This is a genomic window from Stanieria cyanosphaera PCC 7437, from assembly GCF_000317575.1.
Classification (GTDB): Bacteria; Cyanobacteriota; Cyanobacteriia; order Cyanobacteriales; family Xenococcaceae; genus Stanieria; species Stanieria cyanosphaera.
The window spans coordinates 2,235,943-2,351,285 of sequence record NC_019748.1; the positions used below are offsets into that span (position 1 = coordinate 2,235,943).

General features: G+C 36.4%; 107 protein-coding genes, 3 tRNA genes, 1 pseudogene and 3 riboswitches (2 of these 114 only partly in view). Of the genes and pseudogenes, 63 read left to right on the forward strand and 48 right to left on the reverse strand.

Going from position 1 to position 115,343, the window contains the following annotated elements:
- On the forward strand, positions 1-838 hold the final stretch of the coding sequence (locus STA7437_RS09725; RefSeq protein ID WP_015193212.1) for an ATP-binding protein. Its footprint begins 1,070 nt before the window's first position; 838 of the gene's 1,908 nt are visible here — the last part of the coding sequence; the start codon falls outside the window, past its left edge; its stop codon occupies positions 836-838.
- A gap of 44 nt (positions 839-882) precedes the next feature.
- On the opposite strand, the gene STA7437_RS09730 is transcribed toward STA7437_RS09725, so the two are convergent.
- Positions 883-2,103 carry an HhoA/HhoB/HtrA family serine endopeptidase gene (locus STA7437_RS09730; protein ID WP_015193213.1) on the reverse strand — a complete coding sequence of 407 codons (1,221 nt, stop codon included), beginning with the start codon at positions 2,101-2,103 and terminating at the stop codon, positions 883-885.
- A gap of 422 nt (positions 2,104-2,525) precedes the next feature.
- Between STA7437_RS09730 and STA7437_RS09735 the strand changes: the two genes are divergently transcribed.
- The gene (locus STA7437_RS09735) at positions 2,526-2,807 is read left to right on the forward strand and encodes a hypothetical protein (RefSeq protein WP_015193214.1); all 282 of its coding nucleotides are present in this window, start codon (positions 2,526-2,528) and stop codon (positions 2,805-2,807) included.
- Positions 2,808-3,078: 271 nt separating this feature from the next.
- Positions 3,079-3,306 (forward strand): hypothetical protein, encoded by a 228-nt coding sequence (locus tag STA7437_RS09740; protein ID WP_015193215.1) that lies wholly within the window; start codon positions 3,079-3,081, stop codon positions 3,304-3,306.
- A gap of 242 nt (positions 3,307-3,548) precedes the next feature.
- Here STA7437_RS09740 and gghA read toward each other — a convergent pair whose 3' ends face one another.
- Positions 3,549-5,990, reverse strand: coding sequence for a glucosylglycerol hydrolase (gene gghA, locus STA7437_RS09745; protein ID WP_015193216.1), 2,442 nt, complete (start codon positions 5,988-5,990; stop codon positions 3,549-3,551).
- Positions 5,991-6,501: 511 nt separating this feature from the next.
- Between gghA and ggpS the strand changes: the two genes are divergently transcribed.
- The 3 genes from ggpS to STA7437_RS09760 all read left to right on the forward strand — a co-directional run bounded on the left by ggpS (position 6,502) and on the right by STA7437_RS09760 (position 10,153).
- The gene (gene ggpS / locus STA7437_RS09750; RefSeq protein ID WP_015193217.1) at positions 6,502-8,010 is read left to right on the forward strand and encodes a glucosylglycerol-phosphate synthase; all 1,509 of its coding nucleotides are present in this window, start codon (positions 6,502-6,504) and stop codon (positions 8,008-8,010) included.
- A gap of 185 nt (positions 8,011-8,195) precedes the next feature.
- Positions 8,196-9,860 (forward strand): glycerol-3-phosphate dehydrogenase, encoded by a 1,665-nt coding sequence (glpD, locus tag STA7437_RS09755; protein WP_015193218.1) that lies wholly within the window; start codon positions 8,196-8,198, stop codon positions 9,858-9,860.
- A gap of 35 nt (positions 9,861-9,895) precedes the next feature.
- Positions 9,896-10,153 (forward strand): chlororespiratory reduction protein 7, encoded by a 258-nt coding sequence (locus STA7437_RS09760; protein WP_015193219.1) that lies wholly within the window; start codon positions 9,896-9,898, stop codon positions 10,151-10,153.
- Between the two features lie 136 nt (positions 10,154-10,289).
- Here STA7437_RS09760 and STA7437_RS09765 read toward each other — a convergent pair whose 3' ends face one another.
- Positions 10,290-10,469 (reverse strand): hypothetical protein, encoded by a 180-nt coding sequence (locus STA7437_RS09765; protein WP_015193220.1) that lies wholly within the window; start codon positions 10,467-10,469, stop codon positions 10,290-10,292.
- 143 nt (positions 10,470-10,612) lie between these two features.
- Entirely contained in the window at positions 10,613-11,134 is a 522-nt protein-coding gene (locus tag STA7437_RS09770) for a DinB family protein (RefSeq protein WP_322785856.1), read from the reverse strand.
- Here STA7437_RS09770 and STA7437_RS26555 point away from each other — a divergent pair, their 5' ends adjacent.
- Both STA7437_RS26555 and STA7437_RS09775 read left to right on the forward strand, forming a co-directional pair.
- Entirely contained in the window at positions 11,135-11,293 is a 159-nt protein-coding gene (locus STA7437_RS26555; RefSeq protein WP_171815449.1) for a hypothetical protein, read from the forward strand. It abuts the gene before it with no gap.
- A gap of 117 nt (positions 11,294-11,410) precedes the next feature.
- Positions 11,411-12,748 (forward strand): serine/threonine protein kinase, encoded by a 1,338-nt coding sequence (locus STA7437_RS09775; RefSeq protein WP_015193222.1) that lies wholly within the window; start codon positions 11,411-11,413, stop codon positions 12,746-12,748.
- Positions 12,749-12,939: 191 nt separating this feature from the next.
- Here the strand turns inward: STA7437_RS09775 and STA7437_RS09780 are convergent, their stop codons facing one another.
- Positions 12,940-13,911: a M48 family metallopeptidase gene (locus STA7437_RS09780; RefSeq protein ID WP_015193223.1), complete on the reverse strand. Its 972-nt coding sequence runs from the start codon at positions 13,909-13,911 to the stop codon at positions 12,940-12,942.
- 290 nt (positions 13,912-14,201) lie between these two features.
- Between STA7437_RS09780 and STA7437_RS09785 the strand changes: the two genes are divergently transcribed.
- The 4 genes from STA7437_RS09785 (at position 14,202) to STA7437_RS09800 (ending at position 19,592) form a co-directional block, all read left to right on the forward strand.
- On the forward strand, positions 14,202-15,203 hold the full coding sequence (locus STA7437_RS09785) for a serine/threonine protein kinase (RefSeq protein WP_015193224.1): 1,002 nt from the start codon (positions 14,202-14,204) through the stop codon (positions 15,201-15,203).
- A gap of 23 nt (positions 15,204-15,226) precedes the next feature.
- A complete protein-coding gene (locus STA7437_RS09790; protein ID WP_015193225.1) occupies positions 15,227-16,204 on the forward strand; it encodes a hypothetical protein in 978 nt (325 codons plus the stop codon).
- Positions 16,197-17,153, forward strand: coding sequence for a hypothetical protein (locus tag STA7437_RS09795; protein WP_015193226.1), 957 nt, complete (start codon positions 16,197-16,199; stop codon positions 17,151-17,153). Before STA7437_RS09790 ends, STA7437_RS09795 begins: the two co-directional genes overlap by 8 nt.
- A 276-nt stretch (positions 17,154-17,429) precedes the next feature.
- On the forward strand, positions 17,430-19,592 hold the full coding sequence (locus STA7437_RS09800) for a right-handed parallel beta-helix repeat-containing protein (protein WP_015193227.1): 2,163 nt from the start codon (positions 17,430-17,432) through the stop codon (positions 19,590-19,592).
- A 356-nt stretch (positions 19,593-19,948) separates the two neighbouring features.
- Here STA7437_RS09800 and tnpA (STA7437_RS09805) read toward each other — a convergent pair whose 3' ends face one another.
- Complete coding sequence (gene tnpA / locus STA7437_RS09805; RefSeq protein ID WP_015191811.1) at positions 19,949-20,350, reverse strand: IS200/IS605 family transposase; 402 nt, start codon at positions 20,348-20,350, stop codon at positions 19,949-19,951.
- A gap of 51 nt (positions 20,351-20,401) precedes the next feature.
- On the opposite strand from tnpA (STA7437_RS09805), the gene STA7437_RS09810 reads away from it, so the two are divergent.
- Positions 20,402-21,586 carry an RNA-guided endonuclease InsQ/TnpB family protein gene (locus tag STA7437_RS09810; RefSeq protein WP_015193229.1) on the forward strand — a complete coding sequence of 395 codons (1,185 nt, stop codon included), beginning with the start codon at positions 20,402-20,404 and terminating at the stop codon, positions 21,584-21,586.
- Between the two features lie 357 nt (positions 21,587-21,943).
- Positions 21,944-23,872 (forward strand): DNA topoisomerase (ATP-hydrolyzing) subunit B, encoded by a 1,929-nt coding sequence (gene gyrB / locus STA7437_RS09815; protein WP_015193230.1) that lies wholly within the window; start codon positions 21,944-21,946, stop codon positions 23,870-23,872.
- 354 nt (positions 23,873-24,226) lie between these two features.
- Here gyrB and STA7437_RS09820 read toward each other — a convergent pair whose 3' ends face one another.
- Positions 24,227-25,009, reverse strand: a complete 783-nt coding sequence (locus tag STA7437_RS09820; RefSeq protein ID WP_015193231.1) for a hypothetical protein — start codon at positions 25,007-25,009, stop codon at positions 24,227-24,229.
- 113 nt (positions 25,010-25,122) lie between these two features.
- Here STA7437_RS09820 and holA point away from each other — a divergent pair, with 113 nt between their 5' ends.
- Positions 25,123-26,151, forward strand: coding sequence for a DNA polymerase III subunit delta (gene holA, locus STA7437_RS09825; RefSeq protein WP_015193232.1), 1,029 nt, complete (start codon positions 25,123-25,125; stop codon positions 26,149-26,151).
- Here holA and STA7437_RS09830 read toward each other — a convergent pair.
- Complete coding sequence (locus STA7437_RS09830; RefSeq protein ID WP_015193233.1) at positions 26,148-27,050, reverse strand: glycosyltransferase family 2 protein; 903 nt, start codon at positions 27,048-27,050, stop codon at positions 26,148-26,150. The genes holA and STA7437_RS09830 overlap by 4 nt on opposite strands.
- Before the next feature lie 378 nt (positions 27,051-27,428).
- On the opposite strand from STA7437_RS09830, the gene STA7437_RS26560 reads away from it, so the two are divergent.
- Together STA7437_RS26560 and STA7437_RS09835 are read left to right on the forward strand one after the other, a co-directional pair.
- On the forward strand, positions 27,429-27,581 hold the full coding sequence (locus STA7437_RS26560) for a hypothetical protein (protein ID WP_015193234.1): 153 nt from the start codon (positions 27,429-27,431) through the stop codon (positions 27,579-27,581).
- Between the two features lie 12 nt (positions 27,582-27,593).
- On the forward strand, positions 27,594-27,866 hold the full coding sequence (locus STA7437_RS09835) for a DUF4278 domain-containing protein (RefSeq protein WP_015193235.1): 273 nt from the start codon (positions 27,594-27,596) through the stop codon (positions 27,864-27,866).
- 205 nt (positions 27,867-28,071) lie between these two features.
- Here the strand turns inward: STA7437_RS09835 and STA7437_RS09840 are convergent, their stop codons facing one another.
- The 3 genes from STA7437_RS09840 to STA7437_RS09850 form a co-directional block, all read right to left on the reverse strand.
- Positions 28,072-28,416, reverse strand: a complete 345-nt coding sequence (locus tag STA7437_RS09840; protein ID WP_015193236.1) for a hypothetical protein — start codon at positions 28,414-28,416, stop codon at positions 28,072-28,074.
- A gap of 378 nt (positions 28,417-28,794) precedes the next feature.
- A complete protein-coding gene (locus STA7437_RS09845; protein WP_015193237.1) occupies positions 28,795-29,871 on the reverse strand; it encodes an anthranilate phosphoribosyltransferase family protein in 1,077 nt (358 codons plus the stop codon).
- 15 nt (positions 29,872-29,886) lie between these two features.
- On the reverse strand, positions 29,887-30,867 hold the full coding sequence (locus STA7437_RS09850; RefSeq protein WP_015193238.1) for a LysR family transcriptional regulator: 981 nt from the start codon (positions 30,865-30,867) through the stop codon (positions 29,887-29,889).
- A 413-nt stretch (positions 30,868-31,280) separates the two neighbouring features.
- Here STA7437_RS09850 and STA7437_RS09855 point away from each other — a divergent pair, with 413 nt between their 5' ends.
- The 7 genes and pseudogenes from STA7437_RS09855 to STA7437_RS09885 all read left to right on the forward strand — a co-directional run bounded on the left by STA7437_RS09855 (position 31,281) and on the right by STA7437_RS09885 (position 39,066).
- On the forward strand, positions 31,281-33,032 hold the full coding sequence (locus STA7437_RS09855; protein WP_015193239.1) for a sugar phosphorylase: 1,752 nt from the start codon (positions 31,281-31,283) through the stop codon (positions 33,030-33,032).
- A 105-nt stretch (positions 33,033-33,137) separates the two neighbouring features.
- The gene (locus tag STA7437_RS09860; protein ID WP_015193240.1) at positions 33,138-34,379 is read left to right on the forward strand and encodes a vWA domain-containing protein; all 1,242 of its coding nucleotides are present in this window, start codon (positions 33,138-33,140) and stop codon (positions 34,377-34,379) included.
- 85 nt (positions 34,380-34,464) lie between these two features.
- The gene (locus STA7437_RS09865; protein ID WP_015193241.1) at positions 34,465-34,719 is read left to right on the forward strand and encodes a type II toxin-antitoxin system HicA family toxin; all 255 of its coding nucleotides are present in this window, start codon (positions 34,465-34,467) and stop codon (positions 34,717-34,719) included.
- Positions 34,706-34,951: pseudogene (locus tag STA7437_RS09870) on the forward strand (type II toxin-antitoxin system HicB family antitoxin); the annotation flags it as partial. The gene STA7437_RS09865 and the pseudogene STA7437_RS09870, both read left to right, overlap by 14 nt.
- Positions 34,952-35,250: 299 nt before the next feature.
- Positions 35,251-36,423 (forward strand): molybdopterin-synthase adenylyltransferase MoeB, encoded by a 1,173-nt coding sequence (gene moeB / locus STA7437_RS09875; protein ID WP_015193243.1) that lies wholly within the window; start codon positions 35,251-35,253, stop codon positions 36,421-36,423.
- Between the two features lie 143 nt (positions 36,424-36,566).
- Positions 36,567-37,421: a pentapeptide repeat-containing protein gene (locus STA7437_RS09880; protein ID WP_015193244.1), complete on the forward strand. Its 855-nt coding sequence runs from the start codon at positions 36,567-36,569 to the stop codon at positions 37,419-37,421.
- A gap of 244 nt (positions 37,422-37,665) precedes the next feature.
- Positions 37,666-39,066: a GGDEF domain-containing response regulator gene (locus STA7437_RS09885; RefSeq protein ID WP_015193245.1), complete on the forward strand. Its 1,401-nt coding sequence runs from the start codon at positions 37,666-37,668 to the stop codon at positions 39,064-39,066.
- Here STA7437_RS09885 and STA7437_RS09890 read toward each other — a convergent pair.
- A complete protein-coding gene (locus STA7437_RS09890) occupies positions 39,063-40,757 on the reverse strand; it encodes a potassium channel family protein (protein WP_041619929.1) in 1,695 nt (564 codons plus the stop codon). The two genes, STA7437_RS09885 and STA7437_RS09890, sit on opposite strands and share 4 nt — an antisense overlap.
- A gap of 250 nt (positions 40,758-41,007) precedes the next feature.
- Here STA7437_RS09890 and STA7437_RS09895 point away from each other — a divergent pair, with 250 nt between their 5' ends.
- The 5 genes from STA7437_RS09895 to STA7437_RS09915 all read left to right on the forward strand — a co-directional run bounded on the left by STA7437_RS09895 (position 41,008) and on the right by STA7437_RS09915 (position 44,103).
- Positions 41,008-41,736: a Bax inhibitor-1/YccA family protein gene (locus STA7437_RS09895; RefSeq protein ID WP_015193247.1), complete on the forward strand. Its 729-nt coding sequence runs from the start codon at positions 41,008-41,010 to the stop codon at positions 41,734-41,736.
- 106 nt (positions 41,737-41,842) lie between these two features.
- Positions 41,843-42,013 (forward strand): hypothetical protein, encoded by a 171-nt coding sequence (locus STA7437_RS26145; protein WP_015193248.1) that lies wholly within the window; start codon positions 41,843-41,845, stop codon positions 42,011-42,013.
- Between the two features lie 222 nt (positions 42,014-42,235).
- Positions 42,236-42,526, forward strand: a complete 291-nt coding sequence (locus tag STA7437_RS09905; protein ID WP_015193249.1) for a hypothetical protein — start codon at positions 42,236-42,238, stop codon at positions 42,524-42,526.
- A gap of 283 nt (positions 42,527-42,809) precedes the next feature.
- The gene (locus STA7437_RS09910) at positions 42,810-43,229 is read left to right on the forward strand and encodes a tetratricopeptide repeat protein (protein ID WP_015193250.1); all 420 of its coding nucleotides are present in this window, start codon (positions 42,810-42,812) and stop codon (positions 43,227-43,229) included.
- A 16-nt stretch (positions 43,230-43,245) separates the two neighbouring features.
- Positions 43,246-44,103, forward strand: coding sequence for a M48 family metallopeptidase (locus tag STA7437_RS09915; RefSeq protein ID WP_015193251.1), 858 nt, complete (start codon positions 43,246-43,248; stop codon positions 44,101-44,103).
- A 13-nt stretch (positions 44,104-44,116) separates the two neighbouring features.
- Here STA7437_RS09915 and STA7437_RS09920 read toward each other — a convergent pair whose 3' ends face one another.
- Both STA7437_RS09920 and STA7437_RS09925 read right to left on the reverse strand, forming a co-directional pair.
- Positions 44,117-45,058 carry a hypothetical protein gene (locus tag STA7437_RS09920; protein ID WP_015193252.1) on the reverse strand — a complete coding sequence of 314 codons (942 nt, stop codon included), beginning with the start codon at positions 45,056-45,058 and terminating at the stop codon, positions 44,117-44,119.
- A 304-nt stretch (positions 45,059-45,362) separates the two neighbouring features.
- Positions 45,363-46,292 carry a glycosyltransferase family 9 protein gene (locus STA7437_RS09925; RefSeq protein ID WP_015193253.1) on the reverse strand — a complete coding sequence of 310 codons (930 nt, stop codon included), beginning with the start codon at positions 46,290-46,292 and terminating at the stop codon, positions 45,363-45,365.
- A 91-nt stretch (positions 46,293-46,383) separates the two neighbouring features.
- On the opposite strand from STA7437_RS09925, the gene ispD reads away from it, so the two are divergent.
- Positions 46,384-47,064: a 2-C-methyl-D-erythritol 4-phosphate cytidylyltransferase gene (ispD, locus tag STA7437_RS09930; protein WP_015193254.1), complete on the forward strand. Its 681-nt coding sequence runs from the start codon at positions 46,384-46,386 to the stop codon at positions 47,062-47,064.
- Here the strand turns inward: ispD and trpA are convergent.
- From trpA to ndhL, 3 genes are all read right to left on the reverse strand, one after another.
- Positions 47,061-47,855 carry a tryptophan synthase subunit alpha gene (gene trpA, locus STA7437_RS09935; protein WP_015193255.1) on the reverse strand — a complete coding sequence of 265 codons (795 nt, stop codon included), beginning with the start codon at positions 47,853-47,855 and terminating at the stop codon, positions 47,061-47,063. The two genes, ispD and trpA, sit on opposite strands and share 4 nt — an antisense overlap.
- A 347-nt stretch (positions 47,856-48,202) precedes the next feature.
- Positions 48,203-48,520: a DUF3007 family protein gene (locus STA7437_RS09940; RefSeq protein WP_015193256.1), complete on the reverse strand. Its 318-nt coding sequence runs from the start codon at positions 48,518-48,520 to the stop codon at positions 48,203-48,205.
- 128 nt (positions 48,521-48,648) lie between these two features.
- Positions 48,649-48,876: an NAD(P)H-quinone oxidoreductase subunit L gene (ndhL, locus tag STA7437_RS09945; RefSeq protein WP_015193257.1), complete on the reverse strand. Its 228-nt coding sequence runs from the start codon at positions 48,874-48,876 to the stop codon at positions 48,649-48,651.
- Positions 48,877-49,051: 175 nt separating this feature from the next.
- On the opposite strand from ndhL, the gene STA7437_RS09950 reads away from it, so the two are divergent.
- Positions 49,052-49,138, forward strand: a tRNA-Leu gene (locus tag STA7437_RS09950).
- Between the two features lie 171 nt (positions 49,139-49,309).
- Here the strand turns inward: STA7437_RS09950 and STA7437_RS09955 are convergent.
- Positions 49,310-50,494, reverse strand: a complete 1,185-nt coding sequence (locus STA7437_RS09955) for an RNA-guided endonuclease InsQ/TnpB family protein (protein WP_015193229.1) — start codon at positions 50,492-50,494, stop codon at positions 49,310-49,312.
- 51 nt (positions 50,495-50,545) lie between these two features.
- Between STA7437_RS09955 and tnpA (STA7437_RS09960) the strand changes: the two genes are divergently transcribed.
- From tnpA (STA7437_RS09960) to STA7437_RS09975, 4 genes are all read left to right on the forward strand, one after another.
- Entirely contained in the window at positions 50,546-50,947 is a 402-nt protein-coding gene (gene tnpA, locus STA7437_RS09960) for an IS200/IS605 family transposase (protein WP_015191811.1), read from the forward strand.
- Between the two features lie 36 nt (positions 50,948-50,983).
- A complete protein-coding gene (locus STA7437_RS09965; protein WP_015193258.1) occupies positions 50,984-52,423 on the forward strand; it encodes an ABC transporter substrate-binding protein in 1,440 nt (479 codons plus the stop codon).
- 192 nt (positions 52,424-52,615) lie between these two features.
- The gene (locus STA7437_RS09970; protein ID WP_245562101.1) at positions 52,616-53,956 is read left to right on the forward strand and encodes an ABC transporter substrate-binding protein; all 1,341 of its coding nucleotides are present in this window, start codon (positions 52,616-52,618) and stop codon (positions 53,954-53,956) included.
- Positions 53,957-54,042: 86 nt separating this feature from the next.
- Positions 54,043-56,478: a hybrid sensor histidine kinase/response regulator gene (locus STA7437_RS09975; RefSeq protein WP_015193260.1), complete on the forward strand. Its 2,436-nt coding sequence runs from the start codon at positions 54,043-54,045 to the stop codon at positions 56,476-56,478.
- 205 nt (positions 56,479-56,683) lie between these two features.
- Here the strand turns inward: STA7437_RS09975 and STA7437_RS09980 are convergent, their stop codons facing one another.
- Positions 56,684-56,965, reverse strand: coding sequence for a small RNA NsiR4-regulated ssr1528 family protein (locus tag STA7437_RS09980; protein WP_171815450.1), 282 nt, complete (start codon positions 56,963-56,965; stop codon positions 56,684-56,686).
- A gap of 296 nt (positions 56,966-57,261) precedes the next feature.
- Between STA7437_RS09980 and STA7437_RS09985 the strand changes: the two genes are divergently transcribed.
- Complete coding sequence (locus STA7437_RS09985; RefSeq protein WP_015193262.1) at positions 57,262-57,633, forward strand: hypothetical protein; 372 nt, start codon at positions 57,262-57,264, stop codon at positions 57,631-57,633.
- A gap of 216 nt (positions 57,634-57,849) precedes the next feature.
- On the opposite strand, the gene gor is transcribed toward STA7437_RS09985, so the two are convergent.
- Positions 57,850-59,211 (reverse strand): glutathione-disulfide reductase, encoded by a 1,362-nt coding sequence (gor, locus tag STA7437_RS09990; RefSeq protein ID WP_015193263.1) that lies wholly within the window; start codon positions 59,209-59,211, stop codon positions 57,850-57,852.
- Between the two features lie 186 nt (positions 59,212-59,397).
- Here gor and STA7437_RS09995 point away from each other — a divergent pair, with 186 nt between their 5' ends.
- Positions 59,398-60,171: a PFE-CTERM domain-containing protein gene (locus STA7437_RS09995; protein WP_015193264.1), complete on the forward strand. Its 774-nt coding sequence runs from the start codon at positions 59,398-59,400 to the stop codon at positions 60,169-60,171.
- A gap of 77 nt (positions 60,172-60,248) precedes the next feature.
- On the opposite strand, the gene dps is transcribed toward STA7437_RS09995, so the two are convergent.
- The 3 genes from dps to STA7437_RS10010 form a co-directional block, all read right to left on the reverse strand.
- Positions 60,249-60,755 (reverse strand): DNA starvation/stationary phase protection protein Dps, encoded by a 507-nt coding sequence (gene dps / locus STA7437_RS10000; protein ID WP_015193265.1) that lies wholly within the window; start codon positions 60,753-60,755, stop codon positions 60,249-60,251.
- Between the two features lie 4 nt (positions 60,756-60,759).
- Positions 60,760-61,080 carry a ZIP family metal transporter gene (locus STA7437_RS26860; RefSeq protein ID WP_015193266.1) on the reverse strand — a complete coding sequence of 107 codons (321 nt, stop codon included), beginning with the start codon at positions 61,078-61,080 and terminating at the stop codon, positions 60,760-60,762.
- 79 nt (positions 61,081-61,159) lie between these two features.
- Positions 61,160-61,690, reverse strand: a complete 531-nt coding sequence (locus STA7437_RS10010) for a peroxiredoxin (protein ID WP_015193267.1) — start codon at positions 61,688-61,690, stop codon at positions 61,160-61,162.
- A gap of 292 nt (positions 61,691-61,982) precedes the next feature.
- Here STA7437_RS10010 and STA7437_RS24835 point away from each other — a divergent pair, with 292 nt between their 5' ends.
- Positions 61,983-63,500, forward strand: a complete 1,518-nt coding sequence (locus STA7437_RS24835) for a protein kinase domain-containing protein (RefSeq protein ID WP_015193268.1) — start codon at positions 61,983-61,985, stop codon at positions 63,498-63,500.
- Positions 63,501-63,510: 10 nt separating this feature from the next.
- On the opposite strand, the gene STA7437_RS10020 is transcribed toward STA7437_RS24835, so the two are convergent.
- The gene (locus STA7437_RS10020) at positions 63,511-64,449 is read right to left on the reverse strand and encodes an SGNH/GDSL hydrolase family protein (protein WP_015193269.1); all 939 of its coding nucleotides are present in this window, start codon (positions 64,447-64,449) and stop codon (positions 63,511-63,513) included.
- 205 nt (positions 64,450-64,654) lie between these two features.
- On the opposite strand from STA7437_RS10020, the gene STA7437_RS26565 reads away from it, so the two are divergent.
- From STA7437_RS26565 to STA7437_RS10035, 3 genes are all read left to right on the forward strand, one after another.
- Positions 64,655-64,795, forward strand: a complete 141-nt coding sequence (locus STA7437_RS26565; protein ID WP_015193270.1) for a hypothetical protein — start codon at positions 64,655-64,657, stop codon at positions 64,793-64,795.
- 67 nt (positions 64,796-64,862) lie between these two features.
- Positions 64,863-64,947: transfer RNA gene (locus tag STA7437_RS10030), tRNA-Tyr, on the forward strand.
- A gap of 28 nt (positions 64,948-64,975) precedes the next feature.
- Positions 64,976-65,047 (forward strand) — tRNA-Thr (locus tag STA7437_RS10035).
- Between the two features lie 192 nt (positions 65,048-65,239).
- Here the strand turns inward: STA7437_RS10035 and STA7437_RS10040 are convergent.
- Positions 65,240-66,721, reverse strand: coding sequence for a hypothetical protein (locus tag STA7437_RS10040; RefSeq protein WP_015193271.1), 1,482 nt, complete (start codon positions 66,719-66,721; stop codon positions 65,240-65,242).
- Between the two features lie 229 nt (positions 66,722-66,950).
- Here STA7437_RS10040 and ylqF point away from each other — a divergent pair, with 229 nt between their 5' ends.
- Positions 66,951-67,796, forward strand: a complete 846-nt coding sequence (gene ylqF / locus STA7437_RS10045; RefSeq protein ID WP_015193272.1) for a ribosome biogenesis GTPase YlqF — start codon at positions 66,951-66,953, stop codon at positions 67,794-67,796.
- On the opposite strand, the gene STA7437_RS10050 is transcribed toward ylqF, so the two are convergent.
- The 3 genes from STA7437_RS10050 to STA7437_RS10060 form a co-directional block, all read right to left on the reverse strand.
- Complete coding sequence (locus tag STA7437_RS10050; RefSeq protein ID WP_015193273.1) at positions 67,793-68,782, reverse strand: succinylglutamate desuccinylase/aspartoacylase family protein; 990 nt, start codon at positions 68,780-68,782, stop codon at positions 67,793-67,795. The two genes, ylqF and STA7437_RS10050, sit on opposite strands and share 4 nt — an antisense overlap.
- A gap of 85 nt (positions 68,783-68,867) precedes the next feature.
- Positions 68,868-69,797 (reverse strand): 30S ribosomal protein S6--L-glutamate ligase, encoded by a 930-nt coding sequence (gene rimK / locus STA7437_RS10055; protein WP_015193274.1) that lies wholly within the window; start codon positions 69,795-69,797, stop codon positions 68,868-68,870.
- 26 nt (positions 69,798-69,823) lie between these two features.
- Complete coding sequence (locus STA7437_RS10060; RefSeq protein WP_015193275.1) at positions 69,824-70,303, reverse strand: ATP-dependent zinc protease family protein; 480 nt, start codon at positions 70,301-70,303, stop codon at positions 69,824-69,826.
- Positions 70,304-71,476: 1,173 nt separating this feature from the next.
- Here STA7437_RS10060 and STA7437_RS10065 point away from each other — a divergent pair.
- The gene (locus STA7437_RS10065; RefSeq protein ID WP_015193276.1) at positions 71,477-72,106 is read left to right on the forward strand and encodes an alpha/beta hydrolase; all 630 of its coding nucleotides are present in this window, start codon (positions 71,477-71,479) and stop codon (positions 72,104-72,106) included.
- Here STA7437_RS10065 and STA7437_RS10070 read toward each other — a convergent pair.
- Entirely contained in the window at positions 72,103-72,456 is a 354-nt protein-coding gene (locus STA7437_RS10070) for a hypothetical protein (protein WP_015193277.1), read from the reverse strand. The genes STA7437_RS10065 and STA7437_RS10070 overlap by 4 nt on opposite strands.
- 216 nt (positions 72,457-72,672) lie before the next feature.
- A riboswitch (cyclic di-AMP (ydaO/yuaA leader) is annotated at positions 72,673-72,812 on the forward strand.
- A 402-nt stretch (positions 72,813-73,214) separates the two neighbouring features.
- On the opposite strand from STA7437_RS10070, the gene STA7437_RS10075 reads away from it, so the two are divergent.
- The 8 genes from STA7437_RS10075 to STA7437_RS10110 all read left to right on the forward strand — a co-directional run bounded on the left by STA7437_RS10075 (position 73,215) and on the right by STA7437_RS10110 (position 81,650).
- Positions 73,215-73,820 (forward strand): exopolysaccharide biosynthesis protein, encoded by a 606-nt coding sequence (locus tag STA7437_RS10075; RefSeq protein WP_015193278.1) that lies wholly within the window; start codon positions 73,215-73,217, stop codon positions 73,818-73,820.
- A 17-nt stretch (positions 73,821-73,837) separates the two neighbouring features.
- Entirely contained in the window at positions 73,838-76,630 is a 2,793-nt protein-coding gene (locus STA7437_RS10080) for a cation-translocating P-type ATPase (RefSeq protein WP_015193279.1), read from the forward strand.
- A 113-nt stretch (positions 76,631-76,743) separates the two neighbouring features.
- Positions 76,744-77,190: a hypothetical protein gene (locus STA7437_RS10085; RefSeq protein WP_051036103.1), complete on the forward strand. Its 447-nt coding sequence runs from the start codon at positions 76,744-76,746 to the stop codon at positions 77,188-77,190.
- A 67-nt stretch (positions 77,191-77,257) separates the two neighbouring features.
- Positions 77,258-77,404: riboswitch (cyclic di-AMP (ydaO/yuaA leader) on the forward strand.
- Positions 77,405-77,554: 150 nt separating this feature from the next.
- The gene (locus tag STA7437_RS10090) at positions 77,555-77,791 is read left to right on the forward strand and encodes a hypothetical protein (protein ID WP_015193281.1); all 237 of its coding nucleotides are present in this window, start codon (positions 77,555-77,557) and stop codon (positions 77,789-77,791) included.
- Between the two features lie 19 nt (positions 77,792-77,810).
- Positions 77,811-77,945, forward strand: a riboswitch (cyclic di-AMP (ydaO/yuaA leader).
- Positions 77,946-78,031: 86 nt separating this feature from the next.
- On the forward strand, positions 78,032-78,865 hold the full coding sequence (gene ntrB / locus STA7437_RS10095) for a nitrate ABC transporter permease (RefSeq protein WP_015193282.1): 834 nt from the start codon (positions 78,032-78,034) through the stop codon (positions 78,863-78,865).
- Between the two features lie 38 nt (positions 78,866-78,903).
- Positions 78,904-80,304, forward strand: a complete 1,401-nt coding sequence (locus STA7437_RS10100) for a CmpA/NrtA family ABC transporter substrate-binding protein (protein WP_015193283.1) — start codon at positions 78,904-78,906, stop codon at positions 80,302-80,304.
- A gap of 42 nt (positions 80,305-80,346) precedes the next feature.
- Complete coding sequence (locus STA7437_RS10105; RefSeq protein WP_015193284.1) at positions 80,347-81,171, forward strand: ABC transporter ATP-binding protein; 825 nt, start codon at positions 80,347-80,349, stop codon at positions 81,169-81,171.
- Positions 81,172-81,206: 35 nt separating this feature from the next.
- A complete protein-coding gene (locus tag STA7437_RS10110) occupies positions 81,207-81,650 on the forward strand; it encodes a DUF1810 domain-containing protein (RefSeq protein WP_015193285.1) in 444 nt (147 codons plus the stop codon).
- A gap of 151 nt (positions 81,651-81,801) precedes the next feature.
- Here STA7437_RS10110 and STA7437_RS10115 read toward each other — a convergent pair whose 3' ends face one another.
- The 4 genes from STA7437_RS10115 to remA form a co-directional block, all read right to left on the reverse strand.
- Entirely contained in the window at positions 81,802-81,984 is a 183-nt protein-coding gene (locus STA7437_RS10115) for a hypothetical protein (RefSeq protein WP_150109053.1), read from the reverse strand.
- Positions 81,985-82,112: 128 nt separating this feature from the next.
- Positions 82,113-82,766, reverse strand: coding sequence for an ATP-dependent Clp endopeptidase proteolytic subunit ClpP (gene clpP / locus STA7437_RS10120; RefSeq protein ID WP_171815473.1), 654 nt, complete (start codon positions 82,764-82,766; stop codon positions 82,113-82,115).
- A gap of 22 nt (positions 82,767-82,788) precedes the next feature.
- Positions 82,789-83,364, reverse strand: a complete 576-nt coding sequence (gmk, locus tag STA7437_RS10125; RefSeq protein ID WP_015193287.1) for a guanylate kinase — start codon at positions 83,362-83,364, stop codon at positions 82,789-82,791.
- A 3-nt stretch (positions 83,365-83,367) separates the two neighbouring features.
- Positions 83,368-83,634 (reverse strand): extracellular matrix/biofilm regulator RemA, encoded by a 267-nt coding sequence (gene remA, locus STA7437_RS10130; RefSeq protein WP_015193288.1) that lies wholly within the window; start codon positions 83,632-83,634, stop codon positions 83,368-83,370.
- A 237-nt stretch (positions 83,635-83,871) separates the two neighbouring features.
- Between remA and STA7437_RS10135 the strand changes: the two genes are divergently transcribed.
- Positions 83,872-85,599, forward strand: coding sequence for an Rqc2 family fibronectin-binding protein (locus tag STA7437_RS10135; RefSeq protein ID WP_015193289.1), 1,728 nt, complete (start codon positions 83,872-83,874; stop codon positions 85,597-85,599).
- Positions 85,600-85,838: 239 nt separating this feature from the next.
- Here STA7437_RS10135 and STA7437_RS10140 read toward each other — a convergent pair whose 3' ends face one another.
- The 3 genes from STA7437_RS10140 to STA7437_RS24840 form a co-directional block, all read right to left on the reverse strand.
- Positions 85,839-88,232, reverse strand: a complete 2,394-nt coding sequence (locus STA7437_RS10140; RefSeq protein WP_015193290.1) for a phosphoketolase family protein — start codon at positions 88,230-88,232, stop codon at positions 85,839-85,841.
- A gap of 756 nt (positions 88,233-88,988) precedes the next feature.
- Positions 88,989-89,984, reverse strand: a complete 996-nt coding sequence (locus STA7437_RS10145) for a 2-hydroxyacid dehydrogenase (protein WP_015193291.1) — start codon at positions 89,982-89,984, stop codon at positions 88,989-88,991.
- Between the two features lie 50 nt (positions 89,985-90,034).
- Positions 90,035-90,919 carry a response regulator gene (locus tag STA7437_RS24840; RefSeq protein WP_015193292.1) on the reverse strand — a complete coding sequence of 295 codons (885 nt, stop codon included), beginning with the start codon at positions 90,917-90,919 and terminating at the stop codon, positions 90,035-90,037.
- Between the two features lie 354 nt (positions 90,920-91,273).
- Here STA7437_RS24840 and STA7437_RS10155 point away from each other — a divergent pair, with 354 nt between their 5' ends.
- The 5 genes from STA7437_RS10155 to STA7437_RS10175 all read left to right on the forward strand — a co-directional run bounded on the left by STA7437_RS10155 (position 91,274) and on the right by STA7437_RS10175 (position 95,898).
- Positions 91,274-91,552 carry a hypothetical protein gene (locus STA7437_RS10155; RefSeq protein WP_015193293.1) on the forward strand — a complete coding sequence of 93 codons (279 nt, stop codon included), beginning with the start codon at positions 91,274-91,276 and terminating at the stop codon, positions 91,550-91,552.
- A 390-nt stretch (positions 91,553-91,942) separates the two neighbouring features.
- Positions 91,943-92,290: a hypothetical protein gene (locus STA7437_RS10160; RefSeq protein WP_015193294.1), complete on the forward strand. Its 348-nt coding sequence runs from the start codon at positions 91,943-91,945 to the stop codon at positions 92,288-92,290.
- A 395-nt stretch (positions 92,291-92,685) separates the two neighbouring features.
- The gene (locus STA7437_RS10165) at positions 92,686-94,029 is read left to right on the forward strand and encodes a flotillin family protein (protein WP_015193295.1); all 1,344 of its coding nucleotides are present in this window, start codon (positions 92,686-92,688) and stop codon (positions 94,027-94,029) included.
- A 53-nt stretch (positions 94,030-94,082) separates the two neighbouring features.
- Positions 94,083-94,511, forward strand: coding sequence for a DUF29 domain-containing protein (locus tag STA7437_RS10170; RefSeq protein ID WP_015193296.1), 429 nt, complete (start codon positions 94,083-94,085; stop codon positions 94,509-94,511).
- 103 nt (positions 94,512-94,614) lie between these two features.
- Positions 94,615-95,898 (forward strand): flotillin family protein, encoded by a 1,284-nt coding sequence (locus STA7437_RS10175; RefSeq protein WP_015193297.1) that lies wholly within the window; start codon positions 94,615-94,617, stop codon positions 95,896-95,898.
- 98 nt (positions 95,899-95,996) lie between these two features.
- Here the strand turns inward: STA7437_RS10175 and STA7437_RS10180 are convergent, their stop codons facing one another.
- The 5 genes from STA7437_RS10180 to purS form a co-directional block, all read right to left on the reverse strand.
- Positions 95,997-96,449 carry a hypothetical protein gene (locus STA7437_RS10180; RefSeq protein ID WP_015193298.1) on the reverse strand — a complete coding sequence of 151 codons (453 nt, stop codon included), beginning with the start codon at positions 96,447-96,449 and terminating at the stop codon, positions 95,997-95,999.
- A 30-nt stretch (positions 96,450-96,479) separates the two neighbouring features.
- The gene (locus tag STA7437_RS10185; RefSeq protein WP_015193299.1) at positions 96,480-96,755 is read right to left on the reverse strand and encodes a hypothetical protein; all 276 of its coding nucleotides are present in this window, start codon (positions 96,753-96,755) and stop codon (positions 96,480-96,482) included.
- A gap of 327 nt (positions 96,756-97,082) precedes the next feature.
- On the reverse strand, positions 97,083-97,925 hold the full coding sequence (locus STA7437_RS10190) for a ChaN family lipoprotein (protein WP_015193300.1): 843 nt from the start codon (positions 97,923-97,925) through the stop codon (positions 97,083-97,085).
- 117 nt (positions 97,926-98,042) lie between these two features.
- Positions 98,043-98,741, reverse strand: coding sequence for a phosphoribosylformylglycinamidine synthase subunit PurQ (gene purQ / locus STA7437_RS10195; protein WP_015193301.1), 699 nt, complete (start codon positions 98,739-98,741; stop codon positions 98,043-98,045).
- A gap of 7 nt (positions 98,742-98,748) precedes the next feature.
- Complete coding sequence (gene purS, locus STA7437_RS10200) at positions 98,749-99,015, reverse strand: phosphoribosylformylglycinamidine synthase subunit PurS (RefSeq protein WP_015193302.1); 267 nt, start codon at positions 99,013-99,015, stop codon at positions 98,749-98,751.
- A gap of 301 nt (positions 99,016-99,316) precedes the next feature.
- Here purS and STA7437_RS10205 point away from each other — a divergent pair, with 301 nt between their 5' ends.
- Entirely contained in the window at positions 99,317-100,195 is an 879-nt protein-coding gene (locus STA7437_RS10205; protein ID WP_015193303.1) for a Tab2/Atab2 family RNA-binding protein, read from the forward strand.
- Between the two features lie 133 nt (positions 100,196-100,328).
- On the opposite strand, the gene STA7437_RS10210 is transcribed toward STA7437_RS10205, so the two are convergent.
- From STA7437_RS10210 to STA7437_RS10225, 4 genes are all read right to left on the reverse strand, one after another.
- Positions 100,329-102,539, reverse strand: coding sequence for a two-component system response regulator (locus tag STA7437_RS10210; protein ID WP_015193304.1), 2,211 nt, complete (start codon positions 102,537-102,539; stop codon positions 100,329-100,331).
- 504 nt (positions 102,540-103,043) lie between these two features.
- Entirely contained in the window at positions 103,044-104,135 is a 1,092-nt protein-coding gene (locus STA7437_RS10215) for an ATP-binding response regulator (RefSeq protein WP_015193305.1), read from the reverse strand.
- A gap of 2 nt (positions 104,136-104,137) precedes the next feature.
- Complete coding sequence (locus STA7437_RS10220; protein ID WP_015193306.1) at positions 104,138-104,503, reverse strand: response regulator; 366 nt, start codon at positions 104,501-104,503, stop codon at positions 104,138-104,140.
- Positions 104,500-105,951 (reverse strand): ATPase domain-containing protein, encoded by a 1,452-nt coding sequence (locus STA7437_RS10225; protein ID WP_015193307.1) that lies wholly within the window; start codon positions 105,949-105,951, stop codon positions 104,500-104,502. The genes STA7437_RS10220 and STA7437_RS10225 overlap by 4 nt, the downstream gene beginning before the upstream one ends.
- 213 nt (positions 105,952-106,164) lie before the next feature.
- Between STA7437_RS10225 and mnmG the strand changes: the two genes are divergently transcribed.
- The gene (gene mnmG / locus STA7437_RS10230; protein WP_015193308.1) at positions 106,165-108,078 is read left to right on the forward strand and encodes a tRNA uridine-5-carboxymethylaminomethyl(34) synthesis enzyme MnmG; all 1,914 of its coding nucleotides are present in this window, start codon (positions 106,165-106,167) and stop codon (positions 108,076-108,078) included.
- 117 nt (positions 108,079-108,195) lie between these two features.
- Here the strand turns inward: mnmG and STA7437_RS10235 are convergent, their stop codons facing one another.
- Both STA7437_RS10235 and hslO read right to left on the reverse strand, forming a co-directional pair.
- On the reverse strand, positions 108,196-110,229 hold the full coding sequence (locus STA7437_RS10235; protein WP_015193309.1) for a hypothetical protein: 2,034 nt from the start codon (positions 110,227-110,229) through the stop codon (positions 108,196-108,198).
- Between the two features lie 156 nt (positions 110,230-110,385).
- Positions 110,386-111,285, reverse strand: a complete 900-nt coding sequence (gene hslO, locus STA7437_RS10240; RefSeq protein WP_015193310.1) for an Hsp33 family molecular chaperone HslO — start codon at positions 111,283-111,285, stop codon at positions 110,386-110,388.
- A gap of 141 nt (positions 111,286-111,426) precedes the next feature.
- Between hslO and STA7437_RS26570 the strand changes: the two genes are divergently transcribed.
- From STA7437_RS26570 to STA7437_RS10255, 4 genes are all read left to right on the forward strand, one after another.
- Positions 111,427-111,591: a hypothetical protein gene (locus tag STA7437_RS26570; protein WP_015193311.1), complete on the forward strand. Its 165-nt coding sequence runs from the start codon at positions 111,427-111,429 to the stop codon at positions 111,589-111,591.
- Between the two features lie 114 nt (positions 111,592-111,705).
- On the forward strand, positions 111,706-112,224 hold the full coding sequence (locus STA7437_RS10245; RefSeq protein WP_015193312.1) for a DUF4168 domain-containing protein: 519 nt from the start codon (positions 111,706-111,708) through the stop codon (positions 112,222-112,224).
- 270 nt (positions 112,225-112,494) lie between these two features.
- Entirely contained in the window at positions 112,495-113,688 is a 1,194-nt protein-coding gene (locus STA7437_RS10250; protein WP_015193313.1) for a sigma-70 family RNA polymerase sigma factor, read from the forward strand.
- A gap of 25 nt (positions 113,689-113,713) precedes the next feature.
- Positions 113,714-114,889 (forward strand): DUF1822 family protein, encoded by a 1,176-nt coding sequence (locus tag STA7437_RS10255; RefSeq protein ID WP_015193314.1) that lies wholly within the window; start codon positions 113,714-113,716, stop codon positions 114,887-114,889.
- A 363-nt stretch (positions 114,890-115,252) separates the two neighbouring features.
- On the opposite strand, the gene STA7437_RS10260 is transcribed toward STA7437_RS10255, so the two are convergent.
- Positions 115,253-115,343, reverse strand: partial view of a rhodanese-like domain-containing protein gene (locus STA7437_RS10260; RefSeq protein WP_015193315.1) — the end only. 323 nt of this gene lie beyond the right edge of the window; 91 of the gene's 414 nt are visible here — the last part of the coding sequence; its start codon lies off the right edge, out of view; its stop codon occupies positions 115,253-115,255.

Genomic DNA, 115,343 nt, shown 5'->3' on the forward strand with positions numbered 1-115,343 from the left:
AGCCCAAGCTAAATCGATTGAAATTATCACTCATTTTGAGCCAGATCTAGGTTTGGTTTACGGCGATCCTACTCGTTTACAACAAGTGATTTGGAATTTATTATCTAATGCAGTTAAATTTACTAGCGATCGCGGTAGGATAGAAATAACTCTCAAGAAGATTGGTAACACGGCGCAACTTCAAGTAACAGATAACGGCAAAGGAATTGAACCAGAATTTTTACCTTATGTGTTTGATTATTTTCGTCAGGCGGAAAATGTTACTAGTCGAGTAGTTGGTGGACTAGGATTGGGACTAGCGATTGTTCGTCACTTAGTCGAACTGCATGGAGGTACGGTAACTGCTCACAGTGATGGTATTGGGCAAGGTGCAACTTTTATTGTGACTCTTCCCATGATTGATAGTTGTGAGCAATCAAAGTCAGAGGGAAGTTTGTTTCGCTCTTTGAAGGATCTTAGTCAGGTCAAAGTTTTAGTGGTAGATGATGATGAAAGTTCTAGAAACTTACTAGTTGGTGTACTAAAAAATGAAGGAGCAGAAGCGATCGCTACAGCTTCGGGAAGTGATGCTTTAACCGCTATTCAAAAATCCCATCCAGATATTTTAGTCAGTGACATTGTTATGCCAGAAATGGATGGCTATCAATTAATTCAAAGAGTTAGAGAACTACCTGCCGAACAAGGAGGAAATCTAAGTGCGATCTCTTTAAGTGCTTATACTTCTTCAATTGATGCTCAACAAAGTCTAGCAGCAGGTTTTGATCTTCATCTCAATAAACCTTTAGATCTCAATAATTTTCTCAAGGTTGTCACTCAATTAGCTCAGAAAAATCTTTAATTGTATAGGGGAATTCATGAATTCCCTCTACTGAATGTGCAGAATTATCTAGGGTAAGCGGGATCGAGCGGTAAAGATTGAGGAATGACAGCTATGGCCACGTTTTTGCCTTCTCGGTCTAGCTCTAATTGCATTTTATGACCAACCCCATTGCGGTCTAGTAATTGTTGTAAGGTGTCAGCTTTTGTAATAGATTGACCATCAATTCCGACAATCACATCTCCGACATGAAGTCTTGCTGCTGATGCGGGGGAATCAGGTTGAACTGTCACAATGAGAAGTCCATGATCTTGATTAACTCTTTGTTTACGATTGGGAATTTGATTTAATCTATGTTTGATTTCTGGAGTTAAAGCAACCATTTCAATCCCAATATAAGGATGTTCTACTTTTCCTGTGGAAATCAATTGTTGAGCAATATTTTGAGCCGTATTAATAGGAATCGCAAAACCAAGTCCTTGAGTGCCACCAATAATGGCTGTATTGACACCAATTACTTCTCCTTGGGCATTGAGTAAAGGACCTCCCGAATTACCTGGATTGATTGCTGCATCAGTTTGCAGAAAACCAATTCGTTTATCTGCAATGCCGATATCACGACTGAAACGATGAGTAGCACTGATCACACCTACCGTAACCGTTTCTTGTAAACCTAAAGGATTGCCAATTGCGATCGCCCATTGTCCCTGTTCCACGCGATCGCTATCTCCAATTTTCACAGTAGGTAAATCTGTTGCTTCTACCTTAACTACAGCTATATCAGTAACAGGATCTTTTCCTAACACTTCACCATTCAAAAGACGACCATCTTGAAACGAAACTGTCACCTCATCAGCTTGGTTGACTACATGAGCATTAGTTAAAATTAGACCGTTAGGATCGATGACAAAACCAGAACCCAGTCCCCGTAAAGTTGGTTGAGAAGGCAAATTTCCTGGTTGTCTACCAAAGAAAGGAGGTAAAAATACACCATCTAAAGCACGAGAAACATTAACTTGAACTACGGCAGGTTCAACTGCTTTACTAACAGTAGTTACAAAGTTTGCTTGTTGAGTTGGCGATGGAATTGAATTTTGATCGAGAATAATTTCTGGTGTTACTTCTTTAATTGATTCCAATTGTTTTGATGATGCTGATTCAGCTTTTGCTGTTGGGGGATTAAGAATAACTAAACCCAGACTAATAATTATTGTTAATAAATAAATAATTAGATGACGATGCCAGTTCTTGCGATCGGCGATGAAGTATTTTGGTGCAATGCTCATCAAATAAATTTTTCCTCTCAAACTTGTAGTTATTTATCTGCACTCAACTACGCAGTTTGACAAGGATTTTTATTTAATTAATCTTGCTAGAGTTATAAATTTTCATCTAAGTTTTAAAGCTAGCCAAATTTTTTGTTTGTAAAAAAATATTAATATTCTTAATTAAACCAATAATAATCTTAAAAAACATATATTTTAGCCGAATATTTGGCTGATTTTTAGTGCTTATTTTAAGAGTAAAACTTAAGTTCTTGAATAAAAATAGAAACTATTAAAACAATTATTAATTTTATTTAGTAATTATTGATGCAAATTAATTGATAAAATTACATAATTAATTTAGTTATAACTTTTGATAGAGATTGTTCTTCTAAAAAGTAAATAGGATGGTTGTGAATACTAAAACGAAGGAATAGTTAATCATGAAAGGTCAAATGTGTTGGCTTCTTAATCGGGACAATAACACAAAAATAATTCTTCATTTACGCGAATATGCCTATCAATCTTGGCGACCTTATACCTCATATTCTCAATATTCAGTACCAGACTATCCAGTCCCTGGAGGTTCAAAAGGTTGGGCAACTTATCAAAAATTACGAGAAGCAGGTTGGACTTTAGTCAAAGGCGATCGCGCTTATCAAGAGGAAACACCTCGGGCTTATTCTATTTCTGAATTTGCTGCAAATTCTGTAAATAAAAACTAGATTACCTAGTAGTTAACAATCTTTATTTATACTGGCAAAGTATGTTAAATAATTAGCCCATAGAATCAAGTTTGATCTAAATTGTTTTGTCTAGACAATTAATAAACGAGCAAAAATAAACAAATTTAATCAGGTTTTAATTAAGGAATAATAACAATCTTAAAAATTATTAAAAGAAACAATAGTTATTAATTGGCTCAAAGCCTAAATCAACTAGGTAAAACTTTATTTTGTGTCCGAGTAAATCATTATTAAGTGGTGGGTGAGATTGATGTGGAGTAATTGTCTTAATAAACCAAAATTTGAGCAAGAGCAAAACGTTAGTTTTCTTGGGGGAACGGGAACAATTAAAAGTCGTCATCAAGAAGCTAATATGTGGACTTATACTGTTGAAATGAGTATGGGTTTAGAGCCAGATTTTGGTCGAGTAGGTGCAGAAACAACTATTGTTTTGGATGAAAGAGAGATTCATGAAGTATTAACCAGCAATTATTATTAAAATATTTCAATCGAGAGTGTTGCTGATGAATAAGCATAAAAACTGATATAGCACTACGGTTTTTGGTTATCAAATCAGATTTTTCTGTAGAGATAATTCATGAATTATCTCTATGGTTCGTGTTTGATCCTAATCTTTATTCGTAATGCCATACAGTATTTTTTAGCTTCTAAGACTAAGTTGCAGTAAAAAGTATAATTCAGCAACGCCTTAAATTTAAATTAATTTAAGACAATTTAAACTTAAAAACGCTTTAACAATAATGCTTGACTAATACCTAATTCAAAGCAACTTAAATCAGATAAATCTTTTTCCTTATTTAATCCTGGTGAAGTTAAAGCTACTTGCCACTCTTTTAAATCTAGTTGTAACCAATCTCCTAAAGTAACAGTAGTTGCTTCTCCCTCCAGGTTAGCTACAAAAGCAATGGCTTCAGTTGGATGATTAGGATTTGTCCGAACTCCATAAAAAATAGTATTTTCTTCTGAACTAATTTTATTAAAGCGGTCTTGAGGAGTTAAATTTTCTCTTAACCAAAGATGTTGTTGTCGAAAACGACGGAGTGTCAAATTAAACTTTGTTTGTTCGGAATTGAGGTGGGTTTCGTAATGGGAAATATTGCAGACATGATAACAATCTTCCATAAACATTAAAGCGAAGGTTTTTAAACGCTCTACATCGAGTTTTTTGAGGAATCGAACCATATTTGCTCGACGCAGTTCAGTTAAAGGCGCAATCTCAGTAATGCAATGACTATCCGCACAGCTTTTGAGAACTTCGACTACTTGATCCAAGTTGCAATCACATTGAACCATCAGCAAATTTAATGCTTTACCAAATTCCTGTAGTTGCTTGAGTTGTTTAAATCCTAGAGATTTGAGTCTACTAAAAAACTGAGGTTGCTGATAAATTGAAGGCTTAATACTCCAGTTTAAAAAACCAATTTCTTCTGAAACTACCTTAACTCCGTATCGCTCATCAGTATTACGAAAAAACATCCAGGGAGCGTGCATAGTAGCATTGATAAAATCCATTGGTAATCCTGGACTAAAACCATACACCCAAAGAGTCACCGCAGGATTGTCGTAGGCATTGTGTAGTACTTCTGATAAAGTTTTACCTAAACTCCAATTAATCGGTTTTTCTAAATCTACTTGATTGCCCCGACGTACAGTATCATGATTAGCACAACCAGTAATCCAGCGATCGCCTATCTGCATCACTTCACAAACTCGACTCCATTTTCGTTCCCAAAATCCTTTTAAAGCAGGGGTATTATGAGCAAAAATCAGAGGTCCCCATTGATAAGATTCGGGTTTAAGTTCGATTAATTCTCGATAACGGGAGGTTTCTTCCCAACCTTCTTCGGGCCAAGGACGACCATCTTCAAAGATAGTAAAGAGCAACCTTTGATTGCCATTAATTTCTTGAACAATATCACTCATTGCCAGTAAATAGGCATCATCCTGTTCTACTTTGCCAGAGAGAGGATTAAAAAAGCGAAAATCTTGTCCACCATCAACCCGAATTCCATCAGCCCCAGTATTAATTTTGCGTCGCTGCATTTCTAATAAAATTGCTCTTACGATGGGTAACTGGTGGTTTAAATCTTGACCATACATATTTGGTCCTTTGAGAAACTGACGAGAAATCAGTAACTCAGATTGATTATCGGCATGACCATAAACTAAATCATAAATAACTTGAATTGCTCCTGTGGGAAAATTATGCACTGTAGCGAGAAAATCGACTAATTCATCGGGACGCAAACTACCCAATAAAGTCGAATTAGTTGCACTAGAACCCAGAATAGGAACATCATAACCCCAGTCTTGAGTGTGGGGTTTACTCAATTCAATTTGAACTAAATCTTCTTCCTTCTCTTCACAGACAAAAGAGAAAAACTCACTTTCAGGACTATACTCATCTCGAAATTCGATAGTCGGTTCAATAGGTAAAAATTGAATCGCATCGTAACCAAGATAATTTTCTTCTGCTGAAGTAAGAGGTTGATGATTAGTTATTTTCTCAGCAATACGCTGATAAATTCGAGTTAATCCCTCAAAAGTGCCTTCAGCCGATGCCGTACCAACATGAATTTGCAAAATATTACTCGGATCGCCAACCCGAGGCACATCTCCCTCTCCTTGAATTCCCGTTCGTGAAAAATAATCTAAATCTAAGCGATTAGCTTGTAAACTATCCAGATCGTAAAGTTCGGCAGGAGCAAAAATTCCGTAGGGTAAAGAATAGGGAACAATATCTCTAATTGTTTGTAATTGCTCATTTCGGTCAATGTAGCGCAACCAATAAAAAGAACCAGCTTGTTCTCGATTACCTGCCCGCATTCCTGAGACTACACCCCAAAGATATTCTCCTTGTTGTTGCAGATAAACGCGATCGCGCTTAAAGGTAATTCTTTGTTCTTTAGCACGCCAATCAATCTGTTCTAAAGGAGTTAAAACTTCTAGATATACTTCTACTACTTCTCCTGTTAAAGAAGGAGTCCAAAAACCAATTTCTGTTAAACCATTGCCTAAATAATGCGCTCCTAATTTTTTAACGAGTGCTTGTGCTTTTTCCAAATACGTAGCAGATGAGGCTGCAATTTCTGCTGCCCAATCTAGCAGTTGTTGGGTCTTTTCTTCAACTAGACTGATTGATTTTTCGCTGTTGCTGATCACAGATACTAAATCTTAATTACTTATGTTTGATTGATTATCAGTTTTACATATTTGTCAAGATCGTGTTAATATACCGAAAGTTTTATGTAGAGTGTGTTAATCAAATTTATTTACGCATAAAACATTTGGCAAGTTCTTAAAGCGTACATATTTATTGTTTTGACTCAAGTTAATTAACTTACTAGCAGGTTAAAACTTGGGTTAAATAAGCTAATTATTGCAGATTTCAAAGGAATAACTTTGTTTTTAAAAAATTTCCAACTGCCGTTAATTAAAAAGCAAAAGAGCAACAATGATTGTTTGCTTAGAATCAATTTAATTTTAACTAAATTACTATAACCATTAAAATTCTGGGCAAACTTGTGTCTTGCCTTTTTTAAATCAAGATTGAGTTTAACTAAACTATTACTATTGGTTTAATTCAATCTAATCAAAAAAATGGGCTATGCCCAAGTGCGATCGTTGGTTTAATTGCTTCAATCAATCCTTACACACTATCTGATCATTAATTATGAAATCCTCACTAGTTATTCTTTATCACCGCGAACCTTACGATGAAGTTGTTAAAGATGGGAAAATACAATATTTACCAAAGAAAAGCCCCAATGGAATTTTACCTACCCTGAAAAGTTTTTTTGCCGATGTTAATCAAGGAACTTGGGTAGCGTGGAAACAAGTCAGTGTTAAACAAAAAGCCGACTTCCAATCTTTAGTCAACATCGAAGGAGAAGGCAACTATAACGTTAGACGTATTCCCCTCACTCCAGATCAAGTTAAACATTTTTATCACATCACATCCAAAGAAGCTTTTTGGCCAATTCTGCACTCCTTTCCTTATCATTTTGCCTACGAATCTTCTGATTGGGAAAATTTTCACACAATTAATCGTTTGTTTGCCGAAGCTGCCTGTGAAGAAGCTGCCGATGATGCTTTAATCTGGATTCATGATTACAATCTTTGGTTAGTTCCCTACTATATTCGCAAAATCAAACCAAACGCCAGAATTGCCTTTTTCCATCACACACCCTTCCCTTCAGTAGATATTTTCAATATTCTGCCTTGGCGTGAAGAAATTGTGGAAAGTCTCCTCTGTTGTGATGTGGTTGGTTTCCATATTCCTCGTTATTCAGAAAACTTTGTCAATGTTGCCCGCAGTCTTAAACCAGTAGAAATTGTGCAAAAAGAAGCCGTATCTGGACATTTAACCCCAGTCGGTACGGCTTTAGCTGAACCAGAAGTAGTTACTCAGCTACGCTACAAAGAACAATTGGTTAAAATCGATGCTTTTCCTGTCGGTACTAATCCCCAACACATTCTATCGGTTTTAAAACAACCAGAAGCCCAAAAGCGACTTACCGAAATCAAAGCGGAATTACAAGGACGCAAGTTAATTATTGCAGCAGGAAGAGTAGACTACGTTAAAGGTAACAAAGAAAAATTAGAAGCCTTTGGTCGTCTTTTAGATCGTCGTCCCGACTTACACGGCAAAATTCATTTAGTGATGACTTGCGTACAAGCTGCTGACGGAATGCGAGTGTATAAAAATGCTCAATCTCAGATCGAACAGTTAGTCGGTAAAATTAATGGACGCTATGCCAAACTCAACTGGACACCAATTCTGCTCTTTACTCAACCGATACCTTTAACTGAATTATTGTGTTATTACAAAGCAGCAGATATTTGTTGGACTACACCTCTACGAGACGGATTAAACTTAGTAGCTAAAGAATATATTGTGGCTCAAGAAGGCAATGGTGGAGCTTTGATCTTATCAGAGTTCGTTGGTGCAGCGGTAGAATTACCTGAAGCTATTTTAACTAATCCTTATTCTCTTGATCGCATGGATGAAGCCCTAGATAGAGCTTTAGCGATGTCACCAGAGGAAAAACAAGCACGAATGCAGAAGATGTATCAAACTGTAACTCAATACGATGTGAAGTATTGGGCAGATCGTTTGTTAGATCAATTTAAGCATCTTAAGCACGAAACAGTTGTAGAAAAAGAGCCAATTTTGGTTTAATTTTTTAAAATAATCTTATAACTGATAACTGATTAGGTGCGTTAGAAAGAAATTGATAACGCGCTTTTTTTTAAGGATTTTTCTGAATCAAGATAGATGACGGAAGCAAAAGCTTTTGCAAAGATAAGGAAATCAGCAGCAACAGATTTCAAAAATTTATAAATGATTCATCATAACTAACAATTATGCGAAATTTTAATCAAATTCAATCAACTAACTACGATCTAATTATTATTGGTGGCGGAATTAATGGCGCTGGAGTTGCTAGAGATGCTGCTTTACGAGGCTTAAAAACTATTTTGATTGAAAAAGGTGATTTTGCTGGCGGTACTTCTAGTTGGTCGACTCGTTTAATTCATGGAGGTTTACGCTATCTAGAATATTTTGAATTTCCTTTAGTCAGAGAATCTTTACAAGAAAGAGAAATTTTATTACGCACTGCACCCCATTTAGTTCATCCTTTATTATTAACTATTCCCATTTATCGCGATCGCTCTCGTCCTTACTGGAAGATTTGGGCAGGCATGATTCTCTACGATATCTTGAGTTTTGATAAGACTTTACCTCTTCATCGTATGTTACCCAAGGTTCAGTTTGAACAGTTATTTCGTCATGTAGACCGCGACGATCTTGCTGGTGGGGCGCAGTATTATGATGGTCAAGTTGCTTTGGCAGAAAGATTGTGTCTGGAAAACATTTTAGCTGCCCAAGAAGCTGGGGCAACGGTGTTAAATTATGTCGAAGTAACTCAACTGCCAATTGAAGACAACCGTATTAATCAGTTAATTTGTCAGGATAAATTAACGGGAGAAGAATTTATTGTTACAAGTAATCAAAATGCAGTAGTTATTAATACTTCTGGCCCTTGGGTAGACCGAGTTTGTCAGTTAGACAATGGTAAAAGTGCGATCGCTCTTACTCGTAAAATTGGTGGTACTAAAGGCAGCCATATTATTGTTCCGCCTTTCCCTGGCGCACCAGAAACTACTTTATACGTCGAGGCAAAATCTGATGGTCGTCCTTTCTTTATTGTCCCTTGGTTGGGAATGTATTTGATCGGAACTACGGATATTCCTTTTACGGGAGATTTAGACCGTATTAAGGCAGAAGACGAAGAAATTGATTATTTAATTCAAGAAACTAACAATATCATTCCCACAGCCAATTTAGCTCGTAAGGATATCAAATTTACCTATTCGGGAGTGCGTCCTTTACCCAATCAAGAAGGTAAGAAACCAGGCAGTATTACTCGTAAACATATTCTGTTCGATCACACTAAAGAAGGAGTGAACAATCTTATTTCTTTAATTGGCGGTAAGTTAACTACCTATCGTCATGTGGGAGAAGAAATGGTTGATGCTGCTTTCAAGAAAATGAAACAACCAGCTAAACCCTGTCAGACAGATAAAATACCTTTACCAGGGTGTATCTTTCCTAACGATCCTAGAATTTCTGAAGCGATCCAAGATTATCGTTATATTTTACCTGTCAACACCATTAATTACCTCTTTTCGGTTTATGGTGCTAAAGCTATTGAAGTCTTAGCTTTAATCGATCAAGATTCTGAATTAGCTCAACCTTTGACACCCGAATTACCTGACATTAAAGCCCAAATTGTTTATGCAGTGCGTGCAGAATTAGCTCATACTTTAGTAGATATTGCTCGTCGTCGCACCACGTTAGCAATGACAGGCAATTATGGATTGAATTTATTACCTGTTATGACAGAAATATTGAAAAAATACTGTGGTTGGAGTCAAACCAAATGCGATCGCTCGTGCCAAGCATATCGGACTTATATGGAAGAGAATTGTATTCCCGATTTTGAATTGTCTCTAGCAATGAAGTGATACCATCAAAATTAATAGAATAACTTCTTGTAGTGATGCCAGATTCAATCATGTATCAAGAGGATGCATTTGTCGTCCTCGAACCAGATCGAAGCGAACAATTTCTTTCCCCAGAAGAATTAAAAAACAAACTCAAACAGATTCTGTTGTCGGAGGGATTTGAAATACCTAGAGAGTTAAACAAATTTGATTCGGTAGATTTACAAGCCGAATATTTAATGAATAATTATTTTGAATTAGATCTCGGAGCAGGTCTATATTTACAGTGGTATGTAATTAGACTTGAAAAATAATAAGAAGCAATTAAAACAAGATTGGGAAGTTAGCGAAAAATTTAGCAGTCTCATCTCAACTACACTGCGGTCTCGATTACTAACAACCCAACCATAAACGAATTCTTGCTCTTCTTGTTAGTTTACAGCCGTGGAATCATTTGATAATTAAATTATTAAACGTGTCCCAATTTAAATTTGGTTGTTGCTCAATTGTTTTGATAATTCCAGCCTGATTAAAAGAAAAATAATTAGATTGCTCTAGCCGTTGAACTTGTGCTTCGTGCGTTTTTTGTGAATAAAAACCCAATAAAGTCAAACCAAAGACGACACTCATAATTATTTTAGTTATGCGTGTCAAAAAAAACACACCTCCTGAATTTATTACTCTACTATTTCAACCTACACAAAAAAAGAGTTCGTTTTTATCCTCTTTAAGGTAGATTCGTAAATCTATCAAAAGTAATAAATCAGAAAAATTTAAAATTCATAGTAAGGATTGTATGATATATCTGTGTTTCCATAATCAATTCCCATTTTATGTAGCTCTGAGGTTATTTGACTTCTGTGATGGGTTTGATGGTTAAACATCTGCACGTAATAGAAAGATCTCGACACTTTTCTATTTCTTTTCAATCTTTCACTCCAAAACTCGAAAATCTCATCGAGCCAAGTTTGAGAAAATACTTGAGATTCGCGAACAAGTTTTTCATCAAACTCAAAACGCGCAGCTTTTAATTCACTGTATTCAGAATATGGGGTAAATTCTGGATTAAATTCTGGAAGACTTTTTGTATGTATAAAAAAATAAATAGCTTCATCGATATTAATAATGTGATTCAAGGTTTTAAAAATTGAATCAAAAAACATTCCCCTATTTAAACGCAGTTGTTCGTCACTTAACTCATCACAAATTTTGAAAAGGCTTTCGTTCTGCCACTTGTTGTACAGAGCCATTGTCTTGAAGAAGTTTGACGTAATCATGATTCTTGCTCTAGGCATTTGAGTAGCAATTGTACAAAAAACAACGTTAAAGCTGTAAGCCTTCTACAGCAAAGGTTTCAAAAATTACAACTGCGATCGCTCGAAATTGGTCAATACGAGCATCAACCTAAACAGCATCATAAAAATGAATCGAGAATAATTCGAGATGAAGTATAAGCAACAACAGTAAATTTAGGTTAGTAATAACTAATGACAGATGACAAAAAATAAAAAACTAATAAATCTTAAAACATAAACTCTTACTTTTGTCTGTCTTATCAACTCATTAAAACTGTGTTTACCAAACAAAAAATATTACAAACAAAATATCTACTACAACAACAGTTAGGACATACCTCAGCAGGACATCAAACTTGGCTAGCAAAAGATTTAAACACTAACGAGAAAGTAACTATCAAACTGTTAGCTTTCAGTTCTCAAATGCACTCAAAAGAATTAAAACTCTTTCAAAGAGAAGCACAAATATTACAAAGTTTGAAACATCCTCGTATTCCCAAATATAGAGATTATTTCACTCTCAATCGGCAATTAGATAATGGTGTGATTTGGTTTGCATTAGTACAAGATTATATTCCTGGTTTTTCTCTACAAGAATTATTAGAACAGCATCAACTTTTTGATGAAGAAAAAATTAGAACAATTGCCAAAGAAATTCTAGAAATTTTGATTTATCTTCATGAATTAAATCCTCCTGTACTTCATCGCGATCTTAAACCCAGTAATTTAATTTTAGGAGAAGACGAACAAATTTATTTAATTGATTTTGGTGCAGTACAAATACAAACAACAGTTTCAGGAACAACTTTTACTGTAGTTGGAACTGCTGGTTATGCGCCTTTAGAACAGTTTTGGGGACGCGCAGTTCCTGCTTCCGATTTATATGCTTTGGGGATTACTTTGATTCATTTATTAACAGGAATTTCACCTGCAAATTTACCTTATCAAGATTCTCGCGTTCAGTTTCGCCATCTCGTTAATCTTAAACCCGATTTGATTAATTGGTTGGAAATAATTACAGAATTATCTGTAGAAAAGCGTTTTCCTAACGCTAAAATTGCTTTAGAGGCTTTAAGTTCTGATCAAGATATTGATACCTCAACAAGTAAAGAATCACCGAATCAAAAATCTTTAAATCTCAAACCAGAAAAAAGTTTAATTGAACTGAACCAAGAACAAAGACGATTAAATATTAAAATTCCAGCAGGTGGATTAGCCAGATTTAATGAAATTTTTAATGCTGGTTGTAGAGGATTGATTTTTTATTTTGTATTATTTTCTTTGAGTTTATTAATTAGTATTTTTATTCCTTATATTGGATTGTGTCTAATCTCGTTTGTTTTTATTTATATTGTTCTTTTATGCGGAACTAAAACAGAAATTAGTTTTGAATCTAATAGTTTTCAAATCAAGAGAAAGTTTTTAATTAAAAAATATGGTAAGCAAAGCTGCCCTAACTCTATAATTGTAGATATTTTTATTCAGCGTACTGGCTCTATTTTTCAAGTCAATATTCGGACAACCAATCATACCTATAATCTTGGTGGTGCTTTGAGTCAAGACGAAGCTATTTGGCTAGTACAAGAAATCAAACAATGGTTAGTTGATAGTTGATGGTTGAGACCTACGGTAGTGCGCTTCGCTTATGTTAATTGTTGATTATTCATCTCTCATAATTAGTAATTAGTAATTAGTAATTACTAACTGATAACTAATATCAGACTCAACCTATTAAAATTTTAGCCAGATCGGAATTATCTTACTAATCTTTGATTTATCAAATATTTAATCATCAAGTCTTTTAATTAAGAAGATTTTTTCTGAGATTTAATTCGCTCAATTTCTTGTTGTAATTCTTCTAATTGACGCTGTAATTCTTCTACTTCGGTCGGCGTTTCTTCAACTTTTACTTCTACTGAACCTTCTGCCCCAACTCTTTGATAATTACCTTGTTTGATTTGTTGATATTCTGAAGAGGTTGCCCATTGTTGTAAATAATGCAATCTTTCGACAGGAAAAGGATGACTTAAAAAAGTACCATTTCCGCCATTATAAATTAAAAATTTATAAATTTGATTCAAGCTATCTCGGTCTAGTTCTTGATAATTTTCCGCTTGTTTTTTAAACTCTTTTAAACTAATTTCATGAGCGTATTTCTTACTTCCTCCCGCCAATTTCATCATAGTTTTAATAATAGGCTCAAGGTCATCCATAACTAATAAAGCAGCCCGATCCGCAGATAATTCAGCTTTTCTACGCCATTCATAAAAGGCATAAATTAAACCACTACTAATTAAATTACCAAATCCTAAAGTTAATTCTCCTAGTAAAGAAGCAGCCCCCATCACCCAAATTGCCATCTGAATTAAAATGGTATGCTCACATTTAATATGTCCTAATTCATGGGCTAAAACAGTTCGTAATTCTGCCTCATCCATTAAGTCTAGAATTTCACTATTGACCACAATATAAGGTTCGTTACGTCCTAAAGCGTAACTATTAGCTAAGGGATTTTGATCGACATAAACAATTGGTTCAGGGGAAATATCTAAGTCTCGAACACATTCCCGAAAAATACCGTAGAGAGTCGAGTATTGCCTTACACCTGCCTGAATACAATTACCTAGAAGATAGATATTTTGTGGACGTTCGTAAAAATATTTAACAAAATTACTTGCTACTAAGTCAAACCCAGGAACACCGCGTAAGGTTTGTTCAGCTTGATAGTCAAGAGGATGTCGAAAAGCTTCACTAGATATTCCAGTATAAGTAGGCATAAAATAAAAGCGATCGCGAATAGGATAATCAGTGTATATTGTTAAGTAGAAATACGTAATTTTTATTTTGAATTATTTCTGATCGATGAGTAAAAATTAGGTATCATTATTTAAACTATTTTTTAAAATTTTATTCTCAATGTAAATTTTTCTTAATTTAACTTTAGCGCAATCGCGCTGAACTTTTGTCCTAGACAAGAGTATCAATGTTCTCAAAGCTTCATTCATTAATAACTGAAGCTACCTAGTTTAACGTAGTGGTCTAAATTGCAACAGTTGTGGTTCACCAGATGACTACTTCTAGTAAAATTACTGGAGTTCTCTCCCGTGGAACAGAGCTTTTAAGCGGTGTATATCAAATCAGAAAAGTTTTAGGACAAGGCGGATTTGGTATTACCTACCAGGGTGTAGATACTAGATTAAATCGACCTGTAGCTCTGAAAGAGTTTTTTCCCGAAGGTTGTTGGCGACAAGGTACAACTGTAATTTCCGCAGGAAGATGGACAGTGGACACCTATAGTGATGCAAAACAGAAGTTTCTTCAAGAAGGGCAAACTTTAGGACAATTCAACCATCCAGGCATAGTCAGAGTCTTTTATTACTTTGAAGAAAACAATACTGCTTATATGGTAATGGAATATCTTCACGGTAAGACTTTGGCGGAGTTACTCTCTCTGCGCGGTGGAAAAATGTCGGAAACGGAAGCTTTACAATATATGGAAAAAATTGGTAAAGCTCTAGAAATTCTACATAACGCTCAGTTTCTACATCGGGATATCAAGCCTGATAACATCATGTTAACAAATGATGGCAGGGTGGTTTTGATTGATTTTGGAGCAGCAAGGGATTTTACTGCTCGTAATACGCAAAGATTCACCGCTATGTTTACCCCTGGATATGCGCCGTTAGAACAATATGGTCAAGCCTTGAAAATGGGACCTTATACTGACCTTTATGCTCTCGGTGCAACTTTATACCATTTACTCACAGGCGTAGTTCCTTTGTCTGCGGTAGAAAGGGCAGCAGGAATGGAGTTGAAATCAGCCCGACAACTTAATCCTGAGATTAGACCCCATATTTCTCAAGCAATTACTACAGCAATGGCGATGGAAGTTCAAGCACGCGCACAATCGGTAGGAGAATTTCTTCAGCTTTTACGGGGTAATCAAGCTAATTTTTTGGCAGAAGAACAATTAAATTTTTATCAATCTTTTCAAGATCCTTGGAGTCCCTTTAATTCATGCCCAAGAATTAATCCTAAACCGACTAATTCTTCTGATTCTTGGTTTTAAATTTTCAATTCACAATTAAGCTCATGATGTTAAAAGATATCAAAATTACGATGTTAGGTACGAGTGGAGCAGGTAAGACTAGTTATCTACTCGGAATGTATGCGGTGATGCAGACAGGGGTACAGGGTTTTACCATCTCCGCTAGAGATATGGATACAGATTTAGATTTGACTGAGAAATGGGAAAAATTAATCAACGTTCAAGGCGAAGATCGTTGGCCTACTCCTAATGCAGGCGCAATGGAGAATTATAATTTTGATTTTAGCTACGGTTTTCGCCCGATTATGGGGTTTGAATGGATGGATTATCGAGGTCTAGCTTTAAGCGATCGCTCTGGGGAACAAGATGTTCAACAATTGAGTAGTTACTTGGCAGATTCCGATTGTTTGTTTTTGTGTGTTTCAGGAGAACATTTAGGAGATCAAGTTACTCCCACCACTGTTAGAGAAATTAAAAGCGATCGCATGAATCAGTTTATTCAGCAGGTGATTAGTAGACACAAACAACCCGATCCTGAACGTCCTTTTCCTGTAGTCATTGCGATTACTAAATATGACCTGTGTTTTCATCGAGAAAAACAAGCGGTGATTGAAGACATCAAAAAATTGTTTCAGGCATTGTTTACCCCTGATTCTGGTTGGTTGGTGATGATTTGTCCTGTCAGTTTAGGCAAAGAACTTTGTCAAGATCCAGAACACGGTAACATCGTTCCTGTTAATGTTCACCTCCCCATCGTCTTTTCAATTTATTCTCAGTTGAGAGCTTATGGGTTAAAACTTAAAAATAGTCGCGACCGCGCTTATGAAGAAATAGATCGTCTCAAACAAGCTAGCCCACTCATTCAGTGGTTAAAAAGATGGGAATTTCGAGAAAAAGCAGAAAGATTACAAGATTTAGAAGCTGAAATTACAACTGTAGAAGCCAATATGAACTTACTTGCTCAACAATTACGACAAGTTTCAATGTTTTTCAGTGGTAGTGAGGTAACCGCCGATGTCTGAACGCAAATGGGCTGCCATTGTTTACGGACGTAGTTATTACTTGGATTTTCGTCTAATTGCTGTTCCTAAAGACTTTAGTAACAGAAAAATAGATTGGGCATTAGAACATATTATTGCGACTACTAGAACGGCGGATAAATTATCTGCTCATCCTCGTTGGTCTTTATTTAAAGATAAATCTCATTGCATTATTGGTGTTACTTGTATGGTGCGAGATTTACTTGGCAATTTGACTAATGAAGCAGGACAAGATTTAACTCAAGATAATTGTGGTCGACCTCTTTATGTGTTTGTTGGCTATAGTACCAAATTAGAAAATTCCCAACCATCGACTAATTATTTTCCTTATATGGGCAATAATTTAAAGATTTTTCAGCCTCTTTACGATTATGTTCAACAGCAATGGCAAGTTAAAAAATATGACCGAGATCATAATCAAACGATCATAACAGATTATCACAATTTAATTATAGAAAACCCATTTAGCAATTACTCAACTAACGATAAAAATTTTACTATTAATCATCAATATCGTGTTCCTAACCGCATTTTTCTTTGGCAAGATTTAGAAATTTGGCGACAAAAATTATGGTATAAAGCTGCTGATTGTCAACAGCCTCTATCTCTTTGTTTGGGTGCTAATAAACAAAAAGATTTGATTACAAGTCCTTTTCATAACGGAACAGTTGAAGATATTAACGAATTTATTATTCAAGAAAAAACTAATTTAGCCAATCAATTTCAATCTAGTTCTCTATCTCAAAAAATTTCCGAAAAGATTAAAACAGACCTCAAAATTACTTTTCAAAATGCAGAAAAAGCTGCCGTTGTCGGACAAGAAATAATTAATAATTTGGGTACGAAAGTAAATCAAAAATCAACTTCAAATTCTACTGAAAATTTTGGATTTAAACCTAAAAATTCTAATCCAGACCGAGATTGGTTTTAAAGTTTTAATGTTTAATAGTTTCAGGTTTGAGCAAATTTCTGGTAGCTGTTTATTTGACCTTTTTTTGAGTAGTCGTGCAAAATTAATTACTTAGTAGAGACAAGGCAGTGCTTCTTCGCCTCGCTCAGGAGGACACAGAGGACAGGATGAAATTTGAAATGTGTAAATAATTAGCAATTGCAGTATATAGCCAGATCAGAGTTTTTTTTTCTACGATGGTAAAAATAGGCAATTTAGTTTAATTGAAGCATCAACAATAAACTGAAAGAATTTTTAATGAATCGTCGAATTTTTTTGACCTGGATCTGGTTAGGTTTTTTAGCGAGTAGTTCTCCTAGAGCGATCGCTAGTATCATCACGCAGAATAAACACCACTCAGACTTCAATTCTTCATCAAACAACTCAAAAGCAGTCGTTTTTTATGTAGCCACCAATGGTAGCGATCGCTGGTCGGGAAAACGGAAAAGATCAAATTATGCCAAACAAGACGGCCCTTTTGCGACTCTAAAACGAGCGCGGGATGCAATCCGAGAACTTAAACATCAGCAAGGTGGAACTCTTCAGCAACCTGTAACTGTATTACTGCGCGGTGGCACTTACTTTTTGTCAGAACCACTAATCTTGACTCCTGAAGATTCTGGGACAGCAGATTATCCGATTACCTATAGAGCATATCCCAACGAAAAACCAATCATTAGTGGTGGACAACCTATAACCAATTGGAAAAAACAAGGCGATCTCTGGGTTGCCAACTTACCCAAAGTAAAACAAAAACAATGGTACTTTCGCTTGCTTCGGGTTAACGAACATTGGGCAATTCGCGCTCGTTATCCTAACTTCGATCCGAAACATCCTCTTACAGGAGGTTGGTTATATGTAGATCAACCAGAAAGTGTTTCTGAGCAATCTTTACGCGATCGCCTTCCGCTCTCTCCTGACAAATTTCCGAATTGGCAAAACTGGGAGGGAGCAGAAGTCCATATTTTTTTGAAACGTAATTATGGCAATGCCATTTTTCCAGTCTCTGATGTGGATCGAGACAATCATAGCCTGTTAGGTAATTTCGTTAACACCAGTTATCCTACTGATTTTGGTAATCGCTTTTTGATTGAAAATGTTCGTGAAGCTCTAGATAGTCCTGGTGAGTGGTATTTAGACATCAAAACTGGTGAGTTATTGTATTGGTCGACAGAAGCTGACTTTCCCAACAATGTAGAAGTAGTCGCACCTATCATGACTAAGCTAATTATGTTACAGGGAGAAAGCCAAACAGAAAGTTTTGTCGAACACCTTAATTTTCAAGAATTAACTTTCACAGATACCGACTACACTTTGGCAGACTATTATTTTGTCTCGGCAGACGCTGCGATTTGGTTATCAGCAACCCGACAATGCACCATCGAAAATTGCTTTTTTACCAATCTTGGCGGAAACGCAATCTGGCTAGAACAACACAGTCACAATAATCAGATCGTAAGCAACCAGATGAAACATTTAGGCAATGGTGGTGTCGTACTTTGGGGAAAAACCGAAAACCAGCCCTTCGACAATCTAATTGCTGCAAATGAATTTGAAGATCTTGGCAAAATCTATAAACATACAAGCGGTGTCTATGTAATATCTGGCAGTGGTAATAAAATTGCTTACAACCAGATTAAACATTCATCTCGCTATGGTATCTATCTCGTCTCTCTAGGTAACGATCATTATTCCCATAACAACCTGATCGAATTTAATGAAGTCATAGATTCTAGTCTAGAAACAGTCGACACCTGTGCCATTGGAACTTTAGGAAGGGATCAACAACCAAGCAACAATATCATTCGTTTTAACTCGATTCGTAACGTCGTCGGCATGGGAACTACAACAAGTGGAGAAATTATCTCACCATATTTCTCTTGGGGATTTTATCTTGATGACTACAGCAGTAAAATCACAATTTATGGAAATATTGTTGTGGGAACAGTATTAGGCGCGATTTGTCTTAACGGTGGCAAAAATAATTATGTCGAAAATAATATCTTTATCGATGGCTTAAGAATGCAAATTCGATTGCGGACACGGGATGAGTTTATGACAGATAATATTTTTTTGCGTAACATCATCGTGTACAAAGAGTCAGATGCAAAGCTCTGGGCAAGTGCTGGAACATGGCGACGCGATATCATATCAGAATGTGATTTTAATCTTTACTGGCAACAAGAAGATTTAGACATAGCCAAGATTAAAGAATCTATCACCCCTGAAGGAAACTTAAATCAATGGCAAGCAGCAGGATTTGATCTCAATTCCTTAATTGCAGAGCCGTTATTTGTTGCTCCTGAAAAGGATGACTTTAGGCTTCAGTCTAATTCCCCTGCTTTTAAATTGGGTTTTCAAAAGATTCCCGTCGAACAGATTGGGTTAAAGGGTTTTAATTCCAATCAAGGCAAAGCTTAAAAAGCATTTATAAAGATAAAAAAGAGAAGAGAAAACAAATAAATTACTACCCGTCAACAAGACTGTAAATCTAGCTGATATCATGACTGCTATCAATACCAAGGAAAAAGGGACTAAAACCTACAAGGGTATCGTTTCAGCCATGAAAGCGTTAGTTAGATTAAATAAGCGTAGAGACATTCTAGAAGAACTTGATGTACTTACCGTTAAGGTTACCCAAAGAAGAAAACGATAAAAAACAACAATAGATGAGTTTTTAGGATGGAGAGATAAAGTATTAGGAATTAATACATTCACTTTTTGAAAAGCTAATTTGTCAAACTTATCGAAAATTTTGGGTTTAAAACCCCGTGCTTCTAGCAGGGCTTTTCTTGCTTTTGAATGTATTTCTTTAAGACTTCAAGAGGTGCGCCGCCTACGGTTGAAGTGAAGTAGCTTGGACTCCACAGAGCGTCCTTTCCGTAAGGCTTTTTAAACCCTGCTTGACCATAGCGACGACTAGAGACTCCTTTTAAAGCATTAACCATCTGCGATACAGACAACTTTGGAGGAAACTCAATGAGCGCATGGATATGGTCAGATTCTCCATTAAATTCCAGAATTTTGAAATTCATCTTTCGCGCAACTTCCGCAAAAGATTTCTCAATTACGCTCAGGCTTTCAGCCGTTAGAATCGACCTACGGTATTTAATTACACAGACCAAGTGAATCTTAAGGTCAGATACGCTGTGTCTTTCCTGGCGAAGTTGAGTTGTCATTTTTAACAGACCAATGTATAATCGAATCACAGACCAATCTTATTATAAGCGATGAAAGCTCGATATCAATACAGATTTTACCCAACCATCCAACAACAGGTGAGTTTAGCTCAACTGTTTGGCTGTGTTCGAGTTGTCTGGAATGATGCCTTAGCTTTCTGCAAGGAGTCGGAAAAGCTGCCAGGGTATAACAAGCTTGCTGCCAGGTTGACTCAAACCAAAAGACTCGAAACAAGAGAATGGTTAAGGGAGGTTTCTTCTGTCCCATTGCAGCAATCCTTAAGACAATTAGACACTGCCTACAAGAACTTTTTCGAGTCCAGAAATGGAAAGAGAAAAGGCAGCAAAGTAGGCTCACCTAAATTTAAGAAGAAAGTGAGTCGCCAGTCAGCAACCTTTGCCAATACGGCTTTTAAGGTTTCTGATGGTGAAGTCTATTTAGCTAAGATTGGTAATTTAAAGCCAGTTTGGTCTAGAGAACTTCCCTCACATCCAAGTTCTGTAACTGTGATTAAAGATTGTGCTGGACGCTATTTTCTAAGCTTTGTAGTTGAGGTTGTACCTAATCAAGTTGAGGCTAAAAATCAAAGTATTGGAATTGATTTGGGTATCAAAACGTTTGCTGTGATGAGCAATGGCTTTAAGGCAACAAGCCCCGACTACTCGAAACAGAATCGTAAAGTTCGCAAACTACAGAAGAAGTTAGCACGCCAACAAAAGGACTCTAAACGGAGAAATAAGACTCGTCTTCAAATTGCCAAACTGCATAATCGGATTGCCGAGACTCGGAAAGATTTTCTACATAAACTATCGACTAAAACAGTTAACGACAACCAAGTGATTGTTTTGGAAGATTTAAATGTGTCAGGAATGGTTAAGAATCGTCGATTAGCCAGAGCGATTAGTTTGCAAGGCTGGCGAGAGTTTAGAAATTTGTGTGAAGCTAAGTCGGAAAAGTCTGGTCGGACATTTCAAACGATTGATAGATGGCAACCGACTAGCCAAGTTTGCTGTGACTGTGGTTTCAGGTGGGGGAAGATCGATCTTTCAGTACGTTTTGTAGTCTGTTTGAGTTGCGGTATAGAGCAAGACAGAGACGAAAATGCAGCAAAAAATATAGAAATGGTCGGGATAGGGCATTGCCACGACCTTAAACGGACGCAGAGAGACTGTAGGACCAGTTCGCTGGCAGGACTCGATGAAGTGTCAAGAATCACTGCGGCTTCAGCCCAGTGAGTATGTCAATCATCCAAAGTAATTATCAAATCCGTTAACCCGTTGTGATTACTGTTTACTTCTGTTTTCTGCCTCCTGTCTTCTTATCCGCTCAACTAAAAAGTGATTTGGGCAATCAATCATCATTAAAGCTTTAAAACTATACTTAAAATCAAAAAAAAATATATATTTATCTAGATAGAACAAAAGTATTATATATTTAAGACAGCCAACTATATTCAAAAAGGGATGTATCTAGCAATAAAAATATCTTCAACTTCATTTAAAACCGCCTCATTACCTTTTGTGTTAGAATTTTTGGGTATTTTGTCATAAAAAAGCTTTTATCAAGCTTTAAGCCATTTTTGGAGAGACTACATGACTAGTAGCTACGGTGCAGATCAGATTCAAGTTCTTGAAGGTCTAGAAGCAGTACGCAAGCGTCCAGGGATGTATATTGGTTCGACAGGACCAAGGGGACTTCATCATCTAGTATACGAGGTGGTAGACAATTCAATCGATGAGGCACTAGCTGGCTATTGTACCCACATTGAAATAGAGCTTAATGCCGATGGTTCTGTTCGTGTCACTGATGATGGCAGGGGTATTCCGACAGGGATTCATCCTAAAACGGGTAAGTCTGCTTTAGAAACAGTCATGACTGTCTTACACGCTGGTGGTAAATTTGGTGGAGGTGGTTACAAAGTTTCTGGAGGATTACACGGTGTTGGTGTATCTGTAGTAAACGCATTGTCCGAATGGGTAGAAGTAACCGTCTGGCGCGATCAAAAAATTCATACTCAACGTTACGAGCGAGGTATTCCCAGTGGTGATTTAGTAGTTCAAGCCAATATTCAAGAACCGCAGCGCACGGGAACAGCAGTACATTTCTTTCCAGACACTAAAATTTTTACTGAAACTATTCATTTTGAATACAATGTCTTGGCAGGAAGATTAAGAGAATTAGCTTATCTCAATGCGGGAGTAAAAATTACTTTTACTGACCATCGTATAGAAGAAACCCGTCAAGAAATCTATTTTTATGAAGGTGGGATCAAAGAGTATGTCACCTACATGACAAGGGAAAAAGAACCTCTACATCAAGATATTATTTATGTTCAAGGTGAAAAGAACGGCGTAAATATCGAAGTTGCTTTGCAGTGGTGCGTTGATGCCTTTAATGATAATTTGTTAGGCTTTGCAAATAATATCCGTACTATTGATGGCGGTACTCATTTAGAAGGATTAAAAACTGTTCTTACCAGAACGATCAACAATATTGCTCGTAAACGCAACAAAATCAAAGAAAATGAATCTAATCTGGGGGGCGAAAACGTCCGCGAAGGTTTAACTGGGGTAATATCGGTTAAAGTACCCGATCCAGAATTTGAAGGACAAACCAAAACCAAACTAGGTAATACAGAAGTCCGAGGAATAGTAGATTCTTTAGTTGGGGAAGTTCTCAACGAATATTTAGAATTCAATCCTCAAGTAGCAGATTCTGTGATTGAGAAAGCAGTTCAAGCTTTTAAAGCAGCAGAAGCAGCAAGAAGGGCAAGAGAATTAGTCCGACGCAAATCAGTTTTAGAATCTTCTCCCTTACCTGGTAAATTAGCAGATTGTAGTTCTCGCGATCCAGGAGAGTCAGAAATATTCCTCGTAGAAGGCGATAGTGCAGGCGGAAGCGCGAAACAAGGAAGAGACAGACAATTCCAAGCTATTTTGCCCCTAAGAGGTAAAATTCTCAATATTGAAAAGACTGATGATGCCAAAATCTACAAAAACAATGAAATTCAGTCTTTAATTACTGCCCTTGGTTTGGGGATTAAAGGGGAAGAATTCGATTCGTCTCAGTTACGCTATCATCGCGTGGTTATAATGACTGACGCTGATGTTGATGGGGCGCACATCAGAACGCTGTTACTTACTTTCTTCTATCGCTATCAACGGGAATTAGTCGATCAAGGATACGTATATATAGCTTGTCCTCCACTTTATAAAGTAGAACGGGGACGCAATCATTATTATTGTTATAGCGATCGCGAGTTACAACAATTGACTAGGGAATTTCCTGCTAATGCTAACTATACAATCCAACGATTCAAAGGTTTAGGGGAGATGATGCCCGAACAACTTTGGGAAACTACCATGAACCCTGAAACCCGTACCCTGAAACGAGTAGAGATTGAAGATGCAGCCGAAGCTGACCGAATTTTTACCGTTTTAATGGGCGATCGCGTTGCCCCCAGAAGAGAGTTTATTGAAACTCATGGTTCAAGATTAGATCTCAACGAGCTTGATATTTAATATTTGTCGTTTTACTCATAAGCTTAAATATCAGGTTCAATTTAGGGTATCTCACGGGGTTCATAAACGCCTGAACTTGCTTCAGGCAAAGACCCCTGATAATTATAAGAGATATTTTATGACTATTTCTAGGACGCTACGCAAGAAACGTGGATATAGAAACCAAATGGGTTCTATAAAAAAAGTTTTGTTTTAATCCGCCTCCGAACTGACAGCAGTTGAAGGCGTGAACAAAGATAGTAGGAGTAGAGACAAACTAGAAAATAAGCTCAAAGTCCCGTAAGGAAAAGCTTTAAAACAGCCGAAACCTAGAATTTAGCGTTAACAAACCTTACAATTCCTGGAAAATGGCGATTATTTATTTTCCCATGTGACTAAAGCCCAATCAGAATCACGATTGTATTGCATCATATCCTCAAACTTACGTAATTCCGCTCGTTGCACTGTCATAATTAAAGGCGGAATTTCGAGTAAGCTGTCATTTAATTGAGAAATAACTTGACTCAATTTGTTTTTACTTACCTCAGTAATGTTTTCGCCAAAGTAACCTAAAGTAATATGTGCGGTAAAATCATATTGTTGTTCGATACCGAGAGCCATTAAACCAGAATTTTGATAGATAGCACGGCGTAATTTGATAATCGCTTCGTAACTGTCTTGGTCTTTGGGTGCAAGATAAACTAAAATGGCACGGGGTCGGATACCGAACCCTAATAATTCCCAAGAGATGGTCTGAGTAGAATGAGCGAGAGTTTGATATTGTTGAAAACTTTCTTGAATTTGTTGTTGTAGTTTTTGATCGTAATTAGGACTGTCTGCTGCTGCTTGACGATAGGTACTGTCCCAAATTAAATCGGCTAAGGTAAAGTGAAAGCTTTCTGATGATAAAGGAATTACAATGCCTTCATCTAATTGCTCAAATAATTTTTGGGCTAATTGATTTAATTGAGTATAAAATTCTTGATTAATACTATCTTCTTCTGCGGGAGGAGTAATGATACTGTAGCCAGGAAAAGATACTGGTTGACCATCAACAAATTTAGGAGATGGCTGAATAGATTGTAGTTGGCTAGCATAAGAATCTGCTAGTGTCAGTCTAGCTACGCGATTAATATAATCTTGATAAGTTTCGTCCAAGCCTCTTTACCTCCGACCATTAGTTAAACTTCAATAACAGTTAATCAAGTTTGTCTGACTAACTCTGTAGCTTTTGATGCTTGCTTTAATATACCTAATTTGGATAGTAAACTATGCCTATTTATTTGTATTGGGGAGAAGACGATTTTGAGATCGATAGGGCAGTAGTTCAATTACAGCAACAAATTCTTAATCCTGATTGGCAACAATTTAATTATCATAAACTACCAGGCGATCGCAAGGAAACTATTCTTGAAGGATTAAATCAAGTGATGACTCCTGTATTTGGTATGGGAGAACGTTTGGTTTGGTTAGCCGAGACTAATCTATGTCAGCAATGTTCGGATGATCTTTTAATTGAATTGCAACGAACCTTACCAGTTGTGCCTGATACTTCTCATCTGTTGTTGACTACTAGCAAAAAACCCGATAGTCGACTCAAAGTAACTAAATTAATTAAAGAATATGCTCAAGTCAAAGAATTTACTTTAATTCCTCCCTGGGAAACAGATAGGTTAATTACAAAGGTTAAAGAAACCGCTCAAACTAAAGCAGTTCCACTTACTTCCAAAGCAATTGAATTACTAGCAGATTCAGTTGGAAATAATACTAGACAATTATGTAATGAATTAGATAAATTAAGTCTTTATTATCAAGACCATCATCAACCACTCGATCAAAAGGCGACCGCTTACGCGCCAGCTTCGCTGTCCACACCGTGCCTCGGCGAAGCCGAGATCGCTTCTTTAGTTATTTGTAATACTCAAAATAGCATCAAACTAGCTGAAGCCATTATAGCTGGTAAAACTGCTACAGCTTTGGGATTAATAAGCGATTTAATTAATTTAAACGAACCTCCTTTAAAGATAGTTGCTACTTTGGTAGCAAAATTTCGTACTTGGTTAGTTATTAAACTGATGGAAGAAACAGGCAATAGAGACAATAAACTAATAGCTGAAGCAGCCGAAATTGGTAATCCTTTTCGAGTTAAATACTTACAAAGAGAAATTGCTACTTTATCTTCTCAACAGTTGATTACTGCTTTACCTCTACTATTAGATTTAGAATATAGTCTCAAAAAAGGAGCAAACTCTTTAGCTACTTTGCAGACTAAAATCATTGAATTGTGTTGTTTATTTTAACTTACTGAAGAGTGGAACAAAACCTCAACTTTCGTCTCAGGATTCAAATCAATATTTTGCTGAAGATTAGCTTTTACTTGTGGAGGAAAAGAAGCTTGCATTTCTTCTACTTTTAAAATAATTAAATACTCATAAAATGCCTGTAAAGTACACCAAGCAAATCCTGCTTTACCATCCCAAATACCACCAAGGATAAAATACATATAAAACCAACGAATCAAAGGACGAAAAGGCAAACGTAAAGACAAGTCTTTTAAGGCACGTCTTCTTTCTACTTCTGATTTACCAAAGAATAATTGTTGCCAATTAACTTTACCTTTGTTAAGTTGCTTAATAGTTTCTGCTGCTTCATCCGTTGAGTAACGATTGTGTTTATCTAACCAACGACTTAAACCTTTACCAGAAGTATAATGAGGATAAGTTTCTCTTAAAAATCCAGTATTACCTAAACAAACTTCTCTTTCAGTGTGACCATAATCATCAAACCAGACTTTTCTTTTTTCAAACAAACGCATTTGATAACGAGGATATTGGGTACTATGGCGAATCCATTTACCCATAAACATTACTCTTTCTGCCACATAATAACCGATCGCTTGTTGAGATTTAATTGCTGCTAAACATTCTGCAAATAATTCTGGAGTCATTCTTTCATCAGCCTCAAGAATATAAACCCATTCATATTTAGTGGGAATATTTTTTAGCATCCAAGTTCGTTGCTTCCCGTGACTTTCAAATTTGTGTTGTACAACTCGCACAGGATAAGTAGACGCAATTTCTACGGTACGATCTGTACTAAAAGAATCAACAACAATTACATCATCAGTCACAGAAGCAGATTCGATACAAGCAGCAATATCAATTTCTTCGTTGTAAGTAAGGATATAAATTGAAAACATTTTTATAAATAAAAGAAATGTAGTTTTGGCTAAAATTTAGATTATTTAAATCAGTTGTAAATGATTAGGCAATCAATTTACAAGGTTGTTGTCCCTACTTAAGCAAAACTTTATTTATACAAATAATCACTTTAAGTGTAAATACGTTCACAAATCTAACGTTGCTCTGATGATTTGTCGATTTCAATCGTTAAGTTAAGATAAAGAAATTTAATTTCTAATACTCGATTGATACTTTTCCAGAATTAAACATTTATTAATTATTGTTTAACCTCCGCCTCAATGTTATCAGGCTATAATTTTTTTGTTATCATTTTGTAGCTTTTGTTACAGAATTTTTTTTGGTAATTTCTAACACATTTTTAATTTTTATTTGCCATGACGATTCAACAACAATCTCGAATCTTACTTGTGCGTCAGCGTCAACGCAATAAACATCGTCAATTATCTTTGTTAAACCGTTTAGCTGAAGAAATAGTTGGTGACAGGCACGAAAATCTTACTGAAAATAAAAAATTCGATCTAGTCTGAGGAATAAAAATTATGAAATGCGGTTATCGTGGTGTTGTTTATGATTGTCAAGTGATTTCTCTAGAAATAAGAGAACAAGAAATTATTGGAATGTATCGAGGGGCTAATTTATATTCTAGACAAATTCAAACTTCGCTGAAATCTAACGACATTCTTCCGCTATTGATGCTGAAATATCGAGGAAATGCGTATGGTAAATCTTCTCCACAATATCTTTTTAATTCTGGTCGAAATAATTTAAAAAGAGAAAATAATTTTGATTCTTTAAAGCTTTTTTCTGAATGATTTTTGCAATAAATAAAATTAGTAGTAGGAGTAAGGCAGTGCCTTGCCCCTACATTAATTATGAATGATGAGGGATAAATAATCAAAAATTAACTATCAACAAAAACCAGTGCCTTTAACTCTATTTCATTTAATTAAGAAATCCTAAATCATTCTGTCTACTAATTTAATTAATGATTAAAATTTCAGGTTAATTAAAGCAATTTTATCTTCTACGTTCGATCAAGCTTAATGAAGCTTGAACTTTGCGAAGAAAACTTTCGTCGTTGATAGTTTCTGGTGCAAGTCTTCCTTTGTCAATTGCACTTTTAACCAATTGTTCAGCATCTATTGTTCCAAAATGTACTGATGAAATAAAAGTAGCACCACTAGGAATTCCTTGGTCAGTAAAATAACCTTGATAACCGTGAAAGACTAGATTGATGGGAGTAAGCTGGTCATTTTTATTAGTAGAAGTAGTATCAGCAGCAATTGTAGCTTCTGTACCAATCAAGATAGTAAGACTTGCGATCGCTAAACTATTAAACACTTTAAAACAAATCTTTTTCATAATAATTTTTCCTACTTGCTAGATTAAAACTAAATTCAACAGTAATTAAATATATTTGTTTTTAAATTTAAGTTATAGTTCAGATTGATTTTAAGAGTTTGTTTTATACAAAAAAGCTACCATTAAATCAGGAGTAATGATCAAGATTTAGGTAAAATTAATCGAAAATTTAAGTATTTTTGTCTAATGTTTAAAGTAAGACTTAAGTAAGTGGGTTTAATTAAATATAAAATGGCTGTGGCAGGTAATAGGAAACAGTTTAAGTTTAATAGCAGGGTTTTATAAATTATTGTGCCTAGTTACTTGTGACTAAGGAACAGATAGATTGAGCGATTGGTTTCAACCATTTAAAATTTTCTTTTTTTTCTCTGCGCTAATTCAAACTATTTCACTGAGAGTAACGCTAGTATTAGTAGTGATTTGACTTTGCAACTGATTTAATTTATCAGCGACTTTGCCTTGAGTTAAAATACTTTCTGCTTCAGTAAAACTGGTGGTTAAATCTGAACAAATCCCAAACCGCCAGAGATAAAAACCCCCATTTAAAATCGCTGAAGGCATTAATTCACAATTTTTTCCTGCGATGACTGCTTGTAGTTGTTCGATTAATTGAGGGGTAGATTCTAAAGACAAATCTGTGCCATCTAAATCGTAATCGCGGGGATGGAGATGAAGGCGTTCAAAGCTACCATCTGGTTGTCCTAAACCAATAATACCTGTACGACTTCGAGCAAGATCGCAACTACCTTCTAATCCTTTGACGGTGGTGTAGTGATTAATTCCTTTTAATTTAAAAGTTGCTTGAAAACGTTCTTCGGTAGGAGGATGAACGAAACCAGAAACCAGATGATAATTACCTATTAAGGGTGACCAAATTAATTCTGCGGTAGCAAAGGGAGGGCGTTTACCTATTTGATCGCGATAGGGTACTAGGGTATTAGCTTCAGGAAAGTGTTGCGGTAGATAAATAAAACCAATGCCTGTTTTTTCTAGTAAGTTAGTAGTTTGACTGATTGATAAACCAGCAAAATCAACTCCCAAGTTGCGCCAAATTTCGATTAAAGAAATTCCGTATTTAGTGGGCATACAATCCCCACCATGTAAAATTACAGGGATTCCTACTGTAGCTAAGATTAAAGCAGTAATCGGCATCAGTGGAACGGTACGCGATCGCCCGTCGTAAGGATTGCCAAATACAACAGGTAATTTAGTGTTAGTCTGAGCTAGAGTAAGTTTTGTGCCTAATTTTTCGTAAGCATCGAGCATTCCTGCCAATTCTTCAGGAGTTGGACGTTTAATTCGATGAGCAATCATAAAAGCACCAATTTGAGCGGGAGTTGCTTGTTGTTGCAACATCATTAAAGTTGCCATCTCTGCTTCTTGGCGAGTTAAATCTTTACCAGTATGAGTACCGCTACCGACTTTTTTTAATAATTCTCGAAACTGATTGCTCATAGCCTGTTATGGTAATTAGCAATTACCTACTAATTGTTTCTCATTCAATAAAGTAGTTGTAATGTGATTCATTTGTTTAACCAGATTGCAAAAATAAGCAATTGGCGGAATTGACAAGCGATCGCTTGTGGTGACTAAGACTACCTGACGAGTTAAATGGTTTTTAAGTTCTACGGATGAAATATCCTGAGAGATTAACTGATCGGGTGTACTAATTGAACGAACTGCTAAAGTAGGATCTTTTCGAGATTCAATTAAAGCTGCTTGAGGAAGTAAGGCAATGATTTCTCCTTGTCTGACTACACCTCTAAAAGCATCAAGTGTATTCAATTCCATAATTGTTTTTGGTTCGACATTGTGACGGGCAAACCATTCTTGTACCAATCTTTGCATTCCATAACCATCTTTAAATACGACTTGGGGATATTTAACTAATTCTGACCAAGTAATAGTTTCATATTTAGTTAGGGGATGATCGACTGACATCAAAACTTGAATTTCTTCTTCATAAAGAACATCAACTACCATTTCTGCTGAAGAAGTTAAAAAACGATTATTCATCACAATCGCCACATCTACCAAACCATCTCGTAACACCTTCAAAGCGCGATCGCTTCCCAACGCTGTTACCCGTAACTGAATTTCTGGATGAGTAGCACAAAATTTCTGTAACACTGGCGGAAGATAATGAGCGCACACAGAATGAATTGCTGCGACACAAAGTTCTGGTTGTTTTCCTGCTGCCAAATCAGTAAACTCAGCACAAACTTTTTCCCATTCCTGGCAAATTTTTAGGGCGCGGGGTAATAATTTTTCTCCGCCTACCGTTAGTTTGGCTTGAGAAGTACGATGAAACAGAAGTAAGCCTAAATCTTGTTCTAAAGATTGAATTTGACGACTGATTGTAGATTGAGTTACCCCACATTTTTTGGCTGCCTGCCCAAAATTACCAGTTTCTGTCACAGCTAAAAAAGCTTGTAGTTGTTCAATCCGCATAAATATTTGCTTACTGCCAGTTTAATTTGCATTATGTTCATCGTTATGTTGACAATAACGAATTTGTTGCCGATGTTTAGTATAAATTGAGACAGTAATTTAGTTAAATTGAGCTAAAACTTCATCAATTTCTGACAAATGCGTCCTAACAATTGTTAACTGCTGATAACGTTAATGATTGATTATAAAAACTTAGATTTGCTAACTTAAATAAAAAAAATTAACACAATACCTAAAGAGAAGATCTCTTTCGTAACATCTAACCATTGAGTTTTTGTTCACAATAGAAAAACTACTTACTGAACTTAATCAGTGGTAGCTAATCAACTATCGGAGTCTACAAGCAAACAAAATTTTTAATCAACTTCGCTTGTCAGACTAATTGTATTCACAGCAGTAGATTATTGAGATTCATGACGGTATCGATAGAACAAGTCAAACATTTTTCCTGGAAAGTAAAACCATTACTCCAAAGACTGTATGGTAAAGAGGCAGCAGAAAAACTGGTAGACAAAATTTATCTTCTACTGGCAGAACATTTCGCACCGTTAAAAGAAGAAAATTTAAATAAATGGAGTCAAAATAACGTTCTTCTCATTACTTACGGTGATAGTGTAATTAATCCTACTACAGCAGAAAAGCCTTTAACTACTCTCGATCGCTTTCTCACTAAATATTTTCATGAGACAGTTACGGGAATTCATATTTTACCTTTTTTTCCCTATAGTTCTGATGACGGTTTTGCTGTAATTGATTATCTGCAAGTCAATCCCAAATTGGGAGATTGGGAAGATATTGAAAACATTGCCAGTAAATTCAATTTAATGGTTGATTTGGTAATCAATCATGTTTCCAGTCAAAGTGTTTGGTTTAAACAATATCAGCAAGGAGAGAAACCTGGATGTGATTATTTTATTGAAGTAGAACCAAGTATAGATCTTAGCGAAGTAGTTCGTCCCCGCAGCAGTTCACTTTTAGCCCCAGTTAAAACAGTTAATGGAACAAAGTATCTCTGGGCGACTTTTAGTCACGATCAACTCGATCTCAATTTTGCTAACCCTGATGTTTTGATCGAATTTATTAAAATTATCCTCTTTTATGTTCAAAGAGGCGCAAAATATATTCGTCTCGATGCGGTTGGTTATCTCTGGAAAAAAATTGGCACTAGCTGTATTCATCTAACTGAAACCCATGCAGCAATTAGACTGATGCGCGAATTGTTACAAATGTTAAATGCTGATGTTGCTTTAATTACCGAAACAAATGTACCTAATCGAGAAAATTTAAGCTACTTTGGTAATCGAGACGAAGCGCACATGATCTACAACTTTAGTCTCCCGCCCTTACTCCTCAATGCACTTTTGCAAGGAAAATCAGAACACCTCAAAACCTGGATGATGAGTATGCCACCAGCCCCAATTGGTTGTGCTTATCTTAACTTTACTGCTTCCCATGATGGTATTGGTGTTCGTCCCGCCGAAGGATTACTAGCAGAAGAAGAATATCATCAACTGTTAGAAACAATGCAAAAATTTGGCGGACAAATCAGTATGAGGCAAAAAGCTGATGGTACAGAAAGTCCTTATGAAATCAATATTTCTTTGTTTGATGCCTTAAGAGGAACTGTTCGCGGAGAAGATCAATGGCAAGTGGAAAGATTTATCTGTTCCCAAACCATTATGATGTCGATTGAAGGCATTCCTGCCTTTTACATTCATAGTTTATTGGCAACTCCGAATGATTATGATAATGTTGCTAAAACTGGACGCAAACGTTCGATTAATCGTCATCAATGGGAAATTAATCAATTAGAAGAATTGTTAAGTGATCCTCAATCACCTCAATCTCGTGTTTTGAAAGAACTTAGTCGCAGAATTAAAATTCGCCGTCGTCAACCCGCTTTTCATCCTAATGCGACTCAATACACTTTGCACCCGATGAATAAGACTTTATTTGCTTTTTGGCGCCAAAGTAGAGAAAGAGATCAAAGTATTTTCTGTATTTTTAATCTTAGCGATCGCCAGCAGAAATTACGTCTATCTTATCTCAATTTGGTTTGTACTGATACTTGGTACGATTTGATTGGTAATAAAATACTCGATGAGCAAGACGATAAAATGATGCTCAAACCTTATCAATCAATTTGGTTGACCAATAAGTTTTAACTAAAATTTAATTCTAAAACATAGGATCGACTATTAGATCGCGCTATCGTAGAACAGAGTAACCATTAATTACTCTTCTTCATCCTTAATTTTTTGATTTGAGCCATGCAAGTTGGTTTGAAGTCTGCTCTTAGCGATCCTTATCTTGACGTTCAACAAAGAAGTAGTCAACGTCAACTTTCTCTTGCTATTTCTGCCGTTAACGATGCAAGAGTACAAAATTTACCACTTAATTTGTGTCTAATTTTAGACCGTAGTGGTTCAATGAACGGCAAACCCTTAGAAAAAGTCAAAGCAGCAGCAGTCAATCTGATCAAAAAATTAACTAATCGCGATCGCATTTCGGTGGTAGCTTTTGATCATCGAGCTAAGGTAATTATTCCTAATCAATTAGTAAGCGATTCAAGTCAAATTGAGCGACAAATTGACACTTTGGTAGCAGATGGAGGAACTGCCATTGATGAAGGCTTGAAACTAGGAATTAAAGAAATAGCTGCGGGTAAACAAAATACCGTCTCGCAAATTTTTCTATTAACCGACGGCGAAAACGAACACGGCGACAATCAACGCTGTTTAAAACTAGCTCAACTCGCCTCAGAACACAATATCACGATTAATACTCTCGGTTTTGGCGAACATTGGAATCAGGATGTGTTAGAACAAATTGCCGATTCTGCTGGAGGTAGCCTTACTTATATCGAACAACCAGAACAAGCGATCGCTGAGTTTGAAAAATTATTCACTCGCGTTCAAACCGTCGGCTTAACCAATGCCTACCTGATGATGGAATTAATGCCTGAAGTTCGCTTGGCAGAGTTAAAACCTGTGGCGCAAGTCTCGCCAGAAACCGTAGAATTACCCACTCAATTAGAAGGTAACTATTTTACTGTTCGCTTGGGCGATTTAATGATTGATCGTGAGAGAATTATTTTAGTCAATCTTTACATCTATCCAGAAGAACCAGGACACCAGCAAATTGCCTCAGTACAAGTTCGCTACGATGACCCCTCTTTGGGAAAAGAAGCTTTATTTTCAGAAATTTTTCCCATCGAAGTAGAAGTACAAGAACAATATCAATCAAAACCAAACTCAGAAGTACAGCATTCGGTACTTGCTTTAGCCAAATATCGTCAAACCCAAATCGCCGAGGCAAAACTTCAACAAGGTGATCTCACTGGTGCAGCAACCATGTTACAAACAGCAGCTAAAACGGCGTTGCAGTTAGGAGATGAACAAGGAGCGACTGTACTACAAACCAGTGCTACTCGTCTTCAAGCAGGAGAAGAATTATCTCAAGGAGAAAAGAAAAAAACTCGGCTTGTTTCTAAGACGATTTTGAAGCAATAGTTAGCAGTGAGTTGAAAGTTCGATACTAAACATAGGTAGTAGGCTCATCTAGCTTCCGTCTAAGAAACGAATGATAAAATAAAAAATGAGCAAATTAAAAAAACTCATCCTTCAATTTCTCCAAAAGCCTCCTGAAGTTAGTTTTGGGGATGTAGTTTATGTACTAAAAGCATTTGGTTTTGAAGAACAACGCTCTAAAGGTAGTCATCATAGCTTTAGAGATTCCCAAGGCAGAAAAATTACTATTCCCAAAAAAGGAGGGCAAAAAGTTAAGGGAGTTTATGTGCAGAAAATTGTTGAACTTTTAAATCTCAAGGAAGACAAAAATGACAGCATTTAACCAAATAGATCATGCTATTAATGAAAACCCTCTAGAATATTATTTAACTCTTCAATATCCAATCACTCTCTATCCCGACGTAGAAGGAGGATATGTTGCAGAAATCAAAGATTTACCCGGATGTTTAACTCAGGGAGAAAATTTAGAAGAGACTATTAATAATATTAATGAAGCTAAAGAATTATGGCTTGAAACCGCCTATGAATGCGGAGATAAAATTCCTTTACCTAACTTTTAATTAATTTAGGTAACAAATTAAATCAATGGTAATGCCAAAAAAAATTCCAACCTTCACAGCAATTGACAAATAATCGAACAGACTTCAGCGCCAAGCGCGATCGCTCTACCCTTTAATAAGTTTAGATAAATTAATAAATTTAATAATGCTCTTTAGCCAGATAGAATTTTATACAATAAGAAATTCGGAGAGCGAATATTTAGTAAATAATTACAACTTATTTAACCCCAACTCAACTTCCCTCCGTTGTTTATCCCAGTCTCTAATATCACAGCAGATTAGACCCAACGACCATGTTAAATCCCAATTTGGATGAAATAGAACTAACTCAAGACGACTATCAGCGATATTCTCGTCATATTATTTTGCCAGAGGTAGGACTGGAGGGACAGAAACGCTTAAAAGCAGCTAGTGTTCTCTGCATTGGCAGTGGTGGACTTGGTTCACCTTTGTTGCTTTACTTGGCAGCAGCAGGAATTGGTAGAATTGGCATTGTCGATTTTGATGTAGTCGATCATTCCAATTTACAACGTCAAATTATTCACGGCACATCTTCGGTAGGGAAACCTAAAATCGAATCAGCCAAACAGAGAATTTTAGAGATAAATCCTTATTGTCAGATAGATTTATACCAAACTGCGCTAACTTCAGCTAATGCCCTCGATATTTTTGCTCCCTATAATGTTATAGTCGATGGGACAGATAATTTTCCTACTCGTTATTTGACCAACGATGCTTGTGTTCTTTTAAACAAGCCGAATGTTTATGGTTCGATTTTCCGTTTTGAAGGACAAGCAACTGTCTTTAATTACCAAGATGGACCAAACTATCGTGATTTATATCCCGAACCACCACCGCCAGGAATGGTGCCTTCCTGTGCTGAGGGAGGAGTTTTAGGAGTACTTCCAGGTATCATTGGCACAATCCAAGCTACAGAAACGATCAAAATTATTCTTGGTGCAGAAAATACTCTCAGTGGTAGATTGCTGCTTTACAATGCTTGGGATATGAAGTTCCGTGAACTCAAACTACGACCCAATCCTGTACGTCCTGTCATTGAAAAATTAATTGATTACGAACAATTTTGCGGTATTCCTCAAGCTAAAGCAGCCGAAGCACAACAGCAACAAACAATCTCAGAAATGACGGTACAAGAGCTAAAGCAGTTACTTGATAGCAATGCCGATGATTTTGTTTTGATTGATGTTCGCAATCCCAATGAATATCAAATAGCTAAAATCCCTGGTTCTGTTTTAGTTCCTTTGCCAGAAATTGAAGATGGTGCTGGTGTAGAAAAAATTAAACAATTAGTCAATGGTCATCGTTTAATCGCTCATTGTAAATTGGGTGGAAGATCGGCAAAAGCTCTAAACATCCTGAAACAAGTTGGTATTGAAGGTACGAACGTTAAAGGCGGTATTGCTGCTTGGAGTCAAGAAATAGATTCTAACGTTCCGCTTTATTAAAAGTTGTTCTCTACTAACTTTTGATCTCACGTTACCTAAATCGTGGGATTTTTTTTTGAAGGTAATAATAATGTTTAAGACAAATATTTAACCCAAGAAAAATTGAGATAATAAAAAATTATCAAATTTTTTCCAGATTAATTATGCCGAGTGTTGATAACCGCACAGAACTTTCATCAAAAGAAGATTACTTTTTAACTGCTCAAGATCTTATTAATCAAGTTAATTCAGGAGCAAGTTTGGTAGGGAAAGATTTGAGTAAGACTGATCTATACGCCATTGACTTGAGTGGGGTCGATCTTACTAATGCTAACTTGAGTCAAGCTACTCTTACTAACGCCAATTTAAGTGGTGCTAACTTAACAGGTGCAAATTTAACAGGTACTGATTTAAGAGGTATTAATTTAACAGGTGCAAACTTAACAGGTGCGAATCTTGAAGGAGCATACCTAAATCGTTCCGATCTGCGTCAGGCAAATTTTACAGATGCAAAGCTTGACAATGTTAAACTACAAGTATCTCTTTATGACCAAGCAACTATTTTTCCTGAAGGATTCAATTATAAAAATTCTGGTGCGGTTGGCCCTGGTGCGAATCTCAATGGAGCTTATCTCAACACTGCTAATTTACGTAGAGTTGATTTAACAGGTGCTAAATTAATTGGTGCTTATCTTTCAGGAGCAGATCTAACTGAAGCTATTTTAGAAAATGTTTCTTTAAGTGGTGCAAATCTACAAAAAGCCTTTTTAACTGGTGCTTGTTTGCGTAATGCTCGTTTAGGAAGTGTAGAATTACAAGGAGCAGATCTTAGAGCAGCAGATTTGACTGGAGCAGATTTAAGTCATCTTCAAAGTATTGCAGGTGCAGATTTTAGTTTAGTCAAAGGATTGAGTCAAAGCGATCGCGCTAAACTAATGAGTTATCCCGCACAACAATTATCGACTTGGAATCCTTATACCCGTAGAAATACTCTTGATAGTCTCAACATTTGCGTGTAATAACAATTAAAGTGTAATTAACTTTTAATCTTGCAAATATAGCAAAAGATAAGATAAATTGTTGAAGTATTATCTCTCTTTTTTAAAACTTAATTAAATACTTTTATTTATTACTTGGGAAAATACTTTATTGTCAAGCTTTTCGTTAATTTTCTTGATTTTGGGTCTTGGCAAAAACTGAAGTTGATTATCTTGCCAACCCAAAAAATTTAGTCTATGAATAATTATTATTAACTCATGGTAAATGAGCGATTTGTACAACGAAGTATCCAAAGGAAATATATTAATTGTTGACGATCTGCCAGATGATTTACGCTTGTTGTCATCTATTTTAAGCAAGCATGGTTATCAAGTTAATTGCGTAGTTAATGGAGAAATGGCATTAAATGCTGTTAGAAACAATCTTCCTGACATAATCTTGCTTGATGTTATGATCCCGGTCATAGATGGTTACAAAGTATGTCAAATTATTAAAACTAATGAACGAACTCGCAAAATTCCGGTCATTTTTTTGAGTGGATTAGATTCAGAATCTGATAAAGTACAAGCTTTTAAATTAGGAGCAGTAGATTATATTACTAAACCTTTTTTTATTGATGAAGTAGTGATTAGAATTGAAACTCAATTGGCTTTTGCTAGAGAACAAAACAAGTTAGCAGCAATTATTGAAGAACAAATTCACGAACGTCAAATTGTCGAAAAGCAACTAAATCAATCTCAAGCTCTTTTGGCTGGAGTTTTAAATAGTTCTTTAGATGGTGTAGCAGCTTTTGAATCTGTACGAAATAAAGAGGGAAAAATAATTGATTTTCGTTGGGTAGTAGCTAATCCAGTAGCAGCAATGACAGTGGGAGAAACCAGAGATAGTTTGTTGAGTCAGTGTTTATTTGATCAATTACCAGGACACTTATTTGATGGACTTTTTAAGTTATTTATTCAAGTAGTAGAAAATTGTATTGTTTTAGAACAAGAGCATTTTTATAAATCTGATTCTCTGCAAGCTTGGTTTCAAATTGTGGCAGTCAAGTTGAACGATGGGTTTGCGATGACTTTTCGGGATATTAGCGATCGCAAGCAAATGGAAATAGCTTTGAAAGAAGCTAATTGTGAACTTAAACGTCAGGCTAATATCGATAGTTTGACTCAAGTTGCTAATCGTCGTCGTTTTGATGAATATATTATTCAAGAATGGTCAAGATGCGCCCGAGAAAAACAGTTTCTATCTCTTATTTTATGTGATGTTGATTATTTCAAAGCCTACAATGACAAATATGGACATCAAGCAGGAGATGATTGTCTTTATAAAGTAGCTCAAGGAATGAGTTACATTGTTAGACGTCCAGCAGATTTAGTGTTTCGATATGGTGGGGAGGAATTTGCGATTATTCTTCCTTTTACTAGTGGTGAAGGTGCAATTAGAGTAGCCGAAGCAATTAGACAAGAAATTAAGCAACTAAAAATCCCTCATAATTTATCTCAAGTTAATCCATACGTAACTCTTAGTTTAGGTATTTCTAGTATTATTCCTCATGCTAATTCTACTCCTGAACTGTTAATTTCTGCTGCCGATCGCGCTTTGTATGAAGCTAAAGCTCAAGGACGCGATCGCGTTCTTTACAATGGTTTAGAAATTCCTTTTTTTTAATGAAAAACCAACTCTTCTGAAGGAGGAGTTCGCCACAACTGCTCTAAATTGCTAGCCGGCATGGTTAAATACAAAATATCTTCAGGAGTAAGCAAGGTTTTTAATAAATCCCAACTGTGAATAGTATGACCATTTCTTTCTAAATAAAGAGGAACAAAATCTGCTTTCATGGCTGCATCTTGAATTTTCATGCCACAAAAAGGATGTTTGGCGGTGATCATTGTAGCTAAGGCTACCCAGAGTAAATCTTGAGTCATGCCATTACCTAAAATTCTGCCACCCAAAGCAGCAGCAACAAAGGAATGGGTTGATAATTCAATTGGAGACAAAACTCGATCAAATTCAAAGACTTCTTGCATTGATTGAGCAAACTGCGGATCGTAACTCCTAACAATTGTGGCTATTTGAGGAGCAAGTGCTTTAGCTGTTAGAGCTATTTCTAAATTAATCATGTCGTTGCTCGTAACCGCAATCAGACTAACAGCGCGGTCGCAATTAACTGCTTTGAGAGTAGCATTCAGACTACCATCTTCGATAATTACAGGTACTCCTAGAGAACGAGCCGTATGCAGAAATCGATTGTTAGGATCTGAATCGATCACAACAACTTCATGTCCTTGTTGATGTAGCTGTCTAACAATTTGAATCCCAATTCCGCCCAAACCACAGACAATATGATGATGATGGGTTGGCACTCTGGCAGCATCCCAAGCTTGTTTAAGACGGCTACCCAAAATAAAATCGTTAATCAAAGCGTAGCAAATTCCAATTACTCCTGCCCCGACCAACATCATTACCGTTGTAAAAATTTTAATCCCATCGGGAGCTTTTTCAGCGACTTGTTCTTGTCCTCCTGCTCCTGTGATCATGCCGACGGAAAAATAGAGTGCGTCGACAATTGAAGTATTAAAACTCACACTGACATAGGTTAGAGTTGCCAAAAAAATCATCAATAATAAAAACAAACTAACGACCGCAACCGAACGAGCATATCTTTGATATTGAGGTAAATTAGTAACTGCTTTAACAACTTTTTGCCAGTAAGAACGACGTTGGTAGCGAATAGTCGGTTTAGTACCGATAATCAGATGATCTCCTGGTTGTAAAGTTTTTCCTTTGATCACTGCGGAAACTAAATCGATTTCTCCTTCAGTAGGAAGATAATAAATGAGCATTCTACTGGGATTGTTCCACAATTCTTTTAAGGATTTACCTAACCAAGGATGATCTTGATCAATAATTTCCTCATGAATAGGCCAAGTTTGATTAAATAATTTTAATTGTCCAATCGCTGCACTGCCCAAGGCTGCAAAGGTAAAAATGGGTGCAGATAAAGAAGCTACACTCATCGTAAAGTGGTCGGGCAGAGTTTGATCGAGACGCTCGCCCAAAGTCTGATTGAATAAACGATTAATAATCCGAACCCGAGGATTAATCAATCGAGCTTGAGTCAAAATTGCTAAATTAAGCGCATCATCATTATGAGCCAAAATCAAAGTTTGAGCTTCTTTAATTCCTGCATTAATTAAAGTAGTGGCTGAAGTCGAATTCCCGATGATAATTTTTTCTGTAGGTGAGACACTAATCGGGCGATCGCTAATCCCGACGACATCTGCTCTTTGTTGTCGCAGTAATGTATAGATTTTATACCCAGTACGACCAAGACCAGACACAATGATCCGGGTTTTCATAACCAACCATAATTGAGAGTAAAGATCAAAACTATTTTTTTCTTTTTTATTGTGAACTACTTCTCTAGCTTGGAATGTAGCCGATCGCACTAGAGTGATTTTTTTTTATACTGGTTTGACTCAAAATAAATTTTAGCTAAAAATTCGGTAATCCCTATCTCTGATTAATTTTTAGACTTTAATCCTTGAATTAAGATCGAAATAGATAAGTGAAAATTTAAAAATAGTCTTGATTTAAAGAAACAAGCTCATGAGTAATACAAGCAATTTTCGCCAAGCGATTAGAGAAGCTAAAGGACAAGCTTTACTTGGACCCAATGTTATCGCTAACGCTTTACCATATCTCGGTGGCGGTCTAATTCTTACTGCTTTGGGTACTTATGGTGGTTTGGGGGTGATTAATGCTCGCCCTGACCTATTTATGCCTACTTTTATCGGTGCAGTAATCGCTGAATTAGTTTTATTTTTTATCGCTCGTGGAGTAGCAGAAAAAGGAGATAATAGCACAGCTTTACCTTTATTAGCTCTCTACAGTCTTTTATCTGGCTATACTCTTAGTGGTTTAGTTTTTGTGGCTCTCAGTACTTCGGGAGTCGGTATTCCAGGTATTGGTATTGCAGCAGCAGGTTGCGGTGTCACTTTTATTGTCGGTCGTAATATTGGTTCTAACCTTTCCGAGAGCGATGGTTTAGCTTTGGCTCAAACTGTTCGTTTGGGAGTTATCGCTTTACTGGTTGTTCTTGTAGCTCAACTAGGTTTGGCTTTTTTTGGAGTTTACACTCCTGGTTGGCTAGAAATTGCCATTTCTGGAATTGGTGTGGCTTTATTTGTAGGTTCAGCAGTCGTAGATTTTTATATTCTTCCTCGTGCTTATCGTAACGACCAATATCTACCTGCTGCTCTTTCGATGTATCTTACTTACATTAATCTGTTTGTCTTTATCTTACGACTTCTAATTGCCCTCAACAGTCGTGACTAAAGCAATTGTTAAAAATAAGGGTGGATTTTCAGTCCACCTTTTCTTTTACGATAAGATAAAAAAGTAAAGAATTATGAATTTTACTAGACAAGAGGTAAATTAGCTGATGAGCCAATCTCAACCTACTACTACTCCTAAATTAGAAGACCCCAAATTTGGTTTCAACGACTACGCTGAACGATTAAATGGTCGAGCAGCAATGATTGGTTTTGCATTGACTTTAGTAATTGAATATTTGACAGGACAAGGTTTACTGTCTTGGTTAGGTTTACAATAATTGTTTTGAATTAATAAAACACAGTTAAAAGTTTTTGAGGCGTTCTTGAGGGAACGTCTTGATAATTTAAATCAAGTTTTAAAAGTAAATCGACACAAAAAGCAATTTAAATCTAACTAAGGCTTCAATTAATAATGATGCTGCTAAGATAAGGACACATTACGGGAGGTTTTCCGTTAAGCTGAAATTAATTGCAATCAAGGTTTTGATTGAACAACACCGATGAACATTTTCTTTCCTAGATCTTTAAAACTAGCCTATCGTAAAGAACCTATTTCCAGCTTTATTTTAATTTTGGGTGCAGTGGATGCGGTAATTGGTGGTGTTGGTGGACGCTGGAGTTTGTTATCTGTTGGTTTAATTATCGCTGTGATCGGAATCTTAGTTCGTTGGCAACAACTACAAAAATCTCAAGCAGTTGCAGTCAAAAATAATACCAAATACGCTCTTCCTCCTAGTTCATCTAATTCTCCTCTACCTCTGTTAACCCATAATAAACAACGAAAAGGTTAATAAAAGTAGAGACGTGTTTTGGTGAGCGTTCCTTTGCGCCCGCAGGTGAGCCAGCGCGGTCTTGGGGTATCCCCAAGTGGAGCGACTGGCGTGGCGCAGGGTCTCACCGCAACATGTTACGTCTGTAACCATAGCGCTTCGGCGTCAGCCAGCGACAGCGAAGGATCAAAGTAAAAAGTAGCAATTAACTATCAACAATATTTCATTAATGTAAGAAACACTATATATTTTTATAGAGCAAGCAATATTAGCCTGCTTTGGTTGTTACTAATGAAAAAAAATCATGGATCAAGCTATAGATGTTCTGTTTGAAGAAGGTTTGGCGAAATATCAGGCAGGAGAACCACCAGAACAACTAATTCCATATTTCCAATCCCTGTGCGATCGCGCTCCTAAAAATGCTTCTGCCTGGACTTGTTTAGCTTGGCTTTATCTGTTAACCGAGCAACCGAATAAAGCTCTCAAAGCAGCACAAAAAAGTGTCAAAATTGATGCTCGCGATCCTCAAGCTCGAATTAATTTAGCTCTAGCTATGTTAGATTCTGAAGAGAAGGGAGTTAGACCCCATATTGAGCTAGTCCAAAGAGCGATCGCGTTTGACAATCGCTTCAAAGATGAAATTGAAACCAATATCAAAGATGGATTAACCAGAAAACCTGACTGGAAAAGCTTGCAACGCATTAACAGTTGGTTGTTTGAATAATTAATTAATCATTACCATGAATTTAATGAAACAAGTATTAACGGGACTAAAGGCGGATGATTTTCGCCATCCCCTTGACTTACAGGCTACCACTACCTTAAAACAATTACCAGGTTTAGATTTAGCAATTCGCAGTTTACTCGGTTCGGTAGCAGAACAGTTTTTTTATCTCAACAATATTGCAGCTAGTGTTTTAGTTAGTGAGAAGCAATTACCTCAATTACATAAGTTATTACTAGAAGCTTGTCAAGTTTTAGATTTAGAACCCCCTCAATTATACGTTCAACAAAACCCTGTCCCTAACGCCTATACTTTTGCGATGCGGGGCAAACAACCCTTTATGGTGCTTCATACTTCTTTAATTGAGATGTTAACTGCCGAAGAAATTCAGGCAGTCATTGCTCATGAATTAGGGCATCTCAAGTGTGAACACGGGGTTTATCTGACTATGGCTAATATTATGGTCTTAGCAGCCAACTTGCTTCCTACCTGGGGAACAATTTTAGCTCAGTCCTTACAAGAGCAAATGTTGCAATGGATACGTTGTGCCGAATTTAGTTGCGATCGCGCTGCTTTACTCGCTACGCAAAATCCTCAAGTAGTCATGTCTGTCTTAATGAAACTTGCTGGTGGTTCTCCTCGTCTAGCTTCTCAGTTAAATTTAGATGCTTTTATTGAGCAAGCTAAAGCTTACGATAGTGCCACTGAAGATCAATTAGGAGAACTGCTAAAAAACGCCCAAACAGCCCAATTAACCCATCCTGTGCCTGTAATTCGAGCCAGAGAAATAGAAAGATGGGCAAGTTCGGCAGAATATCAAAATTTATTAGTTAAAGGAACAAAAGAACTTCAAGGTGGCTGGCGTAATTGGTAATCAATTTCTTCAATTAACGAGCAACATATTTGGGAAACTGAAAATAATTTAATAACTCTGCCAAAGTAGTGTTATCTGCCGTAGGAGTTTGTTCTTCTATGGTTTGAATAGTTTTGGGATTGAGATATTTAAAAACTTGATTTTGTAAAATGAGCCGAGAAGCTGCGGTAAAATCCTGAATTTCTTGATGCAATCTAGCTTCTCTTCCTTTGGCAAAGTTAACTAAAAAACGAGCAGCTTTAAGCAATCTTTTTCTAATTTCTTCTTTGTTTTGTAAGGCTATCAATTGAGTTGGCGAGTCTAAATCATTTGATAATAACAATGGTACAAGGTCAAGATTTTCTTCTAAAAAAATTAAGCCACTTTCACGAAGATAGGCTTCTATTCCTTCCATTCCTAAAGCACCTAAATCTGCTAAACCAATAATTCTCGCCACTACTGATATTTTTGGTCGAGATTGATAAAGTAAAGGTTGATAAATTGAATCTTGTTTTGAATCATAATTACAAATAGTAGCCCTGATAGCCTGGGAAATAATTTTTAAGTCTTGTTTGGTAAAGCCAACAGAGCTATCAAGCTTTTGGTTGAGCTTATTAATATAAGCAAATAATTTATTGATAGTAGTCATTTCACTTAAGCCTAATGGTCGTCTTCGTGGCGCGTATAATTCATCAGACCGAATATATTCTTGGACAAGATCGTGAGTAATCGCACTAAGTTGAATTAAGCCTTTAATGCGCCCAATATTTTTTAATCCTTGAAAATTTTCTTGGTTAAGCTCAAGAGCTTGAAAAATAATTAAGGCTCTACGCTCAACGGCATAAGCATGATCTACTGTATGATAATAAAGTTTTTTTTGGTTGGTTTCTTTGATAATTTCTTTTATAGCAAACTGCTTGACTAATTGAATTGTTTCTGTAAAAGATTTAGGGATTGTTTTTTCCTCGTCATTCATTGAAAAATAAGCAAAATTACATAATTTTGTTTGAATTAAGCTATTATTTAGTAAGTATTAAAATACCCAATTAGTATTTTGTTAACTAAAGAACAATTAATTGAATTTAAAATAATTGAAGTAAACAGTTGAACTGTAAGCTAAAAGTTGCCTCAATCTAACCAAATAAGACGATTTAAGAATATCAATAGTTAATATAGTAGTCAAACAATTTAAAGATTTTACTTACAATTAATGGGCCTTTCAATCTGACAATTGTAGAAAGAAAGTCCCACCAAATAAATAAATGTTTTATCCCAATAATTTAGCTGCGCCAAACTTGTTCGAGAACTTGATCTGGTTTGAGATCGGCTAGTTTTCCAGTCGATGATTGAAGACTGAGATAACTGTCGCTCTTCGGAGGAAGTAATTTTTCCTCAGTAGAACTAGATAAAGCGATCGCGTAAGTACCAGTAGCTATAGCTAGATACATGGGAATACTAACCGTACAAAGTAACAGGTTAGCTCCTGCTACAGTAGCAGCTAATTTACCTAGATCAGTAGGTGTAATGATTTTTAAAGATGGAACAGTTTGTTGAACAGCACTAATCCATTTTCCATTATTGGCATCCTGTAGCAAGACAATGGGTAGCTCTGGTTGTTTTGAGCAAATATCTGTCACTATTTTTTGCCAGCTAGCAAGAGGATAAAGTTCTGAACTGCTATAAAGCAGAATATAACCACTATCTTTGATATCTAAGCGATTGGTTTCGTTTTCTGTCCAATTAATGTCGTTTTTAGGTACATTAATTTGAATTGGAGGACAAGGAACATTGATTCCCAATCCTGCTAATAAATCATGATAGGTATGAGCTTTATACTGTTCTGATTTAAAAGGAACTGAACTAGAAAGTAACCAAGCATTGTTGTTTTTATACCCAACTCGAACAGGAATTCCATTGAGCCAAAGTAATAGTTCAACAAACCAGGGAGATCCAGTAGTTAAAGCAACATCATATTCTTGATCACGAATAATACCTAGAAGATTTAGATAATCAGCTAGACTACTGCGATCTTTGTAGTCAAATATCAAAACATCATCGACATTTTTACAGATTCGATAGGCAGCTTTAGCACGGGGTTCTACTAAAACATCAATCACGGCGTTGGGGTATTTACTCTTGAGAGTTTCAAGAGTAGGAAAAAAGAGAATTTGATCGCCAATTCCACCAGGAACGAGGGCTAGTATTCGCATCTTTTAGGAATAATGAATAGACCTTACATCTGTTGCTCAATTTTAATGGAAGATATACCTAAACCGTTTATTTTTTAGGGAAAAATCGTAAATGTATTTATTAATTCCTGCTGCGGGAATGGGTCGTCGAATGGGTAGCGATCGCAATAAACTTTTATTACAATTGCAGGGAAAGCCTTTACTAGCCTGGACTTTACTAGCAGCAGAGTCTGCTCAAACTATTCAATGGATTGGGATTATGGGGCAACCCCTTGATTTTCCCAATTTTAAGGCGATGATTACTCAACTTTCTTTAACTAAACCGATTGAACTGATCCAAGGTGGCCAAACCCGTCAAGAGTCGGTTTATAATGGCTTACAAGCTCTACCAGATACAGCCAAGCAAGTTTTAATCCATGATGGAGCAAGATGTTTGGCTACACCAGATTTATTTGACCGTTGTGCGGATGCTTTGGCGGATTGTCAAGGTTTGATTGCAGCCATTCCCGTCAAAGACACGATCAAAATTGTTGATAGTTCGGGATATATCCAGGATACCCCAGACCGCAGCAAGCTCTGGGCTGCCCAAACTCCCCAAGGATTTGAGGTTCAATTATTAAAACAAGCTCATCAAAAAGGGCGTCACTTGGGGTGGCAGGTAACTGATGACGCTGCTTTGTTTGAAAGATGTCAACTCCCGGTCAAAATTGTGATGGGAGAAGAAACCAACCTCAAAATTACCACTCCTGTAGATCTCGCGATCGCGCAATTTATTCTTCAGCAACGAGGCTAAGAAATTGCCTGTTTTAAACTCCGACAAAAATCACCAATTTCTTTTAACCCTTCCTTCGGGTTTTCTGAAGCTAAACGTTTAACAAAAGCACTACCAACAATGGCTGCATCAGCCCCCCATTCCTTGACTTGTTTGGCTTGTTCGGGAGAGGAAATGCCAAATCCTACTCCAATCGGTTTATCCGTTACTGAGCGCAAATCAACCAATAAATCGCCTACGCGAGTAGCAACTTGAGTTCGCATCCCAGTCACACCAGTTACAGAAACTAAATAAATAAAACCTTGGGATTTAGTTGCGATCGCTTTAATTCTCTCAATCGGGCTAGTGGGGGCAACTAATAGTGTAACTTCGATCCCCAATTCTGTAGCTGGTGTCAGCAGTATTTCTGCTTCTTCTAAAGGAAGATCGGGAACAACTAAACCTTGTACTCCTGCTGCCTTAATTTTCTCCAAAAAAGTTTTTATTCCCAAATAATAAATGGGATTGTAGTAATTAAAAAGAATAATCGGAATCTCAATTTCTGTTCTTACTTCTTTAACTACTGCCAAAACATCATCTAACGTTACTCCTTGTTGTAACGCCCTGGTAGCAGCAGCTTGAATTGTAGGGCCATCCGCCAGAGGATCGGAATAAGGCACACCTAATTCAATTAGATCGGCTCCATTATTTGCCAGCACTTTTAAAGCTTTAACTGTTGTTTCCAAATCAGGATCGCCAGCAGTAATAAAAGGAATTAAAGCGCATTCAGAACGTTGCTTAAGAGCTTGAAAGCAGGCAGAAACAGAAATCATAGCTATTAAAAGTAAAAAGTAAAAAAGGGACTAAAAGGATGTCGCTTCGCTCCGATTGGGTTGGTCGCGCTTTCATGAGGGGCTGTCTGCGGAATTCACTTCCAGACCCTTCGCGTTGCTCAGGGCTTCGGCTTGAACGCCCCGTCTACAGGGACAAGCCACAATAGTTTTCAGCGCGACAATTTTCATAAAATTAAATCGATTGTGACCAGAGTACAGTACCTTCGCTCAGAAATATCTGCCAACCAAGCAAAATTGCTTCAATCAGACAAAAATAAACAGCCGTTTTGAAAAAAAGTAACTTCAAAACAGCCAAGTTAATATTTTCTCACTAATTAGGTCAAACTTCAGGAACGATCCTGAGCTTTTTTTTCCGCTTCTACTTCAGCTTGCAATTTAGCTAATTCTTCTGGGGACATTTCTGATAGACGCTTTTCTAAAACTGCATCTTCGTATTCTTCAAGCTGTCGATTATAGGTCATATTTTTAGTAAAAACCCGAAATAAATAGGTTACTAACCAACCAAATAACCCAGCTACTAAAATAGTTTGTGTCCAAATACCAGCAGAAAGATCATCTACTCCCACAAATTGCAAGATTAGATAAATCATTCCGCCAGCTATAAAGACACCCAAAGCGATCGCAATTACATCAATTCTACGCATTTTCAATAGTTCCAAAACTCAGTTTTTTGCCATCCTCAAAGTAATCAACTTTCCAGAAAAATTTTGCTAGTTGGTTTTATTTTCTTGAGTAATGACTTCAAATACCAAGCCTGACAAAAACATTTTATTTAAACAGCGCGACGCTTGGGACGGAAATTGAGAAAGGGACTTAATAGTAACATTCCAGGAAAACACAGAAAAACTAAAAAGTACATAAATACCCTCTCAATCGAACTAGCCACATACCAGCGACTTTTGAGATAAAAATAAATCATTGCGGGTAGCACTAATAAATAAACACCGCTCAAAACTAAATATATTAAAGCGACTAGAGTAGTAGTTTCTATTGCTAGCATAACCAGTCTATTGATTGAATCTCAATTATTGTAACCTGTGGAGTAGAATGAGGTTATTTTTGAGGCTTAATCAAACAAAAAAAATTTTTTCTGGAAATCAGTGTTGCAATATACTCAATTTACTGTATTATAAATAAGGCTTAAATAAATAACTCGCTTAACTAAGCAGAAGTTAGGGGGTGTGGCGGAATCGGTAGACGCTGCGGACTTAAAATCCGTTGACCTTCAACAAGTCGTGAGAGTTCAAGTCTCTCCACCCCCATATAGAAGTTATTTAACTGGTGTCTAGCCTTGCGCTCTCAGCAACTTATTAAACGTCAACTTATTCGCTCAAAAATCGCTCACTTAACCTTCAGTCTATCTTAAGAGAACGAGTAAATTTATCTCCTCATCAACTCTTTAAATTCATGTCTAATCTGTAAACTTGACATACTCACTGGGCTGAAGCCGCAGTGATTCTTGACACTTCATCGAGTCCTGCCAGCGAACTGGTCCTACAGTCTCTCTGCGTCCGTTTAAGGTCGTGGCAATGCCCTATCCCGACCATTTCTATATTTTTTGCTGCATTTTCGTCTCTGTCTTGCTCTATACCGCAACTCAAACAGACTACAAAACGTACTGAAAGATCGATCTTCCCCCACCTGAAACCACAGTCACAGCAAACTTGGCTAGTCGGTTGCCATCTATCAATCGTTTGAAATGTCCGACCAGACTTTTCCGACTTAGCTTCACACAAATTTCTAAACTCTCGCCAGCCTTGCAAACTAATCGCTCTGGCTAATCGACGATTCTTAACCATTCCTGACACATTTAAATCTTCCAAAACAATCACTTGGTTGTCGTTAACTGTTTTAGTCGATAGTTTATGTAGAAAATCTTTCCGAGTCTCGGCAATCCGATTATGCAGTTTGGCAATTTGAAGACGAGTCTTATTTCTCCGTTTAGAGTCCTTTTGTTGGCGTGCTAACTTCTTCTGTAGTTTGCGAACTTTACGATTCTGTTTCGAGTAGTCGGGGCTTGTTGCCTTAAAGCCATTGCTCATCACAGCAAACGTTTTGATACCCAAATCAATTCCAATACTTTGATTTTTAGCCTCAACTTGATTAGGTACAACCTCAACTACAAAGCTTAGAAAATAGCGTCCAGCACAATCTTTAATCACAGTTACAGAACTTGGATGTGAGGGAAGTTCTCTAGACCAAACTGGCTTTAAATTACCAATCTTAGCTAAATAGACTTCACCATCAGAAACCTTAAAAGCCGTATTGGCAAAGGTTGCTGACTGGCGACTCACTTTCTTCTTAAATTTAGGTGAGCCTACTTTGCTGCCTTTTCTCTTTCCATTTCTGGACTCGAAAAAGTTCTTGTAGGCAGTGTCTAATTGTCTTAAGGATTGCTGCAATGGGACAGAAGAAACCTCCCTTAACCATTCTCTTGTTTCGAGTCTTTTGGTTTGAGTCAACCTGGCAGCAAGCTTGTTATACCCTGGCAGCTTTTCCGACTCCTTGCAGAAAGCTAAGGCATCATTCCAGACAACTCGAACACAGCCAAACAGTTGAGCTAAACTCACCTGTTGTTGGATGGTTGGGTAAAATCTGTATTGATATCGAGCTTTCATCGCTTATAATAAGATTGGTCTGTGATTCGATTATACATTGGTCTGTTAAAAATGACAACTCAACTTCGCCAGGAAAGACACAGCGTATCTGACCTTAAGATTCACTTGGTCTGTGTAATTAAATACCGTAGGTCGATTCTAACGGCTGAAAGCCTGAGCGTAATTGAGAAATCTTTTGCGGAAGTTGCGCGAAAGATGAATTTCAAAATTCTGGAATTTAATGGAGAATCTGACCATATCCATGCGCTCATTGAGTTTCCTCCAAAGTTGTCTGTATCGCAGATGGTTAATGCTTTAAAAGGAGTCTCTAGTCGTCGCTATGGTCAAGCAGGGTTTAAAAAGCCTTACGGAAAGGACGCTCTGTGGAGTCCAAGCTACTTCACTTCAACCGTAGGCGGCGCACCTCTTGAAGTCTTAAAGAAATACATTCAAAAGCAAGAAAAGCCCTGCTAGAAGCACGGGGTTTTAAACCCAAAATTTTCGATAAATATGTTTGCAATCTTTTTCAATAAATATTTCAAATATATTTTGATTTCAGGTGCTATCTGTTTAACAATTGTTGCTTGTGTCAATTTTTCTCAATCTGAGAAATTAGTATCTGAGTCTGGAAAGCTATCTCAGTCAAGTCAATCGTCACAAGTCGGTGTTCCTGCTCAAAAGACAGTTTTGGAAATCTGGTGGGATAAAGGCTTTAATTCTGAGGAAGATGAAGCTTTACAACAATTAATCAACAATTGGGAACAGCAAAGTGGTTATCAAATTAAGTTGTCTTTTTATGGAACTGATGAACTGTTTAAGAAAGTAGAAAGACAATTGCAATCGGGAGATTTACCAGATCTAATTGCCATGTTTAAAGGAGAAAAATCTCTGACAGCACGTTTGGCGTGGGAAGGAAAATTAGCAGATGTTTCTACAGTAATTAAACCGATTGAAAATCTTTATACTAAAGACGTTTTAAAGACAGCTAATCTCTACAATGATGTTGAAAAAAAACGTAGTTATTACGCGCTGCCTATTCATCAGGCGACTATGCACGTTTATTACTGGCGAGATTTTCTAGAACAAATTGGTTATAGTGACAGTGATATTCCTAAAGATTGGGATAATTTTTGGAAATTTTGGCAAAAAGCTCAGGATGAACTGGAAATAAAACAAAAAACTAAGATTTATGGCATGGGTTTGCCTTTATCAATTGAAGCAGGAGATACTTATCAAACTTTTGAACAAATTTTAGAAGCATACAATATTCCTATTCTAGACGCACAAGGAAAGCTAAGCGTCGATCGCCCAGAGGTACGTCAAGGTATTATTCAAGTTTTAGATTGGTATAAAGAATCTTACCAAGGGGGTTATTTTCCACCTGAAGCTTTGCAATGGTTGAATCCAGATAACAATCGTAGTTTTCTGAATCGTGATGTTTTAATGACGACTAATGATACTCTTTCTATTCCAGCAGCAGTTCGTCAAGATCCCGATACTTACAAGAAAAAACTAGGTATTTTGGAGTTACCTAATAAACCTAATGGTGAACCGATGCGTTACTTAGTTACAATTCAACAAGTAATTTTGTTGGCTGATTCAAAACATCAAGAAGCAGCAAAAGACTTTCTGACCTATTTAATTAAACCAGAAATCAATGGTAACTTTTTGAAAGTTGCAGGTGGTCGTCACTCACCAGTATTAAAATCTGTTTGGCAAGATTCTTTTTGGAAAGATCGAAAAGATCCACACATTTTCACTGCTACCCATACCTTTACTAAACAACCACAGCGAATTTATTACACTTATTTAAATCCTGCTTATAGTATTGTTTTGAAAGAGAACGTCTGGGGTCAAGCTTTAAAGAAAGTGTTAGTAAATAATACTTCAAGTGAACAAGCAGCCGATAGTGCGATCGCACAAATTAAACAAATTTTTGCTCAATGGTAATCATAAAGAACTTGATCACTAACAACATTCTTCTCTAGTTCTTCTCGATTGAGTTATAGGGTTATTTTCTTAAAATGTTAACTCATAAATTTCAAATGAAATTGAACGAAACGCATTTAAATGTTAATTAAGCCAAGAAGCCGTTTTGGTTTTAAGTATAAATATATTTTTTTGTTTGTATGTATAGTTTTAATGATCATTGGTTGCTCGAATCGTCCTCAACTAATGCGATCGCCAGAAAGTCAATTTCCTTCTCAAACTTCTACTTTAAATATTTGGTGGGAAAAAGGTTTTAATTTAGAAGAAGATGAAGCTTTTCAAAAACTGGTTAAAAACTGGTCATCAAAAACTGGTCATCAGGTTAAATTATCTTTTTATACTACTAACGAATTATTAGAAAAAACTGCTAGAGCCTCACAAATGCTAGAATCTCCAGATCTAGTGTTAAGTCAAACAGGAAATTTGACTTTGTATCCTCGTTTAGCTTGGGAAGGAAAATTAGCTGATGTTTCAGAACTAATCGAGCCTGTTAAAAGTTTATATGATGAAAATGCTATCAAAGCAATTACTTATTACAATCAAGTAGAAAGTAAGGAAAGTTATTACGGGATACCGATTTATCAAGCCACTATTCAGATTTTTTACTGGCAAAAATTACTAGCAGCTTTAGGTTATTCTCAGCAAGATATTCCGCAAAATTGGGATGATTTTTGGCAATTTTGGCTTCAAGTGCAAAATCAATCCAAAAAGCAATTACAAAAAAATATTTACGCTTTAGGATTTCCTCTTTCAGTTGCTTCGTCAGATACTTATTTATTGTTTGAACATCTTTTAGAAGCTTACAATCTTACTTTAGTAGATCGCGAAGGTAACTTATTAGTCGATCAACCAGAAATTCGTCAGGGAATTATTCAATGTTTAGAGTGGTATAGCAAATTGTACCAACAAAGTTATATTCCTCCTGATGCAATCAATTGGTTGAATACAGATAATAATCGCAATTTGCTCAATCGGGTGGTAGTAATGACTCCAAATGTCACCCTTTCTATTCCTGCTGCGGTTCGTCAAGACAACGATATTTATTACAATCAATTGGGAATCTTAGAATTTCCTAAAAAACCTAATGGTCAGCCGATGCGTTATTTGTTATCAATTAAACAGGCAGTAATTCTTAGAGATTCAACCCATTCAAACCTTGCTAAAGAATTTTTACGCTATTTAATTGAACCAAACATACTTGCAGAATATATCAAAGCTTCTGGGATTAGGAATGTACCAGTTCAAAAACCTCTTTGGCAAGACCCCTTTTGGCAAAACTCACAAGATCCATATCTAACTACTACCACAAAAATTTTAACCAAATGTCCAACTCGGTTATTTTATACAGAGCGAAATCCAGCTTACAGTGTAGTATTAAAAAATAATGTTTGGGGTAAAGCATTGACTAAAATAGTAATTGATCGGATTACTCCTGAACAAGCAGCCGATAATGCGATCGCAGAAATCAAACAAATTTTTGCTAATTGGAATTGAGCGAAGCTAACAAACCAATTATTATTTGAGGAAAAAACAGCAAGTAAAATTAACTAGACAAGCAGCCGAATTATTAATAAGCACCAATGAAGCTATGGCAAAAATCTCCAGTCGATCAAGTTGTCAATTACTTTCTACTGTTGGCACTGATAACGGTTGGAGTAGTGGGAGGAGTAGCTTATTTTCGAGCTAGACAAGCTTTACAACAATCTGCTTTTAATCGTCTTAGTGCTGCTGCCAACCTCAAAGAAGCTGAGATTACCCGTTGGTTTGAAGATCAACAACGAGATTTTTTATTAACTACTCAATTACCAGAAGTCCAAAAAAATTTAAAAACTCTTCTGAATCATTCTGTTGTTAACGAGCAATATTTAAATGCTTATCAAGAAATTTCGCAATATTTAACAGAAGTAGTTAAAATAAAGCCAAATTTACAAGAAATTTATATTTTAGACCGTAGTAACAAAATTTTGCTTTCTACTAATAAAAAAAGAGAAGGAGAATATGAAATTCTTGCCAATATTACTTATGTAGAAGAAGTTAAATTAGGAGATAATTTTTCCCCTATTTTTTATGTCTCTCCTTTTACAGGCAAACCTGCAATCACTCTAGCTAAACCCATCCGTAACCAACAACAACAACGTCAAGGAATGCTGTTGATTAATCTTAATTTAGAAAGAATAGACCGCATTGTTCGGGAACGTACAGGATTGGGTGATAGTGGTGAAACTTATTTAGTTGGCTCTTTAGTGAGTAAAAATACTTTTATTTCTAGAGACACAAAAAGCGAACGTGACTTTCCTGATGGAATCAGCAGTCCAGGAATTGATGCAGCAATGAGCGGTATGAGTGGTTATGGAACTTATAACAACTATGCCAATTTCCCTGTCTTAGGAGTATATCGTTGGCTTAATGACCAAGATCTGGCTTTATTAGTAGAAATTTCTATCGATGAGGCTTATGCTCCTGCTCGTCAATTAGCCAGCACAATTATTTTAGTAGGTTTAATATCAGTTTTAGGTTTATCTGTTGGTGTTAACTGGTTATCGCGACAATTAACTTTATCTCGTCAACAATTGGAGATCAAAGCTAAAGAAGCAGAAACTGCTAATCGTGCCAAAAGTTTGTTTCTTGCCAATATGAGTCATGAATTGAGAACTCCTCTAAATGCAATTCTCGGTTTTGCTCAGTTAATGGAACGAGATGAACGTTTAACTTCTTCACAACAAGAATCTCTGGCAATTATTAATCGTAGTGGCGAACATCTTCTTAATTTGATTAACGATGTTTTGGAAATGTCGAAAATTGAAGCAGGAAGAATAGTGATGAATCAAGAATCTTTTGATTTACACCAGTTATTGCAGACGATTAGAGAAATGTTTCAATTTCGTGCTGAATCAAAACAACTATCTTTTAATTTTGTTCTAGCTTCTGATGTACCGCAATATATTGTGAGTGATTGTCGTAAATTACGTCAGGTATTAATAAATTTATTGAGTAACGCGATTAAGTTTACTGCACAAGGAGGAGTAACTTTGAGAGTTACATCAGTTGTTGCTACTGCATCTTTGACAGTTGAATCAGCCACAAAACCCATAACTATTTATTTTGAAGTAACTGATACAGGAAAAGGTATTGCACCTGAAGAGTTAAAACAATTATTTCACCCTTTTGTACAAACTGCTACTGGCATTGAATCAGAAGGAGGAACAGGTTTAGGGTTATCTATTAGTAGCCAATTTGTGGAGTTAATGGGAGGAAAGATTGAAGCTAAAAGTAAAATTGGAGAAGGTTCTAGTTTTAGTTTTTACATTCAAGCAACTCTTAGCGATGCTTCTCTACTCAAATCGAAATCTGAAGTTAAAATCAAGCATCTTGCTCCTAATCAACCTGATTATCGAATTTTAGTAGTGGACGATCAAGAAGCTAATTGTAAATTACTTGAAAAATTACTACAAACAGTAGGTTTTCAAACTCGGATCGCTCAAAATGGTCAAGAAGCGATCGCAATTTGGCAAGCTTGGCAACCTCATCTGATCTGGATGGATATGCGAATGCCTGTCATGGATGGCTATACTGCTACTGAAAAAATTAAGCAGCAGCATGATTGTAATACTGTAATTATTGCTTTGACAGCATCGGCTTTTGAAGAACAAAGAGCTAAAATTTTAACGGCTGGTTGTGATGATTTTGTCCGCAAACCCTTCCAAGAAACAATTATCTTTGCAAAAATGGCGCAGCATTTAGGTGTGAAATACATCTATCAAGAAGAAACAAGATTGAATTCTACTTCTTTAGTGACTACTGAAGATTTAAGCTTTATGTCCGAGCAATGGGTTGAACAACTTAAACAAGCTGCGATCGCTGTAGATGCCGATAGTCTGACAGAATTGATTTCTCAAATCCCTGCTACTCATCAGTCTGTAGCTTTACAATTGACAGAATTAGTTGATAGTTATGACTTTGATGCCATTATTGATTTGAGCGATAAAACTTTACCAATCATTTCTATCATAAAATAGAAACAAAATAGGTTATTTCTCTAATTTTTACTTTTGTACAGACGTAAAATGTTGCGGTGAGATCCTGCGCCACGCCAGTCGCTCCACTTGGGGATACCCCAAGACCGCGCTGGCTCACCTGCGGGCGCAAAGGAACGCTCACCAAGACACGTCTCTACTTTTTACTTCTTGCTTGTAGTTTACCAAGCACAAAAACTTCTATAATTTATTTGCCACCGTAATAAAAAGCAATTTCTTTTTCTTTAAGAGCAGCAAAATCGGCATCAATTAACATTTGATTGAGTTCTTCTTGAGCAATGTGTTTTGCGCCAATACGAACAATACGAGAACGCATAGTATTGCTTACACCACTTCTTTGCCTTCCTGCTTCTAACCCCATTACTTGGTTATATAATTCTAGTTTCTTGGCAGGAATTGGTGAACCATCCAAATCTATGCCTTGTGCGATCGCATTATCTACTGCATCAGCACCTTTAGTATCTGCCATAATTGTCATCATTTTATAACACTCAAAAGTATTGTATCAGGAAATAGCAACAATACTCTTGTTTACACCTATATTTAATTACAGTAGTTTTCGTGCTTGGTAGACTACAGGCAAGAAGTAAAAGTAAAAAGTAGAAAACAGAAGGTAACCGTAATTACTTAATATTTTTTTTACTACAATTAATCAATTTATTTCAGATTGATAAATATCTTGATCACTCAAATATATAGATCTAAATCATCGGCAACTATTTTTTTTTAATGATTATAGATAAATAGGTTGCTCAAAATTTTGTTATGAAAACAATCAATATTGTAAGAAGTATTCTTTCCTTTTTGTCTTTTAGTTTATTGATCGAAATTAGTCCTGTTTTAGCTGAAAATTATCAACTGGTTGGCTATTCTGATGATGGACAATATACCGCTTATGTTGATATTGATTCAATTGTTGATTCAGGTAATACGACAAAAGCTTTTATTCTTTGGAAAGTAGTTGAAGAAAACGAAGAAAGAGAAGAAAGTTCATTTATGGAGTTTAATTGTTCTGAAAATCAATGGCGAAGTATAGATATTCCTAATTCCCAATGGCAATTTGCTTCTCCTGAGTCTATGGGAAGAATGGTACAAGAAACTGCTTGTTCTTATTCTGATAACTATTCTTCTAATTAAACTAATTGCATTTATTTTAGAAGCGATCGCTATAAAAATTATGTATGATTAGAGTAAATCAATAACTCTTTTAACCAAACTATAAAACTAATAGTGATCGCTCTATCATTAGATAATACTTTTGTCAAAAACATAAAAGAAAATAAATCTTCAGCTAAAAAAAAGGGCGAAGGAAATTCGCCCCTACAGAAATAACAAAAAAATCGTTTATCAGAATTACCGCATGGTGACAAATTCTTCTGCCGAACTAGGGTGAATAGCTACAGTTGCATCAAAATCAGCTTTAGTTGCACCCATATTAACTGCGATCGCAACACCTTGAATGATCTCAGCAGCATCATCTCCTACCATATGTGCGCCGACTACTTTATCGGTGTTGGTATCAACGATCAATTTCATGAGGGTTTTTTCTGGCAAATCTGGCAACGTATAATACATAGGACGAAATTTACTTCGATAAACTTTGACTGCCTCTCCATATCTTTCTCTTGCTTCTGTTTCAGTTAACCCAACTGTACAAGCTTCTGGACTAGAAAATACAGCAGTAGGAACGTTATCGTAACTCATTCGATAAGATTTATCACCATAAAAATGATCAGCAAAAGCCCTTCCTTCTTTGATCGCTACAGGAGTAAGATTAATGCGATCGGTACAGTCGCCTATTGCATAGATATTTGCTTCGGCAGTTTGACTTTTTTCTCCTACTGCGATCGCGCCTTTGACTACTTCAACTTTAGTATTTTCTAAACCCAAATTTTCCAGGTTAGGAATTCTACCTGTAGCTGCCAAACTAACTGCATCGGCAACTATAATTTCTTCATGATTGTCCAAAGATTTAATGGTAATTTGCAAACCTGTTTCAATTGGTTCAATCTTCATATGGTCGCAATCACAGTTAGTGATAATGCGAATCCCTTTATGTTGCATTGCGGTTTGAATTTCTTCTCGAATATCCTCATCAAAACCTTTCAAAATTTTATCTCCACGGATGACTTGCGTTACTTCAGAACCCAAACCATTAAGAATGCAAGCAAACTCAACCCCAATATAACCACCACCAATAATCACAATTCTTTTTGGTTGTTTTTGAAGATGAAAAATATCATCAGAAGTCATCGCGTGTTCGATCCCGGTAATAGTATCTGGTTTAGTTGGTTTTCCACCCACAGCAATTAAAATCTTGTCAGCAGTGACTTTTTCTTCACCAATAGCAATCGTATGGGAATCAATCAACTGTGCATAACCGTTAAAAAGTTTAACTTGAGAATTATCTAACATTTTTTGATAGATACCATTGAGACGAGTCACTTCATTATTAACTGCCGTAATCATCTTTTCCCAGTTAAAGCTAGTTTCCCCTACTGTCCAACCGTATCCAGATGCTGCTTTAAAATTGTCAGGAAAATGGGAAGCGTATACCATCAATTTTTTGGGAACACAACCACGATTGACACACGTTCCACCAAGACGATTAAATTCCGAAATACCAACTTTTGCGCCATATTCAGCAGCGCGTCTGGCAGCAGCAATTCCTCCCGAACCTGCACCAATAACGAATAAATCAAAATCATAACTCATTTTTATATACTCCTTAAATTTGTTGATTAAAATTCGCTTTAACAATTTAACTTTACATAAACTTCATAAAATTCTTTTGTTTTTCAGTGATCTTCCTAATTTCATTATGTTTTTAGTGATTTACGATTATTGGATGATATTTCTAGTCAACAAAATTATTAAGTATTATTAAATTTTAAACAAGTCATGAAGTCGCAACTTATTTCATTAAACAATATAGGATTAATTTTAATAGGTACTACTCTATTGAGTTTTTTCCCCATTCAATCTGCTCAATCTTTTTCTGTAACTATTGGAGAGCCAGACATACCAACTTCTGCTCAATCAGGCACTTTTATGATTGATTTTGATGATGGTAATAGTACCGTTACCAACTCAGGCATAACTTACACTTATTCAGGTGACTATCAAATACTTGATGCCGATACCAATGGTGGTGCCAATAATACAGGAAAATACATCACCAATGGGCCGGGAAGTAATGCAAGCTACACTATTTCTATTGATGCTGACCAAAAATATTTTGGGTTTTGGTGGTCTGCGGTTGACCCTGAAAACATTATAGAGTTTTACGATAATAATAACTTAGTATTTAGCTTTAATAGTGATAATCTCCTAGCTTTCATCCCTCCTAATTCAAATGTAACTGCTATTAATAATGCGCCATACGATACAGACTTTTTTTACGGTAATCTTGGCAATAATACAGGTGAAGCATATTTGTTTATGAATTTCTATGCTCAAGGCACTGAAGTTTATGACCGTATTGATATCTATCAAACTGATAATACTGGGTTGGTTCAAAGTGACAACCATACTTTTTCAACAACTCAATACACTGCAACTGGCTATGAAGTACCAGTTCCTTTTGCTTTTTCCCCTGCTTTAGGATTATTGCTATCTGGAGGAGGCTGGCTAGGAATTGGATATTTTCAAAGAAAAAAAGCAGTAGATCAATAAAAAATCAATAACTAATTAATTGTGATAATTGGCAATTACAAGATTTTTACTAGCAATTGCCAATCTTTTATTATTAATTATTGATTAATCAAATGGGCTTCTAAGAACCAAAGACGCATATCAATAGTCCGAGAAATTTCAGTATACATATCTGCAGTGTCTGCATCGCCTAAGCCATCGGTAGTATCAATTGCTTCTCGAACGTGTTTAGCGTAAGCTGCATAGCGGTCTGCTAAAGCTGTAATATGTTCAATTCCTCCCACTGCATCAAGAGGATATTCAGGTAAAATTGATTCTGCTGCTGCAACACGGGCGGTTCCTAAAGCAATTCCACCGAGGGCTGTAGCTCTTTCGGCTACCATATCGATATATTCTTCCAATTCTCCTGCTAATTCGTCAAAGAGTTCGTGTAATTGATAAAAATCAGTTCCTTTGACGTTCCAGTGTGCTTGTTTGACTTGGGTTTTAAGGTCTAAAGTAGCAGCCAAACTTTTATTCAACAGTTCGACTACTTTCTCACGTACCTCAGTAGCTAAATCGATGCGAGAAGAATAGAGTTTTTGTTTAGAAACAGTGGAAACCATATTTTTAGTTCTCCTTAAATAACCTAGGTGTGATTATTCTATAAACAATTAACAATGAACAATTACTAAGAATTGAAGCAGCAAGTTGCTGAGAATATCTTTGTGCGATCGCTTCGCGCCTCGGCGTAGCCGAGATCGCAGTTTCTGTCCCAGGAACGATTAAAGAAAAGGTCGTCGCTGCTAGCATGACGCCACCGCCTAATCCTAATAATATTCCTTGCCATTGTTTTTTAAGACGAGCGATAAACAAAATTGGTAACGCACCTACTGCTGTACCTAATCCTGCGAGTAGACTAGCAACAAAACCTAAATAAATCGTTCCCATACTTTTTTTCCCAAACTAACTGTGGGATTAATAGTTCAAAGTAATCAATCAACTATCAACTCTGAACTATCAACGCTGATTATTTTTTTGCTTCTTTTAAATACGCCAACATATTATCGGCATCAGAAATATCAAACGGATCGAGAGGACAATTGTCACCAAATTCACCCTCGATAAACATTTTTTCAATCTTGCCGTCATCGACTACCATTGAATAACGCCAAGAACGCATTCCAAACCCAAGATTGTCTTTGTTGACTAGCATTCCCATTTTACGAGTAAATTCTCCATTACCATCGGGAAGCATAAATACTTTTTTAATGCCTAAACTCTTTGCCCACTGAAACATTACAAACGCATCATTAACCGAAAGACAGATGACTTCATCTACACCTTGCGCTTTAATATCCTCGTACAATTCTTCGTAACGAGGTAAATGGGTTGAAGAACAAGTTGGGGTAAATGCGCCAGGTAATGCTAATAAAACTACTCTTTTTCCACCAAAAATCTCTTCTGTGGTTTTGTCTTGCCAACGGTAAGGGTTTGGTCCTTCAATGGATTCATCACGTACTCTTGTTTTAAATACTACGTTAGGAACTCTGTCTCTCATAAAATAATTTCCTTTAAATTTAACTCGTACTCACTATGAGTTTTCTTTAAATTAATCATACTCATAACGACTATGAGTTGTCAAGGAAATTGTTTGACTTAGTTAGATTAAAAACATAGAGCAGGTAAACTGCCTTTAAAAAAAATTCTATCGAGGACAGTTTATTTGATAAGGGGTCGTTTATACCGTCTGACGTTCTACGGAATTGCCAGAAATCCAAAATGAATTGGAGTCATAGTCTCTTAGCTTTTGCCCCCGAAAGCTTGTCATTGTCTAAATTTTAGAGGAATAGATGAAAGACAAAGTTTTAAAGAATCGCTATCATCTTTTAAAAACCCTAAGTAAAAGTAATTTTAGTCAAACTTTTCTAGCAAGAGACACAGCCATAACTTCAAAACCTCGGCTATGCGTAATCAAAAAGTTAATAGTCATTGACAAGCATAATACTCGATTACTTGAGAAAATAAAGTTACTGTTTGAACAAGAAGCAGAAATTTTAAGAATATTGAGTCAAAAAAATCGACAAATTCCGCAATTTTATGACTATTTTGTCGAGGTAGGAAACTATTATTTAGTACAAGAATGGATTCAAGGAATAACGCTACAGCAAAAACTACAACAGCAAGAAACAATTCCACCAGAAGAGGTAAAAAGAATCTTAGTACATTTTTTGCCTGTGCTGGACTATATTCATAAACATGGTATTATTCATCGCGATCTTAAGCCGAGTAATATTATTCTACGTTCTGGCGATCGCTTACCTATACTAATTGATTTTGGTGTTGCTCACAAGGTAACTCCTCAAGTAGAAAACAACAAACAGCTTTATTTTTCTACAGTAGGTACTCCTGGTTATATGTCTTTAGAACAGGCAATGGGACAAGCAGATTTTAGCAGTGATCTTTATAGTCTAGGTTTAACAGCAATTCATCTACTTACAGGAAAAGAACCACTAGATTTAAGATTTGATTTAAATAGTGAAGAAATTTTTTGGCATCAAGAAGCAAGTAATTTTGATCAAGATTTAGTCAAGGTAATCAATCGTGCGATTAGTTCTAATCCTAGGCAACGCTTTTCTTCGGCGAAACAGATGCTAGCAGCATTACAAAGTTCATCGTTCAAATTAAACCTAACATCTTCAATTAACACAGTTGATACTTATTCCCAGCCTCAAACAATTCAAAAATCTTCTTTAAAAAAACCAAGAAAGCTACTGTCTTTAATTTCAATGATTGGATTAAAAGTTGCAATTGTTATTTTGGGTTTAAATAATTTTTTACCAAAACTAATTAAACAACCAACTGAATTGTCGGTTTCTTTGTTGTCTTCACCAATTGAATTACCACCTGTAGTTTCTTCGGCTGTTACTGAAGCTAAAATCACTAAACAACCGAATATTTTAAGCAATTTGCCTCTTTTTAGACCAGGAACTTCAGAAGAGCAAGTTTTACAAACTTTAGGAGAACCAATCTGGCGTAAACAAGGCTATTGGCATAATAGTATTGCTTGGTCATATCAAGATGTTATGTCCGATGGTGTAGATTTGGGATATTTATTTGATACTCAGACAAAGAAATTGCGTCAAACGGAAATTGCTTTTCCTGCTTCAACTGATCTAGAAAGTTTACAACAAGTTTTAAGCGGTTTTTTAGGAGGTAATACTCCAGATCAAATCAATCAGGGATTAAAACAAGTTTATTTTCGTAAAATGGATCAGCATTTATTTACAGTTGGTAACTTAAAAGGAATCATTCAACGTAATCAACAGAAGCGTATTTATATTGGAGTTTGGGAAGCAGATTTTCATTAGATTGGTTGGATCAAAGTTTTTCTTGGACAAACTGGCTGAGTTTTTCGGTAACTAAAGCATTGCCTTGGGGACTTAGATGAATATGATCGCGGTATAAAAATTCTGGTTGAGGAAAATCTTGAAAAATTGGTAAAAAATCAAGATAAATCAAGTTTTCAGTTTTAGCAAAATCTTGAAGCCTTTTTCTAGCTTCTTTTTCGTAATCTCGCTGTTCCTTTTCCTTCGTTTCTCTCAGTAAAGGTGTCATTGCCACGATAAACTGAGTATTTTGCTCGGTAGCTAAGATTTTAATTTCTTTAATTGCTGTTAAAATTTTACCAACGCGATCGCCTGATTCTTGTTTAATTTTTTCAAACTCAGGAATTGATTGATTTTTACCAAACTTTTGATTGTATAACTCAATTAAAGCTAAAGGCGGTTTCTGATCTGGATAATTCTTTTCTCTGCCAACAGGTAAAGGAGTTGGTAGAATACCAAACAAATCATCTGTATTAATTACTAAAATTAAAATATCGGCTTCAAATAAGCCAAAACGCTGCAAATAAGCTAATTGATTGCGAGGACTCCAAGAATTAGCTGAAACGTTTAATACTTCTACTGTTCGATTTTGAGCCAAATTAGTCTCGATTTGCCTTTCTAATAAAGTAGAAAGAGTTTCATCTTGATCTGTCCACCAACCTCCATTAACGATTGAATCACCTAGCAACATGACACGAAAAGTGGTAGCAGGTTTATCAGACGCGATCGCTTCATTCCGCATAGAATATTGATTAATTAGTATCTGATTACCCATTCTACGTAGCTTTTGATTGGGTTTGAGCAAGTAGCCGATTTCTTCGTCGGGAATATACAAAGGAGGATTGCCTAATCCCCATAACAATCGCAAACCACTTTCGACAAGAATGACAATTCCCGTCACACTAGCAAGGATAATCAAAAAGAGCTTCATCAAGACCTACAACAATCCTAATTAATATTGACAAATTGACATCCCGATCAGGACTCCACCCTATAATATAAAGGTCAGTTAAGATAACGTCATTACGAATATCTCATGTTTTGGAAATAAAGTTCCAAAGAGATGTTCTCTAATTAAACTCCGAGCAAACTAGTCTATTGTTTTGTAGCTTACAAGCGATCAGGAGCAATACATTATGTCAGATCTAAATCGTGGAATTATGAAATTTGATGGAGCAGACAAACCAGTTGTTGTCGCCGTCTCCGCAGCTTTAATTTTTGGGAGCATTCTGGTATTGATTGTGTGGGCAATTAATTCTGCTTACGCGATTAACTAAAAAATTTTTCATTTTTAGGAAAAAAATAGAAAAAGGTATGCTACTATAAACAACTGTGACACAAAAAGGGTCGATGCCCGAGTGGTTAATGGGGGCGGACTGTAAATCCGCTGGCTACGCCTACGCTGGTTCAAATCCAGCTCGGCCCACCAAAATTAATTTAAACAAGTTAATAAAATTGCCCTCGTAACTCAGGGGTAGAGTACCTCCTTGGTAAGGAGGAAGCCACGGGTTCAAATCCCGTCGAGGGCTTCTTGTTGTAAAAATACTTAATAACTTAATAAGTAATAATATAGACGTCTAATTATTCACGGCTCTTAAAAGGAGGGGCTGTCGCCTGTGGTTTCCCAGGCGTAGAGCAACGCCCCGTTGCCGAGTCGCCCGTTGCGCTAGGGTAAACCGCGTAGGCTTGCGGGCTGCCCGTGTTTTGTATCAAATAATTATTTATTTCAATAATGCCTCTCCACGTCGATATAATTCCCTGGCATAATCTGTCCAAGTTCCTTGTCCCCAATAACGGAAACAACTAGTTTCGACTAGCATGACATACAACAAAGCTTCCAAATATTCGGAACTTTGAGTAATAGAAGCATTTTGGGCAACTAAAGCATCATATTTTTGATGAAACATGGCACTGAGTTGATTCATTGGTTCGAGAACATTTTCGTAACCTCTTACCCAACTAAGATCGTTTGTCCAAGATGCCCCATCCATGTGAAATTGATGATCAGTTTCGTTTAAGTCCTGAATTGTTTTGGTTACTGCTTCTGGAGTTGCTTGATTAGGAGCTACTCTTTGCCAAATTTTATGTTGTCCGACAGCTTGACAGGTAGGATAATCTTCTTCTTTGACTCCTGCTGCTTCTAACAATTCAATGTATTCTGTCCCATTAAAACCAACCACATCACTATTACTATCTTTAATTTGATACCAAACAGGTTGAAAATCACGGGCATATTCATTCATCATTACACCGCCATTTTCGCCGTCAGCAATTTGAGTAACACAAGCAGGAACAGTGTGATTACCGAGTTGCTGTTTACCTCTGCCTTTAGCTTCGTGGTAAGGTTGCATTTGAGCGACTAATTTAGTGTCTGAACCTTGGGTTTTAATTAAAGCAGTAATACTAATAGTTTCCCCGTGAGAATTACGCGCAATTAAACAATTAGGAACATACTTATCATCGTGCCATAGTCCCGAACCATCTAACCTTTCTACCGAATGTTCTTGTACCATTAACCAACGATAACCACATTCTTTAAGAGCTTTGATGTATTCAAACAGAGTATCAGGATGATTAGGAAGATGCATTTCTGGAAGAGAAAAACCTTTTACCCGTTTGAGGGCATCAAAACCAAACACGGCAGCAAAATAATGTTGCCAAGCTTGAATCTGAAGTTTGATGTCAGGAATAGGAGTCGAGGGAACTACGGCATGACTCCACATAGTTCCTAAAAATTCTACATAGGGTTGATAATTTGGATCGCAGGCAATTTTTTTAAGGTTGTCAAGAACATCATTACGTCCCATTTGATGTAAACCCCAAAGAAGATTACCAGAATAGTCCAGCATAATCCGAGGATTGCAACCATGATTAACTAATTCAGGAATCCAATCTCCCATGCGACTATAACACCAAGCAAAGACACCAGCATTATGATTATCACCTTCTCCTTGATGTTCAAACATATATTGGAGATTACTAATTAATTCTCCATTTGCCCCTGCGGGAATAGTGGGTTGGTGCATATGAAGAGCGCAGGCAAACCCAGCTTTAATTTGATCCAAGTTTAAATTTGTTTGGGGTAAAAAAATAGGTTCGTTGTGATTTACTATCTGTTCAATTTCTGCTTCCCAACCACAGATATTAGGTAATCCTGATCTTGTTACTTCTAAAACTTTGACAGACTGTGCTGCTGCAATCATGATATTTTCCTTTATACTTACTGTTTGATGGATAACTTTTCCTCACACCAACAGCGAAACTGATCCAGTCCGATGATAAATAACAATACTGCTGAAAATAACTTAAGATTTAATTAAAATTAGCTATTTTCATAACGATGAAGTACAGTCAAGACTTTGGCATTTGTTGATGGTTAATTATTCATCATCGATCGCTCATAACTGATAAATGATAACTGATAACTGCATTATGTCTTCTCCTCCGATTCAATGGTATCCCGGTCATATTGCTAAAGCGGAAAAACAACTCCAAGAACAACTCAAACGAGTTGATGTTGTCTTAGAAGTTTTGGATGCAAGGATTCCTGTTGCTTCCCATCATCCCCAAGTAGCTGATTGGATTGGTGAGAAACCAAGAATATTAGTCTTAAATCGGGTTGATATGATTCCCAACGAAACTAAACAAGAATGGATCACCTGGTTTAAAGAGCGAAGAGAAAAACCCTATTGGACTAACGCTAAAGCGGGAAAAGGAATTAAAGCAGTTAAATATGCTGCTCAAGATGCAGGGGCTGCTATGAATCAACGCCGACGCGATCGCGGTATGCGTCCTCGTGCTGTACGGGCGGTAGTAATTGGTTTTCCTAATGTGGGTAAATCTGCTTTGATTAATCGTCTGGTGGGGCGTAAGGCAGTTGCTAGTGCGCGTAAAGCAGGAGTAACTCGTCAGTTGCAATGGGTGAGAATTTCCGATGAAATTGAGTTATTAGATGCACCTGGAGTGATTCCTTGGCGATTGGAAAATCAACAAGATGCGATTAAGTTAGCTATTTGTGAGGATATTGGTGAAGCTGCCTATGATAATCAACGAGTAGCTGCGGTTTTTGTGGATTTGTTGGTAGAGTTGGGTTTTGCTGAAGTATTACAATCTCGTTATCATCTCGATCCTTTGACTATTACAGGAGAAAGTTTTATTCAAGATTTGGCAGACAAAGTTTATCAAGGAGATAAAGAAAGAGTAGCTCGCCTTTTACTGCATGATTTTCGCACAGGGGCAATGGGGCAAATACCCCTGGAATTACCAAATGAATTTTAGTATGGTTGAGTTTTGAAAGAATTTATTGCATACGCATCTTTAATAGCTAAATTAATCATGCCATCTCCTTGATTAACCAAAGGGTTTTGATTATAACCAATCACAATGCCACTGACGCTAGCTCGAATTATCGATTTATCTTCACCAAAGGCATCAGTAATAAAACCCAATGGTTGTTTTTTTTCTACCTGTTGACCTAAACTTACTTCACGGTGAAAAATTCCCCCACGAAAAGCTCTAATCCATTTACTTTGTCGAATTTCGACTGAAGTAATTGGCGGTGGAAGTTGGGGAAATTGAGCCATCCCCAAATATTGCATCACTCTTAAAACTCCTGTAACTCCTACTTCAATAGCGTAAGGTTCAAAACGTAATGCTTCTCCACCCTCATAAAGTAAAACAGGAATACCTTGATTAGTAGCAGCTTGACGCAGTGAACCATCTCTGGTGATAGCGTGCATCATAATTGGTGCATTAAAAGCTTGAGCGCAACAATAGGTTTCTGAATCTTCTAAATTAGCCCGAATCTGAGGTAAATTCATGCGATGAATAGCTGCGGTATGGAGATCGATTCCATGAGTACTATGCTTAACAATTTCCCTCATAAATAAATTAGCCAACCGAGAAGCTAAAGAACCAGTCTCCGAACCAGGAAAAGAACGATTTAAATCTCTTCTGTCAGGAAGATAACGAGATTGTTCAATAAAACCAAACAAATTAACGATAGGAACAGCAATCAAAGTCCCAGCTAATTTTTCTGGTTGAACTTGTTCGATTACCTGACGAATAATTTCAACTCCATTAAGTTCATCCCCATGAATAGCTGCACTCAACCATAACTTTGGCCCTGCTTGTTTACCATTAATTACCGTAACTGGCAAAGATAACATGGTTTGAGTAGGCAAACGACTGACTGGGATATCTAGTCGACGTAATTGTCCTGGTTCAATAATTTCTTTGGCAATTTCAATTAGATTGACTTCCAATTGTTTTCCTAATTAACTGGTCGTTTTTACAATAAAAACACGGCTTTTGTTAAAACCGCGCAAGAAAGTAATTTATGATTTTACCTTAATATTGAATGCGATCGCGTACCCGTTTGCGAAGTTGCTCGGGATTATTGGTAGGGGAAGCATTTTTGGCAATAAAATCGATAATTTTGCCTGCGACATCCACTTCTGAAGCTGTTTCAATTCCTTCTAATCCCGGAGAAGAATTTACTTCCATTACTACCGGCCCATGATTAGAACGAAGTAGATCTACTCCTGCGACACTTAAACCCATTGCCTTAGCTGCTCTGATTGCTGTACTTTTTTCTTCAGGAGTCAATTTTACTTTTTCTGCTTGACCTCCTCGATGTAAATTAGAACGAAATTCACCTTCTGCGCTTTGCCGTTTCATAGCTGCAATGACTTTACCACCAACGACAAAACAACGTAAATCCGCACCTTTAGCTTCTTTTATATACTCTTGAACTAAAATATTGGCATCTAACCCGCGAAAAGCCTCAATTACTGATTTAGCAGCTTGATAAGTTTCAGCTAAAACTACACCAATTCCTTGAGTACCTTCTAACAACTTAATTACTAAAGGTGCGCCTCCTACAGTTTCAATCAAACCATCAATATCTTGGGTAGCATGAGCAAAGCCTGTTACTGGTAAACCAATTCCTTCCCGAGCCAGAATTTGCAGACAACGCAGTTTATCGCGAGAACGAGAAATCGCCTGAGATTCATTCATGCTAAAAACTCCCATAATCTCAAACTGTCGTACTACTGCCGTACCATAAAAGGTTTTTGACGCACCAATCCGAGGAATAATCGCATCAAAATCTTCCAAAGGTTTGCCATTATACACAACCGATGGTCGATGGGAGGCAATATTCATGTAACAACGCAGATAATTAATCACCCGCATATCATGTCCTTGTTGATCTCCTGCTTCTTTCAGCCGTTTAGTAGAGTAGAGAGAAGGATCTTGTGACAAAATAGCTATTTTCATTTTTTAAATTATTTTTTCTACTCTTACTATTTTTCTGGATGATGATAACTTTGAAGAAAAGATTTTCCTGGATCGACTAAAAAGTGATGACGAATAGCTTGTCGACCTAATAACATCCGAAAACCCATCACATCTCGATTAGTTAAGGTTAATTCAATTTGCCATTGTTGGTCACCTAATTGTACTGTAGTCACAACTACTGGTCGAAGTTGGGCGTGTCCACCAGAATTCCTAATTTGTCGATATTCTAATAATTCTGCTTCTGTTGTCACCGTCTGTTTACTATTTCGCTGATAAGGATGGACTTGAAAACGCAACATTTGTTTCCCATCGCGTCGAAATTCTTCTACGTGAAAAGTATGTAATGCAGAAGAGCGCGCACCTGTATCGATTTTAGCTTTGATTCGGTTGATACCTAGTTCTGGTAGAGCGATCGTTTCGCGCCAACCAATAATTGCTAGCTGTTTAAATTTAGATTCAGGAGAATATGTTTTGTTCTGTTTCACCTGCAATTAATTTTTGGTTGTTAGTTTTCTAGATTGAGCAAGAGTGGCTCTGGTCGAAAGTAATCCGTCACGGTTTGGTTTTTCCTATCTCTCTATCTCCCTAATTCCCTACTATTCTACGATTTTCCCAAGATAGAAACAGCCCAGGCTTTGAAGGGGCAAAGTAAATTAGCCCCACCCCCGGTCGGCTTGTACGCCCCGTCAAAAAAAACTTATTTTCTGCGGTTCTGATTAAATTGAATCATCTGTCGCTATTATAGGAAGAAAGAGAGAATTAGTTTAACTCCTATCAGGGTCACGCGGTGTACCGAGTGACTAAATCCAAGCAAGGTTAAGCTTGCAAAGACAGAATGACCCATACTTTGATTGTTTTTGAGCAACAATATCTGCTCAAACTATTAGTAAGCTAGAAAAATTAAGCTTTTTCTTCTTTCTCGCTTAAGAAAAATCGGCAGATTGGCTGACACCTCTTGAGTAAATTAACGGAAGATTTTCAATAACCTTATTGGATATTCTGTCAAGAAGAAAGAGGTATTAGCCTAAGAACCAATACCTCCAAGTCCCACGAACTGTGAACTGTCAGTCAATTAGTTTTGACTGCTCAACTGACTTAGTCTCACGATATCTAATTTATCCTGAAAAGGCACAAAATTCATGTTAATCATGAGATAATTAAAATATCTTGAACAAAAAAAGTTGGGATTTGATTGTAATTTATTAATATTAAAGACTTAAAAATCATTTAGCTTGGTTCTACTAGTTGTAGTGATTAAAGGTTTAATCAAGCAATTTTTACTAATTGAAAAGAGCGTTTGGCTTGGTAATCGCTGCTTTATTTTAGGCTTGCTCGCCCTTGGCAATTAAAGCTTCTGGATGGCTAGTTCCTATTAAAATTAAACTAGAGTTAATAGTTTATTTTATTTTTATTTAAACAATAATTCCCCAAAAGCTAAAGATATTCTTAAAAAATAGTTAGTTTATAATTACTCAAGAAAACTCAAAATATTTTTTGGTTCTCATGGAGTGTAAAAAAACACTATTGAACCAAAGATTTAAGTTTGTTGAAAATTTTATTAATTAAAAATAAATATTTCCCTACATCAGTTCGATTGATTGCTAACTTCTAGTTTAATCTTCGAGTCTCGGCGAAGTTGAAATCGTGTCTACTAAAATATGAAAGCCAGTAAAACCTTAGATGCTATTGTTATTGCTCCTGAAAAAGGTGAAAAACCGACTAATTTACTTGTCATGCTTCACGGTTGGGGTGCTAATTTGCAAGATTTAGCTCCCTTAGCTCAAATGTTAAATTTACCAGGGTTTGAATATATTTTTCCTAATGCACCTTTTGCTCATCCTCAAGTACCGGGGGGAAGAGCTTGGTATGCTTTAGAAACCAGTGAATATGATGGTTTATTAGAAAGTCGAGCAATTTTATTTGAGTGGTTACAATCCTTAGAATCTAGTACTGGAATTCCCCCAGAAAAAACGGTTTTAGCTGGTTTTTCTCAAGGAGGAGCTATGACTTTAGATTTAGGACTATCTTTTCCTTTTGCTGCTTTGTGTAGTTTAAGTGGTTATTTACATTATCATCCCCACCAACAAGATGTTTTTTTACCTCCAACTCTGATCGTACATGGTAAACAGGACCCCGTTGTTCCTCTACAAGCTGCACAAACAGCTAGAGATGAATTAGCAGCAATTGGATTAGCGATTGAATATCATGAGTTAGAAATGGGGCATGAAATTTTACCATTAGAATTAGATTTAATTAAACAATTTATTACTGCTCAAATTAAAAATTAGTTTTCGTAAAGAATCGTTTCAAAACACAATTGTCCCACTTCAACTAAAGCATCACTAGCAGTTTGATCGGTTTGTGAGGCTGCTGTTAATTGTTTAAATTCTTCTAGAGTATATTTCTGTTGAAACTTTTTGAGTGTACAGTCACATAAAGTTTTTGCTTCTGGTTCAAGTAATCCTTCTTGCATAGAAGTTTTAACGCAATTTTGTAAATATTCACTGATGTATTCTGGTGGATAAGTATTAGTTTGGAGTTGGGATTGATTGTCTTGAGCTACTGCTAGTAAACTATTAATATTAGCTAAAGAAAAAAAACCTAAAAAACTGACTATTAAACTTACCTTGCCTTTCATTGTTTACATCTCTAGATTAACCTTAAATAGATTAGCATTAAGTTACAAATTTGTGAGTTAATTAAGTTCTTAACTTATAATCATAATTAAAAAATTTCGAGCAGATTTTTTTTACTGCCTGCTTAAAATTTAAAGTATAAATTCCTAGTTTGGGTTGAACAAGTTCCTATGCTATTGCCAAACAAAATCATGTTATAATCTCTATTTAAATTTATTTAAGTAAGTCAGCTTAATTTCCTAACTTCAAGGAAAACGGAGGAACCGATTTAGGGGCATATCTCTATAGTTTAGTTAGAGAAGAACATCTCTCAGTTCTAGCCCGTCAGCTAACTTCGTCGGCATTGAGAGGAGACTGAAGGGAAAGCATTTTTTAAGTAATGTCTCAACCTATTTCAGTGCATCCTAATTATTTGACTTGACTCTAAGTTAAATTTCATTTTTTGTACCGATTTTGAGGCATTGCTGATGAAATTACAGGAAATTTAGTTATTAAACTTAAACAATCTCTGAGCAAAATTTATGTTTTGTGGCATTTTGTTGTATGTAAATCTAGAAAAACTGTGAGGTTTTTTATTTTTGGCAAACTGTCGATTGTTTAAATAAGACTTTGTATCATTAAATCATTTCAAAATATAAGAATTCTCACTTTTAAGGCGTTTTGGTCAAGAGTATTTTTATAACTATAGATTGAATGCGGTTCAATCAAGTTGTTTGAATATTTAATACCTAGCTAAAATTGCCTTATAAAAAAAACAACAATGAATCTCAGATTTTCTCAAGATATTGAATCTCTTCTTCAAAGATTGTCTGATCAGCCTCTAACTCTTAGGCAAATTTTGGCAGAAACTTCAGAACGAGGATTTAGTCTAAGTTTAGGTTTGCTGGCGTTGCCTTTTCTTTTTCCTATGCCTCCAGGATTATCTACTATTTTGGGGTTGGGTTGCTTAATTTTGGCAGTCCAAATGGCAATGGGAAGAAAATCACCCTGGCTACCTAAAAAAATAGCTCGATTTGAATTTCCTCGTAAATTCAGTCTAAAACTACTGCACAATGCCAAACGAGTAAATAAATTTTTAGGAAAAGTTGTTCGTCATCGCTGGTTGTCAATTGCAGAAAGTTCTTCTGTCTGGCGAATTAATGGCTTTTGTATTGCCTGGCTAACAATTTTGCTCATGTTGCCAATTCCTTTTACTAACCCTATTCCTGCAAGTGCAATTTTACTTTTAGCAGTGGCTACTTTAGAAGCCGATGGTTTGTTGATTTTCTTTGGCTATGGATTAACCGTATTGAATACTTTATTTTTTGGTTTTATTGGTTATGCCCTTTGGCAAGCACCTCACTTGTTACCCAATTTATTTAGATAAACAACTAATTACCAACTATGAATGTTCCTAAAACTTCCTTCGTTGCTTCTGGTTCAATTCCTGAGATTAGTAAAGATTGGCATACTTTGAACGTTGAAGAATCCTTAGCAATTCTTACCAGTGATTTTAATCAAGGATTAACAGCGAAGCAAATTGAGCAAAGAAAGCAAGCTTTTGGTACAAATGAACTAAAAGAATCTGGCGGTCGCAGTGCTTTAGTAATTTTATGGGAACAGTTTACCAACATCATGTTAGTGATGCTGATTGCCGTGGCAATAGTATCAGCAGTTTTAGATTTTCGTCAAGGCACATTTCCTAAAGACGCAGTAGCAATTTTTGCAATTGTGATTGTCAACGGAATTTTAGGTTATTTACAGGAAAGTCGGGCAGAAAAAGCTTTAGCAGCCCTAAAACGTCTTTCTGCTCCCCAAGTGAGAGTGATTAGGCAAGGAAAAACTACTGAAATTCCTGCCAAGGATTTAGTACCAGGGGATATCATGCTGTTAGAAGCAGGAGTACAAATCGCTGCCGATGGACGTTTGCTAGAAGCCCAAAACCTACAAGTGCGAGAATCGACTTTAACAGGAGAAGCAGAAGCAGTCCTTAAACAAGCTGATGTTATTTTACCTCATGATAGTTCTTTAGGCGATCGCATTAATCTAGTTTTTCAGGGAACGGAAGTAGTTTTAGGCAGAGCTAAAGTAATTGTTACCAAAACAGGGATGGACACGGAAATCGGTCATATCGCTGCTATGATACAGAGTGTAGAAACCGAACCGACTCCTCTACAACAAAGAATGACTCAACTGGGAAATGTCTTGGTAAGTAGTTCTTTGGGTTTGGTTGCTATAGTGGTGATTGGTGGTGTATTACGAACAGGATGGCAGTTTTTTGAACAATTGTTGGAAGTGTCGTTAAGTATGGCAGTTGCCGTTGTTCCAGAAGGATTACCTGCGGTAGTGACAGTTACCTTAGCCATTGGTACTCAAAAAATGGTGCGTCGCCATGCTTTAATCCGTAAACTACCAGCAGTAGAAACTTTGGGTTCGGTAACTACGATTTGTTCCGATAAAACTGGAACTTTGACTCAAAATAAAATGGTAGTGCAGAAAGTTGAGACAGGTTCTTATCACTTTAACGTAACAGGAGAAGGTTATAACCCTGTAGGAGAATTTTTAAGTAAGCAGCATCAGCAACTGCAAACCGAACCAGAAGTTCAACAACTAATGCTTGCTTGTGTAGCGTGTAACGATGCTCTACTACAACAGAAAAAAACCCCCAAACAAACAGAATGGCATATTTTAGGAGATCCAACTGAAGGCGCGTTACTCGCTTTAGCTGGAAAAGCAGGAATTTTTAAAGAAAATCTAGACAGTAAAATGCCTCGGATGGGAGAGTTTCCTTTTTCTTCTGAAAGAAAACGGATGTCTGTGATTGTTGATAACGGAGACGGAACAAGCTCTTACTCCATGTTCACCAAAGGTTCACCAGAATTAATTTTAGAATGTTGCGATCGCATTTTGCTTAAAGACCAGTTAGTTCCAATTACTGCTGAACAAAGACAGCACATTCTAACTGAAAATGACGGCATGGCAAGTAATGGTTTAAGGGTACTGGGTTTTGCTTACAAACCTCTAAGCAGTGTTCCCGACGCAGAAGATCAAGAAAATACTGAACGGGAATTAGTTTGGTTAGGTTTAATTGGAATGCTTGATGCACCTCGTCCCGAAGTTAAAGAAGCTGTCAAACGTTGTCGAAGTGCAGGAATTCGTCCTGTGATGATTACAGGAGATCATCAATTAACTGCTATGGCGATCGCATCGGAACTAGGTATTGCTAGTCCCTACGAGCAGGTATTGACAGGACAAAGATTACAGGCAATGTCTGACTTGGAATTAGAAGAAGCGGTCGATCAAGTAAGTGTGTATGCTCGTGTTTCTCCAGAACATAAACTTCGGATTGTTAAAGCACTTCAAAAACGAGGTAAGTTTGTCGCCATGACAGGGGATGGAGTCAATGATGCACCAGCCCTGAAACAAGCTGATATCGGTATTGCCATGGGTATTACAGGAACAGATGTCAGCAAAGAAGCCAGCGATATGATTTTGTTGGATGATAATTTTGCTACGATTGTGGCTGCGACGGAAGAAGGCAGAGTAGTTTACGATAATATTCGTCGTTTTATTAAATATATTTTGGGCAGTAATATTGGTGAAGTTTTAACGATTGCTGCTGCACCTTTGATTGGTTTAGGTGGTGTGCCACTCTCTCCTTTACAAATTCTCTGGATGAACCTAGTTACTGATGGTTTACCTGCGCTGGCATTAGCAGTAGAACCCGCCGAACCCAACGTGATGAAACGCCCACCCTATAGTCCCAGAGAAAGTATTTTTGCTCGTGGTTTAGGACTTTATATGGTCAGAATTGGGATTATTTTTGCCATTCTTGCGATCGCACTGATGGTTTGGGCTTATAATCACGCTCAAGCTGATGGTAATCCAGAACGCTGGAAAACTATGGTTTTTACAACTTTATGTTTAGCACAAATGGGTCACGCCCTGGCAATTCGTTCTGATACCCAATTGACTATTCAAATCAATCCTTTTTCTAATCCCTATGTTTTAGGAGCAGTTACTTTAACTACCATCTTACAACTACTTCTAATCTACGTTGAACCGTTACGTAATTTCTTTAATACTCATTGGTTGAGTCCTACAGAATTAGGAATTTGTGTCGGTTTTAGTCTGTTGATGTTTGTTTGGATTGAATTTGAAAAGATTGTTTTACGTTTGTTGAAAAAGCGAGGCTAAATCAATTGAATCTAAGTTTTTATTTCTGCCCTCTGCCTTTTGACAATAATTTATGTTCACAAATCAAATAGGATTGCTATATGAAAATAGTGCTTTGTCTATTGATTTCAGTAATGCTTATCTTAGGATATGGACTTCAGCCAGTGGAGGCTAAACCAGTCCAAACCGATGCAGTACTAGTCTGTTATTCTGGAGGTCAAGAAATTGTCCGCAAAACTGTTGTGGAAGGTCCTTTTGCCGATGAATACAAATTTGCTCATGAAGTTAAAGTTATTGATGAGCAAGGAGAACATCAATTAAATTTTGCTGGTGGACTATGTATGATTGATCGTGGTGCAGTTGCGCTAAAAAGCCAGCCCAAACTAAGCGATCGCCTTAGCTGTTATTCTGGAGGTAAAAAGGTGATTGATTTTGAAGTTTATGGTCGAGAAACAACTGTTGATGAATATCTAGAAGGAAGAACTTTTGTAGCCAAAGCTCGTGGCAAAGCCTTTAATTATGATTCTCTTCATCAATATTTAGTTTTTGGTGGGGGCGCGTGTTTGGGAGAAGAAACCTAGAAAAAAAAATAAGTAGCAAATTTGACTACCCGTTTTGAAAAAATGTGTTAAACTTCTGTTTAAATCTAGAGTAAGTTAGCCTAATCCTTGCTTAATAAAATAAGCAAGAGCGGGGGAACCAAATTCGGGGCGTATCTCTATCGATGTAAATAGAGAAGGACATCTCTCAGTCCTAGCCCGTCAGCTAACCTCGTCGGCTTTGAGAGGAGACTGAACAGATAGCACTATAATTGCTGTTTTCAGTATCCTTGGCTGCTAAATACTCTCTACATTAAGCTGTCTCGGGGTTCTGAAAATTATCTCAATTGGGATAATTCTAAATGATACCTAGGATAGCCTAGCTAGTCATTAGGAGAATCAGTATATGTTTAACATTGGCGATCGCGTTCGACATAAAGCAACTGGCGAAGTAGGTACAGTCATCGGTTATGGACATCAGTTTGTTAATGATTTTTACTTGACCACCATCATAGTTAGATTATTGAATTCTACAGTAACCGAATCAGTAGTAGAAGATTTATATACTGAATGGCTTGGTTGGCAGAATGATACTCCACCAAAAGCCGAGCGAAATCTATCTAATTGCTTATATGCAGCCTAAAAAGTTGCAAATATAATACGTTGATAACAAGCCTAATTCTGAAACAGAAACGGGGGAACCAAATTGGGGGCTAATCTCTATAGTTATCAGTAGAGAAGGACATCTCTCAGTCCTAGCCCGTCAGCTAACCTCGTCGGCTTTGGGAGGAAACTGAAGGAAAATCTTTTAACAAATTATCCTCATCAGTATTCCTTAATTGTACTGGTTGAATCTATATTTTAACTAATGGGGGTAATATAAATGAATTTATCAACCCTTGCTGTAGCGGGGCAAGTGGCTTGGGGACGTATCAAGCCAGTAGTTGTTCGAGACACTGTTTTACTACCAGCAGCAGGATTTTTAGGATTAATTGCTGTTTGGTGGGTGATCGCTTTATTTCGACCTGAATTAATGCCCACACCTCCACAAGCATTGATGGAGAATTTAGATTATATTTTTCATCCATTTTATCGTAGAGGACCAGGAGATCTTGGTCTTGGTTGGTTATTACTAGCTAGTTTACGACGCGTTATTATCGGTTTTTTAATTGGGGCTGCGGTAGCTATTCCTGTAGGATTTTTAATTGGGATGTCGAGAAGCGCAATGTTAGCGATCAATCCCCTAATTCAAGTTCTCAAACCCGTATCACCGTTGGCGTGGTTACCGATTGCCCTAGCTATTTTTAATATTGCCGATCCTTCTGCTATTTTTGTTATTTTTATTACTTCCTTATGGTCAACTATTATTAATACTGCTCTAGGAGTATCTAGCGTCCCAAAAGAATATCAAGACGTAGGACAAATGCTAGAGATGCCAGCCTGGAAAAAAATTGTCAAAATTATTCTGCCTGCTAGCCTACCTTATATTTTTACGGGCTTACGGATTAGTTTGGGGATTGCTTGGTTAGTAATCGTGGCAGTAGAAATGCTCACAGGTGGAATTGGCATTGGCTTTTTTGTCTGGGATGAATGGAGTCGTCTCAATCTTAGTTCGGTGTTTTTGGCTGTATTTGTAATTGGTATAACTGGCTTGATCCTTGACTACCTTTTGGGATTAATCCAAATCTGGGTAACCCATCGTCCTGCTAGTTCTTAGTTACTAGAATCAGTCAAGAGATAATTTGGAGTATTGAGATGAATCAAAAACTAAAACGTAGAGCCTTTTTACAAGGCTTATCCGCAACTGCGTCGATGATGGCAATTTCTGGTTGTGCTATTAGTGGCAGTAAAGCTCCCAAAGTTTTAACCGAGGAAGCTTTAGCAGTTGAACCAATCGTCAAACCTGAAAGTTTAGAAAAACCCAATCTAACTATTGGTTATGTTCCTGTTAACGACTGCGCTCCCTTTGCTATAGCTTGGGAGAAAGGTTTTTTTCGCAAGTATGGCTTGAATGTAACTTTAAGTCGCGAATCAAGTTGGGCAAATTCTCGTGATGGCGTAATTTTTGGTCGCCTCGATGCTTCTCCTGTAGTTTCTGGGGCAGTGATGAATGCTAGAGCGGGTGCTGAAGGCGCGCGTCATGCTCCTTTATGTGCTGCCATGACTATTCACCGTCACGGTAACGCCATGACTATGAGTAAAGAGTTATGGGATGCAGGTATTCGTCCCTGGCAAGATTATCAAGGAGATTTGGAGCAATTTGGCAGCGATTTTGCTGGTTATTTTCAAAAAGCTCCCGAACAAAAGCGAGTTTGGGCTGTAGTACTGAGTTCTGCTATTTATGAATACTTTGCCCGTTATCTAGTAGCAGCTACTGGATTAAATCCTGACGAAATGTTTCGCATTATTATTACTCCTCCACCCCAGATGGTTACGAATATGCGGATCGGAGCGATGCAAGCTTATATGGTGGCAGAACCTTGGAATACTCGTGCTATTTCAGGCAATGAGGGTATTGGGTTTACTTTTGCTCAAGGAAGAGAACTTTGGCGAGGACATCCCGATCGCCTTTTGGCAGTGATGGAATCTTTTATTAACGAGAATCCTAAAACTTATCGTTCTTTAGTCAAGGCGATGATCGAAGCTTGCCAATATTGCAGTAAACCAGAAAATCTCGAAGAAGTAGCCCAAATTATCTCCGAGCGTTCTTTTACTGGGGCAAAACCTGAATTAACTAGAGCGGGAATTGTTGGTGATTATAACTATGGTGGTTTTGATGATCAGAAGCGGATTGTTAAAAGTCTAGACACCACTCTCTTCTTCGATCTTCCTGCTGAAGTTTCGAGTATTCCTAACGATCATTCCACCTTTTTATGGCAGTCACACAATCTTTGGTTGATGACTCAATCGACACGTTGGCAACAAATTCGTCAATTTCCCAAGAATGCTGATCAAATTGCGCGGATAGCTTGGCGAACGGATTTATATCGAGAGATTGCTGGAGAAATGGGCATAAAATGCCCGACAGAAGATTATAAAGTTGAGCCAGCCGAAACATTTATCGACAATAAAGCTTTCGATCCTAGCGATCCAGTTGGTTATCTCAATAGTTTTAAGATTAGGGCGAATGCACCTGGTTTATTTTTTATGTCGTAAATTTTTTGTTGAAAAATATTTTAATTTTTAAAGGAGTTAACTATGTTTTATTCCAGCACTTTTACTAGTAATACCTCTACTAATTACAATTCAGAAGAATTTTTAGTGATTGAAAATCTAGTTAAATCTTTTCCTCAACCTGATGGTAGTCGGACGGTAATTCTTGATGGAATTAATTTAACGATTGGTGCAGAAGAATATATTTCCGTAATTGGTCACTCTGGTTGCGGTAAATCGACTTTATTGAGAATAATTGCTGGTTTAGATAAACCAACCTCTGGAATGGTAACTCTAGAAGGAAAAGAAATTCGTAAGCCTGGTGCAGAAAGGATGATGGTTTTTCAAAGCTATGCCCTACTACCTTGGCTAACTGTACGAGAAAATATTCGTTTGGCAGTAGATGAAGTCTTAAAAAAAGCTACGCGTGCCGAAAAAGTCAGTTTAGTTAACGAGCATATTGCAATGGTTAATTTAACTGCTGCTGCCGATAAATATCCTGATGAACTTTCTGGGGGGATGAAACAAAGGGTAGGAATTGCCCGTGCTTTGATTACTCGCCCGAAAATGTTACTGATGGATGAACCATTTGGAGCATTAGACGCTTTAACTAAAAGGAAACTGCAAGCACAAGTACTAGAAATTTGGGAAAATCATCGACAAGCAGTCATGATGATCACCCACGATGTAGACGAAGCAATTTATATGTCCGATCGCATTATTTTAATGACTAATGGTCCGGAAGCAAAAATTGGAGAAATTATTACTGTACCTTTTGACCATCCCCGCGATCGCGCCTCGCTACAAAATTCTCAAGAATATTATGAGATTAGAAAAAAAGCTTTAGATTTTCTGGAACACTATAGTTAATTGTGGGCAATTAATGGTAAAAACAAGTGACCAAAATGAGCGAACAAGATCCTTTTGACTTAAATCGTTTCATCAACACACAAAACCAAGTTTTCGACCGCGTTTTGGCAGAGTTAAAAAATGGTCGCAAGCGATCGCATTGGATGTGGTACACATTTCCTCAGCTTGACGGATTAGCTCAAAGTACAACTTCAAAATATTACGCCATAAAAAGCCCCGAAGAAGCGATCGCCTATCTTAATCATCCAGTTTTAGGAGCGAGAATTTTGGAATGTGCAAATACGATTGTTGCCATTGAAGGAAAAACAGTTTCAGAAATCTTTGGTTATCCTGATGATCTCAAACTTAAATCGTCTATGACATTATTTTCTGAAGTTTCCGCAGAGCCTATATTTATTCGTGTCCTTGATCGGTATTTTCATGGCGATCGAGATGATAGAACACTTCAACTATTAAAAAAGCTCAAAAATACAAAATAATTTGCTCTTATTTTTTTACTGAGTGATCGATTGAAGCGTAAATCATGGGATAGTGTTGTTGCCAGCGATCGCAACTAGCGCACTCAACAATAACGCCATTAATTCAATTACAGTTAAAGTCCCAAAACGCATCTGTCGTTTTAATAAAGACTTATGTTGCAGAGGCCAGACACAGACTAAAAGCTCCGAAAGCTAAAGCTACAATCATTCCTGTAAGTCGGTCTTCATGATAGAACCAAGCAACGATGGGAGCGAGTAAAATTGTGGCACTAATTAAGAAGGTATTGATTTTTAGCGATCGCTCAATTGGCTCAAATTCTTCAGTCTCGATCAAATTTAGATGCTTTATTTGGTTCTTATGATGATGATAAGAAGGAAGCACAAAGAATTTAAACTTGAGCAAAAAAATCGATCTTGCTGTTTGAAACAAGACCGACAATTAATTAAAAATCTTTATTCAATCTAATTAGCAGGAGGATTAGAAGCCGAAGGACGACGATTAATAACTTGGTCGATTAAACCATATTCTTTTGATTCTTCAGCAGACATAAAGAAGTCTCTTTCGGTATCTTCTTCAATTTTTGACAGAGGCTGTCCTGTATGATCGGCAAGATGTTGATTTAATTTTTGTTTGAGATAGAGAATTTCTTTTGCCTGAATTTCAATATCTGTAGCCTGTCCTTGTGCGCCACCTAAAGGTTGGTGAATCATGATTCTCGAATTGGGTAAACTCATGCGCTTACCTTTGGCACCTGCACTTAGTAAAAATGCACCCATTGAAGCAGCTAACCCAATACAAATTGTACAGACATCAGGACGAATTTGATTCATGGTATCAAACATTCCCATGCCAGCAGAAACCGAACCACCAGGAGAATTAATATAAAGATAAATGTCTTTTTCTGGGTCTTCGGCTTCTAAAAAGAGTAACTGCGCAACTATTAAGTTGGCGATATCGTCATCAACTTGCTGTCCGAGAAAGACAATTCTTTCACGCAACAGACGAGAATAAATATCAAAAGCGCGTTCGCCACGACCAGAACTTTCAATAACTGTAGGAATCATGAAGTTTTTTTTATTGCGGTTTGTTTTGATTGTAACTAAATCAGTTCCCAGTAGAGACGTTGCTTCGCACCCTTCAGGAACATGAAACGTCTGTACACTCTTCAAAAATTAGCTGTTCAACTTTTTGAATTGTAGCCTTAAGATCGTCATTGACTAGACAATGCTTAAACTCATTTTGGGCTGCTATTTCTTCTTTTGCTCTACTTAAACGACGAATAATAGCTTCTTCTGAATCTGTTCCGCGTTTTCTAATTCTTTGTTCCAATTCTTGCAAAGAAGGAGGCAAAATAAAAATACGTTGGGCAGCAGGAAAAATTTTTGCGATCGCTCTAGCTCCTAGCAATTCAATTTCTAACAGAACCAATTTACCAAGCTGGATTTGCTCTTCTACTTTTACTTTAGGAGTACCGTAATAATTACCTGCATACTCCGCCCATTCTAGTAGTTCTCCTCGATGTATCATCGCCTCAAATTGAGACTGATTAACAAAGTAATAATCTTTGCCATCGATTTCCCCAAGGCGGGGTTTTCTGGTTGTAGTTGAAATTGAGAGATAAATCTCAGGGTGTCGTTGGAGGAGCGATCGCACAATTGTTCCTTTGCCGACACCACTAGGACCTGTAATGACAATGAGTTTTCCTGCTACCATTTTTTAATTGCTATTAGCTTGGGTGTCCTTACTACCCACAAAGCGGTGTGCTACAGTTTCTGGCTGAATTGCTGATAATACCACATGAGAAGAATCAGTGATAATTACTGCCCGAGTTCGACGACCATAAGTAGCATCTACTAATTGTCCTCGTTCTCTCGCTTCAGTAATAATCCGCTTAATTGGTGCAGACTCAGGACTGACAATAGCAATAATTCGATTAGCCGAGACTATATTTCCGAAACCAATATTGATTAATTGTATATCCATAATTTTGAACTGCCATTAACTGTAATGAAGGCAATTGAGAAAATATAATCATAATGTTATAGATAAAAATCCAGCTTTACAAGCTTAAAAGTCATATAAACAATGATATTTAACTAATTTTTAGCTTTTTTTCAGTTTTTCTTACTACCGCCTTAAGTACAATCTTTTACCAACGCCAGCAAACTCAATGCTTGAACCTGTTAAATTGCTAATGATTGATTTTTTTGATTGATTATTATGCAACCTGTAGACTATACCACCTTAATAGCTGTTAGCAGCGATCTTAAAAGTAATTGGTTACCAGCGAGGATCGAACAAGTTTATCAACGCGATCGCTATACAATTAATCTTGCTCTCCGTAATCTTAAAACTAGAAAATGGTTGACTATTGGTTGGCATCCTCAAGCAGCAAGAATTTGTCTTGGTTCTCCTCCTCCTCGTGTTCCTGATACCTTTACCTTTAGCGATCAATTACGACATCAACTCAATGGTTTGGCTTTGATTGAAATTGTTAATCTTGCACCTTGGGAAAGAGTCTTAGATTTGCAATTTGCTCAACGTCCTGGAGAAGAACCTTTATGGCATTTATATGTCGAGATTATGGGTAAATATAGTAACGTCATTCTAGTTGATGCTAGTGGACAAATTGTAACGGCTGCTCATCAAGTTAATGCTAACCAATCTAGTCTGCGTCAAATTCAAACGGGACAACCTTATCAAATACCACCACCTTTAACGGGAACGATACCTAAATTGCAAGAATCGAAGTCAAGTTGGCAAGCTAGAGTAAGTTTAATTCCTGGTAAACTCCAACGACAGTTACTTAATTCTTATCGAGGTTTAAGTCCTAAAGTTGCTTCCGAAATAATTGCAGCAGCGGAATTGTCTCCAGAACAAACAACGGAAAGTTTACACTCTTCTGATTGGCAACAGTTATTTAGATATTGGCAAAAGTGGTTACAAACTTTAGCTACTTCTGCTTTTAAACCTGCTTGGTTTCAAGATGGTTACACTGTTCTTGGTTGGCAAGATTTAGCAACTGCCGATAATATTCATCATATTTTAGACAAATATTATACTCAGGAGTTAGAAAAACAAGAATTTCAGCAGATTAAACACCAATTAAGCCAGAAAATCACTAATCTTCTCAAAAAACTTCAACAAAAAGCAGATATATTTCGTCAACGTCTCGAACAATCGGATCGTTCTGAAGAATATCGTTCCCAAGCTGATTTATTGATGGCGCATCTTCAGCAATGGCAACCTGGAATGAAGTCGATTACTTTGGCAGATTTTGCTACAGGTGAACCAGTTAAAATTCCTCTTAATCCAGAAAAAAATGCCGTTCAAAATGCTCAATCTCTCTATAAAAACCATCAGAAACTCAAACGAGCAAAAACTACTGTTCAACCCTTGTTAGAAGCTGTGGAGTCAGAAATTAACTATTTACAACAAGTTCAAACTGCTCTGAATCAAATAGAAAATTATCAAAACTCTGCCGATCTTCAAACCCTAACTGAAATACGTGAAGAACTTATTCAACAAGAGTATTTACAAACAGAACGACAACCAAACCGTTCAGTCGATCAAGATTCCCAACCCTATCGTTATACAACACCTTCGGGTTTTGAATTATGGGTAGGTAGAAATAATCGTCAAAACGAACAATTGACGTTCCGTATAGCTGGAGATTATGATCTGTGGTTTCACACTCAAGAAATTCCTGGTAGTCATGTTTTACTGCGACTTCAACCAGGTGCAGTACCCGATCAAGCTGATTTACAATTTTCTGCTGATTTAGCTGCTTATCATAGTCAAGCAAGAGAAAGCGAACAAGTTCCAGTCGTTTATACTGAACCCAAAAACGTCTACAAACCAAAAGGAGCGAAACCTGGAATGGCAATCTACAAGCGGGAAACAGTGATTTGGGGTCGTCCGCAACAAAGTAAAAAACTTTTAGTATAACAAATTTGACAGAGTTACCTTTAATTTTTATTTACAATTTATCGTATCTACTGTTACAATTCTTATTAGGAAATTTCAATAGTTGCCAATCGAAAGGAACGCGCAGCTAGGATTTCTCCAGGATTATACGACAACAACAACAATTTAAAAGCCAGCGACGCGATCGCTGGTATTTTTTTGATTGCTTTATTAGTAATTAGTAATTACTAACTGATAAACGCTATAAATTAATTTAATCTTTAATAAGGCCAAATCCAGTCGCGAATTTCTGGCAGATCTTCTCCGTATTTAGTGACGTAATGCTTATGTTCAATTAATTTGTCGCGAATTTCTTGCTTAACATAGGCAGCAGTATAACCCAAATGAGAAACGCGATCAATCACATCTGCAACCAAGTGGAAACGATCTAAATCGTTAAGTACCACCATATCAAAGGGAGTTGTAGTAGTTCCCTCTTCTTTGTATCCTCGAACATGAAGATTTTTGTGATTGGTACGGCGATATGTTAAACGATGAATTAACCAAGGATAACCATGATAGGCAAAAATAATCGGTTTGTCGGTAGTAAAGATCGAGTCAAAATCTTTGTCTGATAAACCGTGAGGATGTTCAGTTTCAGGTTGTAGAGTCATCAAGTCAACCACATTGATTACCCTAACTTTTAATTGAGGGAAATACTGACGCAATAAATCTACCGCAGCTAGAGTTTCTAAAGTTGGCACATCTCCTGCACAAGCCATCACAACATCAGGTTCACTACCTTTATCGTTACTTGCCCATTCCCAAATACCTATACCAGCAGTACAGTGTTTAATGGCTGCATCCAGATCCAAATATTGTAATTCTGGTTGTTTTCCTGCCACAATCACATTGACGTAGTTACGACTCCGCAAACAATGATCGGTAACAGATAATAAAGTATTGGCATCAGGGGGAAGATAGACGCGGATAATTTCTGATTTTTTATTAACTACGTGGTCGATAAAACCTGGATCTTGATGAGAAAAACCGTTATGATCTTGTCGCCAGACGTGAGAGGTTAGCAGATAATTTAAAGAGGCAATTGGTCTACGCCAGGGAATTTCTTGACTGGTAGTTTTTAACCATTTGGCGTGTTGGTTAAACATTGAATCAATAATATGAATGAATGCTTCGTAACAAGAAAAGAAGCCGTGACGACCAGTTAATAAGTAGCCTTCCAACCATCCCTGACAAGTATGTTCACTCAAAATTTCCATCACTCTTCCTTGAGAAGAAAGATGAATATCTTCAGGAATTATTTCTGCTGTCCAAACTCTTTCGGTGACTTCAAAGACTGAACTAAGGCGATTGGAAGCGGTTTCATCAGGTCCCATCAAACGAAAGTTTCGAGGATTAAGTTTGATGACATCTCGCAGAAAATTACCCATCTGACGAACTGATTCCGCCGTAATTTTACCTGGTTGATTGACTTCAACTGCATAATTCCTAAAATCTGGCATTTTTAAGGCTTTTAACAAAATACCGCCATTAGCATGGGGATTATCTCCCATTCTTCTAGTACCTTTGGGGGCAAGTTCAGCAAGTTCAGGGAGAAAAGTTCCGTTTTCGTCAAAGAGTTCTTCTGGTTTGTAACTCTTCATCCAATCTTCTAACAGTTTGATGTGGTCTGGATTACCTGCTAAATCGGCAAAAGGCACTTGATGCGATCGCCATGAACCTTCGGTTTTTTTGCCATCTACTTCTTTTGGTCCTGTCCAACCTTTGGGACTACGTAAAACAATCATCGGCCATTGTCGACGTTTGGTAAAACCATTTTGACGGGCATCGGTTTGAATTTCTTTAATTTCGGCAATAACTGTGTCTAGTGTCTTTGCCATCAAGTTGTGCATATCGGCAGGATCTGAACCTTCGACAAAATAAGGTTTGTAACCATAGCCAATCAAGAGGCTTTCTAATTCTTCATGACTAAGACGGGCTAAAACAGTAGGATTGGCAATTTTATAACCATTAAGGTGCAAAATCGGTAAAACAGCCCCATCAATAACGGGATTAAGAAATTTATTGGAATGCCAACTAGCAGCTAATGCCCCAGTTTCAGCCTCACCATCTCCAACAACAGTTGCGACGATTAAATCAGGGTTATCAAAAGCAGCCCCATAAGCGTGAGAAAGGGCATAACCTAATTCTCCTCCTTCATGAATCGATCCAGGTGTTTCAGGGGCAACATGACTAGGAATACCACCAGGAAAGGAAAACTGTTTGAAGAGTTTTTTCATTCCTGCTTCATCTTGAGCAATGTTGGGGTAGTATTCGCTGTAAGTTCCTTCTAAATAAGTATTGGCTACCAAACCTGGCCCACCATGACCGGGACCTGCAATATAGATTACATTCAAATCTTGGGCTTTAATTACGCGATTGAGATGAATGTAAATAAAGTTTAACCCTGGTGTTGTTCCCCAATGTCCTAATAATCTTGGTTTAATATGTTCTAGTTTTAAGGGTTCTTTGAGTAAAGGATTATCGTAAAGATAAATTTGTCCTACGGAAAGATAGTTAGCTGCGCGCCAATAAGCATTAATTTTTTGAATTTCTTCGGGATTTAAATAATCTTTTGCCGAAGCAAAAGTTGGTTTAGTTGGTGTGAATGTCATGATTAATTACTCCTACAATTAATTTTGTTGATTTTGTAGTTTCAAGCTGAATCTCGCCATAAATATTTTCTTAGGGGAAGTTTGAAAATTTTAGGTTGTAGAGTTTTCCTCAATTTTGGTCATAAAATTAGTTTGGATTTGATTAAATGGTCAATTCAACCTAAAAAAAGCTGTCTTACTATGACGTGATGTTAATTAAATCTGCTCTGCTTGGCAGCGAGCCAATCTGATCGCGACTAAGAAACTAAACTCTCGCTTAGGGCATCAACTTTACCAAGACCGCAATTTTTTTTCTTAAATATTTTGATTAATTTTCATTGATATATTTCAATGAATATTGCTGAACTTCAATTTATTTTTTTGTTCATTATAACTATATAATTCAAATAATATAATTAAGCCTTGAGAATTTACTAATTATATTTATTATTTTTGTTTATTTGTTTAATAGATTACTTTTTTTAGCTAATTCATCTCAGCTAAACATCTATCAACAGTTGTATTTTTTAAACTATCTTAAACGAGCAATAATCGTAAATTAAACAAATATTAATTTCAAAAAAATACTTAACTAATTTTACTTCAAGGTAGTTCAGATATATTTTAATTATTTTGATTGCTCAAAGTAGATTAAAAATTTTAAAATCAGGTTAAATTACCAAAAAACAAGTCTAGTCTTTACATAGATAATTTATTTAGGTTAATTGATAACTACACAGCGATCGCAAAAAACATTAACATCCAAACTTAACTAATTTAAAAATGTTTAATTTCATTAGGACAAGATTTTCCTTGCTCAAAATCGGTGATATTAGCTAAAGTAGTATCAGCAATATTTTCTAGGGCATTTTTAGTGAAAAAAGCTTGATGTCCAGTAATAATTACATTAGGAAAAGTTAATAATCTTTGAAAAGTATCATCTTGAATAACTTCATTAGACAAATCTTCAAAAAAAAGATTTTCTTCTTGTTCGTAAACATCTAAAGCTAAATAAGCAATTTTTTGAGACTTTAAACCATCAATAATTGTTTCTGTATCAATTAATCCTCCGCGACTAGTATTAATTAACATTACTCCTGATTTCATCTTTGTAATTGCTTCTTGATTAATGAGATGATAAGTTTCAGGAGTAAGAGGACAATGCAAAGAAATAATATTAGCTTGAGCAAATAACTCGTCTAAAGATACATATTGGGCATATTTTTGAGCAAATTCTTGATCGGGATATAGATCGTAAGCCAAAATTTTACAACCAAATCCTGTTAAAATCTGACCAACAATTCTCCCAATTTTTCCTGTTCCTATAATTCCTACAGTACAACCATGAAGATCAAAACCTAACAATCCATTTAACGAAAAATTACCTTCTCGAACTCGATTGTAAGCTCGATGAATCTGACGATTAAGAGTCAACATTAGTGCAATAGTATGTTCGGCAACTGCATAAGGAGAATAAGCAGGAACTCTAACTACACCAATTCCAAATTCTTGTGCTGCTTTGAGATTTACATTATTAAAACCAGCACAACGTAAAGCAATTAAGCGAGTTTTTCCTTGAGCTAAAATTTCTATAGTTTTACGATTAATTAAATCATTTACAAACACGCAAACTACGGGAAAATCTGAAGCTAAAGTAGCAGATTGAGGATTCAAAGCAAATTCAAAAAATTGTAAATTATGTCCATATTTTTCATTACTAGAATTAAAAAAGCTTTGATCGTAAGCTTTAGTATTAAAAACTGCTACTTTCATGATAATTTCTTAAATAATTGGTTTTAATTAATAATAATTTTATTGAATATTTAAAAAGAAGACGATATTAATAAAGCTATTCCAAAAATTAAACCACTAAACAAAAACATTTTATATAAATTTTTTAATTTAGTTTCAAACTTTTGATGAGATTCTCTTAATTGAATTAACTGCATTCTCATCATCTTTTGTTCTTGAAAGTTATTAGAGTCTAATCCTTGATTTTCAAGATATTTTTTGAGATTAGACCATTCATCTTCCATTTGCCTAACAACTTTCTGTTGAAATATTTTTAATCCTTGTTCTACTTCTTGTTTAATTCCATTTAAACTTACTCTTGTTTCTAACTGTAAATCGTTTCTTATTTGTTTAGCTTCTTGATCTATATGCTCGGTAAGTTTTTTCCAAATATCGTTATACTCTAACTCTAAAGCTTGTTTAAATTCTTGCTTAATTTCCTCAAAATGATAAATTAAATTTTGTTCTAAAATCTTAAGGTTTTTTTCAGAAGAAACGTGTTGAGTTAAATTAGGAAAAATTTTTTCATGTAATCCTGGTCCTAATTGCAAATAACCTTGATAAATTGAACGAATAACATTAGCTAATTCTTGAGCAGGAGTAGTTTTAAGTACATATCCTCTAGCTCCAAATTGTAATGCTTTGTAGATATATTCTTGATTATCATGACTACTTAAAACTATAACTTTAGTATCAGGAAAACGTTGAGTAAGAATTTCGGTAGTTGTTAATCCATCTATTCCTGGCATTTCCAAATCGATCAGTGCGACATCAGGACGCAACTTTTCTACTTCTGCAATAGCTTTCATTCCATCATCAACACTAATAATAATTTCAAGATCTTTCTCCTCTCTCAGATAAACTTCAAGAGCTTGTCTAATCAAATTCTGGTCATCTGCCACCAGTAATCGAATCATGAGAATATCCTAATTCGGTAAAAATCGATTTTTTCGGTTAGTTTAGTAGAATTAAGCCAAAAATCCACTATCTCTAAAAGAATACCAGCAATACCAATTATCTGATATATAATTTTGAAATATTTTACCTAGATATTTGTATTTGAGTCTATTTTTTTTTAAATATTTAAAGTTATCAGCCAATTTTCTCTTGTTTTTATAGCTTGACTAAGTTATTTTTTATGTTTTTCAGAACAAGCGATCGCTGTTATTATAATTAAGGTTTTTCAGAGTTAAACAAGAGAGGATTTTGCTCGTTATATATTTTCTTCTCAATTTTTTCCCGATCATTATTTACTTTACCTAAGCATAGCTGTGGAAAAACAAACCTATATTATTTTAGATGCTATTGAGGTAAGTAAAATGTTGATTCCTTTGTTAATTTCCTTTAGTTTAGGAATAGTTGCGTTAACAATTCAAGCTCAACTTACTGAAGAAATTGAGGCTTTAGGTGCGGGGTTAGTAGCGGGAATTTGCTTGTTTCTTAGTTTAGTGTTTGCTCCCTTATTTATTAAACTTTTAATTCTCATGACAATTTTAGCTACTAATAAAAGAATTTTCGCTAGTTCTGCCGATCTAGACCTCTTAAATTAGGACGTTTTATAACCTTTCTCGCTCTTGGTGAGGTACACCATTACCAGTTACTAATTACTAATTACTAATTATGAGGAATGAATAATCAACCATTAACATAAGCGAAGCGCATTATCGTAGGTCTCAATGCTCAACCAGGAAAATAAACTGTATCTCATTAATCTGAGAACCGCTATATCAATTAAACCAAATAAATTTAGTATTGAATAACAATTGTTTTAACTTATCTTTTTTCTGATTAATCAAAAACTAAAGCTTAGAAATAATCCTTTACGTAATATTTCTGTATTAAGAAAAGTACAAAAGCATGGCGATTACTGTTTCTTTGTAATTAAGATGGACTTACAATCAAGCGAGGTTTCTATTTCATAAGCTGAGAATATTAAACCAATGAATTATCTCCTCCTGGTTGTTGCCATCCTTTCCATTACTATTGGGATTTTTGTTGGTGCATTGATAGTATGGTTTATTTACTTTTGGCGACGACGACAAATTGTAGATAGTTTAATTAAACCTGAAGATATAGTAGGTCTTTATGGCACGGTAGAAATTCCTTTTGATAGTGGCAGTAGAGGAAAAGTGCGAGTTAATCTTAAAGGATCGATGTTGGATTTATTTGCTGTAACCGATGAAACCAGGCATTTCAATTTCGGCGATCGCGTTTTTATTATTCAAATGAAAGAAAATAAAGTCTGGGTAGTAGGAGAAGACTCGATTACAGTGATCAGTGACCAGTGACCAGTTATCAGTTATCAGTTATCAGTTATCAGTGACCAGTTATCAGTGACCAGTGACCAGTTATCAGTTATCAGTGACCAGTGACCAGTGACCAGTTATCAGTTATCAGTGACCAGTTATCAGTTATCAGTGACCAGTGACCAGTTATCAGTTATCAGTTATCAGTGACCAGTGACCAGTTATCAGTTATCAGTGACCAGTGACCAGTGACCAGTTATCAGTTATCAGTGACCAGTTATCAGTTATCAGTGACCAGTTATCAGTGACCAGTTATCAGTTATCAGTGACCAGTGACCAGTTATCAGTTATCAGTTATCAGTGACCAGTTATCAGTTATCAGTGACTATTCATCACTCATCGCTTATCACTCATCATTAAAATCTATAAATACAATTATGGAATTACAAAATAATTTTCAAATTACAAAAGAACAAGAAGTAATTGTCTCTCAAGTACCTCAAGTTCAAGTGCAAAAAAGTAGTGCTAACAGCCTAATTTATACTAGTTTGCCTTTAGCTTTGGGTATCTTTGGCACAATTATTTTAATTTGGTTTCTCAACTCTTTTTTATGTATTTGTAAACCCAATGAAGTAGTAGTGCTTTCAGGCAGAAAAAGAAAAACCAGTGAGGGACAAGAAATTGGTTATCGGGTGTTAACTGGTGGTAGAGGTATTCGCATCCCGATTTTAGAAACGATTAAACGCATTGATGTCACGACGATGCCCGTACCCGTTAAAGTGACTAATGCCTATGCTAAAGGAGGAACGCCTCTCAATATTCAAGCGATCGCGAATGTTAAAATTTCTAGTAATCCCAAGGTAGTCGGTAATGCTATTGAAAGATTTTTGGATCAAAATAGATCAGAAATTGTTAGAGTAGCCAGAGAAACTTTAGAAGGTAATCTGCGAGGAGTAGTAGCAACTCTTACTCCCGAACAACTGAATGAAAACCGTTTACAATTTTCTGAACGCATCGCTTCTGATGTGAGTCGGGATCTGGTTAAGTTGGGTTTGCAACTAGATACTTTAAAAATTCAAAACATTTCCGATGATGTCGATTATCTTAACTCTCTTGGTCGTCGACAAATTGCTTTAGTGATCAAAGAAGCAGAAATTGCCGAATCTAATGCCGTCAGTGAAGCCGAACAAATCGAAGCACAATGTGAAGAACAGGCATCCGTAGCTAAAACCCAAAATCGGATCGTAGTTCAAGATAAAGAAAACGAACTGCGGAAAATTAAAGCAGAATTAGACCAGAAAGCCCGTTCCGAAGAAGAACGAACCATTGCAGCAGCCCAAGAAGCCACTGCTAAAGCACAACAAAAACTACAAGCAGTCAGGGCGCAATTAGAACGCCTTCGTTTAGAAGCCGAACAAGTCTTACCTGCCGAAGCACAAAAACAAGCCAAAGAATTAATTGCTAGAGGAAACGCAGCAGGATTAAAAGAAAATACCGAAGCTTATGCTTTAGTCAATGAAATGTTATCGCAAGTATGGCAATCAACTGGTAAAGATGCCAAAGAATTATTCCTAATTCAACAACTAGAAACTGTTTTGCAAGAAGCCGTACAAATACCAGGCAAACTTAACTTAGAAAAAGTCAATGTGATTGATAACGGAGACGGAAAAGCGATCGCAAGTTTAGTTAAAGTCTATCCCGAAATTGTGGTGGAATTCCTCAACAGTGTCAACAAAACTCTTGGTATTGATGTCATTGGTACACTTAATCCACCAAAGTAGAAGTAGTTCATGAATTAACCCTACTACAGAAATTTTTCCCAGGAAAGATAGTGATGACTTACGACATAGATAAAGAATACGATTTGTGGTCACAAGAACAAGCTGATTCCCTACGAAATCGCGCCTTCGATCAATTAGACATTGACAATTTAATTGAGGAATTAGAAGCCTTGGTAAGAGGAGAAAAAAGTCCTGTAGAGAGTTTGGTTTATCAAATATTGCTGCATTTATTACTGATTAATTATTGGCACGAAGAATCACAATGGAATCGTAACTATTGGGCATCAGAAATTACAGGTTTTAGACTGCAACTAAACAACAAATTAACCACAAATTTAAAAAATCATGTTTTAAATAGGCTTGATTATTTATATCAAAAAGCCCATAAGGCAGCTATTAATAAAACTAAAAGTAGCATCAAAAGCGCTCTCGGCAAAGCCGAGGCGCGTACGCGATCGCTTTCCTTCAGAATGTATCTATAATTTTGAAAATCTGATCGATGACAATTTTTTTTGGCAACAATTTTGATTAACCAAAATCAATCAAAGTTCCTAAGAAAGTCTACTATTTAAAATTAATAAAACTATGGAAATTATTACCCTTTTACTTGCAATTTTTGGTTTAGGTACAGGTGCTGGCTGGTTTGTGATCCGCAATCTTTATTACATTTGTCAGCCTAGTGAAATTTTAATCTTTGCTGGTACTAAAACTCGCAACAGTGAAGGCAAAGAAGTAGGATATCGTCTCGTTAAAGGTGGTAGTAGTATCAAAATCCCCATGCTGGAAGAAGCTTTCCGTATGGATTTAACTAATATGATTATTGAACTTAAAGTAGCTAATGCTTATTCTAAAGGCGGAATTCCTCTCAAAGTAGAAGGAGTTGCTAATATTAAAATTGCTGGTGAAGAACCCACTATTCATAATGCGATTGAACGTTTACTCGGCAAAAGTCGTAAAGAAATTGAACAATTAGCCAAAGAAACCTTAGAAGGTAATCTACGCGGTGTATTAGCAAGTCTTACTCCCGAACAAGTCAACGAAGATAAAATTGCCTTTGCTAAAAGTCTCCTTGACGAAGCCGAAGACGATTTAGAAAAATTAGGTTTGGTATTAGATAACTTGCAAATTCAAAATATTTCTGATGATGTTAGTTACCTCAATTCCATTGGGCGCAAACAACAAGCCGAATTATTAAGAGATGCCCGTATTGCTGAAGCTACCGCCAAAGCCGAATCTACCATTAAATCATCGGAAAATAAAAAAATCACTTCTCTGCGACAAATTGGTAGAGATTTAGAAATTGCCAAAGCAGAAGCTGAAAAAAGAATTAGAGATGCTATTACCAAACGAGAAGCCTTAGTCGCCGAAGCAGAAGCCGAAGTAATTGCCGAAATTGCTAAAGCAGAAGCCGAACTTGCCGTACAAACCGAAAGAATTAAACAAGTACAACAACAGTTACAAGCCGATGTTGTCGCCCCTGCCGAGGCACAATGTAAACAAGCGATCGCTAAAGCTAAAGGTGATGCAGCGAGTATTATAGAAGATGGGAAAGCCCAAGCAGAAGGAACAAAACGCCTCGCCGAGTCTTGGCAAGCAGCAGGAAACAATGCTAGAGAAATTTTCCTCTTTCAAAAACTCGAAACCCTGATCAAGATGATGGCTGCGGGTGTACCAGAAGTAGAGGTTGAAAGCGTTACTGTAGTTAACGGTAAAGATGGTAATACTGCGACAAAGTTAGCTGCTTTTATGGAACAATTGCGTCAGACAACAGGTATAGATGCAGCACAAATTGCCCACAATTTATCAAACAACAACTCGTCGATTAAAAAGATCGAAACTAAAATAGAACCACAAAAACTTGATGATTAAAAATTCTTTGACATAGAAAAGTTATCTCCTGAAAAGCATTAAACTTCTCTTAATCTTGCGCGATCGCCTACGCGATCGCATAAATAAATTTATTATTTTTATTTTTTATATGCACCAATTCCTAAAGCACATGCTTTTGGCTCAGTACAAGAATACATTTCTACTTCAACTTTATAAGCATCAGTTGTTTTTGGTTTTAATTTAACTACTGCTTGGGGACTATCACTTTGATCTATTGTTACTTCTTGACCTTTACTATTTAAGACAACCAAATCTACATCACTACATTTTGGTTTGCTACATACAGCAACAAAACCATAGTTTTTATTAGCCTGTAAACGGAACGTTTTACTAAACACGCCTCCTTCGGCTGCTTGACCAATGATAGGGGCTTTTGGTCTGATATAACCTGCTAATTGTTTACTAGCAGTTCTGTCTATCATTCTAGTTAATATCTTTTCACTATTAGGATTTAAATCTGCTAAAGCGATACTAGTTGGCATTAATGCTGCCATAACTGATACAGATATCAATAAAGCTTTTGTTTTCATTCAAATTCTCCTCATTAATTTTGTAGCGATTTATAGTTCTTCTGCTGGTAAAACTATTTGACCGCCTTCTATCGTAATTACATCAGCAGCTTTAGCACTAACACTGCCAATTCCTTCAACATCAATCAAACAATCACTACTACATACAGTTTTTGTTTCTCCTGATGCTATTTCTATAGTATTTTTTTGTTCACCTTCGGTAGTAGTAATTTGATACGATTGAGTATCTTTATTGACCAAATCTGTTGCCAAAACACTGTTAGAACCTATTAGTAAAATACCTAAGGTCAAAATAAATTTAGACATTTTCTGGAAAAATAGTGAAATATTTTTTATTAATAATTAGATTATCAGTTTAAAGTTATTGTAAATTTATACTTAATTATTATTTAAATTTTGTATCAAAAGTGTAAAAAAAAAGCAGGTTTTTCTATTATTTGAATATTTTTGAAATTTAGTAATCAATATATTTATCCACTTATAAAACTCTCATTTTTGTTTAATCATTATCTCATTGTGATTAACAAATATTTTTCAGTCAAAAAATATCTTGTAATTTTAAAACTTAACTAGTGGGATGCTCGTCACGCGCAGGCAAGGGGCTGTGACTCAAATTCTTTGAGTCTGAGTTTTTTAAGGCAGGGTATTGTTCACAAGCTCTTCTAATAACTGCGATCGCTGTACAAAAGATTTATTCTTAATCCGTCGTTGTACTCGCTCTGGTATTCCATAACCGTGAACAATATGACCTTGACCGGCTAAAACAATAATTTGATAATTAGGGTTAGCTTGATAAAATTGTGCGATCGCATCAGCCATAGTTTCATCCCAAAGTACCTGGGCAGCGAAAAAATTATCAAAACCATCACTATTACCATGTCCGTTGTGAGCATGATTGCTATAAATATTTTGTAGCATTTGCCGATAAGCTTGATTATCTAGATCAATTTCTGCTACAGGTGGAATATAACGAAAATCTTCTCCTGATAGACTTTCTAAACCTTGACTAGCAACTTTACGAGTAATTTCTGTGGGAGTATTTAAAGCAATAATTGGTAAATTATGTCTCTTGGCAAAACGTAAAATGGGGGCATAGTATTCCCAGTCAAAACCCCAACGCTGATCGTATTCTGTTTCTTCTCTTAATTGGGTTTCGCTGATTTCCCCTGCTAAATAACGATCTAAAACAGGTTGAAAGGGACGCTGAAACATTTCTAAAGCGATCGCTATTCGCTGATTTTGTTGATAAAGTGCAGTAATAATTTCTAATTGTGCTTGATGTTCGGCAAGGCTATCGTGATTTTCACCAAGATAAACGACATCTGCTTGAGCTAATTGAGCTAAAATATCTTTTTTGGTTACAATCGCTTGTTTTTCAGAAGCAATAGCTGGTTGAATTAAATTTATTGGAAAACTCCAGCACAATACCAAGCCTAAAGATAAGGCACATAATTTAATTAACGGTTTAATGATCATTAAAGGCAGAAGGCAGGTATTAGTTGTACCTCATGAATTTTAGCAACGCTATAGCTGATAGTTAGTTGCTACTTTTTACTTGTTACTTTTTACTTAATCTTTGGTAACTGATCACTGTTAAACGCCAACAGCAAAACTAGCCAAAACACCTTCAAACAAAGCCTTGCCATCAGTTATCCCAATCGCTGCATCGGCTGCCCTTTCTGGATGAGGCATCATGCCTAAAACATTTCCTTGTTGGTTAATAATGCCAGCAATGTTGTCTAAAGAACCATTCGGATTACTATCTTGGTTGACTTCTCCTGTCGCACTACAATACCTAAATAAAACTTGACCGTTATCTTCTAAAGTTTTTAAAGTATCACTATCAGCAAAATAACGTCCTTCACCATGAGCGATCGGTAAAGTAATTACTTGTCCTGAAGTATAATTACTAGTCCAAGGTAAATCACTTCTTTCGACTTTCATCGGGACGCGATCGCAAATAAAATGTAAATCACGATTGCGAATTAATGCCCCTGGTAATAAACCTACTTCTGTTAAAATTTGAAAGCCATTACAAATACCTAAAACTAGCTTACCTGCTTGGGCGTGTTCGATCACACTTTTGATCGCAGGAGAAAACCGAGCGATCGCACCACAGCGAAGATAATCACCATAGCTAAAACCACCAGGTATAACTACCAAATCTAGAGCAGATAAATCTGTATCCTGATGCCAAATCATTCGAGTTGCAACATTTAATAAACCTTCAGTAACCGTAGCGACATCGCGATCGCAATTTGAACCGGGAAAGACAATGATACCGACTTTCATTTTTTTCCTAAACAGTAGCTAATTGAGTTAGCTCGAAACGATAATTTTCAATTACGGGATTGGCAAGCAAGCGATCGCACATTTGATCTAATTGAACTTTTGCTTGTGCTTCATCGGTAGCAGTCAAATTTAGTTCAATATACTTTCCAATTCTGACATCTTCAACTCCTTGATATCCCAATTGCTTCAATCCTGATGCAACTGCTGTACCTGCTGGATCAAGTACAGAAGGACGAAGAGTAACATAAATACGAGCGTGATATTGATTAGCCATCTAATTTTTACCGATGATTATGATCTTTTGCACCTTTTTGATTGTAGAACCAGATCGAGTTTTTTTTGTTAAATCTGGAGCAATTTAGTCTCAAGATAAGATGTAAATTTTGAACTATTACTATTTCACTTTTTTCAAATTAGAATTTACCAAAAAATCTACATCTTACTCCAATAGAGCAGAAGTTTTTTATTCTCTCCTACTCCGAATGTAAACTGATAAATGTACAGACGTTTCGCTTGATCGTCTCTAACTGATAACTAGCAAATCAAAAAACATCATTTAACAACTACAGGATAATATGGGTAATACGATTTGGGAGTTAGATTTTTACTCTCGTCCAATTTTAGATGAAGAAAATAAAAAAGTTTGGGAAGTACTTATTTGCGAAAGTCTGACTGATCCAGAGCGATCGCCAGATGAGATTTTTCGTTACTCTCAATACTGCTCTAGTAAAACGGTTAATTCGCTTTGGTTACGGGAAGCGATTGAAAAGGCAATTGCGATCGCGGGTATCACTCCCAAAAAAATCCGCTTTTTCCGCCGTCAAATGAATAATATGATTACCAAAGCTTGTGAAGATGCAGGAATTGCTGCTGCACCTAGTAGTCGTACCTATGCTCTCAATCATTGGTTAGCTACCAGAATGAAGGAAGTATATCCTCAAGAACCAGGCTATGATCAAAAAACCGCTAGTTCTATTTCTGTTCAGTATCCTGATTTAAATGCTATTCCTTTACCAGACGCAGTTAGAGGCGATCGCGGTGATAAATGGGCATTTGTTAGTTTGGAAGCTTCTGCTTTTGCAGAAATGAATGAATGGGAAATTGGTTTTAAAGAAGCTTTTCCTTTATCTTTGCTTAATCTCAGTTCAGAAACACAAATTCCTGGATTAATTATTTTCTCTCCTCGTGCTACACTTTTAGCAGCGTGGTTGTCTGGGTTAGAAATGGGTTTTTTACATCTAGAAAGCGATCCACGTCCCAGAATTTGCTTGAACACAGGGTTGAGTGATAGTTGGGTTTTGGTTAATTTAACCACTCCTTCAACCTTAACCGAAGCCAAAGAATTTGAACTAGCTAAACAAAAAGCACAAGGAGTTCATTTCCTAGCCATTCAATCTTCGACAGAATCTGAAAGTTTTGCTGGATTTTGGTTGTTATTAGCCAATAAATCTTAATTTATCGGATCAAAAATCCATAATTATTTTCTCCCTTGTTCCTCTTGTTGATGACGACTTCTGTGCAGAAGTAAAATGTTATGTCTCTACTGCCTTTTGCCTCATGTCAAGATGCATACAAACTATGTAAAACTTACCACTTAGGATTACTAGCAATTAATAATTCTACTGCTTGAGTATCTAAGGGTTGAGCAAAAAGATAACCTTGGGCAAACTTACAGCCTAATTTTCTTAATTGTTCTAGTTGATAGGGAGTTTCTACTCCTTCCGCGATCGCATCAATGCCGAGAGAATGAGCTAAGTTGATAATAGTGCGAACAATTTCGCAGTTTTCTTGATTAGCATTCATGCGACTGACAAAGGAACGGTCTATTTTTAAAGTATCTAAAGGAAAACTATGTAAATAACTAAGGGAAGAATAACCTGTACCAAAATCATCAATACTCAATTTAATATTTCTGGCTTTGATTTGAGCAAAGTTTTCCATGATGGTTTCTTTTTCTTCCATTAAAGTACTTTCAGTTATTTCGAGTTTGAGAAAATTACTGTCTAACTCGGTATCTTTCAAAATTCGCTCTACAATCGTAATTAAACTTGGTTGTTTGATTTGTTGACTCGCAAGATTAACACTAATGTGATATTGAGAAGCGTTGGAAAATTTTAATTGCCAAGCACGAAGTTGACGACAAGCTTCGTTTAAAACCCATTCTCCGATCAAGACAATTAATCCTGTATCTTCAGCAATTTTAATGAATTCCCTTGGTGAAACTAAACCTCGTTCGGGATCTTGCCAACGTATTAAAGCTTCAAAACCAACAATATCGCCCGTCGCAAGAGCAATAATTGGCTGATAATGCAGTATAAATTGTTGACGTGCTAAAGCAAAGCGCAGATCTGTTTCTAATTGAGATAAATATAAAGTTTGGGCATACATTTCGCGATCAAAGAGTGCATAACGTCCTTTGCCTGACTCTTTGGCTTGATACATGGCAATATCTGCATTTCTAATTAACTCGATACTATTTTGATAATGACGAGAACTAATAACAATGCCAATACTGGCAGCAGTAAAAGCAGTATGAGTGCCTAAATTAATCGGTAAAGTTAATTTTTTGAGTATCCGTTCGGCAATGATCGTAACATCTGCAATTTCTCGAATTTCATCTAAAAGAATAGTAAATTCATCTCCACCGAGACGAGCAACAGTATCGACACTACGACAACATTCTTTTAATAAATGACCAACTTTAACAAGTAGTTGATCTCCTACAGAATGTCCCAAACTATCATTGATAATTTTAAAGCGATCGAGGTCGATATATAATACGGCAAACAAATAATCTGGATTTCTTTTGCTTCGTTCTAAAGCTTTATCCAGATGCTCCATTAATAAAGTACGATTTGGTAACCCTGTTAAAGTATCGTGTAAAGCATTATAAATTAATTGCTCTTGAGCTTTCTTTTGATCAGTAATATCAATGCTAATTCCATCAATGCGAATCGCTGTACTATTACTATCATAAATAGAACGACTACGAGTATTTAACCAACGTAATTCACCATTAGGACGAACAATTCTATACTCTAATTCAAGATTACTAGAAAAAGGAAAAACTGACAAAGATTGTTTAACTTGCTTGCGATCCTCTGGATGAATTACTTCTAACCACAAATCAGGTTGATTAACAAATTCGGTAACTGTTCGCTCATAAACTTTTTCTACAGCAGCATTGAGATATATTAAATTAAAATTCTCGACATTAGCTGACCAAACTACTTCTTCTAAAGAGTTAAGAATATTTTCTAATTTGCACTCACTATCTTTTAATAATTGCTGTGTTTGCTGATGTTGAGCAATTTCCTGATGCAGCTTATCAATAACATTTTCCAACTCGATAGTACGCTGGTGCACTTTTTGTTCTAAATTTTTATTTAACTGACTAATCTCTGCTTTAGCTGCTTGCAATTCTAATTGATGTTTAATTCGAGCAATAATTTCGTCAGCTTGAAAAGGCTTGGTAACATAGTCTACTCCTCCTACAGAAAAAGCTCTAACTTTGTCAAAAGCATCGTCTAAGGCACTTAAAAAAATAACTGGAATATCACGAGTTTGCTGTTTAGCTTTAAGTTGTTGACAGACTTCATAACCATTAAGATTTGGCATTAATACATCAAGCAAAATTAACTCTGGACGATGATATTCAAGTTGTTTAATTGCCATTTCACCATCTATAGCAACAGCTACATTAAATCCTGCTTGAATTAAAGTTTCCGAAAGTATTTTTAGATTATTGGAATTATCGTCTATGATCAAAATACTCTGAGTAACTAAAGTTCCAGTCATTATTTATTGCCTCAATTTAAGAAAATAAATCTAGTTTTTAATTAAATTTAGTAAACTTTTTTTTGATAAAATCTTCAATTAGATACTGATTTAAGCTATTAATTTATGTTGCCCAACAAACCAAAAGTTAGTTTTTTTAATGTTTTTGATAAAAGAAATTATCTTTAAATTTGTTACAAGATTTTAGAGAAATCAAACAAGTTGCTTCGTACAAAATTGATGTTTTGATTTGGTTCATTAATTAAGAAAATTTAGTTACCATTACGGTTTTAGCTCATCAAATCTTAGATTCAATGAGTAATTTCTGGGAAATTGTGAAGAGGGATTCAAATAAAACTTATTTAAGTATTAATTCTGAGTTTTGCCAGCTAATTTTAAGATGAGCGGTTTTGCTCGTTATTGTAGTTTAAACTAACTGAAACAGTAGGGCAAAAAATAAAGAAAAATAAAAAGAGCAACAAAATACAAACTCTCTCTGCTGTCAATCAACCTATTTTAAGATAGTTAAACTAAAGTTAAAGGTAAAGTGACAGTAAAGATAGTTCCTACATTTATTTGACTTTGAAAATTAATTGTACCGCCATACAAATCAATACATTGTTTAACAATAGCTAAACCTAAACCAGTGCCAGGAATATCCCCCACATTACTAGCACGATGGAAAGAATTAAATAACTGTTTTTGGTCTTTTTGAGGAATACCAATTCCTTGATCTTTGATCTCAAAAATTATTTTTTCGGGTTGATAAATCAATTGAAGTTCGATGGTACTTCCTTTAGGGGAATATTTGATCGCATTAGTTAACAAATTAATTAAAATATGAGTTAGTAATTTTTGATCTACCAAAACTTTTGGCTCAAAATTTTCTTCTGCTACTAAAAAATTAATAATATGACTACTACCAGCACCAAGTTGTATCTCATGAACTAAAACACTACAAAATTTACTTAAATCTAGCGGGATGGGGTTAAATGTTTGTTTAGTTAATTCACCTTTACTTAAAAGTAAAACATCATTTAAAGTACCTGTCATATTTTTAACAGTAGTAATAATTCGATTAAAGAAATCTTGTTGGCGTTCTTCAGAATATTTACTACTATTTTGCATTAGCAACTGTGCATAACCTGAAATTAAGTTGAGAGGATTACGTAATTCATGAGAAGCTATAGAAATAAAACGAGTTTTTAGTTTATTAAGTTCTTGCAAATTTTGATTAGCTAGTTGTAATTGCAAAGATAACTGCCTTCTTTGTAAAAGCATTTCTACCCGTGCAGTTAATTCCATTTTTTCAATGGGAGAAATAATTAATTCATCAATACTTTTCCATAAATGTCTAGTAAGTATGCTTACATCTTGACGAGATGTCATTAACAAAAATGGTAAAAAAACCGGCTCTTGAGCTTTTTTAGTTTTTAATACCCAGTGATTTAGTTTATCTAATGCTCGACCATCAAGAATACAAATATCAAAAGAAAAGCTTGATTGAAATAATTCTGTATCCGAATTAGGAGAAAAAACTTCGTAATTTTTTCCCAACCATATAGATAATAAACGTCGATTCTCTTTGTGTTCAAGGAGTAATAAAATCTTACTCATATTTAATCTTTCAAAAAACTTTTGATTAAACCGAGAAATTGTTTAATTGCCAAGGGTTTAATTAACATACTTCTTGCACCATGAGCCAGACTTGCTTGTTGAATTACAGTATTTTGTCGAGGCGAAATTACGAGAAAAGGAATTTGGCGATTTTTGATTTGTTCACAACGTTCCCAAATACTACTTTTAAAACCAGTAAGATCTAATAAAACTAATTGAATTTTTAATGATTGATTTAAAATTTGATCTAATTCTTCTAAACTGTTGGCACTAATAGTTTGATATCCTTCTTTTTCCAAAAATTTATTAAGTAATTTTAGATTATGATGATTAGTATCTACGGTTAAAATTAACTGTTTTTCACTCATTTTAGATGATCATTGTCAGTTTCCCATTCTGGTGTACCACTGAGAATTTTGCGTAGTTTAGTAAGTGGTTTGCCAACTTTGATACCATAACGAGTTATTTCTATTTCTCGTAAGGTTTTTTCAAAATCAGAGAGGCGTTTTTTCAGAACTCCGATCGCTTTACGCATTTCTCCATTAATTTCTAGATAGCGTAAAAAAACAATATTATCTGCAATATAACTAATACCTACATCAGTAGCACGAAAATTTCCAGTAATTTCTTCTATTTCATTGACTAAAATTACTGTCACTCCCATATTTTGCAAATATTTACAAACACTGTGGAGACTACGGACTAAATTTTCACCACGCATAGCAACGCGATAACCAGAGACACTATCAATCATAACGATTTGAGCTTGCTTGGTTTCAACTTCATGACGAATTAAATTAGCAAATTCATCAGAACTTAACAGCAATGGTTCAATCGGTACTACTGATAAAGTACCGCGATCAAGCATAGCATGGACAGGAATATTGACTGCTTCTGAACGAATCAATAAGTTTTCTGTAGCTTCTTCAAAAGTATAAATTACTGATCGTTCTCCTCTTCCTGCTGCTTCTTTCATAAATTGCAATCCCAGAGTAGTTTTACCTACCCCTGTTGGCCCTGTCAAAATAGTAACAGTACTTCGTTCCAAGCCACCATGAAGCAGTTCATCTAATTCTGGCACACCAGACGCGATCGCGTTTTGAGTAAATTCTCTGCGATGACTTTCTGGTTGCAAACGTGGAGAAATTTTCATTCCTTGAGCGGTTAAACGAACTGAATGTAAACCACTAAGATAGTCTGAACCACGAAATTTACTAACTCTGATAGTTCTACCTTCGAGGGTATTGTCGAGATGAATCACACCATCACTCATAAATTGTAAGTCGTCATCTGGCGCAGATTCACTTCCTTCGGAAGTAAAGAGTACTGTAGCACCTGATTCGAGCAAAAAACGCAGGAAAGAAAGAACTTGCTTACGAAATTGAAAATCATCGGTTGCTAAATAGCGAAACTGAGTCATAGCATCGAGAAAAACTCGCTGAGGTTTAAGATTTTCGATGCATTCAATTAATTTCTCTGTAGTTGGTTCGCGTTCTACTTCGGCTGGAGAAAATAAATCGTAAGTTTGGATTTCTGTAAAAAATTCGGAAGAAGGACTCAGATCTAAAAAATGAATACCATCCATCTTTAAACCAATCGCTGTTCCATTAGCTTTGATTTGTTCTGCTGGTTCGCCAAAAGTAACGTAAAGACTATCTTTATTTTCAACAAAACCTTGAGCCAAAAAATGTAATCCTAAAGTTGTTTTGCCACTACCAGGACCACCTCTGATAAGATAAGCTCTACTAGGAACGAATCCTCCCTTAAGTATTTCGTCAAAACCGACTATTCCAGTAGAAATTCGTTTAAAATTCATGCTTAGGCTGATTTTTGTTGGTTGAAAGAAATTTGAGCAGGTTAAGATCGAATAATAATTAACAGTCTAATTTTATAACTAGTTCACTGAAAAAAAATAACTCAGTATTTTTACAGATTGAGATTGAATTATTTCATCTAACGTGCGATCGCGTTTAGCTATGAGCTTGAAAGTATTAAAATATATAATGCTCATCTCCCTTCATTCCTAACCATGACCATTTCTTCTGCTGTAGAATTTCAAGACGCTTTTGATGTGATCGTCATTGGGGCCGGTCATTCTGGCTGTGAAGCTGCTTTAGCTGCTGCACGCTTGGGTTGTCGTACTTTGATGTTGACTCTTAATCTAGATAAAATCGCTTGGCAGCCTTGTAATCCTGCGGTTGGAGGACCTGCCAAATCTCAATTAACCCACGAAGTTGATGCTTTGGGTGGAGAAATTGGCAAAATGGCAGACCGTACTTATCTGCAAAAACGTGTCCTTAATTCTTCTCGTGGTCCTGCTGTCTGGGCATTAAGGGCGCAAACCGATAAACGCGAATACGCTGCGGTAATGAAAGGGATTGTCGAAAATCAGGTCAATCTGTCGATTCGGGAGGGAATGGCGACGGATTTGGTGTTGGGGAAGAATGATGAGGTTATTGGAGTTCAAACTTACTTTGGAACTTGTTTCGCTGCTAAAGCCGTAGTTTTAACTACTGGCACTTTTTTGGGCGGACGTATCTGGGTAGGTAATAAATCAATGGAAGCAGGTAGGGCAGGAGAATTTGCAGCCATCGGTTTAACAGAAACTCTCAATCGATTTGGTTTTGAAACAGGAAGATTAAAAACAGGAACACCTGCCAGGGTAGATAAGCGTTCTGTAGACTATAGCAAAATGGAAGTTCAACCTCCAGATGAGGAGGTACGTTGGTTTTCTTTTGACCCCGAAGCTTGGGTAGAAAAAGAACAAATGAATTGCTATCTAACTCGAACTACCGCCGAAACCCATCAAATTATTCGGGACAATCTGCATTTATCTCCTGTTTATGGTGGTTGGGTTGATGCCAAAGGACCTCGTTACTGTCCTAGCATCGAAGACAAAATTGTGCGTTTTGCGGATAAGGAAAGCCATCAAATTTTTATCGAACCTGAAGGTAGAGATATTCCTGAACTTTATATTCAAGGATTTTCGACTGGTTTACCTGAAAATTTGCAATTGGCAATGCTCAGAAGTCTTCCTGGTCTAGAAAAATGCGTCATGCTGCGTCCTGCTTACGCTGTGGAATACGATTATTTACCTGCGACTCAGTGTTATGCAACTTTGATGACCAAAAAAATTGAGGGGTTATTTTCCGCCGGTCAAATCAATGGAACTACTGGTTATGAAGAAGCAGCAGCCCAAGGTATCGTTGCAGGAATCAATGCAGCTAGGTTTGCACGGGGACAGGAGATGATTGTTTTTCCTCGGGAAGAAAGTTATCTGGGTACACTAATTGACGATCTCTGTACCAAAGATTTACGCGAACCCTATCGAATGCTGACTAGTCGTTCTGAATATCGCTTAATCTTGCGTTCCGATAATGCTGACCGCCGTTTAACTCCTAGGGGGCGAGAAATTGGTTTAATTGACGATCGCCGTTGGCAATTATTCTGTGATAAACAAGCCAAAATTGCAGCAGAAAAAGAACGACTATTTGAAACCAGAATCAAAGAAAGAGATGAAGTTGGTATTGCGATCGCAGCAGTTACGGAACAAAAAATTAAAGGTTCAATTACTTTAGCGGATCTTTTGCGTCGTCCTGGTTTTCATTATCAACATTTAGAACAATACGATTTAGGAAATCCTCAATTAAATCTCATCGAAAAAGAAGGCGCAGAAATAGATATTAAATACTCTGGTTACATCAAACGTCAGCAAATTCAAATTGACCAAATTGTTCGCTATAGCAATCGCAAATTATCTTCAGAAATTGATTATATGAAGATTGAAACCTTATCAATGGAAGCCAGAGAAAAATTAACCAAAGTTAGACCTTTAACTATTGGTCAAGCCTCTAGAATTGGCGGAGTAAATCCTGCCGATATCAACGCATTATTAGTTTATTTGGAAACAAAAGAACGAGTAAAAGCAACAGTTATCAGTTAGTAATTATGAGGGATGAATAATTAACCTCACCGAAGGTGCGCGTAGCGACCAACTATCAACAATCAAGCATTAACAATCAACAAAAGTTTTGAATGTATCTAAGTTGAAATAAGCTCATTAACGATCTTCAAATTGATTAAATTTCCTACTCCGAGGTTTATCGAGGTTAATTTCACGTAAAGGAAGCTCTCTTTCTATCACAGGAGGTCTTAATCTTTCCTGCCAATTTTTGATTTGAGATTGAGCTTCTGAATAAGCAACTGTTCCCGAAGGAATGGTTTGTGCGATCGCGATCGCTTCTTCTAAAGCATAACTAGACTTGGTATAAGCTAAATCCAGTATTTGATTTGCCCAACCATTAATAATTTGTTGCGTTTGACTGTAAGCATTAGTAGCAGAAGAAACTTGTTGAGCTAGGTTAATCGCTTTAACTAAAGCTTCTGGAGTACCTATATCAGCAAGATCATAGGCTTCTCTTAAATAATTATCTGCTTGAATTTCCTGTCGCCACAAAGCTACTTTTTCTTGTGCTTGTTGATATAACGCTCTACCTGGTCTAATTCTTTCTGCTGCTCTAATTGCCTCACTATAATTTCTTGTTCCAGCTAGAGTGAGAGCCTGATCGAGAAACGGTCGGTCTTCTTCGCGTTCAATATTAGCTTGCCAATTTTGGATATTTCTTTGTGCTTCTGAATAAAGAGGACTATTAGAAGTAATCAAACTTGCTTCAGCAATTGCCTGTTTCCAAGCACTAAGGTTGCTGCCAATTGCTAGTTGATTGGCTCGATCTAAAACAGGTTGGTCTTCAATAATTCTAATTTCTCGTCGCCAACTATTGATTTGTTGTTGTGCTTGTTGATAACGAGGATTGGTTGAAGCAACTAAACTAGCTTCAGCGATCGCAGCATTATAATCTTTAATTTGACCACCTAAAGCTAAATTCTTGGCTTCTTCTAAATGTTTAACCGCTTCAATTTCTAATTTCCAGCGACTAATTAATTTTTGTCCGCGCTGATATAAGGGACTATTTGGTTTTAAGTTTTGTAATTCTAAAATTCCTTCTTCTAAACCAAATACAGTATCCAAGCTAGCACTTGAACCAGCACCAGCCAACAGATTCCAATCTTCAATTTGTTTTTCTAATTTTAGACTCTTAGGAATTCTACTGGTAACTTGAAGTATTTCCTGCCATTTTTCTTGGTCAATTGATTGGTCGATATATTTAAGCAACTGATTTTTTGCATCTGCTCTTAAATCTTGAGCATCTTGATAAGCATAGCTACTAGTTTCAATCGCTTCAACTTTTTCTAGTGCTGCCAAAATATTGTCTAAACCACCACGACGAAACTGATCGTAAGCACGGTCTAAAGTTGACCTTTCTTCTTGAGCTACATTAATTTTATTAATCGCTTCTTGATACTTGGTAGTTGCCCAATATTGATTGTTAATGTCCGTTAATTTTACCGCCCAACTAAAAGCTTGATTCCAATTAGAATCACGCAGTTGTTTTTCCACTTCAGCGTAATTTTGTTCTGCTGCTTGCCAAATTGCATTCCACTGACTAATTTTATCTTCTGCTAACTGACGCGCTTTAAATTGACTAGGAATTTTTTGAGCAATTTGTTCTGCTGTTTTCAATTCACCTTGCTGAAACTTTTCTTCTGCGATCGCTAGAATATCTGTAGTCCATTTTTCTACATTGCGGTCGATCTCAGCACGAAGCGGATGTGAAGCTGGTAAAACCCGAACCAGAGCGATCGCTTGTAATAAATTATCAACTGTTTGTTCTTCGGCAGCAATTTGAGCGCAATACAAACGAACTGAAGCAGAAGCTACTGGCCAAAAAACTTTAGAACAGGTTTGAGTTTTCGGTAATTTGAGTAGCAAAGAGGTAGCAGTAAAACCAATACCTCCCGAAATCAGCACCAAGACAATACCCCAGAATTGCCAAGCTTGCCACCAAGAAAATTGTCTCGATTTTTCGATTTGCATTGACTCAAATTCCTCACGATTGCGACTATTGACAGAAGTAGTTGGGGAAATAGTATTTTGAGCAAAGTTTCTAAGTGCAGAAGATTGCTGTGGTTTTTCAGATAAATCTGATTGTTTCCAAGCACCATTTAAACTTTGGTTGTCTCGCTCAAGGGTCATAACATACCTAACCTTAATTTTCCAACTACTTCTTAACTTCCACAGAGAATCAATAGAATTGTATTACATCATATCATTGGTTTTTTCTCAGTAAAATTACTTGTTGTTTTTAATTTGCTCAAAGTTCAATTTAACCTTTAAATTTGGTTGTTTAGTTCAAAACGATTCAGTTTTTAAATCTTCAATTAATTGAATTAATTCTTCCTTACTCGCTTGATAAACTTCTCCACAAAATTGACAAGTTGCTTCTGCTCCTTCGTCTTTTTCAATCATGTCTTGTAATTCTGCTTCTCCTAGCATTTTTAAAGCACCTAAAACACGATTAAAAGAACAACTACAATCAAAACGTACCATTTGAATTTCTGGCAGAATTGATAAGCCTAAATCTCCTAGTAAATCGTCCAGAATTTCTGTCAAAGTTTTACCTTGTTTCAGTAAAGGAGTAAAGCCTTTTAGTTGACTTACACGAGCTTCTAATAAAGCGACTAAAGATTCATCACGAGCAGCTTTGGGCAACACTTGTAATAATAAACCTCCGGCAGCCGTAACTCCTTGCGCTCCAACAAACACTCCTACTAGTAAAGCAGAAGGGGTTTGTTCTGAATTAATTAAATAATTAGCCACATCATCGCCTACTTCTCCTGAGACTAACTCAACCGTACTAGAGTAAGGATAACCATAACCCACATCTCTAACCACATAGAGATAACCTTCATTACCGACTGCTCTACCTACATCTAATTTACCGATCGCATTTGGAGGTAGTTCTATACTAGGATTACCAACATAACCCCTTACTGTGCCATCTAAACCAGCATCAACTAACAATCCTCCCAAAGGACCATTACCTTTGATCCTCAGATTTACTCGTGAGCCTTCACGCTTCATACTAGAAGCAAGTAATAAACCAGAAGACATTGCTCTTCCTAAAGCTGCGGTAGCGACATAAGAAAGCTGATGTTTTGCCCTTGCTTCTTCCGTTAAACGAGTGGTAATGACCCCTACGGCTCTAATACCATTATCGGCTGCGGTTGCTCTAATCAATTGGTCTGCCATTTAATTCCCTAAAATTTTACTTTTGAACTGAGAGTGAGTTTGTCTGATCGATATCTAGTTTTTTATTTTTTATCTTTAACTTAAAATAAAATTTCTATCTATAATTGTGCTAATCAAAATCAATCAAGGAGACTTTATAATATGAAACTCAATTCCATCAAAGTTATGACTCTTGGGTTAGTTTTAGGCTTAACTACTCTTTTGGGTGCTTGTGAGCAAACCACTAACACTCCTACTGATGGTGGTACTGCTGCTCCTGAAGGTGGTGCAGGAACTACTGAACCTGCTCCTGCTGAAGGACAATAAAACTTAATTATTTAATTTTGATTGTTTTAAGGCAATCACACTTGTTTGTTGAGAAAACTTTTTCTCAACTTTCTGCCTGGTTCGTTCCAAGCACTACTCTCAACACATTTTGTCATGAAGTATAATCGACTAACTTTGTCTACTTTGTTAGCTGTTGGCTTTTCTTGTACAACAGTCTTCTTTTCGAGTTTCCAACCAAGCTATAGTCAAGATACAGTACCTCAAACCCCAATTGATTCTAATTCGGAGACAGAAAAAGAGGTCAGCCAACAAGAACTACAAAAATTTGCTCAAGCTTACCAAGAAGTTCAAAAAATTCAAAAAAGCTCCGAAGTTAAAATGGTTCAAGCTGTTGAAGGAGAAGGTTTAAGTCCAGAAAGATTTATCGAAATTAGCAAATCACAGCCAAATTCTGAATCTGACAATAATACTACAAATGTCAGTACCGAAGAACAACAAAGTTTTGAAAACGCTAAAGCAAAAATAATTGAAATCAGACAAACAACTGAGTCTGATATGACTCAAGCTATCAACAAACAAGGATTAGAAATTCCTCGTTTTAATGAAATTTTAACAGCTTTACAACAAGATTCTCAACTTCGCGAGCAATTTCAACAAATGATGGTTAATTAACTGATAATTATCATTTTTTAGATGCGCTTCCGTCCTCGTAGGTTCGACTAAGTTGTTAGAGCCAACCGAGGGCGGGAATGTGTTTTTGCTTTATCGAAAATTAGAGAAGATTTTCTTTGAATCCTTAGAATTAATATTCTTGATCTAAGATCAAAAAAATTACTGTGACTAAACCTCAATGCTTAAGTTTTTATACTTATTTTATGGGAACGAGTCGCACACTAAGATTTTATATAGTAGTTATTTATAATAATCTAACTAAATTGATTAATGGTTCCTCGCCAAAGCATAATTGAAATATTTTCAACTTTTATTCAATTTGATTTTGACCGCTTTAATCATTGGGCGACCGACCCCCGCTTGCGTCGCAACATGAAACGACATCTTGAGCAAGCCTCCTCGAAAGAAATTTCGGAAAACTTTTGGGCTATTTACTGGCATAAGTCATGGCAAAATGAGCCTACGGGTTTAGCAAGAGAACATCTGTCTGCTTACCTGCAAGAAGTTTGTTTTTGGTCTACTAATAAAACGATGACTGGCTTTACTAGTAGCCAATATACAATTTCTGATTGTTTTCAAGTTGCGATCGCTGGTATTGATAAAGTTCTCAAAGGTTTTAATCCTAAACAAGGTTACAATCTCAAAAATTACGCCGGTATTACTTTTAGTAATCTGATTCGGGAGTTACTTAGACAGAAACAAGAGGTTGATATTTGTTCTGATTGGGCTTTATTACGGAAACTCAGTCAAAAAAGATTGGAAGAATCTCTCAAAAATGCAGGATTAACTAAAGATACAATTGCTAGTTACGTTTTGGCTTGGAATTGTCTCAAAACTCTTTACGTTCCTAATCAAGCGACCCCAACTCGTCGATTGTCTAAACCAGACCAACAAACTTGGGAACAGATTGTTAAACTGTATCAACAAGAAAGTAAAGTTCAATTACCTAACGCTACAGAAGTAGTTAATGCTGAAATTTTAGAAAAATGGTTGACAGCTTGTGTCAAGTCTGCACGTGCTTATTTATATCCGACGGTAACTTCAATTAATTTACCTCGTTCAGGCGAAGGTTCGGGAGAAATAATTGATAATCTGCCTGGGCAAATAGATGACTCGCTACTGACAGAAATGATTGTTGAAGAAGAACAAGCTGACCGTAATCAACAACAATCTCAAATCAATGGAGTTTTAATCACAGCTTTGCAAAAGTTGGATGCCGATGAACAGAAATTGTTAGAACTGTACTACGCTCGCTCAATGACTCAAACTGAGATGGCAAAAGAGCTTAATACGCAACAATATAATGTATCGCGCAAATTATCAAGAGCTAGAAAAACATTACTCAAATCCCTCGCACAATGGAGTAAAGATACTCTGCATATCTCCCTCACCTCGGACGTACTCAATGGCATAAGCACACTTTTAGAAGAATGGTTAGCTGGTCACTACAGCACATATAGTTAAGAAACACACCTGGAGGAATGCCAAAATGTCCGATTTAGCTCTTTTTAACCCAACTGATTTAGTTTTAGAATTTTCTGACAAAATTAAACAAGAAGCCTGGCGAGATAGTCAAGCTGCTGCTACTCCTACTAGTCGTTGGCAAGTATATCTGAATCAAGTTGCCCTTAGTGCTGTCTTGCCTTGGTTAAGAGAAGAACAAACTCGTGCTGTTAAAGTTGCTAGTCAAGCTTCTTTAGCTAGTATTTGGGAAGTAGTTAATGGTACTAGTCTAGCTGTCGGTGATCACAAATTAGTAATTATTCCTAGTGAAGCTGATGACTTAAGCGAAATAAGAGTTCCTCAAGAATGGGTTGATCTTCCTCAATGGACAGGAGATTATTATTTAGCCGTACAAGTAAACCTTGATGATAACTACGTTAGAGTTTGGGGTTATACAACTCATCAAAAATTAAAAACAGTAGGTCAATATCAAGCAAGCGATCGCACCTATAGTTTAACAGAAGATCATTTAATTACTGACCTTGATGTTCTCTTACTAGCTTGGGAACTTTGTCCTGAAGAAGTTACTCAAGTAGAAGTTGCAGCTTTACCAGCTATGTCTGCTACTCAAGCCAATAACCTGATTCAACGTCTCGGTAATGTAGATATTTTATTACCTAGAATGGCAATTCCTTTTCAATTTTGGGCTGCCTTAATCAAACCAGAAAGTTGGAGAAAACGTTTAGTTCAACAACGTCGTGGTTTACCTGTGAAAGGTTCAGTTGTTGAGTGGTTAAAAACAGAAGTAGCTAATGTCGTTGAAGAATTCGGTTGGAGACAAGTAGAATTTCAACCTAGTATGGTAGGTGCTAGAGGTGCAAACAATGTAATTGATGAATTTGATGCTCCTTCAGAAATAGCTTTAGCTAAACAATTAACAATTGCTAATCAACCTTATGAACTAAAAATTATCCCTTTAGATCTTGAAGATGGTTTATGGCGGTTTGAATTGCGTAGTTTAGCTCTTGGGGGTTTAATTCCTGCCGGTACAATTTTACGATTGCTCACAGAAGATTTAGAAGCTTTTGAAGGTAATGAAGATATAGCTACTACTGCTGTAGAAGAACTTGCTTTAGAAGTAGGTTTAGAGGCAGGTGAAGGTTTAGTTTGGCAAGTTATACCCACCCCCGAAAATTATGAACCAGAAATTCTTAAATTTTAATTTCAGGTGCGATAAGTTTTTAATTCAATGGCAGCTTATTGCACCCTCTCTCAATTTCAAATTTAGTTTTTTGTAGAGAAGTATTTTAAATTTGATGAAAGATTAAATTAGAATTATTGTTAATCAAATCAAGTTTATTTTTATAATTATAGTTATATGAAATAGAAAAAAGAATGCTACACATTAATCCCCACGTCGCCGAGTCTTTTTCTATCCTCCTCAACCATTCGTAGCAAACATTTAAGTATTTCATATTAGTATTTAAGTCAATTTGATAGATAAATTTCTAATGATAATTAATAGAGGTATAGCAATGCCATACCCCTAAATTGACGCTTTTCCTATTCTTTTGAATCAATCAAATTAAGCAACTCTACCTTCAGTAGGGCCAGAAATTGCTTTCCAACCGGCTAATCCGCCTTGAAGACGAGAAACATTTTCAAAACCTGCTGAA

Excerpts from the sequence above, each read along its gene's own strand:
- STA7437_RS09890 (WP_041619929.1), bottom strand. The coding sequence starts at position 40,757 with ATGAAAACCCGGATCATTGTGTCTGGTCTTGGTCGTACTGGGTATAAA.
- purS (WP_015193302.1), bottom strand. The coding sequence starts at position 99,015 with ATGGCTAATCAATATCACGCTCGTATTTATGTTACTCTTCGTCCTTCT.
- trpA (WP_015193255.1), bottom strand. The coding sequence starts at position 47,855 with ATGATTTCTGTTTCTGCCTGCTTTCAAGCTCTTAAGCAACGTTCTGAA.
- STA7437_RS10100 (WP_015193283.1), top strand. The coding sequence starts at position 78,904 with ATGAATCAAAAACTAAAACGTAGAGCCTTTTTACAAGGCTTATCCGCA.
- STA7437_RS09980 (WP_171815450.1), bottom strand. The coding sequence starts at position 56,965 with ATGGCAGATACTAAAGGTGCTGATGCAGTAGATAATGCGATCGCACAA.
- STA7437_RS26860 (WP_015193266.1), bottom strand. The coding sequence starts at position 61,080 with ATGGGAACGATTTATTTAGGTTTTGTTGCTAGTCTACTCGCAGGATTA.
- STA7437_RS10185 (WP_015193299.1), bottom strand. The coding sequence starts at position 96,755 with ATGTCTAAATTTATTTTGACCTTAGGTATTTTACTAATAGGTTCTAAC.
- STA7437_RS09975 (WP_015193260.1), top strand. The coding sequence starts at position 54,043 with ATGAAGCTATGGCAAAAATCTCCAGTCGATCAAGTTGTCAATTACTTT.
- ntrB (WP_015193282.1), top strand. The coding sequence starts at position 78,032 with ATGAATTTATCAACCCTTGCTGTAGCGGGGCAAGTGGCTTGGGGACGT.
- remA (WP_015193288.1), bottom strand. The coding sequence starts at position 83,634 with ATGGATATACAATTAATCAATATTGGTTTCGGAAATATAGTCTCGGCT.
- STA7437_RS09860 (WP_015193240.1), top strand. The coding sequence starts at position 33,138 with ATGCAAGTTGGTTTGAAGTCTGCTCTTAGCGATCCTTATCTTGACGTT.
- STA7437_RS09765 (WP_015193220.1), bottom strand. The coding sequence starts at position 10,469 with ATGAGTGTCGTCTTTGGTTTGACTTTATTGGGTTTTTATTCACAAAAA.
- gmk (WP_015193287.1), bottom strand. The coding sequence starts at position 83,364 with ATGGTAGCAGGAAAACTCATTGTCATTACAGGTCCTAGTGGTGTCGGC.
- STA7437_RS09985 (WP_015193262.1), top strand. The coding sequence starts at position 57,262 with ATGAAAACAATCAATATTGTAAGAAGTATTCTTTCCTTTTTGTCTTTT.
- STA7437_RS09800 (WP_015193227.1), top strand. The coding sequence starts at position 17,430 with ATGAATCGTCGAATTTTTTTGACCTGGATCTGGTTAGGTTTTTTAGCG.
- STA7437_RS09845 (WP_015193237.1), bottom strand. The coding sequence starts at position 29,871 with ATGAGCAATCAGTTTCGAGAATTATTAAAAAAAGTCGGTAGCGGTACT.
- STA7437_RS09770 (WP_322785856.1), bottom strand. The coding sequence starts at position 11,134 with ATGCCTAGAGCAAGAATCATGATTACGTCAAACTTCTTCAAGACAATG.
- STA7437_RS10140 (WP_015193290.1), bottom strand. The coding sequence starts at position 88,232 with ATGACATTCACACCAACTAAACCAACTTTTGCTTCGGCAAAAGATTAT.
- STA7437_RS10180 (WP_015193298.1), bottom strand. The coding sequence starts at position 96,449 with ATGAAAACAAAAGCTTTATTGATATCTGTATCAGTTATGGCAGCATTA.
- glpD (WP_015193218.1), top strand. The coding sequence starts at position 8,196 with ATGCGAAATTTTAATCAAATTCAATCAACTAACTACGATCTAATTATT.
- STA7437_RS10215 (WP_015193305.1), bottom strand. The coding sequence starts at position 104,135 with ATGAGTAAGATTTTATTACTCCTTGAACACAAAGAGAATCGACGTTTA.
- STA7437_RS10255 (WP_015193314.1), top strand. The coding sequence starts at position 113,714 with ATGTCCGATTTAGCTCTTTTTAACCCAACTGATTTAGTTTTAGAATTT.
- STA7437_RS26570 (WP_015193311.1), top strand. The coding sequence starts at position 111,427 with ATGAAACTCAATTCCATCAAAGTTATGACTCTTGGGTTAGTTTTAGGC.
- STA7437_RS10235 (WP_015193309.1), bottom strand. The coding sequence starts at position 110,229 with ATGACCCTTGAGCGAGACAACCAAAGTTTAAATGGTGCTTGGAAACAA.
- STA7437_RS26560 (WP_015193234.1), top strand. The coding sequence starts at position 27,429 with ATGACGATTCAACAACAATCTCGAATCTTACTTGTGCGTCAGCGTCAA.
- tnpA (WP_015191811.1), top strand. The coding sequence starts at position 50,546 with ATGACAACTCAACTTCGCCAGGAAAGACACAGCGTATCTGACCTTAAG.
- STA7437_RS09895 (WP_015193247.1), top strand. The coding sequence starts at position 41,008 with ATGAGTAATACAAGCAATTTTCGCCAAGCGATTAGAGAAGCTAAAGGA.
- STA7437_RS10110 (WP_015193285.1), top strand. The coding sequence starts at position 81,207 with ATGAGCGAACAAGATCCTTTTGACTTAAATCGTTTCATCAACACACAA.
- STA7437_RS09995 (WP_015193264.1), top strand. The coding sequence starts at position 59,398 with ATGAAGTCGCAACTTATTTCATTAAACAATATAGGATTAATTTTAATA.
- STA7437_RS10105 (WP_015193284.1), top strand. The coding sequence starts at position 80,347 with ATGTTTTATTCCAGCACTTTTACTAGTAATACCTCTACTAATTACAAT.
- hslO (WP_015193310.1), bottom strand. The coding sequence starts at position 111,285 with ATGGCAGACCAATTGATTAGAGCAACCGCAGCCGATAATGGTATTAGA.
- STA7437_RS10245 (WP_015193312.1), top strand. The coding sequence starts at position 111,706 with ATGAAGTATAATCGACTAACTTTGTCTACTTTGTTAGCTGTTGGCTTT.
- STA7437_RS10210 (WP_015193304.1), bottom strand. The coding sequence starts at position 102,539 with ATGACTGGAACTTTAGTTACTCAGAGTATTTTGATCATAGACGATAAT.
- STA7437_RS24840 (WP_015193292.1), bottom strand. The coding sequence starts at position 90,919 with ATGATTCGATTACTGGTGGCAGATGACCAGAATTTGATTAGACAAGCT.
- STA7437_RS10250 (WP_015193313.1), top strand. The coding sequence starts at position 112,495 with ATGGTTCCTCGCCAAAGCATAATTGAAATATTTTCAACTTTTATTCAA.
- gor (WP_015193263.1), bottom strand. The coding sequence starts at position 59,211 with ATGAGTTATGATTTTGATTTATTCGTTATTGGTGCAGGTTCGGGAGGA.
- STA7437_RS26565 (WP_015193270.1), top strand. The coding sequence starts at position 64,655 with ATGTCAGATCTAAATCGTGGAATTATGAAATTTGATGGAGCAGACAAA.
- STA7437_RS10170 (WP_015193296.1), top strand. The coding sequence starts at position 94,083 with ATGACTTACGACATAGATAAAGAATACGATTTGTGGTCACAAGAACAA.
- STA7437_RS09965 (WP_015193258.1), top strand. The coding sequence starts at position 50,984 with ATGTTTGCAATCTTTTTCAATAAATATTTCAAATATATTTTGATTTCA.
- STA7437_RS09740 (WP_015193215.1), top strand. The coding sequence starts at position 3,079 with ATGTGGAGTAATTGTCTTAATAAACCAAAATTTGAGCAAGAGCAAAAC.
- STA7437_RS09780 (WP_015193223.1), bottom strand. The coding sequence starts at position 13,911 with ATGCCTACTTATACTGGAATATCTAGTGAAGCTTTTCGACATCCTCTT.
- STA7437_RS10090 (WP_015193281.1), top strand. The coding sequence starts at position 77,555 with ATGTTTAACATTGGCGATCGCGTTCGACATAAAGCAACTGGCGAAGTA.
- STA7437_RS09855 (WP_015193239.1), top strand. The coding sequence starts at position 31,281 with ATGACGGTATCGATAGAACAAGTCAAACATTTTTCCTGGAAAGTAAAA.
- STA7437_RS09790 (WP_015193225.1), top strand. The coding sequence starts at position 15,227 with ATGATGTTAAAAGATATCAAAATTACGATGTTAGGTACGAGTGGAGCA.
- moeB (WP_015193243.1), top strand. The coding sequence starts at position 35,251 with ATGTTAAATCCCAATTTGGATGAAATAGAACTAACTCAAGACGACTAT.
- gyrB (WP_015193230.1), top strand. The coding sequence starts at position 21,944 with ATGACTAGTAGCTACGGTGCAGATCAGATTCAAGTTCTTGAAGGTCTA.
- STA7437_RS24835 (WP_015193268.1), top strand. The coding sequence starts at position 61,983 with ATGAAAGACAAAGTTTTAAAGAATCGCTATCATCTTTTAAAAACCCTA.
- STA7437_RS09915 (WP_015193251.1), top strand. The coding sequence starts at position 43,246 with ATGAATTTAATGAAACAAGTATTAACGGGACTAAAGGCGGATGATTTT.
- STA7437_RS10220 (WP_015193306.1), bottom strand. The coding sequence starts at position 104,503 with ATGAGTGAAAAACAGTTAATTTTAACCGTAGATACTAATCATCATAAT.
- STA7437_RS09905 (WP_015193249.1), top strand. The coding sequence starts at position 42,236 with ATGAACATTTTCTTTCCTAGATCTTTAAAACTAGCCTATCGTAAAGAA.
- STA7437_RS10080 (WP_015193279.1), top strand. The coding sequence starts at position 73,838 with ATGAATGTTCCTAAAACTTCCTTCGTTGCTTCTGGTTCAATTCCTGAG.
- STA7437_RS10020 (WP_015193269.1), bottom strand. The coding sequence starts at position 64,449 with ATGAAGCTCTTTTTGATTATCCTTGCTAGTGTGACGGGAATTGTCATT.
- STA7437_RS09865 (WP_015193241.1), top strand. The coding sequence starts at position 34,465 with ATGAGCAAATTAAAAAAACTCATCCTTCAATTTCTCCAAAAGCCTCCT.
- STA7437_RS09850 (WP_015193238.1), bottom strand. The coding sequence starts at position 30,867 with ATGCGGATTGAACAACTACAAGCTTTTTTAGCTGTGACAGAAACTGGT.
- STA7437_RS09840 (WP_015193236.1), bottom strand. The coding sequence starts at position 28,416 with ATGAAAAAGATTTGTTTTAAAGTGTTTAATAGTTTAGCGATCGCAAGT.
- STA7437_RS10205 (WP_015193303.1), top strand. The coding sequence starts at position 99,317 with ATGGGTAATACGATTTGGGAGTTAGATTTTTACTCTCGTCCAATTTTA.
- STA7437_RS10175 (WP_015193297.1), top strand. The coding sequence starts at position 94,615 with ATGGAAATTATTACCCTTTTACTTGCAATTTTTGGTTTAGGTACAGGT.
- STA7437_RS09925 (WP_015193253.1), bottom strand. The coding sequence starts at position 46,292 with ATGCGAATACTAGCCCTCGTTCCTGGTGGAATTGGCGATCAAATTCTC.
- STA7437_RS09830 (WP_015193233.1), bottom strand. The coding sequence starts at position 27,050 with ATGTTTTCAATTTATATCCTTACTTACAACGAAGAAATTGATATTGCT.
- STA7437_RS09920 (WP_015193252.1), bottom strand. The coding sequence starts at position 45,058 with ATGAATGACGAGGAAAAAACAATCCCTAAATCTTTTACAGAAACAATT.
- STA7437_RS09795 (WP_015193226.1), top strand. The coding sequence starts at position 16,197 with ATGTCTGAACGCAAATGGGCTGCCATTGTTTACGGACGTAGTTATTAC.
- STA7437_RS10225 (WP_015193307.1), bottom strand. The coding sequence starts at position 105,951 with ATGAATTTTAAACGAATTTCTACTGGAATAGTCGGTTTTGACGAAATA.
- purQ (WP_015193301.1), bottom strand. The coding sequence starts at position 98,741 with ATGAAAGTCGGTATCATTGTCTTTCCCGGTTCAAATTGCGATCGCGAT.
- STA7437_RS09885 (WP_015193245.1), top strand. The coding sequence starts at position 37,666 with ATGAGCGATTTGTACAACGAAGTATCCAAAGGAAATATATTAATTGTT.
- dps (WP_015193265.1), bottom strand. The coding sequence starts at position 60,755 with ATGGTTTCCACTGTTTCTAAACAAAAACTCTATTCTTCTCGCATCGAT.
- STA7437_RS09760 (WP_015193219.1), top strand. The coding sequence starts at position 9,896 with ATGCCAGATTCAATCATGTATCAAGAGGATGCATTTGTCGTCCTCGAA.
- STA7437_RS10145 (WP_015193291.1), bottom strand. The coding sequence starts at position 89,984 with ATGAAAGTAGCAGTTTTTAATACTAAAGCTTACGATCAAAGCTTTTTT.
- STA7437_RS09955 (WP_015193229.1), bottom strand. The coding sequence starts at position 50,494 with ATGAAAGCTCGATATCAATACAGATTTTACCCAACCATCCAACAACAG.
- STA7437_RS26145 (WP_015193248.1), top strand. The coding sequence starts at position 41,843 with ATGAGCCAATCTCAACCTACTACTACTCCTAAATTAGAAGACCCCAAA.
- STA7437_RS09835 (WP_015193235.1), top strand. The coding sequence starts at position 27,594 with ATGAAATGCGGTTATCGTGGTGTTGTTTATGATTGTCAAGTGATTTCT.
- STA7437_RS09735 (WP_015193214.1), top strand. The coding sequence starts at position 2,526 with ATGAAAGGTCAAATGTGTTGGCTTCTTAATCGGGACAATAACACAAAA.
- STA7437_RS09785 (WP_015193224.1), top strand. The coding sequence starts at position 14,202 with ATGACTACTTCTAGTAAAATTACTGGAGTTCTCTCCCGTGGAACAGAG.
- STA7437_RS10070 (WP_015193277.1), bottom strand. The coding sequence starts at position 72,456 with ATGAAAGGCAAGGTAAGTTTAATAGTCAGTTTTTTAGGTTTTTTTTCT.
- STA7437_RS09910 (WP_015193250.1), top strand. The coding sequence starts at position 42,810 with ATGGATCAAGCTATAGATGTTCTGTTTGAAGAAGGTTTGGCGAAATAT.
- tnpA (WP_015191811.1), bottom strand. The coding sequence starts at position 20,350 with ATGACAACTCAACTTCGCCAGGAAAGACACAGCGTATCTGACCTTAAG.
- ggpS (WP_015193217.1), top strand. The coding sequence starts at position 6,502 with ATGAAATCCTCACTAGTTATTCTTTATCACCGCGAACCTTACGATGAA.
- STA7437_RS10075 (WP_015193278.1), top strand. The coding sequence starts at position 73,215 with ATGAATCTCAGATTTTCTCAAGATATTGAATCTCTTCTTCAAAGATTG.
- rimK (WP_015193274.1), bottom strand. The coding sequence starts at position 69,797 with ATGAAAATAGCTATTTTGTCACAAGATCCTTCTCTCTACTCTACTAAA.
- STA7437_RS10040 (WP_015193271.1), bottom strand. The coding sequence starts at position 66,721 with ATGATTGCAGCAGCACAGTCTGTCAAAGTTTTAGAAGTAACAAGATCA.
- STA7437_RS09970 (WP_245562101.1), top strand. The coding sequence starts at position 52,616 with ATGATCATTGGTTGCTCGAATCGTCCTCAACTAATGCGATCGCCAGAA.
- mnmG (WP_015193308.1), top strand. The coding sequence starts at position 106,165 with ATGACCATTTCTTCTGCTGTAGAATTTCAAGACGCTTTTGATGTGATC.
- STA7437_RS10010 (WP_015193267.1), bottom strand. The coding sequence starts at position 61,690 with ATGAGAGACAGAGTTCCTAACGTAGTATTTAAAACAAGAGTACGTGAT.
- STA7437_RS10190 (WP_015193300.1), bottom strand. The coding sequence starts at position 97,925 with ATGATCATTAAACCGTTAATTAAATTATGTGCCTTATCTTTAGGCTTG.
- ispD (WP_015193254.1), top strand. The coding sequence starts at position 46,384 with ATGTATTTATTAATTCCTGCTGCGGGAATGGGTCGTCGAATGGGTAGC.
- STA7437_RS10065 (WP_015193276.1), top strand. The coding sequence starts at position 71,477 with ATGAAAGCCAGTAAAACCTTAGATGCTATTGTTATTGCTCCTGAAAAA.
- STA7437_RS09940 (WP_015193256.1), bottom strand. The coding sequence starts at position 48,520 with ATGCGTAGAATTGATGTAATTGCGATCGCTTTGGGTGTCTTTATAGCT.
- STA7437_RS10135 (WP_015193289.1), top strand. The coding sequence starts at position 83,872 with ATGCAACCTGTAGACTATACCACCTTAATAGCTGTTAGCAGCGATCTT.
- STA7437_RS09880 (WP_015193244.1), top strand. The coding sequence starts at position 36,567 with ATGCCGAGTGTTGATAACCGCACAGAACTTTCATCAAAAGAAGATTAC.
- ndhL (WP_015193257.1), bottom strand. The coding sequence starts at position 48,876 with ATGCTAGCAATAGAAACTACTACTCTAGTCGCTTTAATATATTTAGTT.
- STA7437_RS10160 (WP_015193294.1), top strand. The coding sequence starts at position 91,943 with ATGAATTATCTCCTCCTGGTTGTTGCCATCCTTTCCATTACTATTGGG.
- STA7437_RS10085 (WP_051036103.1), top strand. The coding sequence starts at position 76,744 with ATGCTTATCTTAGGATATGGACTTCAGCCAGTGGAGGCTAAACCAGTC.
- STA7437_RS10165 (WP_015193295.1), top strand. The coding sequence starts at position 92,686 with ATGGAATTACAAAATAATTTTCAAATTACAAAAGAACAAGAAGTAATT.
- holA (WP_015193232.1), top strand. The coding sequence starts at position 25,123 with ATGCCTATTTATTTGTATTGGGGAGAAGACGATTTTGAGATCGATAGG.
- STA7437_RS09810 (WP_015193229.1), top strand. The coding sequence starts at position 20,402 with ATGAAAGCTCGATATCAATACAGATTTTACCCAACCATCCAACAACAG.
- ylqF (WP_015193272.1), top strand. The coding sequence starts at position 66,951 with ATGTCTTCTCCTCCGATTCAATGGTATCCCGGTCATATTGCTAAAGCG.
- STA7437_RS09730 (WP_015193213.1), bottom strand. The coding sequence starts at position 2,103 with ATGAGCATTGCACCAAAATACTTCATCGCCGATCGCAAGAACTGGCAT.